Origin of the sequence: Nocardioides koreensis, from assembly GCF_039531775.1 — a bacterium.
Classification (GTDB): Bacteria; Actinomycetota; Actinomycetes; order Propionibacteriales; family Nocardioidaceae; genus Nocardioides; species Nocardioides koreensis.
The window spans coordinates 111,280-204,815 of sequence record NZ_BAAAQR010000008.1; the positions used below are offsets into that span (position 1 = coordinate 111,280).

At 71.9% G+C, this 93,536-nt stretch carries 85 protein-coding genes and 1 tRNA gene (1 of these 86 running past the window's edge); 58 read left to right on the forward strand and 28 right to left on the reverse strand.

Features of this window, described 5'->3' with window-relative positions; translation table 11 throughout:
* Both ABD268_RS14025 and ABD268_RS14030 read right to left on the reverse strand, forming a co-directional pair.
* Positions 1-82, reverse strand: the beginning of a protein-coding gene (locus tag ABD268_RS14025) for a GNAT family N-acetyltransferase (RefSeq protein WP_344153195.1). 419 nt of this gene lie to the left of the window's left edge; only the first 82 of its 501 coding nucleotides appear in the window; its start codon is at positions 80-82; its stop codon lies off the left edge, out of view.
* Complete coding sequence (locus ABD268_RS14030; protein WP_344153198.1) at positions 79-687, reverse strand: LysE family transporter; 609 nt, start codon at positions 685-687, stop codon at positions 79-81. Before ABD268_RS14030 ends, ABD268_RS14025 begins: the two co-directional genes overlap by 4 nt.
* 54 nt (positions 688-741) lie before the next feature.
* On the opposite strand from ABD268_RS14030, the gene ABD268_RS14035 reads away from it, so the two are divergent.
* Entirely contained in the window at positions 742-1,392 is a 651-nt protein-coding gene (locus tag ABD268_RS14035; RefSeq protein ID WP_344153201.1) for an MBL fold metallo-hydrolase, read from the forward strand.
* A gap of 60 nt (positions 1,393-1,452) precedes the next feature.
* Here the strand turns inward: ABD268_RS14035 and ABD268_RS14040 are convergent, their stop codons facing one another.
* Together ABD268_RS14040 and ABD268_RS14045 are read right to left on the reverse strand one after the other, a co-directional pair.
* The gene (locus ABD268_RS14040; RefSeq protein WP_344153204.1) at positions 1,453-2,724 is read right to left on the reverse strand and encodes an isochorismate synthase; all 1,272 of its coding nucleotides are present in this window, start codon (positions 2,722-2,724) and stop codon (positions 1,453-1,455) included.
* 99 nt (positions 2,725-2,823) lie between these two features.
* Positions 2,824-3,936: a L,D-transpeptidase family protein gene (locus ABD268_RS14045; RefSeq protein ID WP_344153207.1), complete on the reverse strand. Its 1,113-nt coding sequence runs from the start codon at positions 3,934-3,936 to the stop codon at positions 2,824-2,826.
* 156 nt (positions 3,937-4,092) lie between these two features.
* Here ABD268_RS14045 and ABD268_RS14050 point away from each other — a divergent pair, with 156 nt between their 5' ends.
* The 17 genes from ABD268_RS14050 to ABD268_RS14130 all read left to right on the forward strand — a co-directional run bounded on the left by ABD268_RS14050 (position 4,093) and on the right by ABD268_RS14130 (position 22,462).
* On the forward strand, positions 4,093-4,785 hold the full coding sequence (locus tag ABD268_RS14050; protein WP_425573727.1) for a demethylmenaquinone methyltransferase: 693 nt from the start codon (positions 4,093-4,095) through the stop codon (positions 4,783-4,785).
* A gap of 98 nt (positions 4,786-4,883) precedes the next feature.
* Positions 4,884-5,306, forward strand: a complete 423-nt coding sequence (locus ABD268_RS14055) for an HIT family protein (protein WP_344153210.1) — start codon at positions 4,884-4,886, stop codon at positions 5,304-5,306.
* 219 nt (positions 5,307-5,525) lie between these two features.
* Positions 5,526-5,885 carry an NADH-quinone oxidoreductase subunit A gene (locus ABD268_RS14060; protein WP_344153213.1) on the forward strand — a complete coding sequence of 120 codons (360 nt, stop codon included), beginning with the start codon at positions 5,526-5,528 and terminating at the stop codon, positions 5,883-5,885.
* 39 nt (positions 5,886-5,924) lie between these two features.
* Positions 5,925-6,479, forward strand: a complete 555-nt coding sequence (locus tag ABD268_RS14065; protein ID WP_344153216.1) for a NuoB/complex I 20 kDa subunit family protein — start codon at positions 5,925-5,927, stop codon at positions 6,477-6,479.
* On the forward strand, positions 6,476-7,204 hold the full coding sequence (locus tag ABD268_RS14070) for an NADH-quinone oxidoreductase subunit C (protein WP_344153219.1): 729 nt from the start codon (positions 6,476-6,478) through the stop codon (positions 7,202-7,204). The genes ABD268_RS14065 and ABD268_RS14070 overlap by 4 nt, the downstream gene beginning before the upstream one ends.
* A 35-nt stretch (positions 7,205-7,239) precedes the next feature.
* The gene (locus ABD268_RS14075) at positions 7,240-8,568 is read left to right on the forward strand and encodes an NADH-quinone oxidoreductase subunit D (RefSeq protein WP_344153222.1); all 1,329 of its coding nucleotides are present in this window, start codon (positions 7,240-7,242) and stop codon (positions 8,566-8,568) included.
* A 67-nt stretch (positions 8,569-8,635) separates the two neighbouring features.
* Positions 8,636-9,439 carry an NADH-quinone oxidoreductase subunit NuoE gene (nuoE, locus tag ABD268_RS14080; protein ID WP_425573728.1) on the forward strand — a complete coding sequence of 268 codons (804 nt, stop codon included), beginning with the start codon at positions 8,636-8,638 and terminating at the stop codon, positions 9,437-9,439.
* Positions 9,436-10,758 (forward strand): NADH-quinone oxidoreductase subunit NuoF, encoded by a 1,323-nt coding sequence (nuoF, locus tag ABD268_RS14085; RefSeq protein ID WP_344153225.1) that lies wholly within the window; start codon positions 9,436-9,438, stop codon positions 10,756-10,758. Before nuoE ends, nuoF begins: the two co-directional genes overlap by 4 nt.
* Before the next feature lie 67 nt (positions 10,759-10,825).
* Entirely contained in the window at positions 10,826-13,276 is a 2,451-nt protein-coding gene (locus ABD268_RS14090; protein ID WP_344153228.1) for an NADH-quinone oxidoreductase subunit G, read from the forward strand.
* Positions 13,277-13,341: 65 nt separating this feature from the next.
* A complete protein-coding gene (nuoH, locus tag ABD268_RS14095) occupies positions 13,342-14,637 on the forward strand; it encodes an NADH-quinone oxidoreductase subunit NuoH (protein ID WP_344153453.1) in 1,296 nt (431 codons plus the stop codon).
* Positions 14,637-15,206 (forward strand): NADH-quinone oxidoreductase subunit NuoI, encoded by a 570-nt coding sequence (gene nuoI, locus ABD268_RS14100; RefSeq protein WP_344153231.1) that lies wholly within the window; start codon positions 14,637-14,639, stop codon positions 15,204-15,206. Before nuoH ends, nuoI begins: the two co-directional genes overlap by 1 nt.
* 26 nt (positions 15,207-15,232) lie before the next feature.
* Positions 15,233-16,009 (forward strand): NADH-quinone oxidoreductase subunit J, encoded by a 777-nt coding sequence (locus ABD268_RS14105; protein ID WP_425573732.1) that lies wholly within the window; start codon positions 15,233-15,235, stop codon positions 16,007-16,009.
* Positions 16,006-16,305, forward strand: a complete 300-nt coding sequence (gene nuoK / locus ABD268_RS14110) for an NADH-quinone oxidoreductase subunit NuoK (protein WP_180935411.1) — start codon at positions 16,006-16,008, stop codon at positions 16,303-16,305. The genes ABD268_RS14105 and nuoK overlap by 4 nt, the downstream gene beginning before the upstream one ends.
* Positions 16,306-16,321: 16 nt before the next feature.
* On the forward strand, positions 16,322-18,268 hold the full coding sequence (nuoL, locus tag ABD268_RS14115) for an NADH-quinone oxidoreductase subunit L (protein WP_344153238.1): 1,947 nt from the start codon (positions 16,322-16,324) through the stop codon (positions 18,266-18,268).
* Complete coding sequence (locus ABD268_RS14120; protein WP_344153241.1) at positions 18,265-19,806, forward strand: NADH-quinone oxidoreductase subunit M; 1,542 nt, start codon at positions 18,265-18,267, stop codon at positions 19,804-19,806. The genes nuoL and ABD268_RS14120 overlap by 4 nt, the downstream gene beginning before the upstream one ends.
* Before the next feature lie 11 nt (positions 19,807-19,817).
* The gene (gene nuoN / locus ABD268_RS14125; protein ID WP_344153456.1) at positions 19,818-21,455 is read left to right on the forward strand and encodes an NADH-quinone oxidoreductase subunit NuoN; all 1,638 of its coding nucleotides are present in this window, start codon (positions 19,818-19,820) and stop codon (positions 21,453-21,455) included.
* Positions 21,456-21,529: 74 nt separating this feature from the next.
* Positions 21,530-22,462: a polyprenyl synthetase family protein gene (locus ABD268_RS14130; RefSeq protein ID WP_344153459.1), complete on the forward strand. Its 933-nt coding sequence runs from the start codon at positions 21,530-21,532 to the stop codon at positions 22,460-22,462.
* Positions 22,463-22,693: 231 nt separating this feature from the next.
* Here ABD268_RS14130 and rarD read toward each other — a convergent pair whose 3' ends face one another.
* Complete coding sequence (rarD, locus tag ABD268_RS14135; protein ID WP_344153244.1) at positions 22,694-23,602, reverse strand: EamA family transporter RarD; 909 nt, start codon at positions 23,600-23,602, stop codon at positions 22,694-22,696.
* Positions 23,603-23,737: 135 nt separating this feature from the next.
* Here rarD and ABD268_RS14140 point away from each other — a divergent pair, with 135 nt between their 5' ends.
* A complete protein-coding gene (locus ABD268_RS14140) occupies positions 23,738-24,181 on the forward strand; it encodes a hypothetical protein (RefSeq protein ID WP_344153247.1) in 444 nt (147 codons plus the stop codon).
* Between the two features lie 86 nt (positions 24,182-24,267).
* Here ABD268_RS14140 and ABD268_RS14145 read toward each other — a convergent pair whose 3' ends face one another.
* Together ABD268_RS14145 and ABD268_RS14150 are read right to left on the reverse strand one after the other, a co-directional pair.
* A complete protein-coding gene (locus tag ABD268_RS14145; RefSeq protein ID WP_425573729.1) occupies positions 24,268-25,353 on the reverse strand; it encodes a 2-oxoacid:ferredoxin oxidoreductase subunit beta in 1,086 nt (361 codons plus the stop codon).
* Positions 25,350-27,260, reverse strand: coding sequence for a 2-oxoacid:acceptor oxidoreductase subunit alpha (locus ABD268_RS14150; RefSeq protein ID WP_344153249.1), 1,911 nt, complete (start codon positions 27,258-27,260; stop codon positions 25,350-25,352). Before ABD268_RS14150 ends, ABD268_RS14145 begins: the two co-directional genes overlap by 4 nt.
* 219 nt (positions 27,261-27,479) lie before the next feature.
* Between ABD268_RS14150 and ABD268_RS14155 the strand changes: the two genes are divergently transcribed.
* The 4 genes from ABD268_RS14155 to ABD268_RS14170 are packed head-to-tail and all read left to right on the forward strand — an operon-like array spanning position 27,480 to position 31,217.
* On the forward strand, positions 27,480-28,517 hold the full coding sequence (locus ABD268_RS14155) for a sulfate ABC transporter substrate-binding protein (protein WP_344153252.1): 1,038 nt from the start codon (positions 27,480-27,482) through the stop codon (positions 28,515-28,517).
* Positions 28,514-29,395 carry a sulfate ABC transporter permease subunit CysT gene (cysT, locus tag ABD268_RS14160; protein ID WP_344153255.1) on the forward strand — a complete coding sequence of 294 codons (882 nt, stop codon included), beginning with the start codon at positions 28,514-28,516 and terminating at the stop codon, positions 29,393-29,395. The genes ABD268_RS14155 and cysT overlap by 4 nt, the downstream gene beginning before the upstream one ends.
* Positions 29,388-30,197 carry a sulfate ABC transporter permease subunit gene (locus ABD268_RS14165; protein WP_344153258.1) on the forward strand — a complete coding sequence of 270 codons (810 nt, stop codon included), beginning with the start codon at positions 29,388-29,390 and terminating at the stop codon, positions 30,195-30,197. Before cysT ends, ABD268_RS14165 begins: the two co-directional genes overlap by 8 nt.
* A 33-nt stretch (positions 30,198-30,230) precedes the next feature.
* Positions 30,231-31,217, forward strand: a complete 987-nt coding sequence (locus tag ABD268_RS14170; protein ID WP_344153261.1) for a sulfate/molybdate ABC transporter ATP-binding protein — start codon at positions 30,231-30,233, stop codon at positions 31,215-31,217.
* A gap of 31 nt (positions 31,218-31,248) precedes the next feature.
* Here ABD268_RS14170 and ABD268_RS14175 read toward each other — a convergent pair whose 3' ends face one another.
* Positions 31,249-31,740 carry a YajQ family cyclic di-GMP-binding protein gene (locus tag ABD268_RS14175; protein WP_344153264.1) on the reverse strand — a complete coding sequence of 164 codons (492 nt, stop codon included), beginning with the start codon at positions 31,738-31,740 and terminating at the stop codon, positions 31,249-31,251.
* Positions 31,741-31,859: 119 nt separating this feature from the next.
* Between ABD268_RS14175 and ABD268_RS14180 the strand changes: the two genes are divergently transcribed.
* Positions 31,860-31,941: transfer RNA gene (locus ABD268_RS14180), tRNA-Tyr, on the forward strand.
* Between the two features lie 31 nt (positions 31,942-31,972).
* On the opposite strand, the gene ABD268_RS14185 is transcribed toward ABD268_RS14180, so the two are convergent.
* Positions 31,973-32,506, reverse strand: coding sequence for a MarR family winged helix-turn-helix transcriptional regulator (locus ABD268_RS14185; RefSeq protein ID WP_344153267.1), 534 nt, complete (start codon positions 32,504-32,506; stop codon positions 31,973-31,975).
* Positions 32,507-32,531: 25 nt separating this feature from the next.
* Between ABD268_RS14185 and ABD268_RS14190 the strand changes: the two genes are divergently transcribed.
* On the forward strand, positions 32,532-34,337 hold the full coding sequence (locus ABD268_RS14190; protein ID WP_344153270.1) for a chloride channel protein: 1,806 nt from the start codon (positions 32,532-32,534) through the stop codon (positions 34,335-34,337).
* On the opposite strand, the gene ABD268_RS14195 is transcribed toward ABD268_RS14190, so the two are convergent.
* Both ABD268_RS14195 and ABD268_RS14200 read right to left on the reverse strand, forming a co-directional pair.
* Positions 34,316-35,503 (reverse strand): permease, encoded by a 1,188-nt coding sequence (locus ABD268_RS14195; RefSeq protein ID WP_344153273.1) that lies wholly within the window; start codon positions 35,501-35,503, stop codon positions 34,316-34,318. The genes ABD268_RS14190 and ABD268_RS14195 overlap by 22 nt on opposite strands.
* Before the next feature lie 102 nt (positions 35,504-35,605).
* Positions 35,606-36,724: a CapA family protein gene (locus ABD268_RS14200; protein WP_344153276.1), complete on the reverse strand. Its 1,119-nt coding sequence runs from the start codon at positions 36,722-36,724 to the stop codon at positions 35,606-35,608.
* A gap of 144 nt (positions 36,725-36,868) precedes the next feature.
* Between ABD268_RS14200 and ABD268_RS14205 the strand changes: the two genes are divergently transcribed.
* Entirely contained in the window at positions 36,869-37,642 is a 774-nt protein-coding gene (locus ABD268_RS14205; protein ID WP_344153278.1) for a ribosome hibernation promotion factor, read from the forward strand.
* A 37-nt stretch (positions 37,643-37,679) separates the two neighbouring features.
* A complete protein-coding gene (locus tag ABD268_RS14210) occupies positions 37,680-39,101 on the forward strand; it encodes an RtcB family protein (protein ID WP_344153280.1) in 1,422 nt (473 codons plus the stop codon).
* A gap of 14 nt (positions 39,102-39,115) precedes the next feature.
* Here the strand turns inward: ABD268_RS14210 and ABD268_RS14215 are convergent, their stop codons facing one another.
* Complete coding sequence (locus tag ABD268_RS14215; protein ID WP_344153283.1) at positions 39,116-40,063, reverse strand: phosphodiesterase; 948 nt, start codon at positions 40,061-40,063, stop codon at positions 39,116-39,118.
* A 77-nt stretch (positions 40,064-40,140) separates the two neighbouring features.
* Here ABD268_RS14215 and ABD268_RS14220 point away from each other — a divergent pair, with 77 nt between their 5' ends.
* Positions 40,141-41,421, forward strand: coding sequence for a hydroxyacid-oxoacid transhydrogenase (locus tag ABD268_RS14220; protein WP_344153286.1), 1,281 nt, complete (start codon positions 40,141-40,143; stop codon positions 41,419-41,421).
* A 37-nt stretch (positions 41,422-41,458) separates the two neighbouring features.
* Here ABD268_RS14220 and ABD268_RS14225 read toward each other — a convergent pair whose 3' ends face one another.
* Positions 41,459-42,328, reverse strand: coding sequence for a TetR-type transcription factor C-terminal domain-containing protein (locus ABD268_RS14225; RefSeq protein ID WP_344153289.1), 870 nt, complete (start codon positions 42,326-42,328; stop codon positions 41,459-41,461).
* Between the two features lie 167 nt (positions 42,329-42,495).
* On the opposite strand from ABD268_RS14225, the gene ABD268_RS14230 reads away from it, so the two are divergent.
* Genes ABD268_RS14230 through ABD268_RS14245 form a run of 4 tightly spaced genes read left to right on the forward strand, consistent with a single transcriptional unit; the run spans position 42,496 to position 47,387 of the window.
* Positions 42,496-43,449 carry a cyclase family protein gene (locus tag ABD268_RS14230; RefSeq protein ID WP_344153292.1) on the forward strand — a complete coding sequence of 318 codons (954 nt, stop codon included), beginning with the start codon at positions 42,496-42,498 and terminating at the stop codon, positions 43,447-43,449.
* 11 nt (positions 43,450-43,460) lie between these two features.
* Positions 43,461-45,125, forward strand: coding sequence for a class I adenylate-forming enzyme family protein (locus ABD268_RS14235; protein ID WP_344153295.1), 1,665 nt, complete (start codon positions 43,461-43,463; stop codon positions 45,123-45,125).
* Complete coding sequence (locus ABD268_RS14240; RefSeq protein WP_344153298.1) at positions 45,122-46,177, forward strand: phosphotransferase family protein; 1,056 nt, start codon at positions 45,122-45,124, stop codon at positions 46,175-46,177. The genes ABD268_RS14235 and ABD268_RS14240 overlap by 4 nt, the downstream gene beginning before the upstream one ends.
* A 4-nt stretch (positions 46,178-46,181) precedes the next feature.
* Positions 46,182-47,387, forward strand: coding sequence for an acyl-CoA dehydrogenase family protein (locus ABD268_RS14245; protein WP_344153301.1), 1,206 nt, complete (start codon positions 46,182-46,184; stop codon positions 47,385-47,387).
* A 111-nt stretch (positions 47,388-47,498) separates the two neighbouring features.
* Here the strand turns inward: ABD268_RS14245 and ABD268_RS14250 are convergent, their stop codons facing one another.
* On the reverse strand, positions 47,499-47,966 hold the full coding sequence (locus ABD268_RS14250; protein ID WP_344153304.1) for a nitroreductase family deazaflavin-dependent oxidoreductase: 468 nt from the start codon (positions 47,964-47,966) through the stop codon (positions 47,499-47,501).
* Between the two features lie 196 nt (positions 47,967-48,162).
* Here ABD268_RS14250 and ABD268_RS14255 point away from each other — a divergent pair, with 196 nt between their 5' ends.
* The 8 genes from ABD268_RS14255 to ABD268_RS14290 all read left to right on the forward strand — a co-directional run bounded on the left by ABD268_RS14255 (position 48,163) and on the right by ABD268_RS14290 (position 58,471).
* Complete coding sequence (locus ABD268_RS14255) at positions 48,163-50,334, forward strand: malate synthase G (RefSeq protein ID WP_344153307.1); 2,172 nt, start codon at positions 48,163-48,165, stop codon at positions 50,332-50,334.
* Complete coding sequence (locus ABD268_RS14260; RefSeq protein ID WP_344153310.1) at positions 50,331-50,759, forward strand: GlcG/HbpS family heme-binding protein; 429 nt, start codon at positions 50,331-50,333, stop codon at positions 50,757-50,759. The genes ABD268_RS14255 and ABD268_RS14260 overlap by 4 nt, the downstream gene beginning before the upstream one ends.
* 14 nt (positions 50,760-50,773) lie before the next feature.
* Positions 50,774-52,267 carry an FAD-linked oxidase C-terminal domain-containing protein gene (locus ABD268_RS14265; RefSeq protein ID WP_344153313.1) on the forward strand — a complete coding sequence of 498 codons (1,494 nt, stop codon included), beginning with the start codon at positions 50,774-50,776 and terminating at the stop codon, positions 52,265-52,267.
* Complete coding sequence (locus ABD268_RS14270) at positions 52,267-53,523, forward strand: FAD-binding oxidoreductase (protein ID WP_344153318.1); 1,257 nt, start codon at positions 52,267-52,269, stop codon at positions 53,521-53,523. Before ABD268_RS14265 ends, ABD268_RS14270 begins: the two co-directional genes overlap by 1 nt.
* Complete coding sequence (gene glcF, locus ABD268_RS14275; RefSeq protein ID WP_344153321.1) at positions 53,523-54,908, forward strand: glycolate oxidase subunit GlcF; 1,386 nt, start codon at positions 53,523-53,525, stop codon at positions 54,906-54,908. Before ABD268_RS14270 ends, glcF begins: the two co-directional genes overlap by 1 nt.
* Before the next feature lie 28 nt (positions 54,909-54,936).
* Positions 54,937-56,694: an L-lactate permease gene (locus ABD268_RS14280; protein WP_344153324.1), complete on the forward strand. Its 1,758-nt coding sequence runs from the start codon at positions 54,937-54,939 to the stop codon at positions 56,692-56,694.
* Positions 56,695-56,703: 9 nt separating this feature from the next.
* On the forward strand, positions 56,704-57,465 hold the full coding sequence (locus tag ABD268_RS14285; RefSeq protein ID WP_344153327.1) for an IclR family transcriptional regulator: 762 nt from the start codon (positions 56,704-56,706) through the stop codon (positions 57,463-57,465).
* Positions 57,466-57,694: 229 nt separating this feature from the next.
* Positions 57,695-58,471: a class I SAM-dependent methyltransferase gene (locus tag ABD268_RS14290; RefSeq protein ID WP_344153330.1), complete on the forward strand. Its 777-nt coding sequence runs from the start codon at positions 57,695-57,697 to the stop codon at positions 58,469-58,471.
* A gap of 88 nt (positions 58,472-58,559) precedes the next feature.
* Here ABD268_RS14290 and fahA read toward each other — a convergent pair whose 3' ends face one another.
* From fahA to ABD268_RS14305, 3 genes are read right to left on the reverse strand one after another with little or no spacing between them, the layout of a single operon-like run.
* Positions 58,560-59,780 carry a fumarylacetoacetase gene (gene fahA, locus ABD268_RS14295; protein ID WP_344153333.1) on the reverse strand — a complete coding sequence of 407 codons (1,221 nt, stop codon included), beginning with the start codon at positions 59,778-59,780 and terminating at the stop codon, positions 58,560-58,562.
* Positions 59,777-60,634, reverse strand: a complete 858-nt coding sequence (locus tag ABD268_RS14300) for a hypothetical protein (RefSeq protein ID WP_344153336.1) — start codon at positions 60,632-60,634, stop codon at positions 59,777-59,779. Before ABD268_RS14300 ends, fahA begins: the two co-directional genes overlap by 4 nt.
* Before the next feature lie 60 nt (positions 60,635-60,694).
* Positions 60,695-61,861, reverse strand: a complete 1,167-nt coding sequence (locus tag ABD268_RS14305) for an acyl-CoA dehydrogenase family protein (RefSeq protein WP_344153339.1) — start codon at positions 61,859-61,861, stop codon at positions 60,695-60,697.
* 78 nt (positions 61,862-61,939) lie between these two features.
* On the opposite strand from ABD268_RS14305, the gene ABD268_RS14310 reads away from it, so the two are divergent.
* Entirely contained in the window at positions 61,940-63,151 is a 1,212-nt protein-coding gene (locus ABD268_RS14310; RefSeq protein WP_344153342.1) for an NAD(P)/FAD-dependent oxidoreductase, read from the forward strand.
* Between the two features lie 160 nt (positions 63,152-63,311).
* On the opposite strand, the gene ABD268_RS14315 is transcribed toward ABD268_RS14310, so the two are convergent.
* Both ABD268_RS14315 and ABD268_RS14320 read right to left on the reverse strand, forming a co-directional pair.
* Positions 63,312-65,381, reverse strand: coding sequence for an acetate--CoA ligase family protein (locus ABD268_RS14315; RefSeq protein WP_344153345.1), 2,070 nt, complete (start codon positions 65,379-65,381; stop codon positions 63,312-63,314).
* Between the two features lie 10 nt (positions 65,382-65,391).
* Positions 65,392-65,913, reverse strand: a complete 522-nt coding sequence (locus ABD268_RS14320) for a phytoene desaturase family protein (protein WP_344153348.1) — start codon at positions 65,911-65,913, stop codon at positions 65,392-65,394.
* Between the two features lie 110 nt (positions 65,914-66,023).
* Between ABD268_RS14320 and ABD268_RS14325 the strand changes: the two genes are divergently transcribed.
* Positions 66,024-66,644: a TetR/AcrR family transcriptional regulator gene (locus tag ABD268_RS14325; RefSeq protein ID WP_344153351.1), complete on the forward strand. Its 621-nt coding sequence runs from the start codon at positions 66,024-66,026 to the stop codon at positions 66,642-66,644.
* A 22-nt stretch (positions 66,645-66,666) separates the two neighbouring features.
* Here the strand turns inward: ABD268_RS14325 and ABD268_RS14330 are convergent, their stop codons facing one another.
* The gene (locus ABD268_RS14330) at positions 66,667-67,770 is read right to left on the reverse strand and encodes an ABC transporter ATP-binding protein (RefSeq protein ID WP_344153354.1); all 1,104 of its coding nucleotides are present in this window, start codon (positions 67,768-67,770) and stop codon (positions 66,667-66,669) included.
* Complete coding sequence (locus ABD268_RS14335) at positions 67,771-69,150, reverse strand: aspartate aminotransferase family protein (RefSeq protein ID WP_344153357.1); 1,380 nt, start codon at positions 69,148-69,150, stop codon at positions 67,771-67,773.
* Between the two features lie 87 nt (positions 69,151-69,237).
* Between ABD268_RS14335 and ABD268_RS14340 the strand changes: the two genes are divergently transcribed.
* From ABD268_RS14340 to ABD268_RS14370, 7 genes are all read left to right on the forward strand, one after another.
* Positions 69,238-70,500, forward strand: a complete 1,263-nt coding sequence (locus ABD268_RS14340; protein ID WP_344153360.1) for a polyamine ABC transporter substrate-binding protein — start codon at positions 69,238-69,240, stop codon at positions 70,498-70,500.
* Entirely contained in the window at positions 70,493-71,404 is a 912-nt protein-coding gene (locus ABD268_RS14345; RefSeq protein WP_344153363.1) for an ABC transporter permease, read from the forward strand. The genes ABD268_RS14340 and ABD268_RS14345 overlap by 8 nt, the downstream gene beginning before the upstream one ends.
* The gene (locus ABD268_RS14350; RefSeq protein ID WP_344153366.1) at positions 71,401-72,276 is read left to right on the forward strand and encodes an ABC transporter permease; all 876 of its coding nucleotides are present in this window, start codon (positions 71,401-71,403) and stop codon (positions 72,274-72,276) included. The genes ABD268_RS14345 and ABD268_RS14350 overlap by 4 nt, the downstream gene beginning before the upstream one ends.
* 46 nt (positions 72,277-72,322) lie before the next feature.
* Positions 72,323-73,495, forward strand: a complete 1,173-nt coding sequence (locus ABD268_RS14355; RefSeq protein WP_344153369.1) for an aromatic ring-hydroxylating oxygenase subunit alpha — start codon at positions 72,323-72,325, stop codon at positions 73,493-73,495.
* 90 nt (positions 73,496-73,585) lie between these two features.
* Positions 73,586-74,812: a homogentisate 1,2-dioxygenase gene (locus tag ABD268_RS14360; protein ID WP_344153372.1), complete on the forward strand. Its 1,227-nt coding sequence runs from the start codon at positions 73,586-73,588 to the stop codon at positions 74,810-74,812.
* 46 nt (positions 74,813-74,858) lie between these two features.
* A complete protein-coding gene (locus ABD268_RS14365) occupies positions 74,859-75,158 on the forward strand; it encodes a DUF1905 domain-containing protein (RefSeq protein WP_344153375.1) in 300 nt (99 codons plus the stop codon).
* A 43-nt stretch (positions 75,159-75,201) separates the two neighbouring features.
* Positions 75,202-76,215 carry a pirin family protein gene (locus tag ABD268_RS14370; RefSeq protein ID WP_344153378.1) on the forward strand — a complete coding sequence of 338 codons (1,014 nt, stop codon included), beginning with the start codon at positions 75,202-75,204 and terminating at the stop codon, positions 76,213-76,215.
* Between the two features lie 137 nt (positions 76,216-76,352).
* Here ABD268_RS14370 and catC read toward each other — a convergent pair whose 3' ends face one another.
* From catC to ABD268_RS14390, 4 genes are read right to left on the reverse strand one after another with little or no spacing between them, the layout of a single operon-like run.
* Complete coding sequence (gene catC / locus ABD268_RS14375) at positions 76,353-76,628, reverse strand: muconolactone Delta-isomerase (RefSeq protein WP_344153381.1); 276 nt, start codon at positions 76,626-76,628, stop codon at positions 76,353-76,355.
* A 4-nt stretch (positions 76,629-76,632) separates the two neighbouring features.
* Positions 76,633-77,499, reverse strand: a complete 867-nt coding sequence (gene catA / locus ABD268_RS14380) for a catechol 1,2-dioxygenase (RefSeq protein WP_344153384.1) — start codon at positions 77,497-77,499, stop codon at positions 76,633-76,635.
* Between the two features lie 54 nt (positions 77,500-77,553).
* Complete coding sequence (locus tag ABD268_RS14385) at positions 77,554-78,657, reverse strand: mandelate racemase/muconate lactonizing enzyme family protein (protein ID WP_344153387.1); 1,104 nt, start codon at positions 78,655-78,657, stop codon at positions 77,554-77,556.
* Positions 78,657-79,571, reverse strand: a complete 915-nt coding sequence (locus tag ABD268_RS14390) for a LysR substrate-binding domain-containing protein (RefSeq protein ID WP_344153389.1) — start codon at positions 79,569-79,571, stop codon at positions 78,657-78,659. The genes ABD268_RS14385 and ABD268_RS14390 overlap by 1 nt, the downstream gene beginning before the upstream one ends.
* A 230-nt stretch (positions 79,572-79,801) precedes the next feature.
* Here ABD268_RS14390 and benA point away from each other — a divergent pair, with 230 nt between their 5' ends.
* Genes benA through ABD268_RS14420 form a run of 6 tightly spaced genes read left to right on the forward strand, consistent with a single transcriptional unit; the run spans position 79,802 to position 89,291 of the window.
* Positions 79,802-81,178 (forward strand): benzoate 1,2-dioxygenase large subunit, encoded by a 1,377-nt coding sequence (gene benA / locus ABD268_RS14395; protein WP_344153392.1) that lies wholly within the window; start codon positions 79,802-79,804, stop codon positions 81,176-81,178.
* Between the two features lie 5 nt (positions 81,179-81,183).
* Entirely contained in the window at positions 81,184-81,726 is a 543-nt protein-coding gene (gene benB, locus ABD268_RS14400) for a benzoate 1,2-dioxygenase small subunit (protein ID WP_344153395.1), read from the forward strand.
* A gap of 16 nt (positions 81,727-81,742) precedes the next feature.
* Positions 81,743-84,505 (forward strand): benzoate 1,2-dioxygenase electron transfer component BenC, encoded by a 2,763-nt coding sequence (gene benC, locus ABD268_RS14405; RefSeq protein WP_344153398.1) that lies wholly within the window; start codon positions 81,743-81,745, stop codon positions 84,503-84,505.
* Positions 84,506-84,540: 35 nt separating this feature from the next.
* Positions 84,541-87,237, forward strand: a complete 2,697-nt coding sequence (locus ABD268_RS14410) for a helix-turn-helix transcriptional regulator (RefSeq protein WP_344153401.1) — start codon at positions 84,541-84,543, stop codon at positions 87,235-87,237.
* Positions 87,234-88,514, forward strand: a complete 1,281-nt coding sequence (locus ABD268_RS14415) for a benzoate/H(+) symporter BenE family transporter (protein ID WP_344153404.1) — start codon at positions 87,234-87,236, stop codon at positions 88,512-88,514. The genes ABD268_RS14410 and ABD268_RS14415 overlap by 4 nt, the downstream gene beginning before the upstream one ends.
* Positions 88,515-88,562: 48 nt before the next feature.
* Complete coding sequence (locus ABD268_RS14420; protein WP_344153407.1) at positions 88,563-89,291, forward strand: flavodoxin family protein; 729 nt, start codon at positions 88,563-88,565, stop codon at positions 89,289-89,291.
* A 12-nt stretch (positions 89,292-89,303) separates the two neighbouring features.
* Here the strand turns inward: ABD268_RS14420 and ABD268_RS14425 are convergent, their stop codons facing one another.
* From ABD268_RS14425 to ABD268_RS14435, 3 genes are all read right to left on the reverse strand, one after another.
* Entirely contained in the window at positions 89,304-90,290 is a 987-nt protein-coding gene (locus ABD268_RS14425) for a TIGR03086 family metal-binding protein (protein ID WP_344153410.1), read from the reverse strand.
* On the reverse strand, positions 90,287-90,607 hold the full coding sequence (locus ABD268_RS14430) for an ArsR/SmtB family transcription factor (protein ID WP_344153414.1): 321 nt from the start codon (positions 90,605-90,607) through the stop codon (positions 90,287-90,289). The genes ABD268_RS14425 and ABD268_RS14430 overlap by 4 nt, the downstream gene beginning before the upstream one ends.
* Before the next feature lie 103 nt (positions 90,608-90,710).
* On the reverse strand, positions 90,711-91,589 hold the full coding sequence (locus ABD268_RS14435; RefSeq protein ID WP_344153417.1) for a class I SAM-dependent methyltransferase: 879 nt from the start codon (positions 91,587-91,589) through the stop codon (positions 90,711-90,713).
* Positions 91,590-91,651: 62 nt separating this feature from the next.
* Here ABD268_RS14435 and ABD268_RS14440 point away from each other — a divergent pair, with 62 nt between their 5' ends.
* The 3 genes from ABD268_RS14440 to ABD268_RS14450 are packed head-to-tail and all read left to right on the forward strand — an operon-like array spanning position 91,652 to position 93,232.
* Complete coding sequence (locus ABD268_RS14440; protein ID WP_344153420.1) at positions 91,652-92,296, forward strand: PadR family transcriptional regulator; 645 nt, start codon at positions 91,652-91,654, stop codon at positions 92,294-92,296.
* 13 nt (positions 92,297-92,309) lie between these two features.
* On the forward strand, positions 92,310-92,897 hold the full coding sequence (locus ABD268_RS14445) for a DNA-3-methyladenine glycosylase I (RefSeq protein ID WP_344153423.1): 588 nt from the start codon (positions 92,310-92,312) through the stop codon (positions 92,895-92,897).
* Positions 92,894-93,232, forward strand: coding sequence for a hypothetical protein (locus tag ABD268_RS14450; RefSeq protein WP_344153426.1), 339 nt, complete (start codon positions 92,894-92,896; stop codon positions 93,230-93,232). The genes ABD268_RS14445 and ABD268_RS14450 overlap by 4 nt, the downstream gene beginning before the upstream one ends.
* Positions 93,233-93,536: the final 304 nt, after the last annotated feature.

Genomic DNA, 93,536 nt, shown 5'->3' on the forward strand with positions numbered 1-93,536 from the left:
CGAGGTGCAGGTGGGTCAGCGGCTCGGCGTCGGCCGGCGAGGCGCGGCGGATCCTGACGTCGGGCAGTGTGGCGTGGCTCATCCGAGCATCGTACGAACGGCCAGGACGGCGATCACCGCGGCGGACACGAGACCGGTGACCAGGTGGCTGCGGTGGCCGGTGCTGACCCGGCCGAGAGCGGCCCCTCCTCCGGCGAGGACCAGCTGCCACGTCGCCGAGGCCAGGAACGCGGCGAGCACGAACGCCACCGCCTCGGCGGGGGTGGAGACCAGGTGCCGGTTGCCGAGCACGACGGCGGCGAAGTAGACGACCGTGGTCGGGTTGACCGCGGTGATGGCGAAGAAGAGCGCATAGGCGCGGCGTGGACCCATCGGCGCCGCCTCGCGGACCCGGCCGCTGCCGGCGAGCGCGTGCCACGCGGTGAGTGCGGCGATCACCAGCAGCACCACCCCCGAGGCGATCCGCAGCGGCGTGGCCACCGGGGCCAGCAGCGCCGCGAGTGCCGCACCGGCGACCACGGCGAGGGTCGCGTAGGCCCCGTCCACGCTGGCGATGCCCAGGGCGCCCGCGGCGCCGACGCGGAACGACGTACGCGCGGTGAGCGTGACCAGGAACGCCCCGACCGCGCCGATCGGGATCGCGATCGCCCAGCCGGTGACGAGACCGGAGACGACCACCTCGAGCACCGGACGATTCTCCCGAGCCGTCCGCACTGCCCGCCACGTGATTACCGTGGGGGAATGCGCATCACGAAGTTCGGACACGCCTGCGTCCGGGTGGAGCACGACGGCCGGACGGTCGTGCTGGACCCGGGGATGTTCACCGACGTCGAGGCGCTCGACGGCGCCGACGCGGTGCTGATCACCCACGAGCACCCCGACCACTACCTGCCCGACCACCTGCGCGCGACCGACGCCGCCGTGTTCACGATCGAGGCCGTCGCCGCACGGATCCGCGAGGACGCGCCGGACGTGGCCGAGCGGGTGACGGTCGTCGCGCCGGGGGAGTCGTTCGACCCGGGTATTCCGGCGCGTGCGGTCGGCGAGCTGCACGCGGTGATCCACCCGGAGCTCCCCCGCTTCTTCAACAGCGGCTACGTGCTGACGGCCGCTGGGGCCGACGGAGGGAGCCGGAAGGTCTACCACCCCGGCGACGCGCTCACGCCGCCCGGCGAGGACGTCGACGTGCTGCTGGTGCCGGTCTCGGCGCCGTGGATGCGGGCCTCCGAGGCGATCGAGTTCGCCCGCGAGGTCGGGGCGCCCCGCAACCTCGCGATCCACGACCGGGTCTACTCCGAGGCGGGCCTGAAGATCGTGGACGGGCACATGAACGCGTTCCTGCCCAAGGCAGGCCAGGAGTACGTCCGCCTTCCCGACGGCCAGGATCTCTAACCGCGAGTCGTGCGGTCCAGCGTGCGCCCCGGCGCACTCTGAGCCACACGACTCGGTGGGTCAGGGGGAGAGGGCGTCGCGCACCGGCACGAACTTCGCCTGCGACTCGGCGAGCTCGGCCTCGGGGTCGGAGTCGGCGACGATGCCGCAGCCGGCGAACAGCCGGACGGTCGGACCGTCGACCGAGGCCGAGCGCAGCGCGATGCCCCACTCGCCGTCACCGCGGGCGTCCATCCAGCCGACCGGGCCGGCGTACCGGCCCCGGTCCATGCCCTCGATCTCGGTGATCAGGTCGGTGGCCACCGGGGTGGGCGTGCCGCCGACCGCCGCGGAGGGGTGCAGCGCCTCGGCGAGCTGGAGCGAGGAGACGGTCGCCGCGTCGTGGACCACGCCGGCCACGTCGGTGGCGAGGTGCATGACGTTGGGCAGGTGCAGGACGAACGGCGCCTCGGGCACGTTCATCGACGAGCAGTGCGGGTCGAGGGCGTCGGCCACCGAGCGGACGGCGTACTCGTGCTCCTCGAGGTCCTTCGAGGAACGGGCGAGCGTCGCGGCCAGGGCCAGGTCGCGCTCGTCGTCGCCGGTGCGCCGGATGGTGCCGGCGAGCACCCGCGAGGTGACCAGGCCGCGCTCGCGGCGCAGCAGCATCTCGGGGGTCGCGCCGAACATGCCGTCCACGTGGAAGGTCCAGCACATCGGGTAGGACTCGGCCAGCCGGCGCAGCGGCCAGCGCACGTCGATCGGCGCCTCGGCGGTGGCGATGAGGTCGCGGGCCAGGACGATCTTCTCGAGGTCGCCGGCACTGATCCGGGCGACCGCGTCCGCGACGACCGACATCCAGCGCTCGCCGTCGAGGGCCCCGTCGGCGAAGCTCACCTCGACCGGCGCGGGGGGCTCGTCGGCGGCGCTGACCGTGGGCGCGGCGATGCTGTCGCGCCCGATCGTGGTCAGCCATGTGGTGTCGCCGCGCCGGCCGACCACGACCTCGGGGACCACCAGCACGGAGTCGCCCGGCTCGTCGGCGAAGGCGAAGGAGCCGAAGCTGACCAGGCCGGTGCCCGGCTCGTTGACCTCGTCGCGGACGACCGTGCGCTCGGTGGTCTCGGCCCACCACTTCACCGCGTCGGAGAAACGGGTGGCGCCGCGGGTGCGCAGCTCGGCGGCGACGCCCCAGCCGACCAGGCCCTCGCCGCGGCGCAGCCAGGTGACGGGGCGGTCGGCGGGCAGCAGGTCGACCAGCGCGGTGGCGTCGTCGAGGTCGAGGCGGACGGTGCGGGCGACGAGGGTGCCGAGGGTCGCGGGCTGCTCGCCGGGGGTCGCGCTGGACGTCACGAGGGTGAAGCGTACGCCGGTGACCGAGGCCACCTGCCGGACCCCGCGGTCACCCGCGGGCGGGCCCGGCGGCTCCCCGACCGGTCGGGACGGTGGTGCTCAGGACCAGTAGACGACCACGGCGTCGCCGACGTGCACCTGGTCGAAGAGCCACGCCAGCCCGTCGTGGTCGCGGACGTTCACGCAGCCGTGCGACGCCCCGGCGTACCCCCGGGCGGCGAAGTCCGAGGAGTAGTGCACCGCCTGTCCGCCGGAGAAGAACATCGAGAACGGCATCTCCGAGCCGTAGAGGCGGGACACGTGGTCTGCGTCCTTGACGTAGACGTGGAAGAGGCCCTCACGGGTCGGGCTGTACGACGCGCCGAACCGCACGTCCAGCGTCTGGCGGACCTTCCCGTCGACGACCCAGCGCAGGGTCTGGCTGGTCTTGTCGATGCACAGCGCCCGGCCGACCTTGCACCGGGCGTCGAGGGCGCCCGGGTGGTTGCCCAGGTTGTACATGGCCTCGTGGGTGGGCGCGCTGGTCATCGCGTACAGACGGTCCAGGGTGCGCTGGTCGACCTCGCCGGTCACCGGGATCTCCAGCTTGGCCTGGAAGCCGCGGACCGCCTCGACCGTCGTGTCGTCGTACCGGCCCGACACGTCGCCGAACAGCCACTGGATCGACACCAGGCGGGCCTGCAGGTCGCGGACGTCCTCGCCGCTGTCGCCCGCCCCGAGGATCGCCGGCCCCGGGTGGAGGATGTTGAAGAGCTGGTCGTGGGTGGGGGTCTTCGTCATGGCGACCAGGCGCTTCCAGGTGCGCTGGTCGACCACGCCGGTGGCCTTGAAGCCGCGCTTGCCCTGGAAGCCGCTGACCGCGGTGCGGGTGGTGGCGTCGTAGCGACCGGTCGTGGTCTCGGGGAGCCAGGCCAGCTGGAAGAGCCGCTGCTGGAGCTCGCGCACCTTCGTGCCGTTCGCCCCGGGCTCGAGCACGTTCCGCGGCTCCGGCGGCGTGGGCGTGGGGGTGGTGGTCGGCGTCGTCGTCGGCCCGCCCGTCGGTGCCGCGGAGGTGGACGGTGCGGTGGTGGGGACCGACGCGGGTGTCCCCGGTTCGGCCGCGGCGTCGCGTCGCTCGTCGTAGTGGCGGACGGCGAAGCCGGCGCCGTACGCCGTGGCGCCGAGGAGGCCCACCGTGATGACGGTCAGCAGCAGGACGCGCAGTGCTCTCATGAGTTCCCCCGGGGAAGTTGGGTCGACACACGTTCTTCCAGTGTCGACATAGGGACGCCCTGATCGGGGATTTGGTTGCGTGTGCGGGTCGTCGTGACCCATTCGTTGTCATCGGGCACCGCGTCGTGGTCGGGGAGCGGCCCGTAGTCTCTGCGCGTGCCCCGCGCAGAGCTCGACAAGCAGCCGTCCGACGTCCGTCGCATGTTCGACGCGGTCGCGCGTCGCTACGACGTCACCAACGACGTGCTCTCGCTGGGCCAGGACCGCCGCTGGCGCCGCGACGTCATCGACGCGGTCGACCCGCAACCGGGCGAGTCCGTGCTCGACCTGGCCGCCGGCACGGGCACGTCGAGCCAGCCGTTCGCGGACCGTGGCGCGACCGTCGTGCCCTGCGACTTCTCCCTCGGCATGCTCCGGGTCGGCAAGCAGGCCAAGCCGCACCTGCCCTTCACCGCCGGTGACGGCACCCGGCTCCCGTTCGCGGACGGGACCTTCGACGCGGTGACGATCTCCTTCGGGCTGCGCAACATCGTCGACCCGCTCGCGGGGCTGCGGGAGATGCGGCGGGTGACCCGGCCCGGCGGGCGGCTGGTCGTCTGCGAGTTCAGCCACCCGACGTGGGCGCCGTTCCGCACCGTCTACATCGAGTACCTCATGAAGGCGCTGCCGCCCATCGCCCGCGCGGTGTCGTCCTCGCCGGACGCCTACGTCTACCTCGCCGAGTCGATCCGGGCCTGGCCCGACCAGCAGGGCCTCGCCGACCTGATCGGCCGCGCCGGCTGGGAGTCGCCCCAGTGGCGCAACCTGTCCGGCGGCATCGTCGCCCTCCACCGCGCGCAGGCGCGGTAGGCGCCGCGGGCGGTGGCTCGGCCACCGTTCCGGGTCGGGTTGGGTGGCCGGCTCACCGCCACCGCACCCGCCGTCTGCGCGCTCGGCATGATGGCGCCATGGACTGCGTCTTCTGTGCCATCGTCGCCGGCGACCTGCCGGCCAGCCAGGTGTACGACGACGACCGGGTGCTGGCCTTCGCCGACCTCAACCCGGCCACGACCGGGCACCTGCTCGTGGTCCCGAAGAGGCACGCGGCAGACCTGGCCGCGCTCGACCCGGACGACGGCGCCCACATGTTCCGGGTCGCCCAGCGGCTGGCCGCGGCCGTTCGTGCGAGCAGCCTCGAGCCCGAGGGTGTGAACCTGTTCCTGGCCGACGGTGAGGTCGCGGGCCAGGAGGTCTTCCACGCCCACCTGCACGTGCTGCCCCGGCGTACCGGGGACGGCTTCGCCGTGGCCGCCGACTTCGCGAGCCCGCCCCGCGAGGAGCTCGACCGGGTCGCCGGGCTGGTGCGGGAGGCCCTGGCCGACGCCCCCTGACTCCCGTCGGAATCCCCACCAGTACTGGGCTCTGCCGTTCCTGCGCCCGATCGTGGGGCACGTCACGGAGCCGGTTTCCGACACAGGGCGACCCCCGCGTGCGGCCCGGTCCCCGGAGTGGCAGTATGTGTCCCGCGCCACTTAGTGATTCAGTTCACAAAGTCACAATCCGGCGGCGCAGGCCTGCCGGTCGGGCGCGGGACAGGAGGAACGCGAGGCATGGAGCTCTACACGCCGGTTCTGGCGCTGGCTCTTCTCGCGGCGTTGTTCGCGGTCGGTTCCGTGATCATGAGCGCCGTCGTGGGGCCCAAGCGCTACAACCGCGCCAAGCTCGATTCCTACGAGTGCGGCATCGAGCCCACCCCGCAACCCGTGGGCGGCGGACGCTTCCCGGTGAAGTACTACATCACCGCGATGCTCTTCATCGTCTTCGACATCGAGATCATCTTTCTCTACCCCTGGGCCGTCTACTTCGACTCGATGAAGTTCTTCGGGCTCATCGAGATGGTCGTGTTCATCGGCACCGTCTTCGTCGCCTACGCCTATGTCTGGCGCAGGGGCGGGTTGGAGTGGGACTGACCGTGGCAGCGGCAACCGGGATCAGCGAAAGGCTCTGACGTGGGTATCGAGGAGAAGCTCCCCAGCGGCGTCCTGCTGACGACCGTAGAGGGCGTGGCGGGCTACATGCGCAAGGCGTCGTTCTGGCCGGCCACGTTCGGCCTGGCCTGCTGCGCCATCGAGATGATGACCTCGGGCGGCCCGAAGTACGACCTCGCCCGCTTCGGCATGGAGGTCTTCCGGGCCAGCCCGCGCCAGGCCGACCTGATGATCGTCGCCGGCCGGGTCAGCCAGAAGATGGCGCCGGTGCTGCGCCAGATCTACGACCAGATGCCCGAGCCGAAGTGGGTGCTGGCGATGGGCGTGTGCGCGAGCAGCGGCGGCATGTTCAACAACTACGCGATCGTCCAGGGCGTCGACCACGTCGTCCCCGTCGACATGTACCTCCCGGGCTGCCCGCCGCGGCCGGAGATGCTGATCGACGCGATCCTCAAGCTGCACGACCAGGTCCAGCACGCCAAGCTCGGCAAGAACCGTCGCGAGGAGATCGTGCAGCAGGAGGGCGACGCCCTGCGCGCGCTGCCGACCTCGGAGATGAAGGGGCTGCTGCGATGAGCGACGAGAAGAAGGTGGAGCAGCCGGCCCCCGAGCAGTCGCCGGAGAACGTCCCGGCCCCCGCCGGCGAGGTCCACGCCGTCGGCCGCCGGCAGGGCATGTTCGGCGTCAGCGGGACCGGCGACACCAGCGGGTACGGCGGCCTCGTGCAGCCGATCGTCTACCCCGGCGCCGCCCAGCGGCCCTTCGGCGGCTGGCACGACGAGGTGGCCGACGCCCTCGAGGACCGGCTCCGGTCCGAGGGGCTCGAGCACGCCGTCGAGCAGGTCGTGGTCCACCGCGGCGAGATCACCTTCCACGTCCGTCGCGACGACATCGTGGCCGTGGCGCAGCTGCTGCGGGACGACCCCCGGCTGCGCTTCGAGCTCTGCTCGGGCGTGAGCGGCGTGCACTACCCCGACGACGCCGGGCGCGAGCTGCACGCGGTCTACCACCTGCTCTCGATGACCCACAACCGGCGGATCCGGCTCGAGGTGGCCGCGCCGGACGCCGACCCGCACATCCCGTCGCTCGTGGGCGTCTACCCCACCAACGACTGGCACGAGCGCGAGACGTTCGACATGTTCGGCATCGTCTTCGACGGCCACCCGGGGCTCACCCGGATCCTGATGCCCGACGACTGGCCGGGCCACCCGCAGCGCAAGGACTACCCACTGGGTGGCATCCCCGTGGAGTACAAGGGCGGGACGATCCCCCCGCCCGATCAGCGGAGGTCGTACAACTGATGGTTTCGACAAGCTCAACCACCGGAGCCGGTGACATGTACGCCGGCACCGACGAGACCACCGAGGGCCGGGTCTTCACCGTCACCGGCCAGGACTGGGACTCGATCGCCGAGGGGCTGGCCGACGCGGGCGACGCCGACGAGCGCGTCGTGGTCAACATGGGTCCGCAGCACCCGTCGACGCACGGCGTGCTCCGGCTGATCCTCGAGCTCGAGGGCGAGACGGTCACCGAGGCCCGCTGCGGCATCGGCTACCTGCACACGGGCATCGAGAAGAACATGGAGTTCCGCTCCTGGACGCAGGGCGTCACGTTCTGCACCCGGATGGACTACCTGAGCCCCTTCTACAACGAGATGACCTACGTGCTCGGGGCCGAGCGGCTGCTCGACATCGAGGACGACATCCCGGAGAAGGCCCAGGTCATGCGGGTCCTGCTCATGGAGCTGAACCGGATCTCCTCCCACCTGGTCTGCATCGCCACCGGTGGCATGGAGATCGGCGCGCTGACCGTGATGACGATCGGCTTCCGCGAGCGCGAGCTGGTGCTCGACCTGTTCGAGCTGATCACCGGCCTGCGGATGAACCACGCGTTCATCCGCCCCGGCGGCGTCGCCCAGGACCTCCCGCCCGGCGCGCTGGACGAGATCCGGGACTTCATCGCGCTGATGAAGAAGCGCCTGCCCGAGTACGCCGCGCTGTGCAACGCCAACCCGATCTTCAAGGCCCGCCTGGAGAACGTCGGGCACCTCGACCTGGCCGGGTGCCTGGCGCTCGGCCTCACCGGGCCGGTGCTCCGCAGCACCGGCTACCCGTGGGACCTGCGCAAGACCCAGCCCTACAGCGGCTACGAGGACTACGACTTCGAGGTCCAGACCTGGGACACCAGCGACTCCTACGGCCGCTTCCGGATCCGTCTCGCCGAGATGTGGGAGTCGCTCAAGATCGTCGAGCAGGCCGCCGACCGGCTGGCCCGGCTCGAGGGCGCCCCGGTCATGGTCGCCGACAAGAAGATCGCCTGGCCCAGCCAGCTCGCGGTCGGCAGCGACGGCATGGGCAACAGCCTCGACCACATCCGCCACATCATGGGTGAGTCCATGGAGGCCCTGATCCACCACTTCAAGCTGGTCACCGAGGGCTTCCGGGTGCCGCCCGGCCAGGCGTACGTCCCGGTCGAGTCCCCACGCGGCGAGCTGGGCGCCCACGTCGTCTCCGACGGCGGCACCCGCCCGTTCCGGGCGCACTTCCGCGACCCGTCGTTCACGAACCTGCAGGCGACGAGCGTGATGAGCGAGGGCGGCATGGTCGCCGACGTCATCGTCGCGATCGCCTCGATCGACCCGGTGATGGGGGGAGTCGACCGATGAACCACCCCACGAACTCGCTCCCTCCACTCGCTTCGCTCCCTCCGCTCACGACTCCGAGGGGACCCCGATGACTCAGACCAGCGGCCTCGACGCCACGACGTTCGACGAGCTGCGGCAGATCGCCGCCCGCTACCCCGAGGCGCGCTCCGGCCTGCTGCCGATGCTGCACCTCGTGCAGTCCGCCGAGGGCCGGATCACCCCCGAGGGGATCGAGGCCTGCGCCGAGGTCCTCGGCATCTCCGCGGCCGAGGTCAGCGGCGTGGCGACGTTCTACACGATGTACAAGCGCAAGCCCGTCGGCGACTACCACGTCGGCGTCTGCACCAACACGCTGTGCGCGGTGATGGGCGGCGACGCGATCTTCGAGCGGCTCAAGGACCACCTCGACGTCGGCAACGACGAGACCACCGCCGACGGCAAGATCACCCTCGAGCACATCGAGTGCAACGCGGCCTGCGACTACGCACCGGTGATGACGGTCAACTGGGAGTTCATGGACGACATGACCCCGCAGTCGGCCACCCAGCTGGTCGACGACCTGCGCTCCGGCGTCGAGGTGTCCTCCACGCGCGGTGCCCGCCTCTGCACCTGGCGCGAGGCCGAGCGGGTGCTCGCCGGCTTCCCCGACGACCGTGCCGACGAGGGCCCCTCCGCGGGCCCCGCCTCGCTGGTCGGCCTGGACATCGCGCGCGAGAACGGCTGGACCGCGCCCGAGGTCGAGGGCCGCGCGGCCGTCGCCGGCACCGGCTCCCGCAAGAGCGCGGCCGAGTCCGCCGACACCTCGCGGGCCGAGACCGAGACCAGGGTCGACGAGTCGCCTGCTGACGCCAAGCACCTCGACAACCCGGCGAAGGGGGACGACGCCCGATGAGTGACGCAGGGACGGACATGCTGACCCCGGTCCTCACCGACAACTGGGGCGAGGACCGGAGCTGGACGCTGGAGGCCTACGAGGCGCGCGGCGGCTACCGCGCGCTGGACAAGGCCTTCGGCATGGAGCCGGCCGCGGTGATCGAGGAGGTCAAGGACTCCGGGCTGCGGGGTCGTGGCGGCGCCGGCTTCCCCACCGGCATGAAGTGGGGCTTCATCCCGCAGGACAACCCGAAGCCGAAGTACCTCGTGGTCAACGCCGACGAGTCGGAGCCGGGCACCTGCAAGGACGTCCCGCTGATGATGGCGAGCCCGCACACGCTGATCGAGGGCGTGATCATCAGCTCCTACGCCATCCGCGCCAACCGGGCCTTCATCTACGTCCGCGGCGAGGTGCTCCACGTCGTACGCCGCCTCCAGCGCGCCGTGCAGGAGGCCTACCTGGCCGGCCACCTCGGCAAGGACATCCACGGCTCGGGCTACGACCTCGAGCTGGTCGTCCACGCCGGCGCCGGCGCCTACATCTGTGGCGAGGAGACCGCGCTGCTCGACTCGCTCGAGGGGCGGCGTGGCCAACCCCGGCTGCGCCCGCCGTTCCCGGCCGTGGCCGGCCTCTACGCCAGCCCGACGGTCATCAACAACGTCGAGTCGATCGCCTCGGTGCCCAGCATCATCGCCAACGGCCACGGCTGGTTCGCCTCGATGGGGACCGAGAAGTCCAAGGGCTTCGGCATCTTCTCGCTCTCCGGCCACGTCACCCGGCCCGGCCAGTACGAAGCCCCGCTGGGGATCACGCTGCGCCAGCTGATCGACCTCGCCGGCGGCATGCGCGAGGGCCACGAGCTGAAGTTCTGGACCCCCGGCGGCTCCAGCACCCCGATGCTCACTGCCGAGCACCTCGACGTCCCCCTCGACTTCGAGGGCGTCGGCGCGGCCGGCTCGATGCTCGGCACCCGGGCCCTGCAGATCTTCGACGAGACCACCTGCGTCGTGCGCGCGGTGCTGCGCTGGACGGAGTTCTACAAGCACGAGTCCTGCGGCAAGTGCACGCCGTGCCGCGAGGGCACCTGGTGGCTGGTGCAGGTGCTGGCCGCGCTGGAGAAGGGGCAGGGCAGCGAGGCCGACCTCGACCTCCTGCTCGACCAGTGCGACAACATCCTGGGCCGCTCGTTCTGCGCGCTCGCCGACGGAGCGGTCAGCCCGATCACCAGCTCGATCAAGTTCTTCCGTGACGAGTACGTCGCGCACCTCACCCACGGCGGGTGCCCCTTCGACCCCGCCGCCTCGACCGTCTTCGCGACCTCGGGAGCAACCGCATGAGCACCCCACGAAGTTCTTCACTTCCCCCGCTTCGCTCCTCCATCGAACAACTTCGCGAGGACCCCGCATGACGACCACGCCGGAGAAGGCCGGGGCGAGCACCCCGGTCTCCGAGGACCTCGTCACCCTCACCATCGACGGGGTCCGGGTCAGCGTCCCCCAGGACACCCTGGTGATCCGGGCCGCCGAGCAGGTCGGCGTCCAGATCCCGCGGTTCTGCGACCACCCGCTGCTGGCCCCGGTGGGCGCCTGCCGCCAGTGCCTGGTCGACGTGCCCGACGCCGGCAACGGCCGCGGCTTCCCCAAGCCGCAGGCCTCGTGCACCATCACGGTCGCCGAGGGCATGGTCGTCAACACCCAGGCCACCAGCCCGGTCGCCGACAAGGCGCAGCAGGGGATCATGGAGTTCCTGCTGATCAACCACCCGCTGGACTGCCCGGTCTGCGACAAGGGCGGGGAGTGCCCGCTGCAGAACCAGGCCATGTCCAACGGTCGCGGCGAGTCCCGCTTCGAGGGCGTCAAGCGCACCTACCCCAAGCCGATCAACATCTCGGCGCAGGTGCTGCTCGACCGGGAGCGGTGCGTGCTCTGCGCCCGCTGCACCCGCTTCTCCGAGCAGATCGCCGGCGACCCGTTCATCGCGCTGATCGAGCGCGGCGCCCTGCAGCAGGTCGGTATCTACGAGAAGGAGCCGTTCGAGTCCTACTTCTCGGGCAACACGATCCAGATCTGCCCGGTGGGTGCGCTGACCAGCGCCGAGTACCGCTTCCGCTCCCGCCCGTTCGACCTCGTCTCGACGCCCTCGGTCGCCGAGCACGACGCGTGCGGCTCGGCGATCCGGGTCGACCACCGGCGCGGCAAGGTCATGCGCCGCCTCGCCGGCAACGACCCCGAGGTCAACGAGGAGTGGATCACCGACAAGGACCGGTTCGCGTTCACCTACGCCAACCAGCCCGACCGGCTGGCCTACCCGCAGGTCCGCGACGCTCTGCCAGATGGGGGGCGGGGCTCGCTGCGCCCCGCGTCGTGGCCCGAGGCGTTCGCGGTCGCGGCCCGTGGCCTGCGTGCCGCGGGCGCCGCCGGCGTGCTCACCGGCGGCCGGGTGACGCTGGAGGACGCCTACGCCTACAGCAAGTTCGCCCGCGTCGCGCTCGGCACCAACGACGTCGACTTCCGGTCTCGCCCGCTGTCGGCGGAGGAGGCCGCGTTCCTCGCCGCCGAGGTCGTGCTGTCCGCGCCGGTGACCTACGGCGACCTCGAGACCGCCACCACGGTGGTGCTGGCCGGGCTCGAGCCCGAGGACGAGGCCGGGGCGATCTTCCTGAGGCTGCGCAAGGCCGCCCAGCACCACCGCACCCGGGTCGTGTCGATCGCGCCGTACGCCTCGCGCGGCCTGTCCAAGATGAACGGCCAGCTCGTCGCGACCGCGCCGGGCGACGAGGCCACCGCGCTCGAGGCGCTCGGCACGCACAGCGACTTCGGGCTCGACGCCACCGGCGTGATCCTGGTGGGCGAGCGGCTCGCCACCTCGCCCGGCGCCCTGGGCGCCGCGGCCCAGCTGGCCCGGACCACCGGCGCCCGGCTCGCCTGGGTGCCCCGCCGCGCGGGCGACCGCGGCGCGGTCGAGATGGGCTGCCTGCCCAACCTGCTGCCCGGCGGCCGCCCGGTCACCGACCCCGCGGCCCGCGTCGACGTCGCCGCGGACTGGGGCGTCGACGGGCTGCCCGAGGCCCCCGGGCGCGACGCCGACGGGATCGTGGCGGCGCTGCGGTCCGGCGAGCTCGGCGGCCTGGTCATCGGGGGCGTCGACCCCGACGACACCAGCGACCCGGCGGCCACCCGCGCCGCGATCGACGCGGCGTCGTTCGTGGTGGCGCTGGAGCTGCGCGAGACCGAGGTGACCCGCGCGGCCGACGTGGTCTTCCCGGTCGCGCCCGCCGTCGACAAGGCCGGCACCTTCGTCACCTGGGAGGGGCGCCACCGCGCCTTCGACGCGGTCCTCGACAACCCACGCTCGCTGCCCGACCTCCGCGTGCTCGCCGGCATCGCCGAGGAGCTCGCCGAGCTCGGCCAGGGGAGCCCGCTCGGCTTCCGCACGGTGGCCGAGGTCCGCGCCCAGATCGACGAGATCGGTCCGTGGGACGGCGACCGGGCCACGTCCGCCGAGGCACCCCGGACCGCCCAGCCGGCCGAGGCCCCAGCCGGAGCGCTCAGGCTGGCCACCTGGAAGCAGATGATCGACAACGGGTCGATGCAGGACGGCGACCCGGCCCTGCGTGCCACGGCGCGCAAGCCGGTCGCCCGCGTCAGCCCCGTGACGTACGCCGCGCTGCCCGAGTCGGTCCGCGACGAAGGTGTCCTCGTCGGCGACCGCGGCGAGATGTCGCTGCCGGTCGTGCCCACCGAGGGCATGGTCGACGACGTTGTCTGGGTGCCTGCCGGCTCGGTCCGCCACGGCGTCCTCGCCGACCTCGCCTCACCCGGTAGCACCGTCACGCTGAAGGGAGCCGCCCAGTGATGCCAACAGTGATCTCGACAAGCTCGATCACCGAGGGCCTGGGATCGATCAGCGGCATCGTCCCGATGGTCGAGTACCCCACCGTCGAGGACTTCGGCCACGACCCGTGGTGGATCATCGTGATCAAGGTCGTGACGATCTTCCTGGTGCTGGTGCTGCTGACCCTGTTCAACATCTGGTGGGAGCGCCGGGTGGTCGCCCGGATGCAGCACCGGATCGGCCCCAACGTGAACGGGCCCTTCGGGCTGCTGCAGTCGCTGGCCGACGGCGTGAAGCTGGCGCTGAAGGAGGACATCATCCCGAAGGCGGCCGACAAGGCGGTCTTCCTGATCGCCCCCGTCCTGGCAGTCATCCCGGCCTTCGTGACCTTCAGCGTCATCCCGTTCGGTCCGGAGGTGAGCATGTTCGGCCACGAGACTCCGCTGCAGCTCACCGACATGCCCGTCGCGGTGCTGTTCGTGATCGCGATCGCCTCGATCGGGATCTACGGCATCGTGCTCGGCGGCTGGTCCAGCGGCTCGACGTACTCCCTGCTCGGCGGCCTGCGCTCGAGCGCGCAGATGATCTCCTACGAGGTCGCGATGGGCCTGGCCCTGGTCGCGGTCTTCCTGTACGCCGGTTCGATGTCGACCTCGGAGATCGTGGAGGCGCAGAAGGACTTCTGGTACGCCCTGATCCTGGTGCCGTCGTTCGTGATCTACGCGATCTCGATGGTGGGGGAGACCAACCGGGCGCCGTTCGACCTCCCCGAGGCCGAGGGCGAGCTGGTCGGCGGCTTCCACACGGAGTACTCCTCGCTGAAGTTCGCGCTGTTCTTCCTCGCCGAGTACATCAACATGGCGACCGTCTCCGCGCTGGCGACCACGCTGTTCCTCGGCGGCTGGGCCGCGCCCTGGGGCATCGAGAAGATCAACGACGGGATGTTCAACGAGGGCTACTGGCCGCTGCTGTGGTTCTTCGGCAAGGTGCTGTTCTTCATCTTCATCTTCATCTGGCTGCGCGGCTCGCTGCCGCGTTTGCGCTACGACCAGTTCATGGCGTTCGGCTGGAAGCGGCTGATCCCGATCTCGCTGGTGTGGATCGTGGCCGTCGCGACGATCCGGTCGATCTCGCTCGAGGGCGGCCTGAACCGGCAGTACCTCCTGATCGGGATCGGCGTCCTCGCCGTGCTGTTCCTCGCGCTGTTCTTCATCGGCGAGCAGGAGGAGGAGCCCGAGCCGGCCTCGGCGGAGCCGGTCGACGCCCACGCCGGCGGCTTCCCCGTGCCGCCGATGCCCGCCGGGGGACCGGTGCGCGGTGCCGCGCAGCCGCTGTCCTTCCCGGCCCGTTCCACCGTCGCCGCCTCTGGTGAGGAGATCTGATGTCCAGCTCGGAGTCGCAGTCCCCCGGCCTCAAGGAGCAGTTCTGGGACCCGATCGCGGGATTCGGGGTCACCTTCAGGACGATGTTCAAGAAGGTCGTCACCGAGCAGTACCCCTTCGAGAAGATGCCCACCGCTCCGCGGTTCCACGGCCGGCACCAGCTCAACCGGTGGCCGGACGGGCTGGAGAAGTGCATCGGCTGCGAGCTGTGTGCCTGGGCCTGCCCGGCCGACGCGATCTACGTCGAGGGCGCCTCGAACACCGATGAGGAGCGCTTCAGCCCCGGCGAGCGGTACGGCCGCGTCTACCAGATCAACTACCTGCGCTGCATCCTGTGCGGGCTGTGCATCGAGGCCTGCCCGACCCGCGCGCTGACGATGACCAACGAGTACGAGCTGGCCGACGACAATCGCGCCGACCTGATCTACGAGAAGTCCGACCTGCTCGCGCCGCTGCTGCCGGGCATGGAGCAGCCGCCGCACCCGATGCGGCTCGGCGACGACGAGGGCGACTACTACCGCGGTGCGTACGCCGCGCCCGCGCCCGCACCCGCAGGGGAGAAGAAGTGACCGCCTTCTGGATCCTCGCGCCGATCATGGTGATCGCCGCCCTGGGCATCCTGTTCGTCCGCAAGGCCGTGCACGCGGCGCTGCTGCTGGCCGTGGTGATGATCAGCCTGGCCGTGCTGTACGCCGTGCTCGAGGCGCCGTTCCTCTTCGCGGTGCAGATCATCGTCTACACCGGCGCGATCCTGATGCTGTTCCTGTTCGTGCTGATGCTGGTCGGCGTCGACGCCTCGGACTCGGTGGTCGAGACGATCCGCGGCCAGCGGGCGCTGGCGATCGTGGGCGGCCTGCTGCTCGGCCTGGTCCTGGTGCTCGGGGTCGGCCAGATCTCGCTGGGCACCGGCGTCGGCCTCGGTGGCGCCAACGGCGAGGGCAACATCCAGGGCCTCGCGAACATCCTGTTCTCCCGCTACGTCTTCGCCTTCGAGACCACCAGCGCGCTGCTCATCACCGCCGCCATGGGCGCCATGGTGCTGGCGCACCGCGAGCGGCTCACGCCGAAGCCGACCCAGGCCGCCCTGGCCGCGCAGCGGATGCGCGACTACGCCGACAAGGGCACGCACCCCGGACCGCTGCCGCCCCCGGGCGTGTTCGCCCGGCACAACGCGGTGGACACCCCGGCCCTGCTGCCCGACGGCACCGCGTCGGAGGCGTCGGTCTCCCGCGTGCTCGCCGCGCGCGGCACGGTCCGCTCGGCCCCCGCGCTCGCCGACGACATCGAGGAGCTGCAGCGCCAGATAGGTGACGCCCCCCATGCGGGCCGCACCAGCCCGGCCGCGACCGGCAGCGAGGAGGAGCAGCGATGAGCGTCACGCCATACATCGTGCTGTCGTCGATCCTGTTCACCATCGGCTGCGTGGGGGTGCTGACCCGGCGCAACGCCATCGTGGTGTTCATGTGCGTGGAGCTGATGCTCAACGCCTCCAACCTCGCGCTCGTCGCCTTCGCGCGCCAGCACGGCAACCTCGACGGCCAGATCGCGGCCTTCTTCGTGATGGTCGTCGCCGCCGCCGAGGTGGTCGTCGGGCTCGCGATCATCATGACCATCTTCCGGACCCGTCGCTCGGCCTCGGTCGACGACGCGAGCCTGCTGAAGTACTGAGAGCGAGAGGCGCTTGATGACTGCCCACATGCTGGCGCTCCAAGAGGCTGCCCACAGCATCCCCGTGGTGGACCCCACGTCCGCGAGCGGTGTCTTCTCGCTGCTCTGGCTGGTGATCGCGCTGCCGCTCGCCGGCGCCGCGGTGCTGCTGCTCGGTGGCCGCGCCACCGACCGGTGGGGACACCTGCTCGGCACCGCGCTGCCGATCGGCTCGTTCGTGCTGAGCCTGGTGATGTTCCTCCAGCTGCTGGGTCGTGACTCCGCGGACCGCCAGGTCTCGCAGCACGTCTACCAGTGGATGCAGGTCGGCCACCTCGACGTCGGGATGGACCTGCTCTACGACCCGCTCTCGGCGCTGTTCCTGCTGCTGATCACCGGCGTCGGCTCGCTGATCCACGTCTACTCGATCGGCTACATGGAGCACGACCCGCGCCGGCGTCGCTTCTTCGGCTACCTCAACCTGTTCGTGGCCGCGATGCTGATGCTGGTCATGTCCGAGAACTACCTCGGCCTCTTCCTCGGCTGGGAGGGCGTCGGCCTCGCGTCGTACCTGCTGATCGGCTTCTGGCAGCACAAGCCCTCGGCGGCCGCCGCGGCGAAGAAGGCCTTCGTCATCAACCGGGTCGGCGACATCGGCATGTCCCTGGCGATCATGCTGTTCTTCGTCACCTTCGGCTCGACCAGCTTCACGGTGATCAGCGCCAACGCGGACGGTGCGTCGGAGGCGACCCTGACCGTGCTGGGGCTGCTGCTCCTGCTCGGCGCCTGCGGCAAGTCGGCCCAGGTCCCGCTGCAGGCCTGGCTGCTCGACGCGATGGAGGGCCCGACCCCGGTCTCGGCCCTGATCCACGCGGCGACGATGGTGACCGCGGGCGTCTACCTGATCGTCCGGTCCAACTTCATCTTCGACCTCGCGCCGAACGCGCAGACGGCCGTGGTGGTCGTCGCCGTGGTCACGCTGCTGTGGGGCGCGATCATCGGGTGCGCCAAGGACGACATCAAGAAGGTCCTGGCCGGCTCCACGATGAGCCAGATCGGCTACATGATGCTCGGCGCCGGGCTCGGCGTCGCCGGCTACGCGTTCGCGATCTTCCACCTGCTGACCCACGGCTTCTTCAAGGCCAACATGTTCCTCGGTGCCGGCTCGGTCATGCACGGGATGGACGACGACGTGGACATGCGCCACTACGGCCTGCTGCACAAGGCCATGCCCGTCACGTTCCTGACGTTCACGATGGGCTACCTCGCGATCATCGGCTTCCCGGGCTTCTCCGGGTTCTGGTCCAAGGACAAGATCATCGAGACGGCGCTGGCGGACAACTGGCTGGTCGGGCTGTGTGCGCTGCTCGGTGCGGGCGTCACCGGCTTCTACATGACCCGCCTGATGCTGCTCACCTTCTTCACCGACAAGCGGTGGGAGAAGGGGGTCCACCCGCACGAGTCGCCCAAGATCATGACGATCCCGCTGATCGTGCTGGCCGCGCTGTCCGTGCTCGGTGGCGTGATGCTGCTCAACGACTGGATCGTGGACTTCCTCGCCCCGGTGGTCGGCACCCCCGTCCACGAGGACCCGCCGCTGCCGGCCCTCGCGATCACGGCGATCGCGGTCGCGGTGGTGGCCGTCGGGGTGGCCCTGGCGTGGTTCCTCGTCGGCAAGCGCGACGTACCGCGCACCGCGCCGCAGGACGTTTCGTTCGTCACCCGGGCGGCACGCAACGACCTCTACGGCGACGCCATCAACGACGGCCTCGTCGTCGACCCGGGCCGGCACCTGGTCGGCGGGCTGCTCGCCGTCGACCGCTACGGCGTCGACGGGGCCCTCACCGGTGGTCCGGTGGCGATCGGAGCCGTCGCCGGACAGCTGCGCCGCGTCCAGAACGGCTTCGTCCGGTCCTATGCCCTCTCCCTGCTCGGCGGCGTCCTGCTCGTCGTCCTGGCCCTCCTGGCGGTGAACCTCGCATGAACCAGTTCCCCTGGCTCACGGTCCTGGCGCTGGTGCCGCTCGTCGGCGCCGCGGCGGTGGCGTTCGTGCCCAAGGCGCGCGGAGCGGCGCTGCCCAAGCAGCTCGCCCTGGCCGTCTCGGTGGTCACGCTTGCCGTGGCGGTCGCGATCGCCGCGCAGTACGACACCGGCGGCGGCATGCAGCTGACCGAGGACCACGACTGGATCAGCGCGTTCGGGGTGCACTACGCCCTCGGCGTCGACGGGCTGGGCCTGCTGCTGATCCTGCTCACGGTCGTGCTGGTGCCGGTCGTCATCGTCGGCTCGTGGCACGACGCCGACGACCGCAACCCAGCCGCGTTCTTCGGCTGGGCGCTGGCGCTGGAGTCGTTCTCGCTGATGGTCTTCTCGGCCACCGACGTCTTCCTGTTCTACGTGTTCTTCGAGGCCACGCTGATCCCGGCGTACTTCCTCATCGGCGGCTTCGGCCGCGCGGGCCGCGCGATGGCGGCGCTGAAGTTCCTGATGTACCAGCTCGGCGGCGGCCTGATCATGCTCGCCTCGGTGATCGGCCTGTACGTCGTGTCCGCCCAGGAGGGGACCCCGTCGTACCTCCTCTCGGACCTCTCCCAGCTGGACATGGGCACCAGCGCCGAGCGCTGGCTGTTCGCCGGCTTCTTCATCGCCTTCGCGGTGAAGGCGCCGCTGTTCCCGCTGCACACCTGGCTCGCCGACACCACCGAGCGGGCCACGCCCGGCACCAGCGTGCTGCTGGTCTGCGTGCTGGACAAGATCGGCACCTTCGGCATGCTCCGGTTCTGCCTCGGGCTGTTCCCGAACGCCTCGCAGTGGGCGACCCCCGTGGTGGTCACGCTGGCGCTGATCTCGATCGTGTACGGCGCGCTCATCGCCATCGGCCAGGACGACATCCTGCGCCTGATCGGCCTGACGTCGCTGAGCCACTTCGGCTTCATCACGCTCGGCATCTTCGCGTTCAGCTCGCAGGGCGCCTCCGGGTCGATCCTCTACATGGTCAACCACGGCATCGGCACCGCCGCGCTGTTCCTGCTCGCCGGCTACCTGATCAAGCGGCGCGGGACCTCGCTGATCAGCGGGATCACCGGGGTCGAGAAGTCCGCACCGGTGCTGGCCGGGCTGTTCCTGGTCGCCGGCCTGGCGACCCTCGGCCTGCCGGGACTGAGCCAGTTCGTCTCCGAGATCCTCGTGCTGATCTCGGCGTTCGACTACCACTGGTGGGTCGGGACGGTCGCCGTCAGCGGCATCGTGCTGGCCGCGGTCTACGTGCTGTGGATGTACCAGCGCACCATGACCGGCCCGGGCGTGCCCGGTGTCGCCGACACCCCGGACCTCAACCGGCGCGAGGTCGGCGCGATCGCGCCGCTGGTGCTCGGGCTGGTGCTGTTCGGCTTCTACCCGATGCCCCTGCTCGACGTCAGCAACCCCACCGTCGACGCCCTGCTCCAGCACGTCGGGGTGAGCGACCAAGCACCCGTCGTACCTGCCGCGGGTGACGACTCGGCTGAGGAAGGCCAGCAGTGAACGTCTCTGTCATGGGGGCACTTATCGGTGCCGTGACCGACCCGACAGCGGGCTTCGACAAGCCCCACATCGAGTACGGCGACCTCTCGCCGATGCTCATAGTCTTCGGCGTCGCCTGCGCCGGGGTGCTCGTCGAGGCGTTCCTGCCCCGGGAGCGGCGCTACGTGGTGCAGACGATCCTGACCGTCGCCGGTCTCGTGGCCGCCCTGGTCGCCACCTGCCTGGTCGCGGCGGACCAGACCTCGCTCGGCGGGGGCGTCGCGCGGGGCCTGATCGCCGCCGAGGGCACCATCGTCGTCGACGGCCCCACCGTGTTCTTCTGGGGGCTGATCCTGGTCTTCGCGGTCGGCGGGGTGCTGCTGTTCGCCGAGCGCCGGCTGGAGGGCGGCCTCTCCGCCTTCGCCGGCCAGGCCGCGGCGCTGCCGGGCTCCGAGGCCGAGCGCCAGGCGTACGCCAAGGGCCTGGACCACACCGAGGTCTACCCGCTGCTGCTGTTCGCGGTCGGCGGGATGATGCTCTTCCCGGCCGCCAACGACCTGCTGACGATGTTCGTGGCCCTCGAGGTGCTCTCGCTGCCGCTGTACATGCTCTGCGGCCTGGCCCGCCGGCGCCGCCTGCTCAGCCAGGAGGCGGCGATGAAGTACTTCCTCCTCGGCGCGTTCTCCTCGGGCTTCTTCCTCTACGGCGTCGCGCTCGTCTACGGCTTCGCGGGCTCGATGCAGCTCTCGGAGATCAACGAGGCGGTGCGCAACGACGCCGGCAACCGCACCCTGCTGCTCATCGGCCTGGGCATGCTCGCGGTCGGCCTGCTGTTCAAGGTCGGCGCCGCCCCCTTCCAGGCGTGGACCCCCGACGTCTACCAGGGCGCCCCCACCGCGGTCACCGCGTTCATGGCGGCCTGCACCAAGATCGCCGCCTTCGGCGCGATGCTGCGGCTGCTCTACGTCGCGTTCGGGTCCGACCGCTGGACCTGGCAGCCGATGCTGTGGGTGGTCGCGGTGCTGACGATGGTGGTCGGCGCGGTGCTCGCCGTCGTGCAGACCGACGTGAAGCGGATGCTGGCGTACTCCTCGGTGGCCCACACCGGCTTCCTGCTCACCGGCGTGCTGGGTGTGCAGAGTGCCTCGGAGATGACCTCGGGCGAGGTGACGTCGCTGCAGGCGGTGCTGTTCTACCTCACGACGTACGGCTTCGCGATGATCGGCGCCTTCGCGGTCGTCACCCTGGTCCGCGACTCCGGCGGTGAGGCGACCCAGTTCGCCCGCTGGGCCGGGATCGGGCGACGGTCACCGCTGATGGGCGCGTTGTTCGCGTTCTTCCTGCTCTCGATGGCGGGCATCCCGCTGACGGCCGGCTTCATCGGCAAGTGGGCCGTCTTCACGGTGGCGCTCGCGGCGGGCGCCTGGCCGGTCGTGATCGCCGCCGTCCTGTGCAGCATCGTGGCCGTCTTCTTCTATGTCCGGGTCATCGTGCTGATGTTCTTCGTGGACGGTGACGGGGTCGCCGGCGGCGAGGTCGCCGCGGTCACGAGGCCCTCGCTGCTGACCAGCGGGACCATCGGCGTGGGGGTCCTTGCGACCCTCGTCCTGGGTGTCGTGCCCGGCCCGGTTCTCACCCTCGCCGCACATGCGGGACAATTCGTCAGGTGACGACAGGATCTGCCGCCGCCGGACTGGCGCTACCCGTAGCGGACGACGCTCTGGCCGGACGGCTGCGCGACCGCATGAGCGTGGTCGAGAACGCCCTGCAGGAGCACGTGCGCAGCCGCGCGGGCTTCGTGACCCAGGCCGCCAGCCACCTGATGGAGGCCGGCGGGAAGCGGTTCCGGCCGCTGCTGGTGCTGCTCGCCGCGGAGACCGGTGACCGTGCCGACTCCGACGAGGTCGTCACCGCCGCCTGCGTCGTCGAGCTCACCCACCTCGCCTCGCTCTACCACGACGACGTGATGGACGAGGCCGAGCTGCGCCGGGGTGCGGTCTCCGCGAACGCCCGCTGGGACAACCTGGTCGCGATCCTCACCGGCGACTTCCTGTTCTCGAAGTCCTCGGAGCTGACCGCCGAGCTCGGGGCCGACGCGGTGCGGATCCAGGCCCGGACCTTCACCCGGCTGGTCGAGGGCCAGATCCTCGAGACCGTGAAGCCGGGCCCCGATGAGGACCCGCTGGCCCACTACCTCGAGGTGGTCGCCGGCAAGACCGGCTCGCTGATCGCCACCTCCGCGCGCTACGGCGCCCGCTTCGGCGGCGCCAGCCGGGAGGTGGAGGAGGCGCTCGCGTCGTACGGCGAGGTCGTCGGCTGCGCCTTCCAGCTCTCCGACGACATCCTCGACATCGCCTCGGAGTCGGGGGAGTCCGGCAAGACGCCCGGGACCGACCTGCGCGAGGGGGTGCCGACCCTGCCCGTGCTGATGGCGCGCGCGTCCACGGACCCCGAGGACGCCCGGCTGCTGGAGCTGCTGGAGTCCGACCTCACCAACGACGGCCTGCATGCCGAGACGCTGGACCTGCTGCGCAAGCACCCGGCCATGGACGAGGCCCGCGCCTACGTCGTGGCCCGGGCGCAGGAGGCCAAGGCCCTGCTCTCCGTGCTGCCCGCGGGCCCGGTCCGCGGGGCCCTCGAGGCCTTCGCCGACATCGTGGCCATCCGCTCCACCTGACCGAGCCCACGCCGACCCGGCGCAGTTTGACCCCGAGAGCAAGCCGAGTCGGCGCAGTTTGAGAGCAGGTCGAGTCGGCGCAGTTTGACGCCGCGCGACCGGGTGCCCGGGTGCAACTGCGCCGACTCGACCGGGTGCCCGGGTGCAACTGCGCCGACTCGACCGGGTGCCCGGGTGCAACTGCGCCGACTCGACCGGTTGCCGGGGTACAACTGCGCCGACTCGGCGGGGTCAGACGGCGCTGGCCTCCACGGTCAGCCGCAGCTGACGGCGCCGGTGGGTCACGGCCTCGACGGTGAAGAGCGCCAGGGCCATCCACACCAGGCCGAAGCCGATCCACCGGCCCGCGGGCATGTCCTCGTGGAACCACAGCACGCCCAGGGCGAACTGGAAGATCGGCGCGAGGTACTGGAGCAGCCCCAGCGTCACCATCGGCACCCGGATCGCGGCGCCGCCGAAGCAGATCAGCGGGATCGCGGTGACGATGCCGGTGGTGACGAACAGGAGGGTGTGGCCCGGCCCGTGCGCGGCGAAGCTGGACTGCCCGGTCACCGCGAGCCACCCGACGTACACCGCGGCGACGGGAGCGATGACCGAGGTCTCCACGACCAGGCTGTCGATCGCGCCGACGTTGGCGGTCTTCTTGGCCAGCCCGTAGCTGCCGAAGGAGAAGGCCAGGATCAGCGCGACCCAGGGCAGCCGGCCGTAGTCCAGGGTCAGCACGCCCACCGCGGCGGCAGCGACGGCCATCGCGACCCACTGCAGCGGGCGGAGCCGCTCCCGCAGGATGAAGACCCCCATCAGCACCGTGACCAGCGGGTTGATGAAGTAGCCCAGCGACGTCTCGACGACGCGACCGTTGTTGACGCCCCAGATGTAGGTCGCCCAGTTCACGGTGACCACGACCGCGGCGAGGGACAGCAGGGTGAGGGTTCGGCGGTCGGCGAACAGGGCCCGGACCCGGGCGCCGCGGCGCAGCGCCACGGCGATGACGCCCATGGTGACCAGGGACCAGAGGATCCGGTGCGCGAGGATCTCGACGGCGCCGGCCGGCTCGAGGAGCGGCCAGTAGAGGGGGAAGGCGCCCCACATCGAGTACGCCGCGACTCCCAGCAGAAAGCCACGTCGGGAGTCCGTCACCGGCCAAGCATAGGCAGCGCCGTACGCCGGGCCGCCGCGGCCCGGCGGTACGCAAGTTTTGGATGGGACGGGAGTGGGGAGGGTCACGGTGCACCTCACCGGTGCTCCACGAACCACAGGGGGAACGACATGCGGATGAACCGCATCATCACCGGCGTCATCGGCCTCGCGATGGCCGGTCTCGCACCACTCGCCACCGCGTCGACGGCCACGGCGGCCACCGGGCACGAGCCGGCTGCCGGCCGCACGGGCACCGCGTCCACGACCGCTCCGAGGGAGTCCCTCCCACCGCGCGAGATCACCTCGAAGATGGTCAAGGTGAGCGCCCACAAGATCGTCTTCAAGGGGAAGGTCAAGGGCGCCCCGAAGTATGCGAACAAGATCGTCAGGATCGAGCGCCGGGTCGGCAAGGGCGGGAGCTGGAAGCTCTACCAGAAGGTCCGCTCGACCGATCTCGGCAACTGGAAGTGCCAGGTCGGTGCCCCCCGCACCGGCAAGTGGTACTTCCGCGCGGTGACGCCGAAGACCAACAACTACCGCAAGTCCTACAGCGACGTCTGGTACACCTACACGATGTGAGCGTCGCGGGCGGGCTCGCCACCGCCGACGAAGAAGGGCCCCCACCGCTTCAGTGCGGTGGGGGCCCTACCTGTTCGGGGACCGGGTCAGACCACGGTCCAGGTGTCGCCGCCGCCGATCAGTGCGGCGAGCCGCTCGTCGGGGGCACCGGGCGCCGCCTGGCTGGCCGTCCCGATCTGGGCGCGGGCCTGGTCGTCGTACGTCGGGCGCTCGACCTGGCGGAAGATGCCGATGGGGGACTGGTTGAGGTACCCGGAGTCGGTCAGCCGCGAGATCGCGAACGCGGTGGACGGGTCGGGGTTGTGCGCGTCGTGGACGAGCAGCGCGCCCTCGCCGACGTCGGCGACCTCCGCGACCTTGACGCCGCCGGTCTTGCCGTCGCGGATCAAGCCCTTGCCGCCCTCGGCACCGAACCGGATCGGCTCGCCGTGGACGAGCGGGATGATCGCGTCGGCCTTGGTGTCGTTGTTCTTGATCGCGTCGAAGGCGCCGTCGTTGAAGATCGGGCAGTTCTGGTAGATCTCCACGAACGACGTGCCGCGGTGGGCGGCCGCCGCGGAGAGCACCGAGGTCAGGTGCTTGCGGTCGGAGTCGATGGTGCGCGCGACGAAGGAGCCCTCCGCGCCGAGGGCGAGCGAGACCGGATTGAACGGGTGGTCCAGCGAGCCCATCGGGGTCGACTTGGTGATCTTGCCGGGCTCGCTGGTGGGTGAGTACTGGCCCTTGGTGAGCCCGTAGATCCGGTTGTTGAACAGCAGGATCGTCATGTTGACGTTGCGGCGCAGCGCGTGGATCAGGTGGTTGCCGCCGATGGAGAGGGCGTCGCCGTCACCGGTGACCACCCACACCGAGAGGTCCTCGCGCGCGGTGGCGATGCCGGTCGCGATCGAGGGGGCGCGCCCGTGGATCGAGTGCATCCCGTAGGTGTCGAGGTAGTACGGGAAGCGGCTGGAGCAGCCGATGCCGGAGACGAACACGATGTTCTCCCGGCGCAGGCCGAGCTCGGGCAGGAAGCCCTGGACCGCCTTGAGCACGGCGTAGTCGCCGCAGCCCGGGCACCAGCGGACCTCCTGGTCGCTGGTGAACTCCTTGCCGGTCTGCGGGGTGTCGGTGGTCGGGACCAGCTCGACGCCCGAGCGCAGGCCGGGGAAGGGCAGCTCCGTGCTGGTCACGAGATCGCCTCCTCGGCGGGTGCGGTGAGGTCCACGTCGACGCCCTCGGCCTGGGCGACCAGCTCGCCGATCGCCTCGGCGAGCTCGGCGGCCTTCAGGGGGAGACCGCGGACGTGGTTGTAGCCGACGGCGTCGACGAGGTACCTGGCGCGCAGCAGCATCGAGAGCTGGCCGAGGTTCATCTCGGGCACCAGCACCTTGTCGTAGCGCTCCAGGATCTCGCCGAGGTCCTTCGGGAACGGGTTCAGGTGGCGCAGGTGGGCCTGCGCGACGTGGTAGCCGGCCTTGCGCACCCGACGTACGCCGGCGCCGATGGGCCCGTACGTCGAGCCCCACCCGAGCACGAGCACGCGGGCCTGGCCGCTGGGGTCGTCGACCTGGAGGGGCGGCAGCGAGTCGGCGATCCGGTCCACCTTGGCCTGGCGGGTGCGGACCATGAAGTCGTGGTTGGCCGGGTCGTAGGAGATGTTCCCGTGCCCGTCGCCCTTCTCCAGGCCGCCGATGCGGTGCTCGAGACCGGGCGTTCCCGGGATCGCCCACGGCCGGGCGAGGGTCTCCTCGTCGCGCAGGTAGGGCCAGAAGTCGGACTCGCCGTCCTCGAGCGGGTGGTTGGCCCCGGTGGCGAAGTCGGGGTCGATCGTGGGCAGGTCGTCGATCTCGGGGATCCGCCAGGGCTCGGAGCCGTTGGCGAGGTAGCCGTCGGAGAGCAGCATCACCGGGGTGCGGTAGGTGACCGCGATCCGGGCCGCCTCGAGGGCGGCGTCGAAGCAGTCACCGGGCGACTGCGGCGCCACGATCGGCACCGGGGCCTCGCCGTTGCGGCCGAACATCGCCTGGAGCAGGTCGGCCTGCTCGGTCTTGGTCGGCAGTCCGGTGGAGGGTCCGCCGCGCTGGACGTCGACGACGAGCAGCGGGAGCTCGGTCATCACGGCCAGGCCGATGGCCTCCGACTTCAGCGCGATCCCCGGGCCCGACGTCGTGGTGACGCCGAGGCTGCCGGCGAAGGAGGCCCCGATGGCGGCGCCGATGCCGGCGATCTCGTCCTCGGCCTGGAAGGTGGTGATGCCGAAGGCCTTGTGCTTGGACAGCTCGTGGAGGATGTCCGAGGCCGGGGTGATCGGGTAGGACCCCAGGAAGACCGGCAGGCCGGAGCGGACCCCGCTGGCGACCAGGCCGTAGGCCAGCGCGAGGTTGCCGGTGATGTTGCGGTAGGTGCCGGCGGGCATCGGGGCCGGCTTGATCTCGTAGGAGACCGCGAAGGTCTCGGTGGTCTCGCCGAAGTTCCACCCGGACTTGAACGCCGTGATGTTGGCGTCGCGGATGTCCGCGACCTTGGCGAAGCGGCGCTGGAGGAACGCGATCGTGGAGTCGACCGGGCGGCCGTACATCCACGACAGCAGGCCGAGCGCGAACATGTTCTTGGCACGGGCGGCGTCCTTGCGGGACAGCCCGAACTCCTTGACCGCGGCCACGGTCAGGCCGGTGAGGTCGACCGGGTGCAGGGCGTAGTCGGCGAGCGAGTCGTCGTCCAGCGGGTTGGCGGTGTAGCCGGCCTTGGTGAGGTTCCGCGTGGTGAAGTCGTGGGTGTCCACGATGACCGTGGCGCCCTTGGGCAGGTCGCCCAGGTTCGCGCGCAGCGCGGCCGGGTTCATCGCCACCAGCACGTCGGGGGCGTCGCCGGGGGTCAGGATGTCGTGGTCGGCGAAGTGGACCTGGAACGACGAGACTCCGGGGAGCGTGCCCTGGGGCGCGCGGATCTCGGCGGGGAAGTTGGGCAGCGTCGAGAGGTCGTTACCGAACGCGGCCGACTCCTGGGTGAACCGGTCACCCGTGAGCTGCATGCCGTCGCCGGAGTCACCGGCGAACCGGATGATCACCCGATCCAGCTGCTTGACCTGCTTGGACACCACGCGCCACTTCCCTCGATGTTCCGGCGGTCGCCGCCGGAGCGGTCGGCGACACGACTTCCCACGATAGTCGGGCCCCCCGCCTGACCGAACTCGTCTCCCGTGCTGGACCCGTGACGCGCGACACGCCGGCCCTAATGACATTGAATTACTTAAGTCGAGTAGTCTGCCTGACATTACCTAGTAAGGCCCCGGTCCGCGGGGCGGGAAAGAGATGCGATGAACACGACGATCAAGGTTGCGGTGGCCGCGCTCACCGGGGCCCTGGCCTTGACCGGCTGCTCCACGGCGGCCGGCAGCGACTCCGCCGACACCGTCGACCTGATGGGTTACTCGGTGCTCGAGGCAGCCAACAAGCCGGTCTTCGAGGACTTCCAGAACACCGAGGAGGGCAAGGACGCGGAGTTCAACACGTCGTACGGCGCCTCGGGTGACCAGAGCCGTGCGGTCGAGAGCGGTGCCGCCGCCGACGTCGTCCACTTCTCCCTGGAGACCGACGTGACCCGCCTGGTCGGGGACGGCCTCGTGGACGAGAGCTGGAAGGACACGCCCACCAAGGGCATCGCCACCTCGTCGGTGGTGGTGTTCGTGGTTCGCAAGGGCAACCCCGACGACATCCGTACCTGGGACGACATCGTGGAGCCGGGCGTCGACATCATCACGCCGAACCCGGGTTCCTCCGGCTCGGCGCGGTGGAACATCCTCGCGGCCTGGGCGCACATCACCGGCAACGGTGGCTCCGAGGCCGAGGCGAAGGCGTACCTCACCAAGCTCCTGGACAACACGATCGCGCTGCCCAGCAGTGGTCGTGACGCCACCACCGCCTTCACCGGGGGAAACGGCGACGTTCTCCTCTCCTACGAGAACGAGGCGATCCTCGCCAAGCAGGGCGGCGCCGACGTCGACTACATCGTCCCGCCGGACACGCTGCTGATCGAGAACCCGGCCGCGGTCACGAAGGACGCCGACCCGACCGCCGAGGCGTTCCTGAAGTTCCTCACCACCCCCGAGGCTCAGGCCGACTACGCGCAGTCCGGGTTCCGCCCCGTCGTCGACGGCGTGGACATCCCCGAGGTCGAGGGCGCCAACGATCCCTCGGACCCGTTCCCCACGCCCGACAAGCTGTTCACGATCGACGACACCTTCGGGGGCTGGGATGCCACCGCCGACAAGTACTTCGGCACCGGCGAGGACGGTGACCCCCTGGGCATCGTCACCGAGCTCCAGCAGGAGACGGGCAAGGTGGGCGAGGAATGACCGCGACCCTCGACGAGGTCGAGGGCCCTGCGCCCGGGCCGGCGTCCCCCACGGGACGCCGGCTCCGGCGCGCGCGTCGCTCGACACCGAGAAACACGCTCACCAGAGGAGCGGCCCTGGGCCTGGGCATCTCCATGGTCTGGTTCAGCCTGCTGGTGCTCATCCCGTTGGCCGCCATCGTGGCCACCGCCGGCTCCGGCGGGTGGGACCAGTACGTCACCACGCTCAGCAACCCACAGACGTGGGCCGCGATCCGGCTGACCGTCACCCAGGCCGTGCTGATCACGCTCGTCAACGTCGTGACGGGCACCGTCATCGCCTGGGTGCTCGTCCGCGACCGGTTCCCCGGCAAGACGGTGCTGGACGTCATCATCGACGTGCCGTTCGCGCTGCCGACGATCGTCGCCGGACTGGTGCTGCTCTCGCTCTACGGGCCCGAGAGCCCGCTGGGCCTGCACTGGGCGAACACCGAGCGGGCCGTGACCCTGGCGCTCGCGTTCGTGACGCTCCCGTTCATCGTGCGCACCGTCCAACCGGTCCTCGAGGAGCTCGAGGGGGACGTCGAAGAGGCCGCAGCCTCGCTCGGCGCCCGGCGTACGACGATCTTCCGCAGGATCATCCTGCCCAGCCTCACCCCCGCGATCGCTGCGGGCGCGGCGCTGTCCTTCGCACGGGCCATCTCGGAGTACGGCTCCCTGGTGCTGCTCAGCGGCAACCTTCCCTACAGGACCGAGGTCGTGTCGGTCCGGGTGCTCACGTTCATCGAGAACGGCAACAAGGCCGGGGCGGCTGCACTCGCCTCGATCATGCTGGCCGTCGCGTTGTTCGTGATCGTGGCCCTCGACCTCGTCCAGCGGAGGGTGGCGCGTCGTGGTTGAGGTGTCCCGTCCCGTGAAGTGGGCGCTGCGCCTGCTCGCTCTCGGCTACGTGTTCCTGCTGGTCGCCTGGCCGGTCGGCCTCGTCGTCCAGCACACCTTCGAGGACGGCCTGACCAACCTGGCCGACACCTTCGCCGACCCGGACATCGTGAACGCCCTGAAGCTGACCGTGATGGTCGCCTTCTGGGCGGTGGCGATCAACCTGGTCTTCGGAGTGACCATCTCCGTCCTGCTGGTGCGCTACGAGTTCCCCGGCAAGCGGGTGCTCTCCGCACTGATCGACGTGCCGCTGTCGGTCTCACCGGTCGTCGTCGGCCTGGCCCTGCTGCTGGTCTACAACGGCCGCGACGGCTGGTTCGGCCCGACGCTGGAGGCCAACGGCTACCAGGTCGTCTTCGACTCGCCGGGCATGATCATGGCCACCTGCTTCGTGGCGCTGCCGCTGGTCATCCGCGAGGTCGTCCCCGTCCTCCAGGAGATCGGTGACGACCAGGAGCAGGCGGCGCGCAGCCTCGGCGCCGGTGCTCGCCAGACCTTCCTGCGGATCACGCTGCCCAGCATCAAGTGGGCTGTCGTGTACGGCGTCGTGCTGAGCACGGCCCGGTCGCTCGGTGAGTTCGGCGCGGTGAAGATCCTGTCCGGCAACTACACCGGCCGCACCCAGACCGCGACCCTCGTCGTCGAGGGGAAGTACCAGAACTTCGAGCAAGGGACGGCGTACGCCACCTCGTTCCTGCTGGCGTTCGTGAGTATCGCGTGCCTGGTCGTCGTCGCTTTCCTGCGCCCCAAGAAGACCCACTGACCTCTCGACTGAATCTTTCGCAAGGAGTCCACCATGAGCATCGAAGTCTCAGGCGTCACCAAGAAGTTCGGTGACTTCGTCGCCCTCGACGACGTCTCCGTGACGCTGCCCACCGGGCAGCTGACCGCCCTGCTCGGCCCGTCGGGCGGCGGCAAGTCCACGCTGCTGCGCATCATCGCCGGCCTCGACAGCGCCGACGGGGGTTCGGTGAGCATCGAGGGTGTCGACGCCACGAAGCTGCCGCCCCAGAAGCGCAACGTCGGCTTCGTGTTCCAGCACTACGCCGTCTTCAAGCACATGACGGTCGCCAAGAACGTCGCCTTCGGCCTGGAGATCCGCAAGCGATCCAAGGCCGAGATCGCCGAGCGGGTCGACGAGCTGCTCAAGCTGGTGCACCTGCAGCAGTTCGCACACCGGCTGCCCTCCCAGCTCTCCGGTGGCCAGCGCCAGCGGATGGCACTCGCCCGCGCCCTCGCGGTCGAGCCCAAGGTGCTGCTGCTCGACGAGCCGTTCGGCGCCCTCGACGCCAAGGTCCGCAAGGAGCTCCGGGACTGGCTGCGCCGGCTGCACGACGAGGTGCACGTGACCACGGTCTTCGTGACCCACGACCAGGAGGAGGCGCTCGAGGTCGCCGACGAGATCGTGGTCATCAACGACGGTCGCGTCGAGCAGGTCGGCACGCCGGACACGCTGTACGACGAGCCGGCCAACGACTTCGTCATGGGCTTCCTGGGGGAGGTGACCCGGCTCGGCGGGGTCACGCTGCGGCCGCACGACATCGACGTGTCGGTGTCCCCTCTGCTTGCGGGCGCAACCCCCGGCGCGGTCACCCGGCTGCTGCGCGTGGGCTTCGAGGTGCGGGCCACGGTGACCACCGACGGCGGTGACGACGTGACCGTCGTGATGACCCGCACCCACGCCCGCTCGCTGGGGCTGGCCGAGGGCAGCCGGGTCTGGCTGACCGCTGCCACGGGTGCCACCACCGTCCCCGCGATGCGCCCGGTCGCCTCGGTCGGGTAGCCGACCGGGTACTGGGGCCCGGATCGCCCGGTCAGCGGTAGTTGGTGAACTGCACCGCGAACTCGTAGTCCTGCTGCTTGACCAGCGAGATGACGGCCTGGAGGTCGTCGCGCTTCTTGGAGGAGACCCGGAGCTCGTCGCCCTGGATCTGCGCCTTGACGCCCTTGGGGCCCTCGTCGCGGATCAGCTTGGAGATCTTCTTGGCGTCCTCGGAGCTGATCCCCTCCTTGAGGGTGATCGAGATCTTGCTCTGCTGGCCGGACTGACGCGGCTCGGAGGCGTCGAGCACCTTCAGGCTCACGTCTCGCTTGACCAGCTTGCCCTTGAACACGTCGAGCACGGCGCTGGCGCGGTCGTCGGCAGAGGCGGAGATCTCGATCGCGTGCTCGCCCTGCCACTCGATCGTGGCCCCCGTGCCCTTGAAGTCGAAGCGGGTGGCGATCTCCCGCGCGGTCTGCCCGAGCGCGTTGTCGACCTCCTGGCGGTCGATCTTGCTGACGATGTCGAACGACGAGTCGGCCATCTCTGCTCCTTGTTGTCCGTGCGGTGCCGGCACGTCGCCGGCGGTTTTCGTCTGTCGATGGGGCTGCGCTATTCTTTCGCCTTGCTGCCGACCGGCCAAACGCCGGTGGGCCGGCACCAGGCAGGTTGCCCGAGCGGCCAATGGGAGCGGACTGTAAATCCGTCGGCTTTGCCTTCGAAGGTTCGAATCCTTCACCTGCCACTGGCGCCCCGGTCATCGACCGGGGCGTCAGTCATTTGCGCCGAGGCGCCGGCTCCTGACCCTGGTCGGAGAGCAGCGAGAAGCCCCAGAGGCTGCCGTCCACCTCGGGCTCGGGCTCGTCCGCGGCCGAGGCGAAGTCGCGCAGCGCCGCCACGACCGCGGACCTGCTCGAGGTCGGCATCCGGCGCACGATCCGGGCGATCTGGTGGCGCCGCTGCTCGGTGACGGTGTCCACCACCCGCCGGCCCTCGTCGGTGAGCGTGAGCAGCACCTCGCGCCGGTTGTCGGGGTTGGTGCGACGCGCCACCAGGCCCGCGGTGCTGAGCCGCTCCACCATCCGCTGCGCCGTCGAGGCGTTGACCGCGCAGAGTTCGGCCAACCGGCTCAGCTTCATCTCGCCGTGGCCGGAGAGCACCACCAGCGTGCGGAACTGGGCGACCGTGACGATGTCCTCCACCTCGTGGAGCGATCGCGCGGCCACGCCGACCAGCACGCGGGAGGCGGTCAGCAGCCCGGTCACCAGGTCGTCGACCCCGGGGTCGGGCGGCGTCACTTTGTCTTGCATGGTGCAACTATTGCATACTGCATCAATGCCGACCGTCGAACCCGCCACCGTCCCCCTCGCCAGGTCGCAGCGCAGCGGCCGACCGTTCGGACGCGGTCGGGACCGGTGGCAGGAGCTGCGTGGCTCGGACACCGGCCTGCTGCTGCTCGCGCTGGTCGTGGGCGCCGGTGCCGGCCTCGGTGCGGTGGCCTTCCGGTGGCTGGTGATCACCTTCACGCACATCCTGTCGGGCCACGAGGACTACTCCGCCACGGGCGGCGCGGCGAACCCGCTGGTCCCGTGGCTCGGCCCGTGGTTCGTGGTGCTGGCGCCGGTCGTCGCCGGCCTGGTCTACGGGCCGCTGGTGCACAGGTTCGCCCGCGAGGCGCGCGGCCACGGCGTCCCCGAGGTGATGTACGCCGTGGCTCGGCGGGGTGGCCGGATCCGCCCGCAGGTCGCCGGGGTCAAGGCCCTGGCCTCGGCGCTCTGCATCGGGGGTGGCGGATCCGTCGGTCGGGAAGGCCCGATCGTCCAGATCGGGTCGGCGCTCGGCTCCACGGTCGGCCGCGTCGTGGGGGCGCCGGAGTCGCGGATGCGCGTCCTCGTCGCCTGCGGCGCGGCCGGCGGGATCGCCGCGACCTTCAACGCACCGCTCGCGGGCGTCTTCTTCGCGATGGAGCTGATCCTCACCGACTTCGCGGCCCGCAGCTTCGGGATGGTCGTCCTCTCCTCGGTCACCGCCAGCGTCATCGGACGGGCCGCGCTGGGCAACGACCCGTTCCTGCAGCTGCCGACCTTCACGGTCGAGCACTCGTCGCAGTACCTCCTCTTCGCCCTCCTCGGCGTGATCGCGGGGTTCGTCGGAGTCGCGTTCACCCGCGTCCTGTACTGGATCGAGGACGCCTGCGACTGGGCCTGGCGGTGGCCGGAGTGGCTCCGTCCCGCGGTGGGTGGGCTGCTGCTGGGCACGCTGTTGCTCGTGCTTCCCGAGATGTACGGCGTGGGGTACCCCGTGCTGGGCAGCTCGGTCTCCGGCGCCTACACGACCGGCTTCCTGCTGGTGCTGATGCTGGGCAAGATGCTCGCGACCAGCCTGAGCATCGGGATCGGCGGATCCGGCGGGGTCTTCGCGCCCAGCCTGTTCATCGGCGCGATGCTCGGCTCCGGCTTCGGGCAGATGCTCCACGGGCTCGCACCCGGCCTGTCCGGTCCGGCCGGCGCCTACGGCCTGATCGGCATGGGGGCGGTCTTCGCCGGCGCGGCGCGCGCCCCCATCACCGCCGTGGTGATCATGTTCGAGCTGACCGGCGAGTACTCCATCATCCTGCCGCTGATGACCGCGATCGTCCTGGCCACCGGCATCAGCCACCTGGTCTCGCGGGACAGCATCTACACCCTCAAGCTGAGCCGTCGCGGCATCGACCTCGGTCAGCACCCGCACGCCGCGGTGCTGACCACCGCCACGGTCGGCGAGGAGATGACGCCGCTGGGGCCGGCCGTCCCCGCCGACCTGAGCCTGGCGGACAGCCTGTCCCGGGTCACCGAGACCGGCGTCGGCCAGCTCGTGGTCGTCGACGAGGACGGCGCCTTCGTCGGCGTCCTGACGTCGCGGACCGTGGCCGAGACGCTCGCGGACGGTGAGCACGACCTCACCCGGGTCGGCCAGGTGGCCGAGCAGCTGCCGATCCTGCGGACCGACCAGAGCCTCGACGACGCGCTCGACGCCCTGGACCGCGAGGACGCGCTCGCGCTCCCGGTCCTGGCACCCGACAGCGCAGAGCCGGTCGGTTGGCTGGCCCACCGGCAGGTGCTCGACGTGCTGCGGCGGGCTCAGCGTCCCCCGGCGCCGTGATCGTGCTCGTGCTCGTGGTCGTCGGCGGCGGGTGAGCCGCCCATCTCGCGCAGCATCGGCCAGCCGCCGGTGCGCGCGAACCGCACCAGGAGCAGCACGGCCAGCGCGAGGAAGACGATGTTGAGCCAGGTCGTGTAGTTCCAGGAGATGTGCGACTCGATGACGGTCGCGTCCCGCTCGGTCGGCGTGAGGTTGACCAGCGCGAACAGCAGCTCGACGACGTACCCGGCCGCCACCATCGCCAGGTAGAACAGGCCGGTGATCCGCAGCGCTGCCGCCGTGCCGTAGTACTTCCGGTAGATCAGGATGATGGGCACGATGATCAGGTCGGCGAAGAGGAACGACACGACACCGCCGAAGCTGATGCCGCCGTTCCAGAGCACCGCGGCGAGCGGGACGTTGCCGACCGAGCAGACGAAGCTGAGCACCGCCACCAGGGGCCCGACCACCGGGCCCCAGATCTGCGCCGCGACCGGGTGCCCGTCCAGGAAGAAGGTCTGCAGCCAGTCGGTGGGCACCCAGGTGGCGAAGGCGCCCGCGATCAGCAGGCCGATCACGATGTCGCGCAGGACCGACGCCCAGTCCATGACGAAGTACGACGCGACCGAGTCCACCCCCTCGCGGGAGAACAGGCGCGACCAAAGGCTGCCCTCGGACTGCACCGACATGTCCATCGCGGCGTGGCCCTCCATCGACCCGGCCACGCCCCGGTCCGCCTGCTCGCGGGCCGCGTCCACGATCCGGCGGGAGACGAACCAGCGGAACAGCAGGGCGACCAGCACGATCATCACCGGCCCGCCGATGAACTCGGCCAGGGTGAACCGCCAGCCCATCAGCAGCCAGAGGATGATGCCGAGCTCGATCACCAGGTTGGTGGACGCGATCTCGAAGGCCATCGCCGACGTCAGGCTCGCCCCCTTGCGGAAGAGGGTCCGGGCCAGTGCCACCGAGGCGTAGGAGCAGGAAGAGGAGGCCGCACCCAGGCCCGTGGCCCAGGCCAGTGCGCGCGGCGAGTCGCCGTCGAGGAGGGAGGTCACCTGGTCGCGGCGGACGACCGCCTGGACCGCACCGGACAGGGTGAAGCCGAGGATCAGCGGCCAGAGGATCTCCCAGGCCATCGATCCCGAGGTGGCCAGCCAGTCGAGGATCGCCTCGAGCACCTGCACGTCGTCTCCCTTCCGGTGGTCCCGCCGGCGGCGGGGGCTACGTCGGGCGTACCCGGTCCGGGGGGTGGCTCATGCGGTCCGCCCGGGACGGTGCGTGTCCGGTCAGCTCCAGCCCAGCCGGATGAGGCCCGAGGGCGTACGCCGGGCACGGGCTCCCCAGCGCCGGCAGCGCCGGTCGAGCGCCTCCTCCAGCCAGGCGACGTCGGCGGTCCCGGCGCTCTCGAGCCGGAGTCGGCGAGCGCGGAAGGGCAGCAGGTCGAGACCGGTCAGGGTGCCCACGCGGTCCAGGGTGGCCCGGTAGAGCAGCCGCAGGTCGCCGCGGTACTCCTCGTGGCCGCCGATGCCCTCGTAGTCGTTGACGAGGTCGCCGCAGCCGTAGAGGATCAGCCGCCCGGCGTACACCTCCAGCGGACGCGGATGGTGCGACGAGTGGCCGTGGACGACGGCCGCCCCGGCGTCCACCAGCCGGTGCGCGAAGCGGACCTGCTCCCGGGGGACGGACCAGCCCCAGTTGGAGCCCCAGTGCAACGAGACGACCACGAGCGCTCCCCGGCGCTGCCACTGGCGGACCAGGTCGCCGACCTCCGCCGCGGTCGCGTCCGACAGGTCCGGCAGCAGGGCCACGCCGGAGCGCTGCGGGCCGGCCGCCCAGGAGTCGGGCACCCCGCTGCTCCAGTGCCCGAAGGCCAGGACGACGACCGGTGGCCCGCCGCTGACGGTGACCACCGCCGGCTGCTGCGCCTCGGCGAGGTCCCGCCCGGCCCCGGCCCGCGCCAGGCCGGCCGCGTCCAGGACGTCCAGCGACTCCTCGAGCCCCCGCCGCCCGAAGTCGAGCACGTGGTTGTTCGCCAGCACGCACACGTCCGGGCGCGCGGCCTGCAGGCACCCGATGTTGCCCGGGCTCATCCGGTAGTGCACGGCCTTGGCCGGTGCCACGTCGTCGGAGCGGGTGATGCTGGTCTCGAGGTTGAGGACCCGCACGTCCACGTCGCTCCCGGTCAGCGCGGCGAGGGCGTCGCCCCACGGCCACGCGTCGTCGACCGGGGCCGGCACCGCCCCGGAGACGGTCTCGGCGAGCTCGACGTAGCGGCGGGCGTCGCGCACGCAGGACTCGGTCAGGGCGGGGTCGCCGGGGTGGGCGAGGACCTGGTCGACCCCCCGGCCCAGCATCACGTCCCCGCCGAGCACGGTCGTGACCGTCCCGTCGCCCGCAGACGCCATGGCTCCAGCCTCCGGCGGCCCGGGGCCGGCGTACCCGGGCCATCGGCCGCGCCGTGCCGGGACCTTGGCCACTGCCCCCGCCGCGAGGACCAGCGTTGCATCGGAGCCGTACGCCCGCGAGGAGCCCGTGAAGGAGTGACGCCGATGTCGGTGTCGGAGGAGCAAGCACCGGTCGAGGTGACGCTGCGCGGCGAGGTCGGTGACAGCGCCCGGCGCTACGCGCAGGAGAAGGTCGAGCACGCGCTGAGCGTCGCCCGGCCGCGGGTCCTGCGCGCGCACGTCGTGCTGGACCACCGCCACGACCCGGCGGTCCCGCGGCCAGCGCGGGCCGAGGCCACCGTCGACGTCGAGGGCACGACCCTGCGGGCCCACGCGACCGCGCCGACCATGGGGGAGGCCGTGGACGAGCTCGAGGCCCGGCTGCGTCGTCGCCTGGTCCAGCTGCAGGACCGCACGCGCACCCGTCACCGCTGGACCGGCGTCGCGAGCGAGCACGAGTGGCGCCACGGCGACCAGCCGCGCGAGCCGGTGCCGTACTACCCGCGGCCGGAGGAGTCGCGGGAGGTCGTCCGCCACAAGTCGTTCGCGGCGGAGCCGATGACCATCGACGAGGCCGCCTTCGACATGGACCTGCTCGACCACGACTTCTACCTCTTCACCGACGTCGGGTCCGGCGAGCCCGCGTTGGTGCACCGGCTGCCGGAGGGCGGCTACGGGGTGAAGGGAGCGGCGAGCGAGGAGGCGGTCGCGGCGGTGACGCACGAGCCCTCGCCGCCGCAGCTCACCGACGCCGAGGCGCGCATCCGCCTCGAGGCCGACAGCGAGCCGTTCGTCTTCTACCTCGACGCCGGGACCGGACACGGACGCGTGCTCTACCGCCGCTACGACGGGCACTACGGCCTCATCACCCAGGAGTGACCGGGCACGCGGACGTCCCGGCCGGGGGCCGACGCCGATGAGGCTGGTCGAGGAGACGCCCTGGCGGCACCGCATCGAGCGCGAGGGGGCGATGCGGGTCCCCGGGGTCGTCTTCGCGTCCCGCGCGCTGCTGCCCGACGGCTCCGGCGACCACGCGCTGCGGCAGGTCGCCAACGTGGCGACCCTGCCGGGCATCGTGGCGGCCTCCTATGCGATGCCCGACGTGCACGAGGGCTACGGGTTCCCGATCGGCGGCGTCGCCGCCACCGACGTGGGCGCCGGCGGAGTGGTCTCGCCCGGGGGCGTCGGCTTCGACATCTCGTGCGGGGTCCGGCTGCTGTTCTCGCCGGACCTGGCCCTCGAGGAGCTCCGGCCGCGCCTGGCGCGGGTGATGGATGCGCTCGGCCGGCAGACCCCGCGGGGTCCCGGACCGGGTGGCGTCTGGCGGCCGCGGGACCGGGCAGAGCTCGAGCGCGTGCTCCTCGGTGGCGCCCGGTACGCGGTGGAGCAGGGGCACGGGGTGGCCCGCGACCTCGAGCGCTGCGAGGACCGGGGAGCGGTGGGCGGCGCCGCGCCGGCGCAGGTGAGCCCGCACGCCCTCGAGCGCGGGATCGGGCAGCTGGGCAGCCTCGGCTCGGGCAACCACTTCCTGGAGGTGCAGGTGGTGGAGAGGGTGTACGACGAGCACGCCGCGCGGATCCTGGGACTCGCGGCCGGCCGGATCTGCGTGATGATCCACTGCGGCTCGCGGGGGCTGGGGCACCAGACCTGTGCCGACCACGTGCGGGTGATGGACCGGGCCATGGCGTCGTGCGGCATCTCGGTGCCTGACCGGATGCTCGCCTGTGCGCCCGTGGACTCGCCGGCCGGGCGCGACTACCTGGGTGCGATGTCCGCCGCCGCCAACTACGGACGGGCCAACCGCCAGCTGCTCGCCGAGCGCGTCCGGCGGGTCTTCGCCGAGGAGTGCCCCTGCGGCTTCGACCTCGTCTACGACGTCTCGCACAACCTCGCCAAGCTCGAGGAGCACGACGTGGACGGGGACCGTCGGCTGCTCTGCGTGCACCGCAAGGGTGCGACGCGGGCGCTGCCCCCGGGGCACCCCGACCTGCCGGCACCCCTGGCCGAGGTGGGCCAGCCGGTGCTGCTGCCCGGCACGATGGGGACGGCGTCGTACGTGCTGGTGGGCGTGCCCGGCTCACCCGCCTTCAGCTCGGCCGCGCACGGCGCGGGACGCGTCCAGAGCCGGCACGCGGCCGCCCGCTCCATCGGCGGGCGGCAGCTCCGGACCCAGCTGGAGGCGCGCGGCATCGCGGTCCGGGGAGCCTCCTGGCGGGGCCTGGCCGAGGAGACCCCGACGGCGTACAAGGACGTCGACGCGGTCGTGGAGGTCACCGAGCGGGCCGGCCTGGCGCGGAAGGTGGCCCGGCTGCTCCCGGTCGGGGTCGTCAAGGGTTGAGGGCCGCCGGGTGGTCAGCCCGCGGGGTCGGTCACCGCGTCGACGTGCAGCTGGCCGGTGTTGAGCGGGGAGTCCTTGCGCGACACCAGCTCGCGGCGCTCCTCGGGGCTCATCGCCTCGACCGCTGCGGCCACGTCGGCGGGGAAGCCGCTCACCTCGGGCTCCTCGGCCAGCGGGACGATCGTGTGCACCACCCGGTCGTCGTACAGGTGCATCATCGTGACCGCCTGGTGCCCGTCCACCCCGGAGACGAAGCGGTCGAGCGGTGCGGGGTCGGAGGTGTAGCAGGTCGCCGACGCCACCGACACCGGGATGCCGGCGAAGGTCGAGTACGTCGAGAAGTGGAAGTGGCCGCCGATGATGCCGCGCACGTCGGAGCCGGCCAGCGCCTGCGCCAGCCGGTCCTGGTCGAGCAGCTCGATGATCTCGGCCGCGCGCAGCATCGGCACCGGGATCGGGGGATGGTGCAGCGCGAGCAGCGTGCCGTGCGGCGCCGGGGTGGCGAGCACCTCGCGGAGCCAGGCCAGCTGCTCGTCGGTCAGCTCACCGTGGTGGTAGCCGGGCACGCTGGTGTCCAGGGAGATGATCCGCAGCCCGTCGACCTCGTGCACCCGGTCCTGGGTCGTGGCGTCGTCGGCGTCCTCGCCGAAGAGCTCCCGTGCGTACGGCGCCCGCTCGTCGTGGTTCCCCATCACCCACACGACCTCGGCGCCCATCCGCGCCGCGACCGGCTCGACCAGGTCCCGCAGCCGGGCGTACGCCGCGGGCTCGGCCCGGTCGGCGAGGTCGCCGGTGAACACGATCGCGGCGGGCGGCGGGTCGAGCCGGCCCAGTCGCTCGAGGGACCGGAGCAGGCCGGTCTCGGTGTCGATGACGCCGTACTGCAGGCGGTCCGCGAGCAGGTGCGGGTCGCTGACGTGGGCGACCGCGTGGCGTGGGGCGGGGTACTGGCCGAGCTGCACCCCGCCAGACTAGGCCGACGCCGCGCGACACAGGGCTCTATATGGTGGCCGGACGGTCACCTTCGAGGAGGACAACGATGTCGCAGCAGCAGTCCGAGACGGTCTTCACCTACGGCGCGCCCCAGCTGAAGTTCGGCTCCGGGGCGTCCGACGAGGTCGGCTACGACCTCTCCCAGTACGGCGTCTCGCGCGCGCTGGTCGTGACCGATCCGGGTGTCGCCGCCACCGGGCTGCCGCAGCGCGTCGCCGACCAGATGGGCCGGTTCGGGATCGAGGCCCGGGTCTTCGACGGCTCCCACGTCGAGCCGACCGACGAGAGCATGCAGCAGGCGATCGACTTCGCCCGCGACGCCGGGCCGTTCGACGCCTACGTCGCCGTGGGCGGCGGGTCGAGCATCGACACCGCCAAGGCCATCAACCTGATGATGACCAACGACGGCGAGCTCATGGACTACATCAACGTCCCGGTCGGCAAGGGCGCGAACCCTGCGAAGCCGCTCAAGCCGCTGGTCGCGGTGCCGACGACCGCCGGCACCGGCAGCGAGAGCACCACCGTGTGCGTGCTCGACGTCCTCAGCCTCAAGGTCAAGACCGGCATCAGCCACCCGCGCCTGCGCCCCACGCTGGCCGTGATCGACCCCGACCTGACCGTCACCCAGCCGCCCGGCGTGACCGCGTCGTCCGGCATGGACATCCTGTGCCACGCGCTGGAGAGCTACACCGCGCGCTGGTACACGACGTACGACAGGAAGCAGCCGGAGCAGCGGGTGCCCTACTGCGGCTCCAACCCGATCGCGGACATGTGGTCGGAGAAGGCGATGCGGCTGCTCGGCGCGTCGTTCCGCACGGCGGTGCACCACGGCGACGACCACGACGCCCGGCACGACATGGCCCTGGCCGCGACGTTCGCGGGCATGGGCTTCGGCAACGCCGGCGTGCACATCCCGCACGCGAACGGCTACCCGATCGCCGGCCGGGTCCGCGACTTCCACCCCAAGGACTACCCCGCCGACGAGGCGATGGTGCCGCACGGCATGTCGGTGGCGCTCACCGCTCCCGAGGCGTTCCGCTTCACCTTCGACGCGGCCCCCGAGCGGCACCTGCGGGCGGCCGCGCTGCTCGACCCGGGCGTGGACGCCGACCAGGGGTCCGCGGACACGCTGCCCGGGGTGATCATCGACCTGATGCGCGACATCGACATCCCCAACGGGATCGGGGCGGTCGGCTACTCCGAGGGCGACGTGGACGACCTGGTCGAGGGCACGCTCAAGCAGCAGCGGCTGCTGGCGACCTGCCCGAAGGAGGTCGCCGGCGAGGACATCGCGGGCATCTTCCGCGCCTCCCTCCAGCTCTGGTAGGCCGGTCACGGCGTACAACTGCGCCGCCTCGGCGGGGTCAGCCGGGTCGGTGGCCGAGGAGGCCCAGGGCGAACCGGGAGTACTCCCGGGCGATCTGCTCGGGCGTGGTGGGGCCGTCCGGGTGGAACCACTGGGCCAGCGAGGTGCACATCGTGGCGATCGCCTTGCCGGCGTCGTCGGGGTGGCTCACGCTCAGCCCGCCGGCTGAGATGGCCTCGGCGATCTGGCCGTCGAGGAGGTCCTGGACGTAGGTGCGCAGCTGGGCGATGCGCCGGTAGCTCGCCGGCTCCAGGCTGCGCATCTCGCTGGCCCCGATGAACGCGAGGTCGTTGCGGCGGGCGTGGTAGAGCGCCAGGGCCTCGACGAACAGGGCGACCCGGGACACCGGGTCGGTGCCCTCGTCCCGGGCCTGCTCGACCCGCCAGATGAGGTCGGTCATGGTCAGGTCGAACACGCGGACCAACAGGTCCTGCTTGCTCGGGTAGTGGTGGTAGACGCCGGGGACGCTCATGTTCGCGAGCTCGGCGATCGACCGCATGCTCGCGCCGTGGTAGCCGATCGCCACGAAGGCGCGGATCGCCCCGGCCAGCACGCCGTCGATCGGCAGCGGCGCGAAGTCGCGCCAGTGCCCGGTCGGCGTCGCCACGGTCGGCTCGGCCGGGATCGCGGGCGCCGGGTGCGCGACCACCGGGGCGGCACCGGCGACCAGGGCGGCGACCGGTACGTCGAGGACCTCGGCGATCCGGCGCATCCGGTCGACCGAGATCCCGGTCCGGTCGTTCTCGAGGGCGCTCACGGTCGCCGCGCTGACCTCGAGCCGGGACGCGAGCTCGCGCAGGGTCATGCCGTGCAGCAGCCGCTGCCGGCGTACCGCCGCACCCGCGGTGGCGGCCTCATGGTTCGTCATGAGTTCAGGATACCTGAACATGACGAGGGGCGGCGAGCGAGGCTCGCCGTACGAGTCTTTGCCATTTCTCAGTCTCAGAACCGTTGACGATCCACGAGTGGCCGTGTGACGCTGCTCTCAACCTGTTCAGTTTCCCGAGCGATCGCTCCGTCTGCCTGGAGGTTCAGATGACCGAAGTTCCCACCATGGATGAGCTCCTCAAGGACGCCCCGACCAACTGGGGGAAGTGGGGGCCCGACGACGAGATCGGCGCCCTGAACTACCTCACCGCCGAAGAGGTCCTGCGCGGGGTGCGGCACATCAGGCAGGGCTCGGTCTTCACCCTCCAGCGCCTGATCGGCGACCCCAAGGGCGACCCGGTGTGGCCGGGTCGGAAGCCGGCCGTGCGCACGATGATCCTCGACGAGGCCTCGTGGGACGCCGACGACGCCCCGCAGTTCCCGGGCGGCCTGCACTACGCCGACGACAAGATCGACGCCTTCCTGCAGGGCTCCACGCAGTACGACGCCCTCGGCCACGTCTGGTACGGCGGCCAGATCTGGAACGGCTACGACGCCCGCACCACCGTCGGCGGCCTGGACAGGGCCAGCGTGGCCCCGATCGCCGAGCGCGGCGTGGCCGGGCGCGGCATCCTGCTCGACATGGCCCGCTTCCGCGGCAAGGACAACCTCGACAAGGCCGAGACGTTCACCCACGAGGACCTGATGGCGTGCGCGAAGGCCCAGGGCACCGAGATCGAGAAGCACGACATCCTGATCATCCGCACCAACTTCCTCAAGCTCTTCTTCGAGCAGGGCGACGCGTTCTACGAGGGCTTCTGCGAGCCGGGCCTGACCTACAGCCCCGAGCTGGTCTCCTGGTTCCAGGAGATGGAGATTCCGAACCTCGTGACCGACACCATCGCCAACGAGGTCACCATGGACCCGGAGAACGGCACGGCGCTCCCGCTGCACTGCGCGCTGATGCGCAACCTCGGGGTCACCCTGACCGAGATCTGCGACCTGGAGAGGCTGGCCGCGGACTGCGCCGAGGACGGCCAGTACACCTTCCTCTACGCGGCCGCCCCGCTGAAGGTGAACCAGGCCAGCGGCTCGCCGGTCAACCCGCTCGCGATCAAGTGACGGGTGCGCCCGTGACGACCTACACCGAGCGGCCCTGGCTGGCGCTCTACCGCGACGGGACGCGTGCGGACATCACGCCTGCGTTCGACACGATGCTGGAACTGTTCCGGGCCTCGGTCTCACGGGCGCCCGACGCGGTCGCCATCCGCTACTTCGACGGCAGCCTCACCTTCGCGGACCTCGACGCGCGGTCGGACGCGCTGGCGGTCGCGCTCGCCGAGCAGGGCTTCGCGGCCGGGGACCGGCTCGCGGTCTACACGCAGAACAACCCGGCGTTCGTGGTCGGGCTGCTCGGGGCCTGGAAGGCGGGCGGCTCCGCGGTGGCGATCAACCCGATGAACAAGGCCCGCGAGCTGACCTACCTGCTCGCGGACTCCGGGGCGACGGCGCTGCTGTGCCTCGAGGAGCTCTACGCCTCGGTGGCCAGGGACGTGATCGCCGGCGACGAGGTCCGGGTGCGGACGGTGTTCACCTGCTCGCCGCTCGACGAGCAGACCAGGAACGACCAACGCCTCTTTGCCGGCACCAACCGCGGCGGCGTCGAGGGGACGATCGGCCTCGAGCAGGTCTTCGCGGAGTACGCCGGCCGCTCGCCCGCGCCGGTCTCGCCGCGGGGCGACGACGTCGCCGTGCTGACCTACACCTCCGGCACCACCGGCGTGCCCAAGGGCGCGATGAACACCCACGCCAACATGGCGTTCAACTCCCAGACCTACCGGGACTGGATGGGCCTCGGACCGGACGACGCCCTGCTCGGGGTCGCGCCGCTCTTCCACATCACCGGCCTGGTCGGCCACGTCGGGATCGCGCTGCTCGCCGGCTGCCCGCTGGTGCTGGCGCACCGGTTCGAGCCGCACGTGGTGATGGACGCGATCCGCGAGCACCGGCCGACGTTCACGGTCGGGTCGATCACGGTGTTCATCAGCCTGTCCGGCCTCGAGGGGGCGACGAAGGACGACTGGTCGTCGTTCCGGATGGTCTACTCCGGCGGCGCGCCGATCGCCCCGGCGGTCACCGACCAGTTCCAGGACAAGACCGGCCTCTACATCCACAACATCTACGGCCTGACCGAGACCAACAGCCCCTCGCACGCCGTACCGCTGGGGGTCAAGGCGCCGGTCGACCCGAGCTCCGGCGCGCTGTCGGTGGGCGTCCCGGTCTTCAACACGGTGGTGCGGATCCTCGACGAGGACGGCAAGGAGGCCCCGGTCGGGGAGATCGGCGAGATCGTCACCTCCGGACCGCAGGTCGTGCCGGGCTACTGGCAGAAGCCGGAGGCGACCGAGCAGTCGCTGCCCGGCGGGGAGCTGCGCACCGGCGACGTCGGGTTCATGGACGAGCAGGGCTGGTTCTTCCTCGTGGACCGGAAGAAGGACATGATCAACGCCGCCGGCTACAAGGTCTGGCCGCGCGAGGTCGAGGACGTGCTCTACGGACACCCGGCCGTGCGCGAGGTCGCGGTGGTCGGCGTGCCCGACGAGTACCGCGGTGAGAGCGTCAAGGCCTACGTGTCGCTCAAGCCGGGCGCCGAGGTCTCCGAGCAGGAGCTGATCGGGTTCGCGAAGGAGCAGATGGCGGCCTACAAGTACCCGCGCTCCGTCGAGTTCCTCGACGAGCTGCCCAAGACCACGACCGGCAAGATCCTGCGACGCGAGCTCCGCGCGTCGGGTGCGTGAGTGCCGAGGCGGTCGGGCGCGGCGACTGGTCGGACCTGGTCCGGCTGGACCGCCTCGGCCCGGCCCTCGCCGCGGCGCTCGAGGACGAGGCGTGGCGTGACAGCAGCGCCGACCTGATCAGCGGCGGCAAGTCCAACCTGACCTTCGAGGTCACCAGCCCGGCGGGCGTGGTGATCCTGCGCCGACCGCCGTCGGGCGCGCTGCTGCCTAGCGCCCACGACATGGGCCGGGAGGCGCGCATCCAGCGAGCCCTGCGCGGGACGCCGGTCCCGGTCGCGACGGTGCTCCTCGAGGACCGCACCGAGGAGCTGATCGGGGCCCCGTTCTACGTGATGGAGAAGGTCGAGGGGCACGTCATCCGCTCGACCATGCCGCCCGGGTACGCCGAGTCGCCGGCCGACAAGGTGGCCATGGCCGATGCCCTGGTCGACGTGCTCGTGGCGCTGCACGAGGCCGACCCGGGCGCGGTCGGGCTCGCCGACTACGGGCGACCCGAGGGATTCCTCGAGCGGCAGATCCGGCGCTGGACCGGGCAGTGGGAGAAGTCGCGCAGCCACGACGTACCGGCCGTCGACGAGCTCGGCCGCCGGCTGGCGGCGGCGCTGCCCGCGTCGCGGCGCTCCGCGATCGTGCACGGCGACTACCGGCTCGACAACTGCCTGATGCACCCGACCGACCCGAGCCGGGTGGCCGCGGTCCTGGACTGGGAGCTGTCCACCCTCGGCGACCCGATGACCGACCTCGGACTGCTGCTCTTCTACTGGCGCGAGCCCGGGGAGTCCGAGCCCGCGCTCACGCCGGCGGCGACCCGGACCCCGGGCTTCCCGGGCCGGGCGCACCTCGCGCAGCGGTACGTCGCCGCGACCGGCGCCGACCTCGGGGAGCTCGCGTTCTACGAGGCGTTCGCCCACTTCAAGTTCGCCGTCATCGCCCAGGGCATCGCCGCCCGGGTCGCGGCCGGCGTGATGGCCGGCCAGGAGTTCGGCGACCTCGACAGCGAGGTCGCCCGGATCGCCGCGGACGGCCTGCACCGACTCGACCAGGAAGGTTGACCAGATGGACTTCGCCCTCTCGCCGCAGGCCGAGGAGACGTGTGCCCGGATGTGGGACTTCATGCGGCAGGAGGTGTTCCCCGCCGAACCGGTGTACGCGGCGTACCTCGCCGAGCACGGCGACCACGCCTACCCACCGGTGCTCGAGCGGCTCAAGGAGTCGGCGCGGGAGCGGGGGCTCTGGAACCTCTTCCTGCCGCACCTGTCCGGGATGAGCAACCTGGAGTACGCCGCGGTCGCCGAGATCTCGGGCTGGTCGCCGGTGATCGCGCCGGAGGCGATCAACTGCCAGGCGCCGGACAGCGGGAACATGGAGACCCTGGACCTGTTCGGCACCGAGGAGCAGAAGAAGCGGTGGCTGGAGCCGTTGCTGTCCGGGGAGATCCGGTCGGCCTTCGCGATGACCGAGCCGGACGTCGCCTCCTCCGACGCCACGAACATCACCACGCTGATCACCCGTGACGGAGACGACTACGTCGTCAACGGCCGGAAGTGGTGGATCAGCGGGGTCGCCGACGATCGCTGCGAGATCTTCATCGTGATGGGCAAGACCGACCCCGAGGCCGAGACGCACCGCCAGCAGTCGATGATCCTGGTCCCGCGCGACACCCCGGGCCTCTCGATCGAGCGGCACCTGCCGATCTTCGGCTACCAGGACCAGCACGGGCACTCCGAGCTGGTGTTCCGCGACGTGCGGGTCCCGGCCGCGAACCTGCTGGCGGGGGAGGGCGACGGCTTCATGATCGCCCAGGCGCGGCTCGGACCCGGCCGGATCCACCACGCCATGCGCGCGATCGGGATGGCGGAGCGGGCGCTGGGGCTGATGGTCGACCGGGCCAGGTCGCGGGTCGCCTTCGGCCGGCACCTCTCCGAGCAGGGGGTGGTGCAGGACCTGATCGCCCGGTCCCGGATCGAGATCGACCAGGCCCGGCTGCTCGTCTACAAGACCGCGTGGCTGATCGACACCGTCGGCGCGAAGGGCGCGCGCACCGAGATCGCCGCGATCAAGGTCGCGGCCCCGGCGATGGCGACCGCGGTCATCGACCGCGCGATCGAGGTGTTCGGCGCCGCCGGCGTCAGCGACGACACCCCGCTGGCGTACTTCTACGCGTGGGCGCGCGTGCTCCGCATCGTCGACGGCCCCGACGCCGTGCACCGTCGTTCGATCGCCCGCGAGGAGCTGCGCCGCGAGCGCCCGTACGTCGGCTGACCCCGCCCACCCCCAGTGCCGAGGCGGCGCAGTTTCACGCGCGCCGGGTCAAACTGCGCCGACTCGGCCTGGTCCTGGCGTGAAACTGCGCCGACTCGGCGGGGGGGTGGGTCAGCGGGGGGTGAGCAGGAAGACCGGGATGGTGCGGTCGGTGCGCTCCTCGTACTTGGCGTAGTTGGGCCAGGTGCGGAGCATGACCTGCCACATCCGGGTCCGCTCCTCGCCGGCGAGCTCGCGCGCGGTCACGTCGTACGACGTGTGGCCGACCTCGACGGTCGCCTCGCCGGCGGCCCGGAGGTTGCCCACCCACAACGGCATCTTCGGCCCGCCGAAGTAGGAGCCGGCGACCAGCCAGCCGTCGTCGTGGGGTACGCACAGCAGCGGCGTGCTGCGGGGGAGCCCGCTCCTGCGGCCGACGACGGTCAGGGTGAGGTTGGGCAGCCCGGCGATGTCCAGGAGGGTCACCCGGCCGCCGGTCAGGCGGTGCAGCGACTTGTCGACAACCACGATCTGCGGCAGCAGCCTCGGCATCCACGAGACCGAGCCGATGCGGACGGCGAGGGGGGTCAGCAGGCCCATGGCGGGAGGCTACCGACCGGTCACCTCGGAGGGAGTGTGTCGTCCCGGCTGGTGGGTACCGATCAGGCGGAAGGAGTGGCGTCGGTCACTGCCACCCGTTGCCAGAGTGGCGCAGCCACTCTACGATTCCATGGAACAGAACATTCATTCCACGATGTGGAATAGATACTGGAATTAGCGTTGCGGAGGCTCCGAGATGGCTGGACGTGTGCAGGTAGCTGGGCTCGACGTGGCGGAGGTGCTGCACCGCTTCGTCATGGAGGAGGGGCTGCCGGGCTCGGGCGTGGACCCCGAGGCGTTCTGGGCGGGCGCCGCCGCGATCATCCACGAGCTGGCGCCGCGCAACCGCGAGCTGCTCGCTCGGCGCGACGAGCTCCAGGCACGGCTCGACGACTGGCACCGCGAGCACCCGGGCGCCCCCGACCCGCAGGCCTACACCGCGTTCCTGCGGGAGATCGGCTACCTGCTCGACGAGCCCGGCGAGGTCACCGTGACCACCGCCGACGTCGACGACGAGGTGGCCCGCATCGCCGGCCCCCAGCTGGTGGTCCCCCTGCTCAACGCACGGTTCGCGACCAACGCCGCGAACGCCCGGTGGGGCTCGCTCTACGACGCGCTCTACGGCACCGACGTGGTCCCGCAGGAGGGCGAGCTCGCCCCGGGCGACGGCTACAACAAGACCCGTGGCGACGAGGTCATCGCCCGTGGCCGGGCCTTCCTCGACGAGCACTTTCCGCTGGCCTCCGGGTCCCACGCCGACGCCACGGCGTACACCGTGGACGGCGAGGGCCTCGCCGTGACCGTCAAGGACGACGTCGTCCGGCTCGCCGACCCGGCCCAGCTGGTCGGCCACCGCGGCCCCCGCGAGGCGCCCGAGGCCGTGCTGCTGGTCCACCACGGCCTGCACGTCGAGATCCAGGTCGACCCCGCGGACGCGATCGGCAGCACCGACGCCGCGGGCGTCAAGGACCTGCTCCTCGAGTCCGCCGTCTCCACGATCATGGACCTCGAGGACTCGGTCGCGGCCGTGGACGCCGAGGACAAGGTGCTCGGCTACCGCAACTGGAAGCAGCTGATGGAGGGCACCCTCGCCGAGGAGGTCACCAAGAGCGGCAAGACCTTCACCCGGTCGATGAACCCCGACCGCACCTACGCCACCACCTCCGGCGCCGACGTCACGCTGCGCGGCCGCGCCCTGCTCTTCATCCGCCAGGTCGGCCACCTGATGACCACCGACGCGGTGCTCGACCGGGACGGCAACGAGGTCCCCGAGGGCATCCTCGACGCGATCATGACCGCGCTCGGCAGCCTCAAGGACCTGCGCGGGGAGTCGGAGCTGGCGAACTCGCGCCTCGGCTCGATGTACGTGGTGAAGCCGAAGATGCACGGCCCGGCGGAGGTCGCCTTCGCCGTGGAGCTCTTCGGCCGGGTCGAGGAGCTGCTCGGGCTGCCGCGCCTGACCATCAAGGTCGGCGTCATGGACGAGGAGCGGCGTACGTCGCTCAACCTCAAGGCCTGCATCGCCGAGGCCCGCGAGCGGCTGGCGTTCATCAACACCGGCTTCCTCGACCGCACCGGCGACGAGATCCACACCTCCATGCAGGCGGGCCCGATGGTCCGCAAGAACGACATGAAGGGCGAGACCTGGATCCAGGCCTACGAGGACCTCAACGTCGACATCGGCCTCGAGTGCGGCCTGCTCGGCCACGCCCAGATCGGCAAGGGCATGTGGGCCGCGCCCGACAGCCTCGCCGACATGTACGAGGCCAAGATCGGCCACCCGAAGGCGGGCGCCTCGTGCGCCTGGGTGCCCTCGCCGACCGCGGCCACCGTGCACGCCCTGCACTACCACCAGGTCGACGTCCGGGCCCGGCAGGAGGAGCTGCAGCGGGGCGGCCGGCGCCGCGACCGCGAGCAGCTGCTCGAGGTGCCGCTCGGCGACCCGGCCTCCTGGTCCGACGAAGACCGGCAGCGCGAGATCGACAACAACCTCCAGAGCCTCCTCGGGTACGTCGTCCGCTGGGTCGACGCCGGGGTGGGCTGCTCGAAGGTCCCCGACATCACCGGTGAGCCGCTGATGGAGGACCGCGCGACCTGCCGGATCTCCGCGCAGCACGTCGCCAACTGGCTGCACCACGGGGTCGTCACCTCCGAGCAGGTCGAGGAGACCCTGCGCCGGATGGCCGCGGTGGTCGACGAGCAGAACGCCGGCGACCCGGCCTTCGTGCCGATGGGACCCGGCTTCGACGGGGAGGCCTTCCGTGCCGCCCACGACCTGGTGTTCGAGGGGCTCACCCAGCCGAGCGGCTACACCGAACCGATCCTGCACCGCCACCGCGCACTGGAGAAGAAGGAGGCCACCTCGTGAGCCTGGACCTGGAGACCGCCCGGACGATCATCGCCGGGGCCCGCGCCCACGCCAGCGAGGCCGGCTTCAAGCCGATGACGGTGGTCGTCCTGGACGACGGCGGCCACGTGGTGGCGGTCGAGCGCGAGGACGGCTCGTCCATGAAGCGCTTCGAGATCGGCTTCGGCAAGGCGCACGGCGCCCTGTCGCTCGGCATGGGCTCGCGCTCGCTCATGGGCCGGGCCGAGCAGCAGCCCTACTTCATCGCGGCGGTCACCTCGGCCGTCGGCGGTGCGCTCGTCCCGGTGCCCGGTGGGGTGCTCGTCCGCGACGGCGACGGCGCCCTGCTCGGGGCGGTCGGCATCACCGGCGACACCTCCGACAACGACGAGGCCGCGGCGGTCGCCGGCATCGGGGCCGCCGGCCTCACCGCGCAGGTCGACTGAGGGGAGGACGGGGGATGTCGAGCACGAGCGGAGCGGCGACCGACGCGAACGCCGGCATCGCTGCGGTGGCCCGCCGGGCCGCCGAGCTGCTCCCCGCGGCCGGGGTCATCACCGACCGCACGGAGCTGCGGACCTACGAGTGCGACGGGCTCGCCCACTACCGGGTCACCCCGGCCCTCGTGGTGATCCCGGAGGACGCCGCCCAGCTGGCCGCGATCGTCCGCACCTGCGCCGAGCACCGGGTGCCCTACGTCGCCCGCGGCTCGGGCACCGGCCTCTCCGGCGGCGCGCTGCCGCACGCGGAGGGCGTCCTGATCGTGACGTCGCGGATGCGCACGATCCGGGAGGTGCGCCGGGAGGACCAGCGCGCGGTCGTCGAGCCGGGCGTGATCAACCTCGACGTGACCCGGGCGGCGACGCCGCACGGCTACTACTACGCCCCCGACCCGTCGAGCCAGCAGATCTGCTCGATCGGCGGCAACGTCGCCGAGAACTCCGGCGGCGCGCACTGCCTGAAGTACGGCTTCACCACCAACCACGTGGTCGGCGCCGAGTTCGTCACCGCCGACGGCGACACCGTCCCCCTCGGTGGTGCGGCCCCGGACAGCCCGGGCTACGACCTGCTCGGCGCCGTCGTCGGCTCCGAGGGCACGCTGGGCATCGTCACCTCCACGACCGTGCGGCTGGTCCGGCTGCCCGAGGAGGTGCGCACGATCCTCGTCGGGTTCGAGTCCACCGACCAGGCCGGCGCCGCCACGTCGGCGATCATCGCGGCCGGCATCGTGCCCGCTGCCATCGAGATGATGGACGCGCTCGCGATCGAGGCCGCCGAGGCCGCGGTGCACTGCAACTACCCCCGAGGCGCCGGCGCGGTCCTCGTGATCGAGCTCGACGGCGCCGCCACCGAGGTGGAGCAGGAGTACACCGAGGTCGAGCGGCTCTGCGAGGTCAACGGCGCCTTCGAGCAGCGGCTCGCGACCGACCCGGCCGACCGGGCGCTGATCTGGAAGGGCCGCAAGTCGGCGTTCGCGGCGGTCGGGCGGATCAGCCCCGACTACATCGTCCAGGACGGGGTCATCCCGCGCACCGCGCTCCCGCAGGTCCTCAAGGCCATCGCCGACCTGTCGAGCTCCTCGGGTGTCCGGGTCGCGAACGTGTTCCACGCCGGTGACGGGAACCTGCACCCCCTGGTGCTCTTCGACGACGCGGTCGAGGGAGCGGGCGAGGCCGCCGAGGAGGTCAGCGGCGCGATCCTCGACCTGTGCATCGAGCACGGTGGCTCGATCACCGGGGAGCACGGCGTCGGCATGGACAAGGCGAAGTACATGCCGCGGATGTACACCGAGGAGGACCTCGACACCATGCAGCTGGTCCGCTGCGCCTTCGACCCGCAGAGCATCTCCAACCCGGGCAAGGTGTTCCCGACCCCCAGGCTGTGCGGCGAGGTGCCGGGGCGCCACAAGGGTGCGCACCCGTTGCAGGAGTCCGGCGTGGCGGAGGTCTTCTGATGAGCACCGGGACCATCGACGCGACCGCGCGCGAGGCGCTGGCCTCGGCCTGCGCCGACGTGCACGACCCGCAGGAGGGTGACGCGGTGGACGGCGTGCGGCCGGGCCTGGTCGCCCGGCCCGCCGACACCGACCAGGTCGCGGAGGTGATGCGGGCCGCGGCCGCCCACCGGCTGAGCGTCGTTCCGCGCGGGCGCGGCACCAAGATGACCTGGGGCACCGCGCCGAGGAACGCGGACGTGCTCCTCGACCTCGGCGCCCTCGACCAGGTGCTCGACCATGCGGCCGGCGACCTCATCGTCGCCGCCCAGGCCGGCGCCCGGCTGGCCGACGTACAGACGGTGGTGGGCCGGGGCGGACAGCGGCTGGCGCTGGACGAGACCGTCCCCGGCACCAGCATCGGCGGCCTGCTCGCCGCCAACACCAGCGGGCCGCGCCGCGTCGCGACCGGCACCGCCCGGGACCTGCTGATCGGCATCACCGTGGTGCGCGCCGACGGCGTGGTCGCGCGGGCCGGGGGCCGGGTCGTGAAGAACGTGGCCGGCTACGACCTCGGCAAGCTGATGATCGGCTCCCACGGGACGCTCGCCGTCGTCACCGACGCCACCTTCCGGCTGCACCCGGTCCCCGCCTCGCACCAGTGGGTCACCGTCGACGTCGACGACCCCGCGCGGGCCCACGAGCTGGCGCAGTCGGTCGTCCACTCCCAGACCGTCCCGGCCGCCGTCGAGGTCGGCTGGGCCGAGGGCCGCGGGACCGTGAGCGTGCTGCTCGAGGGGCGCGACGAGGGTGTCGCCGCCCGGACCGAGAGCATCCGGGGCCTGCTGGGTGCGGGGGCCACCGCCGACGCGGACGCCCCGGCCGGCGGCGCGACGTACCCCTGGGACCTGGCCGCTCGCGGTGACGACCGCGTGACCGCGCTCAAGCTCACCTTCGTGCTCTCCGGCCTCGCCGACGTGCTCGCCGCGGCGCACGGCAGCGGGGTCACCCTGCGCGGCTCCGCCGGGGCGGGCGTGGCGTACGCCGCGGTGCCGCCCGGCACCCCGGTCGAGGAGGTGCGCGCCGTGGTCGACCGGCTGCGCGGCGCCTGCGCCCGGCACGGCGGCAGCACCGTCGTCGTGGACGCCCCCGCCGCCGTCAAGGACGCCGTCGACGTGTGGGGCCCGGTCCCGGCGCTCGGGCTGATGCGGCGGGTCAAGGACCAGTTCGACCCCGACCACCGGCTCGCGCCGGGCCGCTTCGTGGGAGGCATCTGATGGACCAGCGCACCGACCAGGCCGCGATCGGCGAGACCGGCAGCATCATCGACCTCGGCCTGCCCGCGGCGGGCGGCGCCTTCGACGAGCACCACCCGCCGGACGCCGCGCTCATCGGCGACTGCGTGCACTGCGGCTTCTGCCTGCCGACCTGCCCGACCTACGTCCTGTGGGGCGAGGAGATGGACAGCCCGCGTGGTCGGATCTACCTGATGAAGGAGGGCCTCGAGGGCGAGGCCATGTCCGACGAGATGGTGTCGCACTGGGACGCCTGCCTCGGCTGCATGTCGTGCGTGACCGCGTGCCCGTCCGGGGTGCAGTACGACACCCTCATCGAGCAGACCCGCGCCCAGGTCGAGCGCCGCCACGAGCGCTCGGCCTCCGACCGGGCGCTGCGCTCGCTGATCTTCTCGATCTTCCCGCACCCGCGGCGGCTGCGGCTGCTGCGCGGCCCGCTGCGCGCAATGCAGCGCACCGGCCTGGACCGGGCGGTTCGCCGGACCGGGCTGCTGGAGCGGATGGCACCCCAGCTCGCCGCCATGGAGAGCCTCGCGCCTCGGCTCGGCAAGCCGGAACGACTTCCCGAGCGGGTCCCCGCCACGGGGCAGCGCCGCGCTGTCGTCGGCATGCTGACCGGCTGCGTGCAGGGAGCCTTCTTCCCCGGCGTGAACGCCGCCACCGCGCGGGTGCTGCAGGCGGAGGGCTGCGACGTCGTCGTGCCCCGCGGGCAGGGCTGCTGCGGGGCGCTGTCGGTGCACAACGGCCGCGAGGCGGAGGCGCAGCGGTACGCCCGCGGCATCGTCGACACCTTCGAGGCCGCCGGCGTGGACCGGGTCGTGGTCAACGCCGCCGGCTGCGGGTCCACGATGAAGGACTACGCCCGGCTGCTCGCCGACGACCCGGCGTACGCCGACCGGGCCAAGGCCCTCGCCGAGAAGGTGAAGGACGTCTCCGAGGTCCTCGACGAGCTCGGGCCGGTCGCCGTCCGGCACCCCCTCGAGATGACCGTCGCCTACCACGACGCCTGCCACCTCGCCCACGCCCAGGGCGTGCGTGCCCAACCCCGACGGCTGCTCGACGCGATCCCCGGCCTCGAGCTGCGGGAGATCGCCGAGGCCGAGCTGTGCTGCGGCTCGGCCGGGATCTACAACATCCTCAAACCCGAGCCGGCCCGCGAGCTCGGTGACCGCAAGGCCGCCAACATCGTCGCGACGGGGGCGCAGGTGCTGGTCACCGCGAACCCCGGGTGCCTGATGCAGGTGACCTCCGCGATCGAGCGCTCCGGGCACCCCATGGGGATGGCCCACACCGTCGAGGTGCTCGACGCCTCCCTGCGCGGCCTGCCCGCCGACAGCCTCGTGCGACCGCCGGTCGCCACCGCCTAGCCCATCCGCCCATCACCCCGGAGTAGCCATGTTCCAGCAAAGTCTCGACCCGGTCGGCGGGTCGCTCGCCCTCAGTGCGCTGTGCGGTGCGCTGCCACTGGTGACCCTGTTCCTCCTGCTCGGCGGTCTGCGCATGAAGGCGTGGATGGCCGGCCTGATCTCGCTCGGGGTCGCGCTGGTCGTGGCCGTCGCGCTGTTCGAGATGCCCGCCGGGCAGGCGCTGCTGACCGCGAGCGAGGGCGCCGTCTTCGGCTTCTTCCCGATCATGTGGATCGTCGTCAACGCGATCTGGGTCTACAACCTGACGGTGGCCAGCGGACACTTCGACGTGTTGCGCCGCTCCTTCGGGCGGGTCAGCCCGGACCACCGGATCCAGGCCATCATCATCGCGTTCTGCTTCGGTGCGCTGCTCGAGGCGCTGGCCGGCTTCGGCACGCCGGTGGCGATCTCCGTGGTGATGCTGATGGCGCTGGGCTTCGACCCGCTCAAGGCGGCCGCCACGGCGCTGATCGCGAACACCGCACCGGTGGCGTTCGGCGCGCTGGCCGTCCCGATCACGACGCTGGCCACGGTCACCTCGGGCGTGAGCGACGCTCCGGGCCTCGACGTGGACACCCTGGGCAGCATGGTCGGTCGCCAGACCCCGCTGCTGGCCGTGATCGTGCCGCTGATCCTGGTCTTCGTCGTCGACGGCCGGCGCGGCGTGCGGCAGACCTGGCTCCCGGCCGTGGTCGCGGGCGTCGTCTTCGCGATCGGCCAGTTCGTGGCCTCGAACTACATCTCGGTGCCGCTGACCGACATCGTCGCCTCGCTGGTCTCCGCCGCCGCCGTGGTCCTGCTGCTGCGGGTCTGGTCGCCCGAAGAGGAGGTCACCGAGGTCGTGACCTCGGGCGCGGTCGCTGCCGGTGACTCCGGTCCCGGCTCCAAGGTCGGCGCGGCCGTCGGCGACGGCCACGCGGAGCGGTCGACCAGTGGTCGTCACTCGGCCCCCGGCGGCGCCGGGACGACCGAGTCCGGGTCCGAGTCGACGGTCCACGACTCCTCCGCGGACGTGATGAAGGCCTACGCGCCGTACCTGGTGATCATCGCCCTCTTCTCGATCGCCAACATCCCCGCGGTGGTGGACTTCCTGGCCGAGTCGCCCTGGACGACGGTGTTCCAGTGGCCGGGCCTCGACCTGCGCAACACCGCCGGCGACCCGCTCGCCTCGATGACCTTCAAGTTCAACTGGCTGCCCGCCGCGGGCACGCTGATGGTGATCGCCGGTCTCATCACCGGGGCGATCCTCAAGCTCTCCCCGAGCCGGATGCTGAAGACCTACGGCGCGACGTACCACGAGCTGCGCTGGGCGATCCTCACCGTGATGGCGGTCCTCGGCCTGGCCTACGTGATGAACGGCTCCGGCGAGACCACCAGCCTCGGCGTGTGGCTGGCCGGCGCGGGCTCCCTGTACGTCGTGCTGTCGCCCGTGCTCGGCTGGATCGGTGTCGCGGTCACCGGCTCGGACACCTCCGCCAACGCGCTGTTCGGTGCGCTGCAGGTGCAGACCGCGGCCAAGGCCGGGCTCGACCCGGTGCTGATGGCGGCGGCGAACTCCTCCGGCGGCGTGCTCGGCAAGATGGTCAGCCCGCAGAACCTCGCCATCGCGGCCGCAGCCGTCGGCATGGCCGGTCGGGAGGGCGACATCTTCCGCAAGGTCCTAGGCTGGAGCCTCGTCCTGCTGGTCCTGATGTGCCTCATCGTCACCCTGCAGTCGACGTTCGTCCTCAGCTGGATGGTGCCCTAGGAGCCCCGCATGGTCGACGCCCCCGCGGGGTCCCGCGCCGCCGGGTCGGTCCAGTCCGTCGACCGGTCCCTGGACCTGCTCGAGGCGCTGGCACAGGAGGAGAAGCCGGTCGGGGTCGCCGAGCTGGTCGAGCTGACCGGGCTGCCGCAGGGGACCGTGCACCGGCTGCTCCAGAGCCTGAACCAGCGCGGGTACGTACGCCGCGACGCCTCGCGGAAGTACTCCCTCGGCGCCTCGGCGGTCCGGCTGGCCGACGCGGCCCAGCGGTCGCTGGCCCGCAGCGCGCGACCGCACCTCGCCGAGCTCGTCGAGCTGTCGGGGGAGACCGCGAACCTCGCGGTGCTCGAGGGCGACGACGTGGTCTACGTCGCCCAGGTGCCGTCCCCGCACACCCTGCGGATGTTCGCCGAGGTGGGGCGGCACGTGCCGCCGCACTCCACGGCCGTCGGCAAGGTGCTGCTCGCGGGGATGCCGCGCGAGCGGGCCCTCGCGGTGCTGCGTCGTACCGGCCTCGCGCCGCGGACCCCCAGCACCATCACCGACCTCGACGAGTTCGCCACCGAGCTCGACCTGGTGGTGGTGCAGGGCTGGGCCGCGGACGAGGAGGAGCAGGAGGCCGGGGTGCGCTGCGTGGCGGTCCCGGTCGGTGCGCCGGGCGCCGTCGTGGCGGCGCTGTCCCTGTCGGGTCCGGCCGACCGGTTCGCCGGCGGCCGGACCGACGGGCTGGTCGCGCAGATGCAGCGCGTCGCCCGGGCCTTCGCCGACGCCTGACCGGGCCCTTGGGGGCACTCAGTCTCTCGAGCGCAACCCGCCGGTGCCGAACGACGGGCAGTTCGGCTGTCGGCGCTGCGAGCCAGGCGTGAGCATCTCTCTGCGCGCGCGAACTGCCAGTTCTGCGCGACGCTGCAGATCAGCGGGGCGTCACCCAGCGAGCGGACGAGGCCCCTCGGCGCGTTCGCGACGAAGCGGTCCCGCCCGGAAGTCGAATAGGTTGCGTCTCGTGGCGGAGTCAGACGAACGGACGACGAGTTCCCCCTCGGACAATCCTGTGGACCCGAGCCAGGCATGGCTGGAACTCGCTCCGGACTACGAGCGGGCCCGCACCAGGGAGGACTCGCTGGACCGACTCGTGGAGTGGCCTGCGCAGCGAGACCTTCTGGGCGATGTCGCCGGACGGTCGGTGCTCGACCTCGGTTGCGGCAATGGAGGCAAGCTCGCTGAGCTGGTTCGAGACGGTGCGACTGCCTCCGTCGGTGTCGATGTCAGTGGCAACTTCCTCAGTGTCCCGGTCCCTGGCCTGGAACTGGTCCAAGGCGATCTCAATGAGCTGGATGCCGTGCCGCGGATTGCGGGCCGCACGTTCGACCGGATCCTGTTCCTGCAGTCTTTCGGCTACGCGACGGATCCCGTCCGCACTCTGCAGGCAGCGCGCGCGATGCTGGCCGACGATGGATTCATCCTGCTGACCAAGACGCAACCGATCCGATACGCCGTCGAGCAGGCCGAGAGAAACCAGACTTCCTTGGGCGAGGAGTACTTCTCCACCGCGAGGTTCTCCTACCTCAGCGGCTGGAACGATCAGATCACCCTCACCAAGCGGCGCTACACCATCTCCGACCTGATCAACGTGTTCAGTGCCGCAGGGCTGTGGATCGAGACCGCGATCGAGCCTCAACTTTCCGAGGACGCCCGACGCCGCTATCCGCACAAGCAGGCCTGGATGAACACCTACCTCGGCATCCTGGTCTTCAAGCTCCGGCCCCATCCCGGCCGGTAGCCGAGATCCCGAGTGGTGGCCACGGGCCGGTCAGATGCCTTCGGGCTCGACAGGGACACACGCAATGAGACTGCCGGAACGTGTCCGGTCAGCGGGCGGGCTCGATGCGGCCGACGACCTCGCCGAGGGCGATCCGGCCCCCGCCGGTGCCGGGCGCGGTGTAGCGGAGGACGACCTCGTCGCCGTCCTCGAGGAACGTGCGGCCGCCCTCCCAGTGCTCGGCGCCGAACGGCTCCTTGCCGCCCCAGCTGAGCTCCAGGAACGACCCGCGCTGGTCGGGCTCGGTGCCGCTGATGGTGCCCGAGGCGTAGAGGTCGCCCGTGCGCAGCGACGCGCCGTTGACGGTCATGTGGGCCAGCATCTGGGCTGGGGACCAGTACATCGTCCGGTACGGCGGCCGGCTGACGACCTCGCCGTTCAGCACGACCTCGACGTCGATGTCGAGCCCCTTCGCCTCGCCGGGGCCGAGGTAGGGCAGCGGCGTCGGGTCCTGCCCCGGCAGCTCGGTCCAGGCGGCGCCGAGCGCTTGCAGCGGGGTGACCCAGTGCGAGACCGAGGTGGCGAAGGACTTGCCCAGGAACGGGCCGAGCGGGACGTACTCCCAGGCCTGGATGTCGCGGGCCGACCAGTCGTTGAGCCCGACGACGCCGAAGACGTGGTCGGGGAACGCGTCGTGAGCCACCGGGGACCCGAGCTCGGAGCCGCTGCCGACGACGAAGCCGAGCTCGGCCTCGATGTCGAGGCGCCGGCTGGGGCCGAAGGACGGCACCTCCTCGGTCGGCGCCTTTCGCTGGCCCTGGGGTCGCACCACCGGCGTGCCCGAGCCGACCACGGTGCCGGCCCGGCCGTGGTAGCCGACGGGGAGGTGCTTCCAGTTCGGCAGCAGCGGCTCCTGGCCGGGGCGGAAGATCCGGCCGACGTTGGAGGCGTGGTACTCGGAGGCGTAGAAATCGACGTAGTCGGCGACCTCCACGGGCAGGTGCAGGCTGACGTCGGCGAGCGGCACCAGGTGCGGCTGGGTGCGCGCGCGGTGCACCTCGTCACCGAGCACCTCGACGATCCACCCGCGGGCGGTACGCCACCACTCGCCCCCCATGGCCATGAAGGCGTTCAGGCTGGGCGTCCGCCAGGCCGCGGCCAGCTCGGACGCGGGGTCGCCGAGCTCCGCGACCGGCGCCAGGTCGAGGACGTGGTCGCCGATCCGGACGCCCACCCGGGGCTCCTCGCCCGGCCGCGAGAACACGCCGTACGGCAGGTTGTCGATGTCGAAGAGCGAGCCGGCGGCTCCCTCGACCCAGGTGGTGGTCATCGCTGCTCCGTCAGTCCGAGGGTGATCAGGTCGTCGAGCGGCTCGCTGAACGAGCAGGAGCCGAACGAGGTGAACCAGCGCCGGGCGCCGGCGAGGTCGGCCGCGCCCGCCGCCGCGGCCAGGGCGGCGCCGTCGCGTTGCTCGAGGGTCTCCGCGACCTCCGCGGCCGAGGCGCCGTCGAAGGCCCGGCGCGTCGCGAGCAGAAGGTTGACGAAGCCGTGGTGCTCGAAGCCGTCCTCGCCGGTGTGGCGCACCGCGTTGTGGAGCCCGGCGGTGCACTTGAACGGCGTCTCGCGGTCCAGGGAGGCGTCGATCCAGGCCGCCAGCTCGGGTGCGGTCGGGAAGAGGTGGGCCTCCAGGCCCCCGGTACGGAACTTCAGGCGCAGCTCCGCGGCCGCCACCTCGTCGGCCGCGGCCAGCCACTGGTACGTCGGGTCGCCGGGCGGCAGCTCGACGAAGACCGGGACGTCCTCGCCGAGGACGCCCTCGCCGCGGGCCGCGTCGACGGCGGCCACCACGCGGCGGGCGTTGCCGGCCAGGTCGTCGAGGTCGCGCAGCGCGATCTCCACGCCCGCCGGCGTCAGGTTCGACCGTGCGCACGCCTGCGCCGGGCCGGCGATCTGGCCGGCTCCGCCGGTGACGACGATCGAGACCGGGAGGTCGGCGCCGGGTGCGGCTGCCACCTTCGGCACGTCGGTGTCGCGCAGCACGAACGTGCCGACGAGGTCGGCGTACGCCGTGCCGCGCCGTTCGACGTAGGCCGCCGCGGCGTCGGCGAGGTCGGCGTTGCCGGGCGGGAAGATGGCCGCGTCGTCGATGATCTCGACCCACGCGGCCTCGAGTGGGGGCGTCACGCGGCCACTCTAACTGCGCAGCGCATATCGGACGAGGCCGTCCGATTATCGACATGTCGTTCAGACCAGGGCCGAGCGGCCACGCTTGGCCAGCTGGTCGGCGACGATGAGTCGCTGCACCTCGCTGGCCCCCTCCCAGATCCGCTCGACGCGCAGCTCGCGGAAGAACCGCTCGGCGACGTTCTCGCGCATGTAGCCACGGCCGCCGAAGACCTGGACGGCCCGGTCCGCCACCCGCCCGGCCATCTCGGAGGCGTAGAGCTTGGCCATCGAGCAGCGCGCGTGCAGCACCTTGCGGTCGGTCCCCGCGTCGACCGAGCGGGCCGTCTCGTAGGTCATCGCCCGGGCGGCGAAGAGCTCGGTGACGCTGTCGGCGAGCATCGCCTGGACCAGCTGCTTGCGGATCAGTGGCTCGCCGCCGACGCGACGCTCCCGGGCGAACGCCGTGGCCTCGTCGACCAGGCGCTCGGCCGCGCCGAGGCACCGGGCGGCCACCATCAGGCGCTCGAAGCGGAACCACTCGAAGACGAAGGACATCCCGTCCTCCTCCGTCCCGACCAGGTGGGTGGACGGCACCCGGACCCCCTCGAACGCGACGACCGGGTGCCGGTGCCCGAGCGTGTGGGTGTACGCCGGGGTGCGGACCACGCGCACCCCCGGCGCGTCCACGTCCACGACGAAGAGCGCCTGGTCGCCGGCGTGCGGGCCGGATGCGAGCACGGCCTGGAAGAAGACGTAGTCGGCCTCGTGGAACGACGTGACGTGCCACTTGACGCCGTCCAGCACGTAGTCGTCGCCGTCCCGGTGCGCGGTCGCGGCCAGGTCCGTGAGGTCGGAGCCGGCCCCCTCCTCGGTGATCGCGTAGCACTCCTGCAGCTCGCCGCGCACCGTCGGCAGCAGCCAGCGCTCCCGCTGGTGGTCGTTGGCGACCTCGGGCCACCAGGACGGGGGTGTCGCCAGGCACCACGCCAGGCCGTTGGTGACGCGCCCGCCCTGCTCCTGGACAAGCACCTGCTGGAGGCTCGTGAGTCCGGGTCCGCCGACCGAGGTGGGCATGTTCGTCGCGTACAGGCCGAGCTCGAGCGCCCGCCGGTGGTGCTTGCCGGCGACGTCGTCGGGGAGCCGGCCGTCGTGCTCCTCGGCCGCGGTCTCCCAGTCGATCAGCTCGTCGCAGAAGGCCCGGGCGCGCTCCTGCAGCTCGAGGTCCTCGGCGCTCAGCCCGTACATCGGCGGCTCCCCGGGGTCGTGCGGCAGTGGCGGACGGCGTCATTGACTGACCGTTCAGTCTATGCCAGCCTCGACAGGGTGACCAGCGCATCGCCGCGGACCGCCGATGCCGTCGTCGTGGGCGGCGGCACTGTCGGGGCCTGGTGTGCCTGGTTCCTGAGGGAGACCGGCCTGGCCGACGTCGTGCTGCTCGAGCGGCACACCCTCGGCTCCGGCGCCAGCTCGCGGGCGGCCGGCATGGTGCGGGCCCAGGGCGGCACCGAGACGGCCGTCCGGCTGGGGATGTTCAGCCGAGAGTTCTACGCGGGCCAGCGCGAGCGGCTCGGCATCGACTCCGGGTTCGTCGCCCAGGGCTACTTCATGCCCTGCTTCTCCGAGCGGGAGGTGGCCGAGGCTCGGGCCAGGATCGCGATGCAGCAGTCGCTCGGGCTCGAGGTCCGGTGGGTCGGCCCCGACGAGCTCGACGACCTCAACCCGGCGCTGGGGCGCGGCCTGACGCTCGGCGCGTCGTACGCACCCGGGGACGGCTACATCGACCCGCCGCGCAACGTGCTGGCCTACACCGCGGCGCTCTTCACCTCCGGCGTCCGTGTCCGCGAGCGCACGGCGTTCGAGGGCCTCGAGCGGAGGGGGGGACGGGTGACGGGGGTGCAGACCTCGGACGGCGTGATCGCCACCGAGCGCGTGGTGCTGACGGGCGGGCCGACCCTGGCCGCGGTCGGCCGGGCGGCCGGAGCGAGCATCCCGGCCGGGGGAGCCCGGCACCAGGTCGTGGTGACCGAGCCGCATCCCGACCTCGCACCCGAGCGGCTGCCGATGGTCTTCGACGTCGCCTCGGGCATCTACTGGCGCCCAGAGGAGGGCGGCGTGCTGTGGGGGATGAGCAACCCCGACGAGCGACCCGGCGAGGCCGCCGAGCTGGACTGGTCCTACTACGAGAAGATGCGCCAGCGGATGGCGACGCTGCTGCCCGCGACCGCAGGACTCGGCCTGCGCAAGGCCTGGGCGGCCACGATCGACTTCACCCCCGACCACCTGCCGATCCTCGGGCCGCTGCTGACGCCCGACGGCCCGGTCGCCGGCGCCACGGTCGCGGCGGCGGGTGGCCACGGGATGATGTGGGGCCCCGGCGTCTCCCGGGCCGCCGCCGACCTCGCGCTCACCGGCACCACCGACGTCGTCGACGTCAGCGACCTCGGTCTCGACCGCTTCGACGAGCACGGCCGCAGCCGGCTGGCCCCGGACCCGATCGCGCTGCCGTTCCCCGAGAGCGTCGGCAGGCCCGTCTAGGGCACGTCTCTCAAGTCGATGCGCCTGCTGCGTGGGCCTTCGCATCCGATCTGGCGGCGTTGTCGGCGACTCGCGGGACTCCGTCCCGCCTTCGCGCCTCCGCCTTGCCAGATACGGCGCGAAACCCCGCTCGCGACGGCGTCGACTTGAGAGACGCACCCTAGGGGTCGGCCGCGGCCAGCACCAGGGCGTCGACCGCCACCGCGCCCCCGGGATGGACGATCAGCGGGTTCACGTCGACGGCGGCGAGGAGGTCGCCGAGCTCCATCACGACCGTCGACATGGTGACCACGGCCTCGACCACCGGCGCCACCGGCAGCGCCGGCCCGCCGCGGTGGCCGGCGAGCAGCCGGGCCACCTTCAGCGACCCGAGGAGGCGTCGCGCGAGGGCGCCGTCCACCGGCGGGAGGGCCACGGCCCGCTGCGCCAGCAGCTCCACGAGGGTGCCGCCCGCGCCCACCACGACCAGCGGGCCGAGCAACGGGTCCCGGTGCATCCCGAGGGCGATCTCCACCCCAGCGGGCACCTGGCGCTGCACGGTCACGCACGGCCCGAGGCGCGCGGCGAGCTCGGCGTACGCCGCCGCGACGGCCGGGGCGTCGGCGAGGCCGAGGCGTACGCCGTCGACGTCGACCTTGTGGGTGGCCTCCGATGCGGCCGTCTTGAGGACGACCGGGTAGCCGAGCCGCTCGGCCGCGCGCACCGCCGTGTCCGGGTCGGTGGCACGGGTCGTCGGCGCGACCGGCAGGCCGTAGTCGGCGACGAGCGCGAGCGGGTCGAGGTCCGGGGAGCCGAGCCGCGCCGCCCACCGGTCGCGTCGCGCCCGGTCGACCGGGAGGGGGTCCGGGCGTACGGGCGCGGGACCGGCCAGCAGGTGGCCCAGCGCCCGCAGGCCCGAGCGGGTGCCCTCCAGCACCGGGACGCCCCGCCCCCGCAGGTCGGCGGCGAGCGGCTGGTCGACGGCGCTGGAGAGGTTCGTGAGCACCGCCACCGGCTTGTCGGTGTGCTCGACCAGCCGGTCCACCGCCCGGGGGAACGAGTCGTCCCCGTCGTACTCCGGCACCAGGTCGACGGCCAGCGCGACCACGTCGACGGCGTCGTCGTCGGCGAGCGCGGTCAGGCAGCCCGCGAAGAGGTCCTCGGTGCGGGACCCGTTGCCCCACACGTCGAGCGGGTTGGTCGGCTCGAGCCCGGGATCCAGCAGGGCCGCGAGCCGGGCCGTCGTCGCCTCGGACAGGCCGGCGAACGGGATGCCGAGCCGGTCGGCCACGTCGGCGACGAGGACCCGTTCCGCGCCGGAGTCGTGGACGGTGGCGATCCCGCCGGTGCGCCCGTCGGCGGCGCGGGCCCTGACCCGCCGGCCGATCGCGAAGGCCTCGAGGCTGTCGACGAGCTCGCCGAGGTCGTCGCAGCGGTGCACGCCGTACGCCGCGGTCAGCGCCTCCCACGCGGCGTCCGAGCCGGCCAGCGCCCCGGAGTGGGCGCCCACGAGGTCGCGTCCGCGCCTCGAGCTGCCCACCGTGAGCGCCACGACCGGGATGTCGCGGTCGGCCGCCTCGGCGAGGGCGGCACGCAGCCGCGGCACGTCGCGCATCGTCTCCTGGACCAGTCCGACGACGCGGGTCTCCTCCCGTTCCAGGGCGTGGGCCAGGTAGTCGGCGGTGGTCGTGACGAGCTCCTGCCCCGAGGAGACGACCAGGGAGTACTCCAGGCGACGGTGGGTGCGCAGCAGGGCGGAGAACACCGACCCCGAGTGGGTGACCAGGGCGATCGGCCCGGGCGTCAGGTCCTCCGGCTCGAGGTAGCCGAGCGCGCGGACGCCCCGCGTGACGTCGACGAAGCCCATGCACCCGGCCCCGCACACCTCGAGCCCGTCGGCCGCGGCGACCAGCTGCTCCCCGAGGCCGTGCGCGCTGCCGAAGACGACCCCGCCGCCGTCGCCGCGGGCGGCCGCCAGCCGCACCTGGTCGACCAGGGCGGCGTCGGGCACGCCGAGCAGCACCAGGTCGACCGGGTCCGGGACGTCCGCGAGGGACGGCAGGCAGGCGTGCCCGGCCACGTCACGGTGGCGCGGGTTGACCAACCAGGCCTTCTCGACGCCGGGGCTGCGCAGCACCTCGGTGGTCATCCGCCAGCCGAGCGAGTCCGGTCGGTCGCCGGCGCCCACCACCGCGACGGTGCGGGCCTCGAGCATCCGCCGCAGCCGCGGCCGGACCGTGGCGAGGGCCATCGGCCCGCGGTCAGCGACCCAGGCCGGCGCGCAACCGGCGCGGTGGCCGGCGCTCGGCCCGGGCGTCCCGCAGGACCGCACGCGCCGCCTGCATCCCCGGGATGCCGCAGACCCCGCCGCCGGCATGGGTCGCGGAGCTGGCGTAGTAGAGGCCGTGGACCGGTGTGCGGTGGTCGGCGTACCCGGGGGCCGGCCGGAGGTGGAACAGCTGCTCGAGGGAGAGCTCGCCGTGGACGATGTTGCCGCCGATCAACCCGTACTCCGTCTCCATCGTGTGCGGGCACACGATGTCGCGCGCGATGACGGAGTCCGCGAAGCCGGGCGCGACCTCGTCGTACAGGGCGACCATCCGGTCGGCGTACGCCTCCAGCTCCGCGGTGTGCGGCTCGGCGTGCCACTCCTCGGGCACCCACTGGGTGAACATCGAGAAGACGTGGGTCACCGTGCGCAGGCCCGCCCGGGCGAGGTACGCCGCGGAGACCAGGCCGTTGTGGCCGCCTCCCACGACGACGGCGTCGTACTCGTTGGCCATGGTCCTCACCTGTTCCGGGATGGATGGTCGAGTGACTGACTGACTGTTCAGTCTATGAGCGTGCTACGGTGCCCGGCAAGGATCCGCCGCCCGACCCCCGCAGGAGACCCGTGGCAGTCAAGGAACCGGTCAAGGGCACCGGTGCGGCCGTGGCCGACGCGCGGCGCGACCAGATGCTGGCCGCGGCGGCCCGGCTCATCGCGGAGCGCGGCTTCTCCGACACCCGCATCGCCGACGTGGCCTCGCGGGTGGGGGCGAGCCCGGCCCTGGTCATCTACTACTTCGGCACCAAGGACAGCCTCCTCACCGAGGCCCTGCGCTGGTCCGAGCGGTCGTTCTACGCCGCGGTCGAGGAGATGCTCCACGAGAGCGCCTCCGTCGACGCGCGGATCGGGACGCTCGTGTCCTGGTGCCTGCCCGAGACCCGACGCCGGTCCGACGACTGGGGCCTGTGGTTCGACCTGTGGGTGCAGGCCTTCCGCCACCCCGAGGTCAAGAAGGACCGCGCCGAGCTCGACCAGCAGTGGCGTGACCTGGTCGCCCGGGTGGTCCGCGCCGGCGTCGAGGCGGGGGAGGTGGGCGAGGTCGACGTCGAGGAGTTCACGATCATGTGGGCCGCCCTGCTGGACGGGCTCGTGGTGCAGGTGGCCCTCGACGACCCGGTCGTCGACGGTGCCCTCGCCCGGCGGATCGCGCTGGACGTCGCACGCCGCAACCTCGGCCTGCGCTGAGTGACCCGGGCGGCCCCGCCGGTCAGCTCGGGATCAGGCGCACCGCCGACGGCGCGACGGTGACCACGACGTCGGAGCCCGTGGCCAGCCAGAGTGGTGGCTCGCCCAGGACGTTCGGCACGTCGGCCGTGAGGGTGAGGCCGGCACAGTCGACGAGCACCGCCGTGTGCGCTCCGCGGAAGGTCACCGTGGACACCCGACCGGGCAGGCGGTTGGTCAGTTCCGGGGTCGCGCCGGCGTCGGCCGCCCGGTCCACCGGGCCCACCTCGACCCGTTCGGGCCGCACCATCAGCTGCACGGTCTCGCCGACCCCCGGGTCCCACTCGCTCTTGGCGACCGTGAGCGGCTGCTCGCCGACCGCGCAGGTGAGACCTTCCGGTCCGACCGTGCGAACCGTGGCCTCCCACAGGTTCGTGGTGCCCAGGAACGTCGCCACGTGCACCGAGGCCGGCTGGGAGTAGACCTCGCCGGGGGTGCCGACCTGCAGGACCTTGCCGTCGCGGAGCACCGCCAGCCGGTCCGACATCGTCAGGGCCTCCTCCTGGTCGTGGGTGACGTAGACGAACGTCGTGCCGACGACGCGCTGCAGCGACCGCAGCTCCACCTGCAGCTGCTTGCGCAGCTTGGCGTCGAGCGCCCCCATCGGCTCGTCGAGCAGCAGGACGGTCGGCTCGAGGACCAGGGCCCGGGCCAGCGCGACGCGCTGCTGCTGGCCGCCGGACAGCTGGTGGGGCTTGCGCCGGGACAGCTGCCCGAGCTGGACGAGCTCGAGCGCCTTGCCGACGCGGCGTCGGACCTCGTCGCGGCTCGCGTGCTGGTAGCGCAGGCCGAAGGCGACGTTCTCGAAGACGTCGAGGAACGGGAAGAGCGCGTAGGACTGGAAGACCGTGTTGACCGGGCGCTTGTGCGGCGGCACGTCGGCCAGCGACCGGCCGTCGAGGTCGACGCTGCCCGCATCGGGGCGCTCGAAGCCCGCGATGATCCGCAGCGTCGTCGTCTTGCCGCACCCGGAGGCGCCGAGCAGCGAGAAGAACTCACCCGCCCGCACGTCGAGGTCGATGCCGTCGACCGCGACCTCGTCGCCGAAGCGCTTGACCAGACCCGAGAGCGTGAGGGCGCCGGCCATTCACGTCTCCACGGTGACGAGGCGGGAGGCCAGGTGGTCGCAGTTCACCACGAGCCGGTCGACGTCCTCGTCGGTGTGCTGCACCGACAGCAGCCACTGCTCGACCTTGCCCCACGGCGGCAGGAACACGCCCCGGTTGTGCTGCACCAGCCAGTGCGCGTGCCCGTAGCGGTCGTCGAGACGCAGGAAGCCCCGGAAGTCGCGGATGGGCTCCGCGAGGAACGACACGCAGCCCTTGGCGCCGGCGGTGACCACCCGCCACGGCAGGCCGTGTCGGTCGATCACGTCCTGCAGCCCGGTCTCGAGCCGGTCCCGCAGCCGTTCGAGGTGCTCGTACGCCGCGGGGGTGAGCACCTCGGTGAGCATCGCCCGCGCCGCGGCCATGCCGAGCGGGTTGCCGTTGAAGGTCCCGACCTGCTCGTAGCGTCCGTCGGCGATCAGCGACATCACGGCCTCGCTGCCCCCGATCGCGGCCGTCGGGAGGCCCCCACCCATCGCCTTGGCCAGGCAGACCAGGTCGGGGGTCACCCCGAGGGCCCGGGACACCCCGCCGGGGCCGACGGTGAGCCCGGTCTTCACCTCGTCGAACGCCAGGAGCGCGCCGTGCCGGTGCAGCACGTCCCGCAGCTCCGCCAGGTAGCCCTCGTCGGGATGGATGATCCCGGCGTTCATCATGATCGGCTCGAGGATCATCCCGGCGACCTCGTCGCCCTGCTCGAGCAGCGCCCGCTCAACCGCGTCCACGTCGTTGAACGGCACCACCGTCACCAGGTCCATGATCGCCGCGGGGATCCCGGTGTTGTCGGGGACGCCGGTCGGCCGCTCCGGCGGCCCGATCGGGTCGTCGGGCTCGGGCAGGACCGAGACCTCGACCGAGTCGTGGTGGCCGTGGTAGCAGCCCTCGACCTTGAGGATCCGGTCGCGGCCCGTGGCGGCGCGCATCAGGTGCACCGCGTCCATGGTGGCCTCGGTCCCCGAGTTGGCGAAGCGCCACAGCGGCTGGTCGAACCGGTCCGCCAGGTCGTCGGCGACCACGATCGCGTCCTCGGTGGGCTGGGCGAAGTGGGTGCCGCGGGCGACCCGGCCCCGGACGGCCGCGACCACCGCGGGATGCGCGTGCCCGGCCAGGGACACGCCGTACCCGCCGTGGAAGTCGGCGTACTCGCACCCGTCGACGTCGTAGACCTTCGAGCCGGCCCCGTGGGAGATCCAGACCGCCTGCGGCTCGGTGATCTGCCAGTTGGAGGTGACGCCACCCGCGAGGTGGCCGGCCCGCGAGCCGAGCGCGCGGCTCCGGGGCTGCCGCGCGACGAACGCCTCGGTCTCGTCCGCGATGACCGCGTCGAGCCGTTCGGAGAGCGCGGGCACGGTGGCGGTCATCGTGGCTCCTCGGCCTCATTGACTGATCGTTCAGTCTATGCGACCGTCAGGGCGAGGAACAAGGATCGGCTCCGACGGAGGCGATGGATGGCAGGAGAGCCGGCGCGCCGCGCCCCGTTCACCGGCCGGAGCGCGGTCGGCCGCCGCTCCCTGCTCCGGGCCGGCCTGGCCGGGCTGGCGGCCCCCGGCGTCGCCACCCTGCTGCAGGCGTGCGGCGGCGGCAGCAGCAGCTCCGGCAACCCCAGTGGCGCCGAGACGATCCCGGCCCCCGACAACCCCGTGCGCTGGCCGCTGACCAACGACGTGATCAAGAGCGGGCTGAAGCCCGAGCGCGGCAGCACGCTGCGGGTCTACAACTACGCCGACTACCTTTCGCCGCGCTTCCTCAAGGACTTCGAGGAGAAGTACGGCGTCGACATCAGGCTCTCGACGTTCAACGACGCCGACGAGGCGCTGACCAAGATCGCCTCCGAGCAGCTCGCGTTCGACGTCTACTTCCCGAGCTACGACTCCCTCGGAAGGCTGATCCAGGCCGACCTGCTGCGACCGCTCAACCAGGACTACATCACCAACCGGGGGAACCTGTGGCCGCGGCTGCGCGACCCTTGGTACGACCGTGGCTCGCGCTACACCGTCCCCTACACCGTCTACAGCACCGGCATCGGCTGGCGCACGGACATGATCGACACCGACGTCGCCGGGCTGACGAACCCCTACGACGTGCTGTGGAACACCCAGTACGCCAACAACACGGCGGTGCTCGACGACTGGCACACCTGCATGGCCATGGTGCTGCTGCGCAACGGGATCTACGACATCAACACGACTGACCCGACGCACATCGCGATGGTCCGCGAACAGCTGCTCGACATGCGGCGCACCATGTCTCCCAGCGTCACGATCGACATGTACACCGAGCTGCCGGGCAAGAAGTACGGGCTGTGCCAGATGTGGTCGGGCGATGCCATCAACCTGCCGTACTACCTGCCCGAGAAGACCCCCGTGGAGGTGCTGAGGTTCTGGTTCCCCGAGAACGGTCGCGGCGAGGTGGACAACGACCTCTGCGTCTGCCTGGCGCAGGGGAAGAACCCGGTCGCCGCACACTTCTTCCTCAACGACCTGCTCGACAACCAGGTGGCCGAGACGAACTTCGCCTACACCGGCTACCAGCCGCCGCTGCTGAAGTTCACCCCGGACTCGCTCGTCGCCGACGGCTACGTGCCGGAGAACCTGGCGACCGCGGTGGTGCGGGAGAAGGACTTCGACGTCGGCTTCCCGTTGCTGCAGCTCCCCGCGGCCGCCGACGTGGCGTGGCACCAGGTCTGGCAGGAGTTCAAGGCCGGTGGCTGAATCGGCCGGCCCCCGCGGCGCCCGGTGGTTGTGGCCGCTGCTGGCACTCCCCGGGGTCGTCTGGCTCGCGCTCCTCTTCGTCGCGCCGTTGTACGTCGTGGTCGCGATCCTGTTCGGGGGCGTCGACCCGATCCTGCGCCAGCCGGTGCCGGTCTGGAACCCGGCGGACTGGGACTTCACCCAGTTCCGGTACGTGTGGGACCACGTCGTCGGTCCCCAGCCGTTCTTCCGCGCGGCGCTGGTGCGCACCGTGGTCTACGTCGGTCTGGCCAGCGCGCTGTGCCTGCTGGTCGCCTACCCGGTGGCGTACTTCACCGCCCGGTTCTCCGGGCGCTGGAAGGGGCCGCTGCTCTTCGCGCTGATCGCGCCGTTCTGGATCAGCTACATGATGCGGATGCTCGCGTGGGTCAACCTGCTGCAGGCCGACGGCCTGCTGAACCGCGCGCTGAGCGCGGGAGGGTTCTTCGACGTGCACACCGCCTGGCTCAACGGACGCCCCTCGACTGTCGTGCTCGGGCTGGTCTACGGCTACGTGCCCTACATGATCCTGCCGCTGTTCGCGGGCCTGGACCGGATCCCCGTGGCCACGCTGGAGGCCGCGCGAGACCTGGGCGCCAGCCGGTGGCAGACGTTCCGCCGGGTGACCTGGCCGCTGAGCCGGCCCGCCGTCGTGGTCAGCCTGCTGGTGACGTCGCTGCCGATGCTGGGCGACTACTTCACCAACGACCTGCTCTCGGGGTCGCCCAACACCTCGATGATCGGCAACCTCATCAACAACTCGGTGCTGACCCCCGGGCAGACCGGCCAGGCGGGGGCGTTCGTGATGCTGATCCTGCTGGTGTCGGTCGTGCCGATGCTGCTCTACGTCAGGTCCACCAGGACCGGGGTGGACGTGCAGTCGTGAGCGGCGTGCTCGGCTGGTGGCGGGACCCCTGGAGGCGGCCGTGGGGGCTGTTCCTCGTCACGCTGCTCTACCTCGCGTGGTCGCTGCTGCCGGTGCTGGTGGCCGCTCTGTTCTCCTTCAACGCCGGCCGGTCGCGCACGGTCTGGCAGGGCTTCTCGATGCGGTGGTACTACGGCGACCCGCTCCGCTCGGTGTGGCACGACGCCAGCCTGCACACCGCCCTGACGCACACGCTCTGGCTCGGGGTGGTCGCGACCGCGGTGACGGTGCCGCTCGGCGTGGCGATGGCGCTCGGGCTGGACCGGTGGCGCGGCCCGCTGCCGGCCGGGGCGAACCTCGCCGTGCTGGTCTCCTTCGTGCTCCCCGAGATCCTGGTCGCGGTGTCGCTGCTGTTCGTGGCGACGGTGCTGACCACCCCGCTGCAGCTGGGCACCACCGGGCAGGTGCTCGGCCTGGTCACCTACCAGCTGTCCTACCCGGTGGTGATCGTGCGCGCGCGGCTGCTCACCATCGGGCGCGACTACGAGGAGGCCGCGGTCGACCTCGGCGCCTCGCCGGCGGGGGCGGTCCGCCGGGTGCTGCTGCGGATGCTCGTCCCCGCGATCTTCGCCAGCGCGGTGCTGGTGTTCGCGGACGTCATCGACGACTTCGTGATCGTGCGCTACCTCTCGGGCGACTCGTCCACCGAGCCGGTGTCGGTGAAGGTCTACAACACCGCGCGCGCCGCGCCGACGCCCGCGCTCAACGCGCTGACGACGTTGCTGCTGGCGACCTCGCTGCTGGCCGTGATGGTCGGTTTCCTCGCCTACCGCTGGTTCACCCGGGGTGAGAAGGACTCGCGGGGCCTCGACGTGTTCACCGGCGAGGCCTAGCATTGAACAGCCATTCAAGGGGGTGTCCAGGAGAGGGGCGGTCACGATGACGGTCACCACCCAGAGAGTTCCACCCGCGCCGCTGGACCCGACCGCGGTGGCGCTGGCCCTCAGGCCGTTCGGGGAGGCGCGGATGCTGCCGCGAGCGGCGTACCAGGAGCCCCCGGTGCTCGCGTGGGAGCGCGACCACCTGTTCGGCGGCTGGCTGTGCGTGGGCCGGTCCGACGACGTGGCGGCCGGTGGGCTGGCGGCCACGTCGGTGGGCGAGTACGGCGTGCTGCTCACCCGCGACGCGGCCGGCGACCTGCGGGCGTTCGAGAACACCTGCCGGCACCGCGGGCACGAGCTGCTGCCCTGCGGGACGTCGGCCACCGCGAAGGCGATCGTCTGTCCCTACCACGCGTGGACCTACCGCCTCGACGGGACGCTGCAGGGAGCCCCCGGCTTCCGGCGCGTCGCGGGATTCGACCCCGCCGCGTTCGGGCTCCGGCAGCTGGACCTGCGCGAGTGGCACGGCTGGATCTTCGTCGACCGGGCCGGCCGCGGTGGCTCCTTCGCCGAGCACGTCGGCGAGCTCGAGGCGATCGTGGCGCCGTACGACGCCGAGACCCTCGTGACCCCCGTGTCGCACGACTACGACGTGGCGGCCAACTGGAAGGTCGTCGTGGAGAACTTCCAGGAGTGCTACCACTGCTCGATGATCCACCCGGAGCTGTGCCGGGTCAGCCCGCCCGAGAGCGGCGAGAACATCGAGAAGGACGGCGACTGGGTCGGCGGCTGGATGGACCTGCGGGCGGGTGCCGAGACCATGTCGCTCGACGGACGCAGCGGCGGGATGCGGATGGCGCGGCTCGACGAGCAGGAGCGACGCACCGTCATGTACGTCGCGGTGCTGCCCAACCTGCTGGTGAGCCTGCATCCGGACTACGTGATGTCGCACCTCCTCACGCCCCTGTCGCCGGACCTCACCCGGATCCGCTGCTCGTGGTCGTTCCCGCGGGACGTGGTGGCCGCCGACGGGTTCGACCCGTCGTACGCCGTCGACTTCTGGGACCTCACCAACCGGCAGGACTGGGCGGCCTGCGAGTCGGTGCAGCGCGGGATGCGGTCGCCGGGGTTCGAGCCCGGTCCGATGGCGCCGGCCGAGGACGGGGTGCACCAATTCGTCAGCTTCGTCGCCCGGGCCTACCAGGGGTCCGGACCCGTCCTCGACGCCTGAGCCCCGTCGACCGGGGAGCCTCCGACCGGTATCGTTGTCGGCGGATATCGGATAGAAGCGTCCGGTAATCGGAATCGCTGGAGGTTCGGCATGGCGCACTACCGGCAGGTCGGCGAGGTCCCCCCGAAGCGGCACACCCAGTTCCGCAACGCCGAGGGGCACCTCTACTACGAGGAGCTGATGGGCGAGGAGGGCTTCTCCTCCGACTCCGCGCTGCTCTACCACCGCGGCGTGCCCTCGGCGATCGTCGACGCGCAGGTCTGGGAGCTGCCCGACCAGACGCGCACCCCGAACCACCCCCTCAAGCCGCGGCACCTCAAGCTGCACACGCTCTTCCCGCACGCGGGCGCGGACGCGGTCACCGAGCGCCGGCTCGTGCTCGGCAACAACGACGTCCGGATCGGGTACGTCGTCACCGGCGTCGAGCCGTCGCCGTACTACCGCAACGCGATCGGTGACGAGTGCGTCTACGTCGAGGCCGGCAGCGGACGGGTGGAGACCGTCTTCGGGGTGCTGTCCTACCGGCAGGGCGACTACGTGCTGATCCCGCGGGCGACCACGCACCGCTGGGTGCCGGCCGAGCCGTCGCGGCTCTACCCGATCGAGGCGAACAGCCACATCGCGCCGCCCAAGCGCTACCTCTCGCGCTACGGGCAGCTGCTAGAGCACGCGCCGTACTGCGAGCGGGACCTGCACGGGCCCACCGAGCCGTTCCTGGTCCAGGCCGGTGATCAGCAGAGCGACGTCGAGGTGCTGGTCAAGCACCGCACCAGCGCCGGCATCGTCGGCACCCGGATGACCTACGCGACGCACCCCTTCGACGTGGTCGGGTGGGACGGCTGCCTCTACCCCTACACGTTCAACATCGACGACTACATGCCGATCACCGGCAAGATCCACCAGCCGCCGCCGGTGCACCAGGTCTTCGAGGGCTGGAACTTCGTGATCTGCAACTTCCTGCCGCGCAAGGTGGACTACCACCCGCTGGCCGTGCCGGTGCCCTACTACCACTCCAACGTCGACAGCGACGAGGTCATGTTCTACGTGGGCGGCGACTACGAGGCCCGCAAGGGGTCGGGCATCAACATCGGCTCGATCTCGCTGCACCCGGGCGGCCACGCCCACGGCCCCCAGCCGGCCGCGATCGAGGCCTCGCTCGGCGCGGAGTACTTCGACGAGTCCGCGGTCATGGTCGACACCTTCGCGCCGCTGGACCTCGGCGAGGCCGGGCTCGCGGCCGAGGACCCGGCGTACGCCTGGACCTGGGCCGGGCGCGGCCCCGAGGGCGACAACCCCGCGGTGTTCTCGAACTCCTGACCGTTGTCCCCTGGGCCGTCCCACCGGCACCCGCGATGATCGAGCCGTGGACGTCTACGAGTTCCAGGCCGAGCTGTGGGAGTGGGAGGCGCGGCCGGGCACCTACTTCGTCACCGTGCCGCAGGACGAGAGCGAGGACATGCGGCTAGGGTCGGGCCCGCCACGTGGCTTCGGGTCGGTGCGGGTCGAGGCGACGATCGGCGCGACGACGTGGCGGACGTCGGTGTTCCCGGACGGCACCACGGGCTGCTTCGTGCTGCCGATGAAGCAGGCGGTACGCCGCGCCGAGGGGCTCGAGGTGGGCGGCCGTGCGCGCGTCACGATCAGGCCGGTCGACCCGCGGTGACGAGCAGGTGTGCTCGAGACACCCGTCGCGCCACACTGGAGCCGTGAGCAACCCCGAGCGGCACCCGGACGAGATCACCTGCACCGCGGCCCCGGCCGCCACCGTGGAGGTGATGGTGCCCCGCGACGTGCCGCTGGGCGGGCCGCGCGCGATGCGGGTGCGCCGCACGCTGCCCCAGCGGCACCGGTCGCTGATCGGGGCGTGGTGCTTCGTCGACCACTACGGTCCGGACGACGTCCTCGACACCGGCGGCATGAGCGTGGCGCCGCACCCGCACACCGGGCTGCAGACCGTGAGCTGGCTCTTCACGGGCGAGATCGAGCACCGCGACAGCGCCGGCAACCACGCCATGGTGCGGCCCGGCGAGGTCAACCTGATGACGGCCGGCCGGGGGATCAGCCACTCGGAGGTCTCGACGCCCGGGACCCGGGCCCTGCACGGCGCGCAGCTGTGGGTGGCGCTGCCGGACGGGGACCGGCACGTCGACCCCGACTTCGCCCACCACGCTCCCGACCCGGTCACCGGCGAGGGCTGGGAGGCCCGGGTCTTCCTCGGCTCGCTCCTCGGCGACCGCTCGCCGGTGCCGACGTGTACGCCCCTGCTCGGGGCGGAGCTGCTGCTCGAGCCCGGCACGTCGCTCGACCTGGACGTGGACGGCTCGTTCGAGCACGGCGTCCTCGTGGACACCGGCGTCCTCGCGGTGGGTGGCTCGGCGGTGGCCGAGCCCGTCGAGACCAAGCAGCACGAGCTCGCCTACGTCCCGCCCGGCAGCGCGACGCTGACCCTGAGGGCGTACGACGCACCGGTGCGGCTGCTGCTCCTCGGTGGTCCGCCCTTCGGCGAGTCGATCGTGATGTGGTGGAACTTCGTCGGCCGCAGCCACGAGGAGATCGTGGCGTTCCGGGAGGAGTGGCAGGCCCAGATCACCCGCAACGGCGCGGTGGTGGCCGACTCCCAGGACCTCGGTGCAGGTCGCTTCGGCCTGGTCGTCGGCGACCACCTCCCGCCGATCCCCGCGCCGGCACTGCCGAACGCCCGGCTCAAGGAGCGCCGCTGACCCGAAGGCCGCAGGACGTCACACGACCTGGCTGCTTCGGCGACCTGTCCGTATGACGTCTCGCGGGACGTCATACGACCTCGCGGTCGGGACGACCAGCTCGTATGACGTCCCGGCCGGCCGGCGGCAGCGCCGACTCAGATCGCCGACGGGTGCGTGGCCAGCGGGGTCACCGAGACGTCCATGTACGGGAACAGCGGCAGCCCGGACAGCAGGTCGTGCAGCTCGTCGTTGTCCGCCACGTCGAAGATGCTGACGTTGGCGTACTCCCCGACGATCCGCCACAGGTGCGGCCAGGTCCCGGACCGCTGCAGCTCCTGGCTGTAGGCCTTCTCGCGGGCGAGGACCTCCGCCCGCTCGTCGGGGTCCATCCCGGCGGGCAGGCGGACGTCCATCCGCACGTGGAACAGCACCCGCTCAGCCCCGGACCGGGTCGAGGACGAAGCTGTACTCCACGGTGGCCTCGTCGCCGGCCGGCTTCGGGTCCAGGATCAGCTCGGGCTTCACCGCCGAGGCGATGTCGTCGTCGTTGTGCTCGTCGCCCGGGAAGTAGAGCTGGGCGGTGAGCAGCTCGTGCCCGGGGGCCGAGACCTTGACGTGCAGGTGGGCGGGGCGCCAGGCGTGCCACCCGGCCGCGGCGATCAGCTTGCCGCAGGAGCCGTCGGTGGGGATCTGGTACGGCGCCGGCTGCACCGTGTGGATCTCGAACGCGCCGTCCGCGCCGAGCGTGAACGAGCCGCGCAGGTTCCACTCCGGGATGTCGGGGGCGAACTGCGAGTAGAAGCCGTCGGCGTCGGCGTGCCAGAGCTCGACCTTGGCGCCGTCCAGCGGGGTGCCGTCGGTGGAGGTGACCGTGCCGGTCCAGGTGAGCGGCGTGCCGCCCTCGCCCTCGCGCATCGGCACCGAGCCGGTGGCGCCCTGCTCGGGGGCGTCCGGCACGTAGTACGGCCCCTCGATGGAGCCCTTGTTGCCCTCGCGGTGCTCGGTGGCGACGTCCTCCACCACATGCTCGACCCACACGTCGAGGAACAGCGGCCACTCGCCGTCCTGGCCGACCTGGATGAGCCACGCCTTGAGGGCGTTGTACTCGTCGTAGGTGACCTTGTGCTTGCGGATCGTCGCGTGGACCGCGTCGAGCACCTCGCGGGCGAGCAGGTCGACCCGCTCCTTCGGGGTGTCCCGGACGGCGTCGTACGGCGACTTGTCGTGGATGAAGTGGTCGGTGGCGTTCGCGCCGGAGGCGGCCGCGGTCGCGGCGGACTCGAGGCTCTGGTCGGTGGTCATGGTCGTTCTCCCTGGTGGTTGTGTGCTTTTCCGAGTGCTGGTGGGGCGGCCGCCTCAGCGGTCCTGCCGGTAGTGCTCGAGCTTGTCGGCGTCGATCTCCACGCCGAGGCCGGCGCCGGGGCGGACGACGAGCTCGCCGCCCCGGATCTCGAGGGGTTCGGTGAGCAGGTCGTCGCTCATGTCGAGGAAGTTCGAGAGCTCGCCGGCGCGGCGCGAGGTGAGCTCGAAGGCGGAGCCGAAGGCGACCGTGCACATCGAGCCGAGCTGGCCGTCGATCTGGTTGCCCATGACGACCTCGAGGCCCAGGCCCTCGCACAGGTGGTGGGTACGCCGCGAGGTGGTGAAGCCGGTGCGGGCCACCTTGATGCTGACCGCGGTCGCGGAGCCGCCGAGGATCTCGCGGGTGACGTCGGCGGGGGTCACCGCGCTCTCGTCGGCGATGAAGGGGACGGGGCACTGCTGGACCAGCCAGCGCCGCGAGAGCACGTCGTCGGCCGGGCACAGCTCCTCGGCGAAGAGCAGCCCGAGGTCGGCCATCTCGGCCATCGCCTGCGCGGCCTCGGACGCCGACCAGCCGCGGTTGCCGTCGACGTACAGCTCGACGTCGTCGCCGAGACCCTCGCGCAGGGCGCGGACCACGGCGGTGTCGAGCTGGTGGGGGTGCCGCCCGACCTTGACCTTGAACGTGGTGATGCCGTGGACCTCGCGCATCCGCGTCGCCTCGGCGACCATCGCGGCGGGCTCGTCGAAGCCGAGCATGTGCGAGACCCGCATCCGGTCGGTCCAGCCGCCGAGCAGGGTGCTGACCGGCTGGTCGACGCTCCTGCCGAGCGCGTCCCACACCGCCATGTCCAGCGCGGACCTCGCCGCCGGGTTGCCGACCGTGCGGCCGAGCCGGCCGTGCATGGACTCGCGCTCCCACAGGGTCAGTCCGACGACGGCGGGGGCGAAGATGCCCTCGACGACGGAGATGACGCTGCCCTGGGTCTCGCCGTAGGTGAAGGGGCGCGGCGGTGCGTCGGCCACCCCCACGACACCGTCGTCGGTGTGCACGCGCACCAGCACGTGCTCGGCCGCATGCACCTCGCCGCTCGCGAAGCGCAGCGGCTTGCGGTAGGGGATCGAGTAGGGGATCGCCTCGACTCGGCTGATCTTCATCAGGGCACCTCGCTGAGCTCGGGGTGGGGGTCCTCGAAGAGACCGTCCGCCGCCAGGACCTCGAGGACGGACGCGACCAGGGGCGAGGCGTCCTGCGGACGCCAGGCCAGGGCCAGCTCGGTGACGACGGTGCCGGGCACGTCGCGGAAGACGACGCCCCGCAGCGGGGACGCCTGCACGGACTCGGGCACCAGGGCGACCCCCAGGCTCGCCGCCACGAGCGCCAGCAGCACCGCCGTGCCCGGCGCCTCGTGCTCGCGTTGCGGGGTGAAGCCGGCATCGCGGCAGCTGCGCAGCACCGCCTCGTTGACCGCGGAGTGGGTGTCGGCGTACATCACGAACGGCTCGGCACGCAGGTCGGCCATCGCGAGCTCGGGCTCCTCGACGAGCCGGTGGTCGGCGGGCAGCGCCACGACCAGCCGCTCGCGGGTGATCGTGCGGGTCGTGAGGCCGTCGTCGGAGACCGGCGGCCGCAGCACGCCGAGGTCGAGCCGGCCGTCGCCAAGGCCTTCGACCTGGGCCGGGGTGAGCAGGTCGGCGTGGATCTCCAGGGCGACCCCGGGGAGCTCGCGCTTGATGAGGCGGGCGATGCGGGGGAGCTGCGTGAAGGCCGCGGTGCCGGTGAACGCGATCCGCACCAGGCCGAGCCGGCCGTCGGCGATCCGGCGTACGCCGCGCACGCTGTCGTCGATCGAGCCCAGCACCCGCTGGGCCTCGCGGAACAGGTACTCGCCGGCGGGAGTCAGCTGGACCTGGCGGGTGGTGCGGGTGAACAGCGAGACGCCGAGCTCCGCCTCGAGCTGGCGCACCGACTGCGACAGCGCCGGCTGCGCGAGGTGGAGGCGCTCGGCGGCGCGGCCGAAGTGGCGCGTCTCCGCCACGGCGGCGAAGTAGCGCAGGTGGCGCAGCTCCATGTCCGTCCCTCTCGTCCATGCCGGTGCGGTGGCTGTGGCGGCGATCACGGTGCCGCCGATTCATCGACGGTAGGTCTGAATATTCAGAAAGCACAAGGTCGAAAAAGTGGCGCATTGATAAGCGCTGGTGATGGATAACCCCCTGGGTCGGGCCTAGGCATTCACCTCGTGTGACGGCCGCCACGTCGTGCCACGGTCGTCGGAACCCGTCACCGCCCAGGAGGCACCCCATGACACAGACCCTGGACCACCTGCAGTCGGTGCTCGCCGACGCCGTCGTCGACGACGCCGAGGCCGGCGTCTTTCGCGCCAACCGGCGCATCTTCACCGACGAGGAGCTCTTCGAGCTGGAGATGGAGCACCTCTTCGAGGGCAACTGGATCTACCTGGCCCACGAGAGCCAGGTGGCCGAGCCCGGTGACTACTTCACGACCTACATGGGCCGGCAGCCGGTGGTGATCACCCGGGACAAGGACGGCGAGCTGCACCTGCTCATCAACGCCTGCGCGCACCGCGGGGCGATGATCTGTCGCCGCAAGACCGACAACCGCACCACCCTCACCTGCCCCTTCCACGGCTGGACGTTCCGCAACGACGGGACGCTGCTGAAGGTCAAGGACCCCGACGGCGCCGGCTACCCGGAGAACTTCGACACGAACGGTTCGCACAACATGACCCGGGTCGCCCGGTTCGAGAGCTACCGCGGCTTCCTGTTCGGCAGCCTCAACCCCGACGTCAGCACCCTCGAGGAGCACCTCGGTGACACCACCACCGTCATCGACATGCTGGTCGACCAGTCGCCCGAGGGCCTCGAGGTGCTGCGCGGCTCCTCGACCTACACCTACGACGGCAACTGGAAGGTCCAGGCGGAGAACGGCGCCGACGGCTACCACGTGACGGCCACCCACTGGAACTACGCGGCCACCACGTCGCGGCGCAGCAACGGCGAGTCGAAGAACGACACCTTGGCGCTCGACGCCGGCGGCTGGGGCAAGTCCGGCGGCGGCTACTGGTCCTACCCCAACGGCCACCTGTGCCTGTGGACCTGGGCCGCCAACCCCCAGGACCGGCCGCTGTGGGACCGGATGGACCAGCTCAAGGAGAAGTTCGGCGACGCCAAGGGCGAGTTCATGGTCAAGGGCTCCCGCAACCTGTGCCTCTACCCGAACGTCTACCTGATGGACCAGTTCTCGACGCAGATCCGGCACTTCCGCCCGATCGCGCCGGACCAGACCGAGGTCACCATCTACTGCATCGCCCCCAAGGGCGAGAGCCCCCGGGCCCGGGCGCACCGGATCCGCCAGTACGAGGACTTCTTCAACGCCTCGGGCATGGCGACCCCCGACGACCTCGAGGAGTTCCGCTCCTGCCAGCTGACGTTCCGGGCCACCGCGGCGCCCTGGAACGACATGAGCCGGGGTGCGGAGCACTGGCTCGACGGCCCGGACCCGGTCGCGGAGTCGCTCGGCATGACGGGCGTCGTCTCGGCCGGCCTCAAGAACGAGGACGAGGGGCTCTACCCGGTCCAGCACGGCTACTGGCTGGAGACGATGCGCGCCGCCGTCGAGCGCGAGCAGTCGACCACCACGAGCAACGGGAAGGCGTGAGCGCCATGACGACCACCCGGACGGACACCGCGCGGGACCTGCAGCAGGCCGGCACCCGCACCATCGACCAGAACGCCGTCGAGCAGTTCCTCTACCGCGAGGCCCGCTACCTCGACGACCGCGAGTTCGAGAAGTGGCTGGGCTGCTACGCCGAGGACGTCGAGTACTGGATGCCGGCGTGGGGCGACGACGACCTGCTGACCGAGGACCCGCAGACCGACATCTCGCTCATCTACTACGGGAACAAGGGCGGCCTGGAGGACCGGGTGTTCCGGATCCGCACCGAGCGCTCCAGCGCCACGTCGATCCCGGAGCCGCGGACCAGCCACAACATCAGCAACGTCGAGGTCATCGAGCGGCGCGGCGACCTCGTCGACGTGCGCTTCAACTGGCACACGATGTACTTCCGGTACAAGACCGTCGACCCCTACTACGGCACGTCGTTCTACACGATCGACTTCTCCGGCGAGTCCCCGCTCATCCGCCGCAAGACCGTGGTGCTCAAGAACGACTACATCCACCACGTCGTCGACGTGTACCACTTCTGAGCCCAGGGGAGTCGCCATGAGCCACCAGGTCGCCCTGACGTTCGAGGACGGGGTCACGCGCTTCATCACCTGCGCCCCCGACCAGACCGTCGCCGACGCGTCGTACCGCTCCCGGATCAACATCCCCCTCGACTGCCGCGACGGGGCGTGCGGGACGTGCAAGGCCTTCTGCGAGTCCGGCGAGTACGACGGCGGCACCTACATCGAGGACGCGCTGTCCGACGACGAGGCCGCCGAGGGGTACGTGCTGCCGTGCAGCATGCGGCCCCGGTCCGACCTGGTCCTCCAGATCGCCAGCACCTCGGCGGTCGCGAAGACCCGGGCCGCGACGTACGACGCGCGCATCACCGGGCTGGACCGGCTCTCGCCCACGACGGTCGCGCTGACGCTGGAGACGCCGGCACGCGACGAGCTGGCGTTCCTGCCGGGGCAGTACGTCAACATCGCGATCCCGGGGACCGACCAGACCCGGTCCTACTCGTTCAGCAACGGCCCCGACGACAAGAGCCTCACCTTCCTGGTCAAGCTGGCCCCGGGCGGCGTGATGTCCACCTGGATCGAGGAGCGGGCCTCCGTCGGCGACGAGGTCACGTTCACCGGGCCCAACGGCAGCTTCTTCCTGCGCGAGACGGACCGGCCGGTGCTCCTGCTGGCCGGCGGCACCGGGCTGGCGCCGGTCCTGTCCATCCTGCGCAAGCTGCGGGCCGACGGCACCACCCGCCCCGTGCACCTCGTGTACGGCGCCAGCACCGACGACGACGTGGTCGAGCTGGCGACCCTGGAGGAGCTGGCCGCCTCGATCGCCACCTTCACCTGGGAGCACGTCGTCTCCGACCCCGAGAGCGTGGCCCCGAACAAGGGCTACGTGATGAGCCTGATCCGCCCCGAGCACCTCTACGACGGTGACGTCGCGGTCTACCTGTGCGGTCCGCCCCCGATGGTGGAGGCCGTGCGCGGGCACTTCGCGGACGCCGGGGTCGAGGTCACCGGCTTCTACTACGAGAAGTTCGCGCTGTCGGGTCCCGCGACGGCGCAGGAACCCGCCGCCGAGACCCCCATGCCGGCCGAGCCCGCACCGGCGGAGACGGTCCGAACCGAGCCGGAGCAGCGGTCGAGCAGTGAGCGCGGGCAGGGCCTGGGCGTCGTCGAGACCCCCGAGACCCCCGAGGCCACAGAGATCTCCGAGACCCCCGCAGCCGCCGCAGCCCCGGACGCCCGCGCCGTCGCCGGCCAGGTGGTGCTGCCCGCCTCCGAGCTGCGACCGCTGGGTGCGGGCGGCCCCACCCCGGCCCCGGCCGAGGAGGCGGCCACCGCCCGCACGCTCGCGGGTCGGTCCGTGTTCCCGGCAGGCACACGCCGGGCCGACGTCCCCGCCGCTCCGCTCGACCCCGCCGCGTCGCTCGTCGAGGCTGCCGACGCCCGCGCGGTGGCCGGGCAGGAGATGCTGCCCCGCCGCGACGTCGAGCCGCTCGTGGTCTCGACAGGCTCGACCACCGAGGGCGTGGCCGGACGGTACGAGATCGGCGAGGAGCACCCGTCGGTGCAGAAGTCCGACGCCGTCTTCGAGGCCCGGCAGGCGCTCGAGCTCGGTGCCCTCGAGCTCACCGTCGGACGCATCTCCAGCCGGCAGGTCGCCCGCTACCGGTTGCTGGCGGAGGGATGCGTGCCGTACGTCGAGGGCGACCGCTTCGTCGACGCCGCGGCGTACACCGAGACCAACGCGGCCTTCCACGACTACCTGTTCACGCTGACCGGCAACGAGCACCTGCTGCAGGCCTACCAGGCGCTCGGCGTGAAGCACCAGATGGAGGAGACGCTGCGCCATGCCACGTGGTGCCACCCCCGCTGCGCCCAGGACCACCTCGACATCGTGGCCGCCATCGAGGCCGGGGACCGCCAGGCGGCCCGGTCGCTGATCATCGAGCACGCCGAGCGGTCCAAGCAGACGATGCGCCGGGCGATGAGCGACTCGCAGGCGTCGCGGCGACCCGCGTTCGTCACCCCCGGCCGCTTCACCGACAAGGTCGTCCTCGTCACCGGCGCGGCCCAGGGCATCGGCGAGCGCACCGCGCGCCGGATCAGCGCCGAGGGTGGCGCGCTCGTGCTCGCCGACCGAGCCGACCTGGTCGCCGACCTGGCCGCCGAGCTGTCGGAGGAGGGAGCGCCGGCCGTGGCCGCGGTCGCCGACCTCGAGACCTGGGAGGGCGCGAACAGCGTCGTCCAGCGGGCGCTGGAGCGGTTCGGCCGCGTCGACGTCGCGATCCACACCGTCGGCGGCACCATCTGGGCCAAGCCCTTCGAGCACTACCCGCCGGAGCAGATCCAGGCCGAGATCAACAGGTCGCTCTTCCCCACGCTCTGGTCGTGCCGGGCGGTCGCGCCGCACCTGGTCGAGCAGGGTCGGGGCACGATCGTGAACGTCTCCTCGGTCGCCACCCGCGGCCTGAACCGGGTGCCGTACGCCGCGGCCAAGGGCGGCGTCAACGCCATCACGTCCGCGCTGGCCCTCGAGCTGGCCCCGCACGGGATCCGGGTCGTGGCCACCGCCCCCGGCGGCACCGACGCGCCCCCGCGCCGCATCCCGCGCGGCCCGTCCGCCGAGTCCGAGCAGGAGCAGCAGTGGTACCGGACCATCGTCGACCAGACCGTCGACTCCTCGTTGCTGAAGCGCTACGGCACCCTGGACGAGCAGGCCGCGGCGATCACCTTCCTTGCTTCCGACGAGGCGTCCTACATCACCGGGACGGTGCTGCCGGTGGCCGGTGGCGATCTCGGCTGAACCCGTCCGCCGCGGCCCGGGGCTACCGTGAGCCGGTGAGCCCCGCTGCCGCACCCGTCGCCCGCGACGCCGAGCTGGCCCGGCTGCAGGAGCACCTGCGGCGGGCGCACGACGAGGGTCCCCACGAGGTCGTCGTCTCCGGGCCCTCGGGCGCCGGGACCTCGACCCTGGTGGACCACCTCGCGGCCGGCCACGACGGGGTGGTGCTGCGCGCCCGGGGCGCGTCGTGGGAGGGCGGCTCGGCGTACGCCGTCCTCGCCCAGCTGCTCGGTCGACCCGTGGACGCCGCGAACCCCCTCGCGGCGGCGGCCCGCCTGACCGATGCCCTCGGCGCCGACAGCCGGGCCCCGGCGCTCGTGGTCGTTGACGACGCGGCACGGAGCGACGTCGAGTCCCTGCAGGCGCTGTCGTCGGCGGTGCACCACGCGCCGGGCGCACGGTTCCTCGTCGTCCTGGTCGAGCGGACCGGCGACACCACCGTCCCGCCGGCGACCGCGCGGCTGCTCGCGGGCGTCCGCGACCGGGTCGTCGTGCCCCCGCTCGACGCCCGCGGCGTGCGCGAGCTCGCGGCCGCCCGGGGCATCTCGCTGCACCCCTTGCTGGCCGACCGGTTGTGCGCACACACCGGCGGGCTGCCCGGCCACGTGGTCGCCCTGCTCGACGAGCTCACCCCCGCGACCTGGTCGGCCTTCGACCCGGCGCTGCCGGCCCCGGCCCGCGTCGCGGCCGAGGTGCGCGACCAGCTGGCCGTCTGCTCGGCCCCGGCCCGGGAGCTGGCGGAGGCGGTGGCCGTGCTCGGTGCCCCCACGACGCTCGCGGAGGCCGCGGCCGTCGCGAGCCTCGACGACCCGCTCACCGCCCTCGACGAGGGCGTCGCCGCCCACCTGCTGCGCTCGGTCGACGAACGCGGCACGTCGTCGGTCGAGCTCGCGACCCCGATGTCGGCGGCGGCGGTGCTCGCCACCCTCGGCCCGGCCCGCCGCGCGGCCGCGCACCGGCGCGCCGCGGACGTGGTCGCGGACCCCGGACGGCGGCTCCGGCACCTCGTCGCCGCGACGGCGCTGCCGGACCCCGGCCTCGCCGACGAGCTGGCCGCCCTGGCCGACGAGCGCGCGGCCACCGGTGCCTGGGCGGCGGCCGCCGAGCTGCTCGCGCAGGCCAGCCGGCTGACCGACGACCGGCGGCGGCGCGAGGAGCGGCTGGTCCGGGCCGCGGACGCGCTGGTCGGAGCCGGTGACGCCCTCGGTGCCTCGGCCCTGCTCCCCGAGCTCGAGAGCCTTCGGGAGACGCCCATGCGCAACGCGGTGCTCGGCTACCTCGCCGTGGTCCGCGGCCGGCCGGCGGAGGCCGAGTCACGGCTCCGGCGAGCCTGGGACCTCGTCAACGTCGAGCGCGACCCGGACGTGGCCGCCACCATCTGCCAGCGCTGGGTGCTGCACAGCCTGGCGCGGTGCCGGGGCGAGGACCTGGTGGCCTGGGCCGACCGCGCGGCCGGCCTGGTGCCGGAGGAGTCCCCGGCGGCGGTCGAGGCGGCCGCGATCCGGGGCCTGGGCGTGGCCGCGACCGGCCACCCGGCGGCGGCGCTCGCGGCGTACGAGCGGCTCGCCGAGCGGGTCGGCCACGGAGCCCAGGCCCAGCGCATCGCGATGGCCCGTGGCTGGCTGCTGCTCGAGCAGGGCGACGTGGACGCGGCGGCCGCAGCCCTCGAGTCGGCCGTGCCGACGGACTTCCTGGGGGGCTCGACCCGGATCTCGCTGTGGGCACGGGCCTGGCTGGCCCGCGCCCAGTTCGTGGCCGGTGACTGGGACGAGGCGCTCGGCACCGCGGACGACGGCCTCGACCTCGCGGACCGCTCCGGCATGCGCCTGGGCGGCCCCCTCCTGGCCTGGACCCGGGTCCAGGTCCTGAGCCTGCGCGGCGACGAGGCCGCCGCGGCCCGCACCCTGCAGGACTGGGACGCCGGGCCCCGCGACTACGAGATGATGCGGGTGCCCGCGTGCCTGGCCAGGGCGGCGTACGCCGAGGCGCAGGGCGACTACGCCGGCGTCATCCGTGCGCTCTCCCCGCTGCGGCAGCCGTGGGCCCGGGGGGCGATCGACGAGCCCGGCGCCTGGCCGTGGGTCGACGTGCTGGCCAACGCCCTCGTCATCGAGGGGCAGCTCGAGGGGGCCGAGGAGCTGCTGGTGCCGCACGAGCGGCGGGCGGCCGAGCGCGGGCACCGGACCACCCTGGCCCGGCTCGGCTACGCCCGGGGGCGCCTCCTGGGTGCGGTCGGCGACATCGGCGCGGCGCGGCGGTCCTTCGAGACCTCGCTGGAGATCCTCCAGGACCTGCCGCTGCGCCTGGACCGGGCCCGGGTGAGCTTCGCCTACGGGCAGACGCTGCGCCGGGCCGGGAAGCGGCGCGAGGCCGACGGGGTGATGACCACGGCCCGCGACATCTACGCCGCGCTGGGAGCGACGACGTACGTCGCCCGCTGCGAGCGCGAGATCCGTGCCGGCGGCTTGCACACCACCCGACTCGACCGGCACGTCGACGACCTGACCCCGCAGGAGCAGGCCGTCTCCGACCTCGTGGCGGCCGGCCTGACCAACCGGGAGGTGGCCGCCGAGCTGTTCTTGTCCACCAAGACGATCCAGTACCACCTGACCCGCGTCTACGCGAAGCTCGGGATCCGCTCCCGGGCGGAGCTCGCAGCGCTGCGCGGGCCGACCTCGGGAGCCGACTCATGACCCTCACCACCGGGGCGACCCGCCACGACGACCATCCCCGCGGGGGTCGGCTCGAGCGCCCGGCCCGGCGCCCGCCCACGGCCCGCCAGGTGCTCCGGGACCTGGGGCCTGAGCAGCTCGTCAACGGTCTGGTCGGGCTGCTCTTCTCGGTCTCCGGACCGGTCGCCGTGATCCTGTCCGTCGGTCAGCACGGGGGCCTCTCGTCCGACCTGATCGCGTCGTGGATCTTCGGCGTCTTCGTCCTCAACGGGATCCTCACCGTCGTGGCGTCCTGGGTGTACCGCCAGCCCCTCGGCTTCTTCTGGACGATCCCGGGCACGGTGGTGGTCGGGCAGGCGCTGACGTCGCTGAGCTGGCCGGAGGTCGTCGGTGCCTACCTGGTCAGTGCGGTGGTCATGCTCGCGCTGGGGCTCACCGGCTGGGTGGACCGGCTGATGCGTCTGCTGCCCATGCCGGTCGTGATGGCGATGGTGGCGGGGGTCTTCCTGCAGTTCGGGGTCGACCTGGTCCTGGCCGTCGACGAGGACCTCGCCGTCGGCGGCGCCATGGTCCTGGCCTTCCTCGTCGCGACCGCGGTGCCCCGGCTCGGCCGCCTGGTGCCGCCGATCCTGGGGGCGCTCGTGACCGGGGTGGTGGTGGTCCTGGCGGGCGGCCGGATGGATCCGGCGAGCGCTCACGGTGCCTGGCTGGCCGCCCCGGTGCTCACCGCTCCCGACCTCAGCTGGGCGGCCACCGTCCAGCTCGTCGTACCACTGGTCATCACCGTCCTCGTGGTCCAGAACGGCCAGGGGATGGCGGTGCTGCAGGGCGCCGGGCACCGGCCCCCGATGAACGCCGTGACGATCGCCTGCGGCCTGTGGTCCGTCCCCGCGGCGCTGGTCGGCGCGGTCTCGACCTGCCTGACCGGGCCCACCAACGCGTTGCTCACCGCGTCGGGCGACCGGCGGCGGCACTACACGGCGGCGATCTGGTGCGGGCTGCTGGCCATCGGCTTCGGCCTGCTGGCCCAGGGGATGGTGCGGCTGATGCTGGGGATGCCCGCGTCGTTCGTCGCCGCGCTGGGTGGTCTGGCCATGCTGCGGGCCCTGCAGGGCGCGTTCGGCGTCGCGTTCTCCGGCCGGTTCGCCCTCGGCTCGCTGGTGACGTTCCTCGTGACGCTGTCCGACGTCACCGTGCTGCACGTCGGCTCCGCCTTCTGGGGCCTGGTGGTGGGCCTGGTGGTCGCCCGGCTCGTGGAGCCGGACGACTTCCGAGCCGCGGGGACCGCGACCGGATGACCATGTTTCGGTGATGTGCGGCGGCGCGGTGGGCGCGACAGTGGGGCCATGAGCGACTCGCAGGAGATCTCCCTCGACTTCACCGGGCTCCGGGCCACGTTCCTCAACTGCACCCTCAAGCGCAGCCCCGAGCCCAGCCACACCCAGGGCCTGGTCGACGCCAGCGCCGCGATCATGCGCAAGCACGGCGTCGAGGTCGACGTGCTGCGCGTGATCGACCACGACATCGCCACCGGGGTCTATCCCGACATGCGCGAGCACGGCTGGGAGAGCGACGCCTGGCCGGAGATCTACCCCGGCATCCTCGACAGCCAGATCCTGGTGGTCGCCGGGCCGATCTGGCTGGGCGACAACTCCAGCGTCACCAAGAAGGTCATCGAGCGGATCTACTCGCTGAGCAGCCTGCTCAACGACAAGGGGCAGTACCTGTTCTACGGCCGCGTCGCCGGCTGCCTGATCACCGGCAACGAGGACGGCATCAAGCACTGCGCGCAGAACATCCTCTACAGCCTGCAGCACGTCGGCTACACGATCCCGCCCAACGCCGACGCCGGTTGGATCGGCGAGGCCGGCCCCGGCCCGTCGTACCTCGACCCGGGCAGCGGCGGTCCGGAGAACGACTTCACCAACCGCAACACCACGTTCATGACGTGGAACCTGATGCACCTCGCCCGGATGCTCACCGTGGCCGGGGGAGTCCCCGGCCACGGCAACCAGCGCTCGGAGTGGAACGCCGGGACCCGTTTCGACTGGGAGAACCCGGAGTACCGCTCCTGACCGACCGCGACGTCAGGCCGTGACGAGCGGACGTCGGCCCGTGTAGGCCGCCAGCTTCTCCATCGGGGAGGCGTCGGCGGGCGCCTCCACCTCGGGTGCGAACGCGTTGCCACCGGCGCGGGCGCCCGGCACGACCTGCTCGGCGAGGCCCAGGACGTACGCCGCGAGCTCGTCGGAGACGGTCAGCTTCTGGCCGCTGGCCTGGGCGAAGTCCCACGCGTGCAGCAGGAGCTCGAGGGAGAGGATGTTCACGGCCAGCGCGGCCGGGAAGTCGTCACCGCCGGGGCCGGGGACGACGCCCTCGAGGCCACGCGCGCGCCACGCGGTGATCGCCTGGTCGGCCATCACGGCGATCCGGTTCTCCAGCGAGCCCTCCTCGGGGTTCACCACCTCGGCGCCGGCCATCCGACCGAGGCCGGTCAACGAGCCGAAGAGGTGCTCGGCCAGGGCGTGGCAGTCGTACTCCGAGCACGGCGTGGCGTTGGTGCGGTCCTCGTCGGTGAGGTTGCGCAGCACCGGCTGGAGCACGGCCAGCGTGGCCTCGGCGCTGGTCAGCTGGTCGAGGTTCTCCGGAGCGGCGGACCACTCGTCCGGGCCAGCGTCCCCGGTGGCGGCAGCCTGCTCGAGGCGGCCCAGGAAGTGGTTCCAGCCCTCGGCGTGGCCGACCTCCTGCTCGGCGGTGAGACCCTCGTGGACGAGGGTCACGCTGGTGCCGCCCTCGCTGGGCTCGAGGGTGATCGTGACGACCGAGGAGTCGGGCGCGAGGTCGGCGCTGCCGTCCCAGCCCCAGCCGAACACGACCCGCCTGCCGGGCTCGACCTCGCGGAAGGTCCCGGAGGTGATGTGGCCGGGGGTGACGGTCCACCGGTAGTCACCGCCGGCACGCAGGTTCACCGTCGCGGAGACGGTCTGCCAGCGGCGCAGGCGCTCCGGCTCGGTGATCAGGGCGAAGGCCGCGTCGGCGTCGACGGGCAGCTGGACGGTCTTGGTGAACGTCATCGTTCTCTCTCGTTCTCTCGGTGGTGCAGGGCATGGGCGTCGGCCACGAGCAGGTCGAGCTCGTCGGTCCAGAACCGGTCGATCTCGGCCTGGAGCTGCCGCAGGCCGGACGGTCGGACCCGGTAGATCCGTTGGCGTCCGACCTTGTCGGCGTCCACCAGCCCGACCTCTGCCAGCAGCAGCAGGTGCTGGGAGATGGCGGACCGGGTGACGGTGAACTCCGCGGCGATCTCGCCGACGGTGCGCGGATGTGACGCCAGGAGCTGCAGGATGCGTCGCCGGGTCGGCTCGGCGGCAGCGGAGAGGGCGTCGGTCACACCAATACGTTAGTCGTCACTAACGCATTGTGGCAAATGAGAGCGGCCACCCGGTCCTGGGACGGGTGGCCGCATCGGTGGTGCGGGAGGTCCGCCGGCCCGCTCAGCCGGTGGGGCGTCGTGCGGTGACCAGCCAGACGGCTGAGGGGTAGACCACGCCCTCGTCGGCGAGGTGCGCGTCCACGCTGGTCCGGAGGTCGGCGAGGGCCCGGTGGCGGGCGTCCTCGTCGAGATCCTTGAGCAGGAAGCGGCTGAACCCCATGGTGCTCAGGAACCGGAACGCCGCCTCCACGGACGGCCCGAACCACATCGGGGCCTCGACGCCCTCGAGGGCGACGTCCTCGAACCCGGCGGCCGGCAGGACCGCGTGGCTCCGCGCGGGGTCGGCGTAGGAGAAGGGTCCCGGAGCGTCCGGGGGAGGGGTCGGGAGGTCCCGACCAGCGGCGAGGGCCCCGACCAGCTCGCGGAACCACTCGTTCCGCTCGACCCCCTGCCAGACCAGCACCACCAGCCGCCCGCCGGGCCGCAGCGCCCGGCCGATGTTGGTGAAGGCCGCCACGGCGTCACCGAAGAACATGGTCCCGGTGCGGCTGACGGCGAGGTCGAAGCCCGCCGGGGTGAACGGGTGGATCTGGGCGTCGGCCTGGAGGAGGTCCACGTTCGACAGTCCCGCCTCGGCGGCCCGGCGGCGGGCCCGGTCGAGCATCCGCGTCGACAGGTCGACCCCGAGCACTCTTCCGCGCGGGGCCAGGGCCGCTGCGTCGCGGGTCGTCTGCCCGTTGCCGCAGCCGATGTCGAGGACGCGGTCGCCCGGCTGGACGTCCGCGGCATCGAGGAAGGCCTGCCGGTAGTGGTGGAGGCTGTGGTCGAAGACGTACTCCTCCTCGGCCCAGAAGTCGCCGTCGGAGCCGTCCCAGGCCCGGAGGGCGTCGGCGTTGGTCGGGTCGACCGGGATCGCGTGCGTGGTCCTCACTGTGCTCATCACCTTCGAGCCCCCGCTGCTACACTCCCCTTGGGACATTCTTTACTCCCGAAGGGAGTGTCATGTCAAGGGTCGCCCGGCTCACGTCCACGTCGTACGCCGTCCTCGGCCTGCTCGCGGTCCGGCCCTGGACCACGCACGAGCTGGTGCAGCAGGTCGAGCTGAGCCTGCGCCGCATCTGGCCGCGGGCACAGAGCAAGCTCTACGAGGAGCCCAAGAAGCTGGTCGCGCACGGGTTCGCGCACGCCGAGGACGACTCCGTCGGCCGGCGCCGACGCACCCGCTACACGATCACGCCGCAGGGGCGGGAGTCGCTGGCCGGCTGGTTGCGCGACCCGGCGCAGGGGCCGGTGCTGGAGTCCGAGCAGCTGCTGAAGATCCACTTCGCCGACAGCGGCAGCAGGGCCGACGTGCTGGCCCACCTCGAGGGGATGCTGGCGTGGGCGAGAGCGGAGAACGAGGAGAACCTCGCGACCGCGCGCGCCTACCTCGTCGGCGCCGGAGGGTTCCCGCAGCGGGCCGCGCTCAACCAGCTGGTCGGCCGGTTCCTCACCGAGCACTACGCGATGGTGGCGCGCTGGGCCGAGTGGGCGATCGGCGTCGTGGAGGCCTGGCCCGACGACGTCCTCGAGGCGCCCTTCGACCCGGCCGTGCAGGAGGAGTCGGTCCGGCTGGCCGAGCAGACGGCGGCTGTCGGCGCCGGATGACAGGATGCGGCGCATGGGACCCGTGACCGGTGACGACGGCATCGACCGCTGCCCCTGGGCCGGCGGCCCAGGGGTGATGCGTGACTACCACGACCGCGAGTGGGGCAACCGGGTCCACGGCGAGGCGGCGTACCTCGAGCGGCTGACCCTGGAGGCGTTCCAGTCGGGGCTGTCGTGGTCGACGATCCTCAACAAGCGTGAGGCGTTCCGTGAGGTCTTCGCCGGCTTCGACGCCGACACCGTCGCGACGTACGACGAGGGCGACGCCGCCCGGCTGATGACAGACCCCCGCATCGTGCGCAACCGGCTCAAGATCGCGGCCGCGATCACCAATGCCCGTGCCACGGTGGCGCTGCGCGAGCAGGAGGGGCTCGAGGCGCTGGTCCTCTCCTTCCGCCCGGAGCAGCCGCCCGCGCCGGCGACCACCGAGGAGATGGCCACCACCTCCCCTGAGTCGAAGGCGCTCTCGAAGGAGCTCAAGAAGCGCGGCTTCGCGTTCGTGGGGCCGACCACGATGTTCGCGCTGATGGAGGCGATCGGGGTCTTCGACCCGCACCTCGTCGGCTGCCACCGCAGGGGTACGGCGACAATGGGCGGGTGAGCATCCCGCCCGTCCCGCCTCGCCGCAAGCACCTGATGGACCCGGCCAACCCCCGGCCGGCGACCCGCCAGTCGATGAGCATGTCCTCGGTGCAGCGGTGGGTCATGTCCGTGCTGGCCGTGACCACCATCGGGCACTTCGCGGCCGGGCTCGTGATCGCGGCCGTCTTCCTGGACCGGGGCACCGGCTCCCAGGTCGGCCTGGACGTGATCGCCGGGGTGGTCGGCGTGATGGGCGTCGCCGCCGGCTTCATGATCCACCAGAAGAGCCCGCTCACCCCGTGGCTGGTGCTGGGCCTGCTCCCCGCAGCGGTCGGGCTCTACTTCATCCTCTGACGCGCGACCCCGGGGACGTCATCCGACCTCGTCGTGGTGACGACCCAACCGTATGACGTCCCGCTGGACGTCATACGCTCCGGTCGCGGTGGTGACCAGACCGTATGACGTCCCGGGGTCAGACGCTATGGCGTGGACCGCACGTCTTCGGTGAGCGTGGGCTCCGCGTGGTTCATGCCTCGATAGTTCATGGTCAAGCCGGCGTGCGGGCCGGCGTCAACGTCGTTCATGCTCGCTGCGCTGCGCGTGCTCCACGTTGACCCCGGTCCCACCCGTCGGTTGGTGAGCATCGATCGAGGGATGA

Coding starts and splice junctions, on each gene's coding strand:
- ABD268_RS14385 (WP_344153387.1), bottom strand. CDS start 78,657: ATGAAGATCAGCCGAGTCGAGGCGATCCCCTACTCGATCCCCTACCGC.
- ABD268_RS14330 (WP_344153354.1), bottom strand. CDS start 67,770: ATGGCCGGCGCCCTCACGCTCTCGGGTCTGGTCAAGCGCTTCGGCGAC.
- ABD268_RS14210 (WP_344153280.1), top strand. CDS start 37,680: ATGAGGCTGGTCGAGGAGACGCCCTGGCGGCACCGCATCGAGCGCGAG.
- ABD268_RS14220 (WP_344153286.1), top strand. CDS start 40,141: ATGTCGCAGCAGCAGTCCGAGACGGTCTTCACCTACGGCGCGCCCCAG.
- ABD268_RS14435 (WP_344153417.1), bottom strand. CDS start 91,589: ATGAGCACAGTGAGGACCACGCACGCGATCCCGGTCGACCCGACCAAC.
- ABD268_RS14205 (WP_344153278.1), top strand. CDS start 36,869: ATGTCGGTGTCGGAGGAGCAAGCACCGGTCGAGGTGACGCTGCGCGGC.
- ABD268_RS14285 (WP_344153327.1), top strand. CDS start 56,704: ATGGTCGACGCCCCCGCGGGGTCCCGCGCCGCCGGGTCGGTCCAGTCC.
- ABD268_RS14035 (WP_344153201.1), top strand. CDS start 742: ATGCGCATCACGAAGTTCGGACACGCCTGCGTCCGGGTGGAGCACGAC.
- ABD268_RS14225 (WP_344153289.1), bottom strand. CDS start 42,328: ATGACGAACCATGAGGCCGCCACCGCGGGTGCGGCGGTACGCCGGCAG.
- nuoE (WP_425573728.1), top strand. CDS start 8,636: ATGACTCAGACCAGCGGCCTCGACGCCACGACGTTCGACGAGCTGCGG.
- ABD268_RS14250 (WP_344153304.1), bottom strand. CDS start 47,966: ATGGGCCTGCTGACCCCCCTCGCCGTCCGCATCGGCTCGGTCTCGTGG.
- ABD268_RS14335 (WP_344153357.1), bottom strand. CDS start 69,150: ATGACCGCCACCGTGCCCGCGCTCTCCGAACGGCTCGACGCGGTCATC.
- ABD268_RS14265 (WP_344153313.1), top strand. CDS start 50,774: ATGTCGAGCACGAGCGGAGCGGCGACCGACGCGAACGCCGGCATCGCT.
- ABD268_RS14070 (WP_344153219.1), top strand. CDS start 6,476: ATGAGCGACGAGAAGAAGGTGGAGCAGCCGGCCCCCGAGCAGTCGCCG.
- nuoF (WP_344153225.1), top strand. CDS start 9,436: ATGAGTGACGCAGGGACGGACATGCTGACCCCGGTCCTCACCGACAAC.
- ABD268_RS14120 (WP_344153241.1), top strand. CDS start 18,265: ATGAACCAGTTCCCCTGGCTCACGGTCCTGGCGCTGGTGCCGCTCGTC.
- ABD268_RS14270 (WP_344153318.1), top strand. CDS start 52,267: ATGAGCACCGGGACCATCGACGCGACCGCGCGCGAGGCGCTGGCCTCG.
- nuoL (WP_344153238.1), top strand. CDS start 16,322: ATGACTGCCCACATGCTGGCGCTCCAAGAGGCTGCCCACAGCATCCCC.
- ABD268_RS14440 (WP_344153420.1), top strand. CDS start 91,652: ATGTCAAGGGTCGCCCGGCTCACGTCCACGTCGTACGCCGTCCTCGGC.
- ABD268_RS14390 (WP_344153389.1), bottom strand. CDS start 79,571: ATGGAGCTGCGCCACCTGCGCTACTTCGCCGCCGTGGCGGAGACGCGC.
- nuoK (WP_180935411.1), top strand. CDS start 16,006: ATGAGCGTCACGCCATACATCGTGCTGTCGTCGATCCTGTTCACCATC.
- ABD268_RS14355 (WP_344153369.1), top strand. CDS start 72,323: ATGACGGTCACCACCCAGAGAGTTCCACCCGCGCCGCTGGACCCGACC.
- ABD268_RS14090 (WP_344153228.1), top strand. CDS start 10,826: ATGACGACCACGCCGGAGAAGGCCGGGGCGAGCACCCCGGTCTCCGAG.
- catA (WP_344153384.1), bottom strand. CDS start 77,499: ATGACCACCGACCAGAGCCTCGAGTCCGCCGCGACCGCGGCCGCCTCC.
- ABD268_RS14305 (WP_344153339.1), bottom strand. CDS start 61,861: ATGTACGGGCTGAGCGCCGAGGACCTCGAGCTGCAGGAGCGCGCCCGG.
- benA (WP_344153392.1), top strand. CDS start 79,802: ATGACACAGACCCTGGACCACCTGCAGTCGGTGCTCGCCGACGCCGTC.
- ABD268_RS14445 (WP_344153423.1), top strand. CDS start 92,310: ATGGGACCCGTGACCGGTGACGACGGCATCGACCGCTGCCCCTGGGCC.
- ABD268_RS14060 (WP_344153213.1), top strand. CDS start 5,526: ATGGAGCTCTACACGCCGGTTCTGGCGCTGGCTCTTCTCGCGGCGTTG.
- ABD268_RS14155 (WP_344153252.1), top strand. CDS start 27,480: ATGAACACGACGATCAAGGTTGCGGTGGCCGCGCTCACCGGGGCCCTG.
- ABD268_RS14230 (WP_344153292.1), top strand. CDS start 42,496: ATGACCGAAGTTCCCACCATGGATGAGCTCCTCAAGGACGCCCCGACC.
- ABD268_RS14075 (WP_344153222.1), top strand. CDS start 7,240: ATGTACGCCGGCACCGACGAGACCACCGAGGGCCGGGTCTTCACCGTC.
- ABD268_RS14340 (WP_344153360.1), top strand. CDS start 69,238: ATGGCAGGAGAGCCGGCGCGCCGCGCCCCGTTCACCGGCCGGAGCGCG.
- ABD268_RS14315 (WP_344153345.1), bottom strand. CDS start 65,381: ATGGCCCTCGCCACGGTCCGGCCGCGGCTGCGGCGGATGCTCGAGGCC.
- ABD268_RS14055 (WP_344153210.1), top strand. CDS start 4,884: ATGGACTGCGTCTTCTGTGCCATCGTCGCCGGCGACCTGCCGGCCAGC.
- ABD268_RS14045 (WP_344153207.1), bottom strand. CDS start 3,936: ATGAGAGCACTGCGCGTCCTGCTGCTGACCGTCATCACGGTGGGCCTC.
- ABD268_RS14130 (WP_344153459.1), top strand. CDS start 21,530: ATGAGCGTGGTCGAGAACGCCCTGCAGGAGCACGTGCGCAGCCGCGCG.
- nuoH (WP_344153453.1), top strand. CDS start 13,342: ATGGTCGAGTACCCCACCGTCGAGGACTTCGGCCACGACCCGTGGTGG.
- ABD268_RS14190 (WP_344153270.1), top strand. CDS start 32,532: ATGCCGACCGTCGAACCCGCCACCGTCCCCCTCGCCAGGTCGCAGCGC.
- ABD268_RS14280 (WP_344153324.1), top strand. CDS start 54,937: ATGTTCCAGCAAAGTCTCGACCCGGTCGGCGGGTCGCTCGCCCTCAGT.
- ABD268_RS14245 (WP_344153301.1), top strand. CDS start 46,182: ATGGACTTCGCCCTCTCGCCGCAGGCCGAGGAGACGTGTGCCCGGATG.
- ABD268_RS14140 (WP_344153247.1), top strand. CDS start 23,738: ATGAACCGCATCATCACCGGCGTCATCGGCCTCGCGATGGCCGGTCTC.
- ABD268_RS14420 (WP_344153407.1), top strand. CDS start 88,563: ATGAGCGACTCGCAGGAGATCTCCCTCGACTTCACCGGGCTCCGGGCC.
- fahA (WP_344153333.1), bottom strand. CDS start 59,780: ATGACCACCACCTGGGTCGAGGGAGCCGCCGGCTCGCTCTTCGACATC.
- ABD268_RS14175 (WP_344153264.1), bottom strand. CDS start 31,740: ATGGCCGACTCGTCGTTCGACATCGTCAGCAAGATCGACCGCCAGGAG.
- ABD268_RS14185 (WP_344153267.1), bottom strand. CDS start 32,506: ATGCAAGACAAAGTGACGCCGCCCGACCCCGGGGTCGACGACCTGGTG.
- ABD268_RS14105 (WP_425573732.1), top strand. CDS start 15,233: ATGGTGATCGCCGCCCTGGGCATCCTGTTCGTCCGCAAGGCCGTGCAC.
- nuoN (WP_344153456.1), top strand. CDS start 19,818: ATGGGGGCACTTATCGGTGCCGTGACCGACCCGACAGCGGGCTTCGAC.
- glcF (WP_344153321.1), top strand. CDS start 53,523: ATGGACCAGCGCACCGACCAGGCCGCGATCGGCGAGACCGGCAGCATC.
- ABD268_RS14425 (WP_344153410.1), bottom strand. CDS start 90,290: ATGACGTTCACCAAGACCGTCCAGCTGCCCGTCGACGCCGACGCGGCC.
- ABD268_RS14170 (WP_344153261.1), top strand. CDS start 30,231: ATGAGCATCGAAGTCTCAGGCGTCACCAAGAAGTTCGGTGACTTCGTC.
- cysT (WP_344153255.1), top strand. CDS start 28,514: ATGACCGCGACCCTCGACGAGGTCGAGGGCCCTGCGCCCGGGCCGGCG.
- nuoI (WP_344153231.1), top strand. CDS start 14,637: ATGTCCAGCTCGGAGTCGCAGTCCCCCGGCCTCAAGGAGCAGTTCTGG.
- ABD268_RS14360 (WP_344153372.1), top strand. CDS start 73,586: ATGGCGCACTACCGGCAGGTCGGCGAGGTCCCCCCGAAGCGGCACACC.
- ABD268_RS14320 (WP_344153348.1), bottom strand. CDS start 65,913: ATGGCCAACGAGTACGACGCCGTCGTCGTGGGAGGCGGCCACAACGGC.
- ABD268_RS14200 (WP_344153276.1), bottom strand. CDS start 36,724: ATGGCGTCTGCGGGCGACGGGACGGTCACGACCGTGCTCGGCGGGGAC.
- ABD268_RS14255 (WP_344153307.1), top strand. CDS start 48,163: ATGGCTGGACGTGTGCAGGTAGCTGGGCTCGACGTGGCGGAGGTGCTG.
- benC (WP_344153398.1), top strand. CDS start 81,743: ATGAGCCACCAGGTCGCCCTGACGTTCGAGGACGGGGTCACGCGCTTC.
- benB (WP_344153395.1), top strand. CDS start 81,184: ATGACGACCACCCGGACGGACACCGCGCGGGACCTGCAGCAGGCCGGC.
- ABD268_RS14415 (WP_344153404.1), top strand. CDS start 87,234: ATGACCCTCACCACCGGGGCGACCCGCCACGACGACCATCCCCGCGGG.